Origin of the sequence: Pseudomonas sp. A214, assembly GCF_900156295.1 — a bacterium.
GTDB classification, from domain to species: domain Bacteria; phylum Pseudomonadota; class Gammaproteobacteria; order Pseudomonadales; family Pseudomonadaceae; genus Aquipseudomonas; species Aquipseudomonas rhizophila.
Map to the genome: position 1 here is coordinate 1,202,777 of NZ_LT707062.1, position 115,343 is coordinate 1,318,119.

General features: G+C 60.3%; 99 protein-coding genes, 1 pseudogene and 1 riboswitch (2 of these 101 running past the window's edge). Of the genes and pseudogenes, 46 read left to right on the forward strand and 54 right to left on the reverse strand.

The features are described from left to right. Positions 1–914, forward strand: the 3' portion of a protein-coding gene (locus BW979_RS05430) for a flavin monoamine oxidase family protein (RefSeq protein WP_076383371.1). Its footprint begins 871 nt before the window's first position; the window shows 914 of its 1,785 coding nt (coding positions 872–1,785); the start codon falls outside the window, past its left edge; it ends in the stop codon at positions 912–914. Positions 915–1,484: 570 nt separating this feature from the next. On the opposite strand, the gene BW979_RS05435 is transcribed toward BW979_RS05430, so the two are convergent. Further along, positions 1,485–1,991: a hypothetical protein gene (locus tag BW979_RS05435; RefSeq protein ID WP_047226957.1), complete on the reverse strand. Its 507-nt coding sequence runs from the start codon at positions 1,989–1,991 to the stop codon at positions 1,485–1,487. A gap of 339 nt (positions 1,992–2,330) precedes the next feature. On the opposite strand from BW979_RS05435, the gene BW979_RS05440 reads away from it, so the two are divergent. Both BW979_RS05440 and BW979_RS05445 read left to right on the forward strand, forming a co-directional pair. Beyond that, a complete protein-coding gene (locus BW979_RS05440) occupies positions 2,331–2,882 on the forward strand; it encodes a cytochrome b (protein WP_047226958.1) in 552 nt (183 codons plus the stop codon). A 32-nt stretch (positions 2,883–2,914) separates the two neighbouring features. Continuing rightward, positions 2,915–3,511 carry a YceI family protein gene (locus tag BW979_RS05445; RefSeq protein WP_047226959.1) on the forward strand — a complete coding sequence of 199 codons (597 nt, stop codon included), beginning with the start codon at positions 2,915–2,917 and terminating at the stop codon, positions 3,509–3,511. Positions 3,512–3,973: 462 nt separating this feature from the next. On the opposite strand, the gene BW979_RS05450 is transcribed toward BW979_RS05445, so the two are convergent. The 6 genes from BW979_RS05450 to ahcY all read right to left on the reverse strand — a co-directional run bounded on the left by BW979_RS05450 (position 3,974) and on the right by ahcY (position 11,686). Continuing rightward, positions 3,974–4,999: an IS110 family transposase gene (locus BW979_RS05450; RefSeq protein WP_047230568.1), complete on the reverse strand. Its 1,026-nt coding sequence runs from the start codon at positions 4,997–4,999 to the stop codon at positions 3,974–3,976. Between the two features lie 121 nt (positions 5,000–5,120). Then, positions 5,121–6,986 (reverse strand): DEAD/DEAH box helicase, encoded by a 1,866-nt coding sequence (locus BW979_RS05455; RefSeq protein ID WP_047230429.1) that lies wholly within the window; start codon positions 6,984–6,986, stop codon positions 5,121–5,123. Positions 6,987–7,252: 266 nt separating this feature from the next. Beyond that, a complete protein-coding gene (locus BW979_RS05460) occupies positions 7,253–8,029 on the reverse strand; it encodes a substrate-binding periplasmic protein (RefSeq protein WP_076383372.1) in 777 nt (258 codons plus the stop codon). Between the two features lie 55 nt (positions 8,030–8,084). After that, positions 8,085–9,167, reverse strand: coding sequence for a hypothetical protein (locus BW979_RS05465; RefSeq protein WP_047230427.1), 1,083 nt, complete (start codon positions 9,165–9,167; stop codon positions 8,085–8,087). An 83-nt stretch (positions 9,168–9,250) separates the two neighbouring features. Beyond that, positions 9,251–10,096: a methylenetetrahydrofolate reductase [NAD(P)H] gene (gene metF, locus BW979_RS05470; protein ID WP_047230426.1), complete on the reverse strand. Its 846-nt coding sequence runs from the start codon at positions 10,094–10,096 to the stop codon at positions 9,251–9,253. Between the two features lie 180 nt (positions 10,097–10,276). After that, complete coding sequence (gene ahcY, locus BW979_RS05475; protein ID WP_076383373.1) at positions 10,277–11,686, reverse strand: adenosylhomocysteinase; 1,410 nt, start codon at positions 11,684–11,686, stop codon at positions 10,277–10,279. A 23-nt stretch (positions 11,687–11,709) separates the two neighbouring features. Next, positions 11,710–11,816, reverse strand: a riboswitch (S-adenosyl-L-homocysteine riboswitch). Positions 11,817–12,007: 191 nt separating this feature from the next. Here ahcY and BW979_RS05480 point away from each other — a divergent pair. Next, positions 12,008–12,412, forward strand: a complete 405-nt coding sequence (locus BW979_RS05480) for an acyl-CoA thioesterase (protein WP_047230424.1) — start codon at positions 12,008–12,010, stop codon at positions 12,410–12,412. A 203-nt stretch (positions 12,413–12,615) separates the two neighbouring features. Further along, positions 12,616–13,497, forward strand: coding sequence for a formate/nitrite transporter family protein (locus tag BW979_RS05485; RefSeq protein ID WP_076383374.1), 882 nt, complete (start codon positions 12,616–12,618; stop codon positions 13,495–13,497). On the opposite strand, the gene BW979_RS05490 is transcribed toward BW979_RS05485, so the two are convergent. Continuing rightward, the gene (locus BW979_RS05490) at positions 13,448–14,617 is read right to left on the reverse strand and encodes an MFS transporter (RefSeq protein WP_047230422.1); all 1,170 of its coding nucleotides are present in this window, start codon (positions 14,615–14,617) and stop codon (positions 13,448–13,450) included. The two genes, BW979_RS05485 and BW979_RS05490, sit on opposite strands and share 50 nt — an antisense overlap. Before the next feature lie 196 nt (positions 14,618–14,813). Here BW979_RS05490 and BW979_RS05495 point away from each other — a divergent pair, with 196 nt between their 5' ends. After that, positions 14,814–15,647 (forward strand): EamA family transporter, encoded by an 834-nt coding sequence (locus BW979_RS05495; RefSeq protein WP_047230421.1) that lies wholly within the window; start codon positions 14,814–14,816, stop codon positions 15,645–15,647. A gap of 51 nt (positions 15,648–15,698) precedes the next feature. Beyond that, positions 15,699–16,082: an MAPEG family protein gene (locus BW979_RS05500; protein WP_047230420.1), complete on the forward strand. Its 384-nt coding sequence runs from the start codon at positions 15,699–15,701 to the stop codon at positions 16,080–16,082. Positions 16,083–16,235: 153 nt separating this feature from the next. Here the strand turns inward: BW979_RS05500 and mltA are convergent, their stop codons facing one another. Beyond that, a complete protein-coding gene (gene mltA, locus BW979_RS05505; protein ID WP_076383375.1) occupies positions 16,236–17,420 on the reverse strand; it encodes a murein transglycosylase A in 1,185 nt (394 codons plus the stop codon). 123 nt (positions 17,421–17,543) lie between these two features. On the opposite strand from mltA, the gene BW979_RS05510 reads away from it, so the two are divergent. Beyond that, positions 17,544–17,993, forward strand: a complete 450-nt coding sequence (locus BW979_RS05510) for a c-type cytochrome (RefSeq protein ID WP_047230418.1) — start codon at positions 17,544–17,546, stop codon at positions 17,991–17,993. Positions 17,994–18,067: 74 nt separating this feature from the next. Here BW979_RS05510 and BW979_RS05515 read toward each other — a convergent pair whose 3' ends face one another. After that, the gene (locus tag BW979_RS05515; RefSeq protein WP_047230417.1) at positions 18,068–18,463 is read right to left on the reverse strand and encodes a DUF1090 domain-containing protein; all 396 of its coding nucleotides are present in this window, start codon (positions 18,461–18,463) and stop codon (positions 18,068–18,070) included. Positions 18,464–18,551: 88 nt separating this feature from the next. Beyond that, entirely contained in the window at positions 18,552–20,225 is a 1,674-nt protein-coding gene (gene ligB, locus BW979_RS05520; protein WP_076383376.1) for an NAD-dependent DNA ligase LigB, read from the reverse strand. Positions 20,226–20,431: 206 nt separating this feature from the next. Between ligB and BW979_RS05525 the strand changes: the two genes are divergently transcribed. Further along, a complete protein-coding gene (locus tag BW979_RS05525; protein WP_076383377.1) occupies positions 20,432–21,052 on the forward strand; it encodes a LysE family translocator in 621 nt (206 codons plus the stop codon). A gap of 17 nt (positions 21,053–21,069) precedes the next feature. On the opposite strand, the pseudogene BW979_RS05530 reads toward BW979_RS05525, so the two are convergent. The 7 genes and pseudogenes from BW979_RS05530 to BW979_RS05565 form a co-directional block, all read right to left on the reverse strand. Further along, positions 21,070–21,209 (reverse strand): annotated as a pseudogene (locus BW979_RS05530) (methionine adenosyltransferase domain-containing protein); the annotation flags it as partial. A 67-nt stretch (positions 21,210–21,276) separates the two neighbouring features. Beyond that, entirely contained in the window at positions 21,277–21,948 is a 672-nt protein-coding gene (locus BW979_RS05535) for a PIG-L deacetylase family protein (RefSeq protein WP_076383378.1), read from the reverse strand. After that, the gene (gene pseI / locus BW979_RS05540; RefSeq protein WP_076383379.1) at positions 21,941–22,987 is read right to left on the reverse strand and encodes a pseudaminic acid synthase; all 1,047 of its coding nucleotides are present in this window, start codon (positions 22,985–22,987) and stop codon (positions 21,941–21,943) included. The genes BW979_RS05535 and pseI overlap by 8 nt, the downstream gene beginning before the upstream one ends. Then, the gene (pseH, locus tag BW979_RS27765) at positions 22,984–24,246 is read right to left on the reverse strand and encodes a UDP-4-amino-4,6-dideoxy-N-acetyl-beta-L-altrosamine N-acetyltransferase (RefSeq protein ID WP_231990607.1); all 1,263 of its coding nucleotides are present in this window, start codon (positions 24,244–24,246) and stop codon (positions 22,984–22,986) included. The genes pseI and pseH overlap by 4 nt, the downstream gene beginning before the upstream one ends. Positions 24,247–24,354: 108 nt before the next feature. Then, positions 24,355–25,452, reverse strand: a complete 1,098-nt coding sequence (pseG, locus tag BW979_RS05555) for a UDP-2,4-diacetamido-2,4,6-trideoxy-beta-L-altropyranose hydrolase (RefSeq protein WP_076383380.1) — start codon at positions 25,450–25,452, stop codon at positions 24,355–24,357. 458 nt (positions 25,453–25,910) lie between these two features. Then, positions 25,911–27,101, reverse strand: coding sequence for a methionine adenosyltransferase (gene metK, locus BW979_RS05560; RefSeq protein WP_047230414.1), 1,191 nt, complete (start codon positions 27,099–27,101; stop codon positions 25,911–25,913). 19 nt (positions 27,102–27,120) lie between these two features. Further along, entirely contained in the window at positions 27,121–28,116 is a 996-nt protein-coding gene (locus BW979_RS05565; RefSeq protein WP_047230413.1) for an ArsR/SmtB family transcription factor, read from the reverse strand. Positions 28,117–28,373: 257 nt separating this feature from the next. Between BW979_RS05565 and tkt the strand changes: the two genes are divergently transcribed. The 6 genes from tkt (at position 28,374) to fba (ending at position 34,721) form a co-directional block, all read left to right on the forward strand. Further along, positions 28,374–30,371 carry a transketolase gene (gene tkt / locus BW979_RS05570; RefSeq protein WP_047230412.1) on the forward strand — a complete coding sequence of 666 codons (1,998 nt, stop codon included), beginning with the start codon at positions 28,374–28,376 and terminating at the stop codon, positions 30,369–30,371. Positions 30,372–30,519: 148 nt separating this feature from the next. After that, positions 30,520–31,575, forward strand: coding sequence for an erythrose-4-phosphate dehydrogenase (epd, locus tag BW979_RS05575; RefSeq protein ID WP_076383381.1), 1,056 nt, complete (start codon positions 30,520–30,522; stop codon positions 31,573–31,575). Between the two features lie 24 nt (positions 31,576–31,599). Further along, positions 31,600–32,763, forward strand: coding sequence for a phosphoglycerate kinase (locus tag BW979_RS05580; protein ID WP_076383382.1), 1,164 nt, complete (start codon positions 31,600–31,602; stop codon positions 32,761–32,763). A gap of 30 nt (positions 32,764–32,793) precedes the next feature. Further along, positions 32,794–33,018: a hypothetical protein gene (locus BW979_RS05585; RefSeq protein WP_047230409.1), complete on the forward strand. Its 225-nt coding sequence runs from the start codon at positions 32,794–32,796 to the stop codon at positions 33,016–33,018. 57 nt (positions 33,019–33,075) lie between these two features. Continuing rightward, positions 33,076–33,411, forward strand: a complete 336-nt coding sequence (locus tag BW979_RS05590) for an MliC family protein (protein WP_047230408.1) — start codon at positions 33,076–33,078, stop codon at positions 33,409–33,411. A 245-nt stretch (positions 33,412–33,656) separates the two neighbouring features. Further along, positions 33,657–34,721: a class II fructose-bisphosphate aldolase gene (gene fba, locus BW979_RS05595; RefSeq protein ID WP_003177554.1), complete on the forward strand. Its 1,065-nt coding sequence runs from the start codon at positions 33,657–33,659 to the stop codon at positions 34,719–34,721. Between the two features lie 1,043 nt (positions 34,722–35,764). On the opposite strand, the gene BW979_RS05605 is transcribed toward fba, so the two are convergent. The 4 genes from BW979_RS05605 to BW979_RS05620 form a co-directional block, all read right to left on the reverse strand. Further along, positions 35,765–36,049, reverse strand: a complete 285-nt coding sequence (locus BW979_RS05605) for a hypothetical protein (RefSeq protein WP_047230501.1) — start codon at positions 36,047–36,049, stop codon at positions 35,765–35,767. A gap of 465 nt (positions 36,050–36,514) precedes the next feature. Further along, the gene (locus tag BW979_RS05610; RefSeq protein ID WP_076383384.1) at positions 36,515–37,183 is read right to left on the reverse strand and encodes a polysaccharide lyase family 7 protein; all 669 of its coding nucleotides are present in this window, start codon (positions 37,181–37,183) and stop codon (positions 36,515–36,517) included. A 293-nt stretch (positions 37,184–37,476) separates the two neighbouring features. Continuing rightward, entirely contained in the window at positions 37,477–38,148 is a 672-nt protein-coding gene (locus tag BW979_RS05615; protein ID WP_047230499.1) for a polysaccharide lyase family 7 protein, read from the reverse strand. Between the two features lie 279 nt (positions 38,149–38,427). Continuing rightward, on the reverse strand, positions 38,428–39,093 hold the full coding sequence (locus BW979_RS05620) for a polysaccharide lyase family 7 protein (RefSeq protein WP_076383385.1): 666 nt from the start codon (positions 39,091–39,093) through the stop codon (positions 38,428–38,430). A 320-nt stretch (positions 39,094–39,413) separates the two neighbouring features. Here BW979_RS05620 and BW979_RS05625 point away from each other — a divergent pair, with 320 nt between their 5' ends. From BW979_RS05625 to BW979_RS05635, 3 genes are read left to right on the forward strand one after another with little or no spacing between them, the layout of a single operon-like run. After that, positions 39,414–41,537 (forward strand): putative bifunctional diguanylate cyclase/phosphodiesterase, encoded by a 2,124-nt coding sequence (locus BW979_RS05625; RefSeq protein WP_076383386.1) that lies wholly within the window; start codon positions 39,414–39,416, stop codon positions 41,535–41,537. Between the two features lie 40 nt (positions 41,538–41,577). Beyond that, the gene (locus BW979_RS05630; RefSeq protein WP_047230503.1) at positions 41,578–42,081 is read left to right on the forward strand and encodes a M48 metallopeptidase family protein; all 504 of its coding nucleotides are present in this window, start codon (positions 41,578–41,580) and stop codon (positions 42,079–42,081) included. Between the two features lie 4 nt (positions 42,082–42,085). Continuing rightward, the gene (locus BW979_RS05635; RefSeq protein WP_076383387.1) at positions 42,086–42,382 is read left to right on the forward strand and encodes a winged helix-turn-helix domain-containing protein; all 297 of its coding nucleotides are present in this window, start codon (positions 42,086–42,088) and stop codon (positions 42,380–42,382) included. A 53-nt stretch (positions 42,383–42,435) separates the two neighbouring features. Here the strand turns inward: BW979_RS05635 and BW979_RS05640 are convergent, their stop codons facing one another. Then, positions 42,436–42,888, reverse strand: a complete 453-nt coding sequence (locus BW979_RS05640) for a GNAT family N-acetyltransferase (protein ID WP_047230495.1) — start codon at positions 42,886–42,888, stop codon at positions 42,436–42,438. 261 nt (positions 42,889–43,149) lie between these two features. Here BW979_RS05640 and BW979_RS05645 point away from each other — a divergent pair, with 261 nt between their 5' ends. Continuing rightward, positions 43,150–43,887, forward strand: coding sequence for a substrate-binding periplasmic protein (locus tag BW979_RS05645; protein WP_047230494.1), 738 nt, complete (start codon positions 43,150–43,152; stop codon positions 43,885–43,887). A 142-nt stretch (positions 43,888–44,029) separates the two neighbouring features. Here the strand turns inward: BW979_RS05645 and yccS are convergent, their stop codons facing one another. The 12 genes from yccS to BW979_RS05710 all read right to left on the reverse strand — a co-directional run bounded on the left by yccS (position 44,030) and on the right by BW979_RS05710 (position 61,503). After that, positions 44,030–46,213 (reverse strand): YccS family putative transporter, encoded by a 2,184-nt coding sequence (yccS, locus tag BW979_RS05650; protein ID WP_047230493.1) that lies wholly within the window; start codon positions 46,211–46,213, stop codon positions 44,030–44,032. 243 nt (positions 46,214–46,456) lie between these two features. Continuing rightward, the gene (locus BW979_RS05655) at positions 46,457–47,635 is read right to left on the reverse strand and encodes an NAD(P)/FAD-dependent oxidoreductase (protein WP_076383388.1); all 1,179 of its coding nucleotides are present in this window, start codon (positions 47,633–47,635) and stop codon (positions 46,457–46,459) included. A gap of 143 nt (positions 47,636–47,778) precedes the next feature. Then, positions 47,779–49,116, reverse strand: a complete 1,338-nt coding sequence (gene dbpA / locus BW979_RS05660; RefSeq protein ID WP_230682660.1) for an ATP-dependent RNA helicase DbpA — start codon at positions 49,114–49,116, stop codon at positions 47,779–47,781. 298 nt (positions 49,117–49,414) lie between these two features. Further along, positions 49,415–50,842: a multidrug transporter subunit MdtD gene (gene mdtD, locus BW979_RS05665; RefSeq protein WP_076383389.1), complete on the reverse strand. Its 1,428-nt coding sequence runs from the start codon at positions 50,840–50,842 to the stop codon at positions 49,415–49,417. Positions 50,843–51,035: 193 nt separating this feature from the next. Further along, complete coding sequence (locus BW979_RS05670; RefSeq protein ID WP_076386541.1) at positions 51,036–52,373, reverse strand: TldD/PmbA family protein; 1,338 nt, start codon at positions 52,371–52,373, stop codon at positions 51,036–51,038. A gap of 14 nt (positions 52,374–52,387) precedes the next feature. Next, positions 52,388–53,830, reverse strand: a complete 1,443-nt coding sequence (locus tag BW979_RS05675) for a TldD/PmbA family protein (RefSeq protein ID WP_076383390.1) — start codon at positions 53,828–53,830, stop codon at positions 52,388–52,390. 231 nt (positions 53,831–54,061) lie between these two features. Beyond that, on the reverse strand, positions 54,062–55,765 hold the full coding sequence (gene betA / locus BW979_RS05680; RefSeq protein ID WP_076383391.1) for a choline dehydrogenase: 1,704 nt from the start codon (positions 55,763–55,765) through the stop codon (positions 54,062–54,064). A gap of 219 nt (positions 55,766–55,984) precedes the next feature. Continuing rightward, positions 55,985–57,457: a betaine-aldehyde dehydrogenase gene (gene betB, locus BW979_RS05690; RefSeq protein WP_076383393.1), complete on the reverse strand. Its 1,473-nt coding sequence runs from the start codon at positions 57,455–57,457 to the stop codon at positions 55,985–55,987. An 80-nt stretch (positions 57,458–57,537) separates the two neighbouring features. Continuing rightward, positions 57,538–58,158 carry a transcriptional regulator BetI gene (betI, locus tag BW979_RS05695; RefSeq protein ID WP_047230364.1) on the reverse strand — a complete coding sequence of 207 codons (621 nt, stop codon included), beginning with the start codon at positions 58,156–58,158 and terminating at the stop codon, positions 57,538–57,540. 310 nt (positions 58,159–58,468) lie between these two features. Further along, the gene (gene choV / locus BW979_RS05700) at positions 58,469–59,647 is read right to left on the reverse strand and encodes a choline ABC transporter ATP-binding protein (RefSeq protein WP_047230365.1); all 1,179 of its coding nucleotides are present in this window, start codon (positions 59,645–59,647) and stop codon (positions 58,469–58,471) included. Then, positions 59,644–60,489 carry a choline ABC transporter permease subunit gene (gene choW, locus BW979_RS05705; protein WP_047230366.1) on the reverse strand — a complete coding sequence of 282 codons (846 nt, stop codon included), beginning with the start codon at positions 60,487–60,489 and terminating at the stop codon, positions 59,644–59,646. Before choW ends, choV begins: the two co-directional genes overlap by 4 nt. 66 nt (positions 60,490–60,555) lie before the next feature. Continuing rightward, a complete protein-coding gene (locus tag BW979_RS05710; RefSeq protein WP_047230367.1) occupies positions 60,556–61,503 on the reverse strand; it encodes a choline ABC transporter substrate-binding protein in 948 nt (315 codons plus the stop codon). A 422-nt stretch (positions 61,504–61,925) separates the two neighbouring features. Here BW979_RS05710 and BW979_RS05715 point away from each other — a divergent pair, with 422 nt between their 5' ends. Then, the gene (locus BW979_RS05715) at positions 61,926–63,302 is read left to right on the forward strand and encodes an L-serine ammonia-lyase (protein WP_047230368.1); all 1,377 of its coding nucleotides are present in this window, start codon (positions 61,926–61,928) and stop codon (positions 63,300–63,302) included. A 447-nt stretch (positions 63,303–63,749) separates the two neighbouring features. After that, positions 63,750–64,853, forward strand: coding sequence for a GlxA family transcriptional regulator (locus BW979_RS05720; RefSeq protein WP_047230369.1), 1,104 nt, complete (start codon positions 63,750–63,752; stop codon positions 64,851–64,853). Positions 64,854–64,949: 96 nt separating this feature from the next. On the opposite strand, the gene BW979_RS05725 is transcribed toward BW979_RS05720, so the two are convergent. From BW979_RS05725 to choX, 6 genes are all read right to left on the reverse strand, one after another. Beyond that, positions 64,950–65,213: a hypothetical protein gene (locus BW979_RS05725; RefSeq protein ID WP_047230370.1), complete on the reverse strand. Its 264-nt coding sequence runs from the start codon at positions 65,211–65,213 to the stop codon at positions 64,950–64,952. A 379-nt stretch (positions 65,214–65,592) separates the two neighbouring features. Continuing rightward, the gene (locus BW979_RS05730) at positions 65,593–66,756 is read right to left on the reverse strand and encodes a gamma-butyrobetaine dioxygenase (protein WP_076383394.1); all 1,164 of its coding nucleotides are present in this window, start codon (positions 66,754–66,756) and stop codon (positions 65,593–65,595) included. Positions 66,757–66,776: 20 nt separating this feature from the next. Continuing rightward, the gene (locus BW979_RS05735; RefSeq protein ID WP_076383395.1) at positions 66,777–67,253 is read right to left on the reverse strand and encodes a thioesterase family protein; all 477 of its coding nucleotides are present in this window, start codon (positions 67,251–67,253) and stop codon (positions 66,777–66,779) included. 163 nt (positions 67,254–67,416) lie between these two features. Further along, the gene (locus BW979_RS05740) at positions 67,417–68,382 is read right to left on the reverse strand and encodes an L-carnitine dehydrogenase (protein WP_047230373.1); all 966 of its coding nucleotides are present in this window, start codon (positions 68,380–68,382) and stop codon (positions 67,417–67,419) included. 143 nt (positions 68,383–68,525) lie between these two features. Further along, positions 68,526–69,413 carry a 3-keto-5-aminohexanoate cleavage protein gene (locus BW979_RS05745; protein WP_076383396.1) on the reverse strand — a complete coding sequence of 296 codons (888 nt, stop codon included), beginning with the start codon at positions 69,411–69,413 and terminating at the stop codon, positions 68,526–68,528. A 72-nt stretch (positions 69,414–69,485) separates the two neighbouring features. Next, entirely contained in the window at positions 69,486–70,430 is a 945-nt protein-coding gene (gene choX, locus BW979_RS05750; protein ID WP_047230375.1) for a choline ABC transporter substrate-binding protein, read from the reverse strand. Positions 70,431–70,598: 168 nt separating this feature from the next. Between choX and BW979_RS05755 the strand changes: the two genes are divergently transcribed. After that, entirely contained in the window at positions 70,599–71,558 is a 960-nt protein-coding gene (locus BW979_RS05755; protein ID WP_047230376.1) for a GlxA family transcriptional regulator, read from the forward strand. Positions 71,559–71,826: 268 nt separating this feature from the next. Here the strand turns inward: BW979_RS05755 and BW979_RS05760 are convergent, their stop codons facing one another. From BW979_RS05760 to BW979_RS05775, 4 genes are all read right to left on the reverse strand, one after another. Further along, positions 71,827–72,243, reverse strand: coding sequence for a DUF3010 family protein (locus tag BW979_RS05760; protein WP_047230377.1), 417 nt, complete (start codon positions 72,241–72,243; stop codon positions 71,827–71,829). 32 nt (positions 72,244–72,275) lie between these two features. Next, positions 72,276–72,602, reverse strand: coding sequence for a helix-turn-helix domain-containing protein (locus BW979_RS05765; RefSeq protein WP_076383397.1), 327 nt, complete (start codon positions 72,600–72,602; stop codon positions 72,276–72,278). Continuing rightward, the gene (locus BW979_RS05770) at positions 72,586–72,840 is read right to left on the reverse strand and encodes a type II toxin-antitoxin system RelE family toxin (protein ID WP_047230379.1); all 255 of its coding nucleotides are present in this window, start codon (positions 72,838–72,840) and stop codon (positions 72,586–72,588) included. Before BW979_RS05770 ends, BW979_RS05765 begins: the two co-directional genes overlap by 17 nt. A gap of 101 nt (positions 72,841–72,941) precedes the next feature. After that, positions 72,942–73,343 (reverse strand): lysozyme inhibitor LprI family protein, encoded by a 402-nt coding sequence (locus tag BW979_RS05775; protein WP_076383398.1) that lies wholly within the window; start codon positions 73,341–73,343, stop codon positions 72,942–72,944. Positions 73,344–73,578: 235 nt separating this feature from the next. On the opposite strand from BW979_RS05775, the gene BW979_RS05780 reads away from it, so the two are divergent. The 10 genes from BW979_RS05780 (at position 73,579) to BW979_RS05825 (ending at position 90,146) form a co-directional block, all read left to right on the forward strand. Beyond that, positions 73,579–74,556 (forward strand): dipeptidase, encoded by a 978-nt coding sequence (locus BW979_RS05780; RefSeq protein WP_047230381.1) that lies wholly within the window; start codon positions 73,579–73,581, stop codon positions 74,554–74,556. Positions 74,557–74,634: 78 nt separating this feature from the next. Next, a complete protein-coding gene (locus BW979_RS05785) occupies positions 74,635–75,165 on the forward strand; it encodes a DUF5943 domain-containing protein (protein WP_030139308.1) in 531 nt (176 codons plus the stop codon). A gap of 15 nt (positions 75,166–75,180) precedes the next feature. Beyond that, complete coding sequence (gene dgcA / locus BW979_RS05790) at positions 75,181–77,241, forward strand: dimethylglycine demethylation protein DgcA (RefSeq protein WP_047230382.1); 2,061 nt, start codon at positions 75,181–75,183, stop codon at positions 77,239–77,241. 160 nt (positions 77,242–77,401) lie between these two features. Next, a complete protein-coding gene (gene dgcB, locus BW979_RS05795; RefSeq protein ID WP_047230383.1) occupies positions 77,402–79,366 on the forward strand; it encodes a dimethylglycine demethylation protein DgcB in 1,965 nt (654 codons plus the stop codon). Then, on the forward strand, positions 79,366–80,586 hold the full coding sequence (gene etfA / locus BW979_RS05800; RefSeq protein ID WP_047230384.1) for an electron transfer flavoprotein subunit alpha: 1,221 nt from the start codon (positions 79,366–79,368) through the stop codon (positions 80,584–80,586). The genes dgcB and etfA overlap by 1 nt, the downstream gene beginning before the upstream one ends. A gap of 15 nt (positions 80,587–80,601) precedes the next feature. Then, positions 80,602–81,372, forward strand: a complete 771-nt coding sequence (gene etfB / locus BW979_RS05805; RefSeq protein ID WP_047230385.1) for an electron transfer flavoprotein subunit beta — start codon at positions 80,602–80,604, stop codon at positions 81,370–81,372. Between the two features lie 329 nt (positions 81,373–81,701). Beyond that, positions 81,702–82,268, forward strand: a complete 567-nt coding sequence (locus tag BW979_RS05810) for a GNAT family N-acetyltransferase (RefSeq protein WP_076383399.1) — start codon at positions 81,702–81,704, stop codon at positions 82,266–82,268. A 1,128-nt stretch (positions 82,269–83,396) separates the two neighbouring features. Continuing rightward, positions 83,397–86,849, forward strand: coding sequence for a GMC oxidoreductase (locus tag BW979_RS05815; protein ID WP_047228152.1), 3,453 nt, complete (start codon positions 83,397–83,399; stop codon positions 86,847–86,849). Positions 86,850–87,005: 156 nt separating this feature from the next. Next, positions 87,006–88,874 (forward strand): hypothetical protein, encoded by a 1,869-nt coding sequence (locus BW979_RS05820; RefSeq protein ID WP_047228151.1) that lies wholly within the window; start codon positions 87,006–87,008, stop codon positions 88,872–88,874. Positions 88,875–88,901: 27 nt separating this feature from the next. Further along, positions 88,902–90,146, forward strand: coding sequence for a metallophosphoesterase family protein (locus BW979_RS05825; protein WP_047228150.1), 1,245 nt, complete (start codon positions 88,902–88,904; stop codon positions 90,144–90,146). Positions 90,147–90,253: 107 nt separating this feature from the next. On the opposite strand, the gene gbcA is transcribed toward BW979_RS05825, so the two are convergent. Next, complete coding sequence (gbcA, locus tag BW979_RS05830; protein ID WP_047228149.1) at positions 90,254–91,549, reverse strand: glycine-betaine demethylase subunit GbcA; 1,296 nt, start codon at positions 91,547–91,549, stop codon at positions 90,254–90,256. A 282-nt stretch (positions 91,550–91,831) separates the two neighbouring features. Here gbcA and gbcB point away from each other — a divergent pair, with 282 nt between their 5' ends. After that, on the forward strand, positions 91,832–92,932 hold the full coding sequence (gene gbcB / locus BW979_RS05840; protein WP_047228148.1) for a glycine-betaine demethylase subunit GbcB: 1,101 nt from the start codon (positions 91,832–91,834) through the stop codon (positions 92,930–92,932). A 172-nt stretch (positions 92,933–93,104) separates the two neighbouring features. Here gbcB and BW979_RS05845 read toward each other — a convergent pair whose 3' ends face one another. Next, a complete protein-coding gene (locus BW979_RS05845; RefSeq protein ID WP_047228157.1) occupies positions 93,105–93,638 on the reverse strand; it encodes an REP-associated tyrosine transposase in 534 nt (177 codons plus the stop codon). A gap of 236 nt (positions 93,639–93,874) precedes the next feature. Further along, the gene (locus BW979_RS05850; RefSeq protein ID WP_047228147.1) at positions 93,875–94,915 is read right to left on the reverse strand and encodes a threonine aldolase family protein; all 1,041 of its coding nucleotides are present in this window, start codon (positions 94,913–94,915) and stop codon (positions 93,875–93,877) included. Between the two features lie 195 nt (positions 94,916–95,110). Between BW979_RS05850 and BW979_RS05855 the strand changes: the two genes are divergently transcribed. From BW979_RS05855 to fdhA, 8 genes are all read left to right on the forward strand, one after another. Then, the gene (locus tag BW979_RS05855; protein ID WP_076383400.1) at positions 95,111–95,815 is read left to right on the forward strand and encodes a TraX family protein; all 705 of its coding nucleotides are present in this window, start codon (positions 95,111–95,113) and stop codon (positions 95,813–95,815) included. Between the two features lie 217 nt (positions 95,816–96,032). Then, positions 96,033–97,286, forward strand: coding sequence for a serine hydroxymethyltransferase (glyA, locus tag BW979_RS05860; RefSeq protein WP_047228145.1), 1,254 nt, complete (start codon positions 96,033–96,035; stop codon positions 97,284–97,286). 21 nt (positions 97,287–97,307) lie between these two features. After that, positions 97,308–98,558 carry a sarcosine oxidase subunit beta gene (locus BW979_RS05865; RefSeq protein ID WP_003177603.1) on the forward strand — a complete coding sequence of 417 codons (1,251 nt, stop codon included), beginning with the start codon at positions 97,308–97,310 and terminating at the stop codon, positions 98,556–98,558. Positions 98,559–98,572: 14 nt separating this feature from the next. After that, the gene (locus tag BW979_RS05870) at positions 98,573–98,902 is read left to right on the forward strand and encodes a sarcosine oxidase subunit delta (protein WP_003206305.1); all 330 of its coding nucleotides are present in this window, start codon (positions 98,573–98,575) and stop codon (positions 98,900–98,902) included. After that, complete coding sequence (locus BW979_RS05875; RefSeq protein WP_047228144.1) at positions 98,899–101,916, forward strand: sarcosine oxidase subunit alpha; 3,018 nt, start codon at positions 98,899–98,901, stop codon at positions 101,914–101,916. The genes BW979_RS05870 and BW979_RS05875 overlap by 4 nt, the downstream gene beginning before the upstream one ends. Before the next feature lie 135 nt (positions 101,917–102,051). Next, on the forward strand, positions 102,052–102,684 hold the full coding sequence (locus tag BW979_RS05880; RefSeq protein WP_076383401.1) for a sarcosine oxidase subunit gamma: 633 nt from the start codon (positions 102,052–102,054) through the stop codon (positions 102,682–102,684). Positions 102,685–102,850: 166 nt separating this feature from the next. After that, positions 102,851–103,708: a formyltetrahydrofolate deformylase gene (gene purU / locus BW979_RS05885; protein WP_076383402.1), complete on the forward strand. Its 858-nt coding sequence runs from the start codon at positions 102,851–102,853 to the stop codon at positions 103,706–103,708. 194 nt (positions 103,709–103,902) lie between these two features. Further along, positions 103,903–105,102, forward strand: coding sequence for a formaldehyde dehydrogenase, glutathione-independent (gene fdhA, locus BW979_RS05890; RefSeq protein WP_047228141.1), 1,200 nt, complete (start codon positions 103,903–103,905; stop codon positions 105,100–105,102). 574 nt (positions 105,103–105,676) lie between these two features. Here the strand turns inward: fdhA and BW979_RS05895 are convergent. Then, positions 105,677–105,889 carry a cold-shock protein gene (locus BW979_RS05895; RefSeq protein ID WP_076383403.1) on the reverse strand — a complete coding sequence of 71 codons (213 nt, stop codon included), beginning with the start codon at positions 105,887–105,889 and terminating at the stop codon, positions 105,677–105,679. Positions 105,890–106,164: 275 nt separating this feature from the next. Here BW979_RS05895 and BW979_RS05900 point away from each other — a divergent pair, with 275 nt between their 5' ends. Then, positions 106,165–106,746, forward strand: coding sequence for a DUF2780 domain-containing protein (locus tag BW979_RS05900; protein ID WP_047228139.1), 582 nt, complete (start codon positions 106,165–106,167; stop codon positions 106,744–106,746). Here BW979_RS05900 and BW979_RS05905 read toward each other — a convergent pair whose 3' ends face one another. Then, the gene (locus BW979_RS05905; protein WP_076383404.1) at positions 106,747–107,634 is read right to left on the reverse strand and encodes an acyltransferase; all 888 of its coding nucleotides are present in this window, start codon (positions 107,632–107,634) and stop codon (positions 106,747–106,749) included. A 288-nt stretch (positions 107,635–107,922) separates the two neighbouring features. Here BW979_RS05905 and rloA2 point away from each other — a divergent pair, with 288 nt between their 5' ends. The 4 genes from rloA2 (at position 107,923) to creD (ending at position 112,107) form a co-directional block, all read left to right on the forward strand. Next, positions 107,923–108,426, forward strand: coding sequence for a retropepsin-like aspartic peptidase RloA2 (gene rloA2, locus BW979_RS05910; protein ID WP_047228137.1), 504 nt, complete (start codon positions 107,923–107,925; stop codon positions 108,424–108,426). 69 nt (positions 108,427–108,495) lie between these two features. Beyond that, positions 108,496–109,176 carry a two-component system response regulator CreB gene (creB, locus tag BW979_RS05915; protein ID WP_076383405.1) on the forward strand — a complete coding sequence of 227 codons (681 nt, stop codon included), beginning with the start codon at positions 108,496–108,498 and terminating at the stop codon, positions 109,174–109,176. Next, entirely contained in the window at positions 109,176–110,594 is a 1,419-nt protein-coding gene (creC, locus tag BW979_RS05920; protein ID WP_076383406.1) for a two-component system sensor histidine kinase CreC, read from the forward strand. The genes creB and creC overlap by 1 nt, the downstream gene beginning before the upstream one ends. Positions 110,595–110,733: 139 nt before the next feature. Then, positions 110,734–112,107, forward strand: coding sequence for a cell envelope integrity protein CreD (creD, locus tag BW979_RS05925; RefSeq protein WP_076383407.1), 1,374 nt, complete (start codon positions 110,734–110,736; stop codon positions 112,105–112,107). A gap of 183 nt (positions 112,108–112,290) precedes the next feature. Here the strand turns inward: creD and BW979_RS05930 are convergent, their stop codons facing one another. From BW979_RS05930 to BW979_RS05945, 4 genes are all read right to left on the reverse strand, one after another. Continuing rightward, positions 112,291–112,920 (reverse strand): glutathione S-transferase, encoded by a 630-nt coding sequence (locus BW979_RS05930; RefSeq protein ID WP_076383408.1) that lies wholly within the window; start codon positions 112,918–112,920, stop codon positions 112,291–112,293. A 188-nt stretch (positions 112,921–113,108) separates the two neighbouring features. Further along, positions 113,109–113,288, reverse strand: a complete 180-nt coding sequence (locus BW979_RS05935) for a hypothetical protein (RefSeq protein WP_076383409.1) — start codon at positions 113,286–113,288, stop codon at positions 113,109–113,111. Next, a complete protein-coding gene (locus BW979_RS05940; protein ID WP_076383410.1) occupies positions 113,285–114,415 on the reverse strand; it encodes a PepSY-associated TM helix domain-containing protein in 1,131 nt (376 codons plus the stop codon). Before BW979_RS05940 ends, BW979_RS05935 begins: the two co-directional genes overlap by 4 nt. 65 nt (positions 114,416–114,480) lie before the next feature. Beyond that, positions 114,481–115,343 carry the final stretch of a TonB-dependent siderophore receptor gene (locus BW979_RS05945; RefSeq protein ID WP_076383411.1) on the reverse strand. Its footprint extends 1,576 nt past the window's final position, so 863 of the gene's 2,439 nt are visible here — the last part of the coding sequence; the start codon falls outside the window, past its right edge — the gene reads right to left on this strand; it ends in the stop codon at positions 114,481–114,483.

Below are 115,343 nucleotides of genomic sequence, written 5' to 3' on the forward strand. Positions count from 1 at the left end.
GCGCGATCAAGGGCACCAACTACGGCTGGCGCGACCAGATCATGCTCAAGTTCAAGACCCCGGTCTGGGACAGCAAGGCGCGCATGTCGGGTGAGATCTACAGCAACACCGGTCTGGGCATGATGTGGATCGAGCCGGCCATGAAGGGCGGCGCCAATGTGGTCATCAATCTGTCCGGCGACAACGCCCGGGTGATGCAGGCCTTTGGTGACAAGCAGATGGCCGATCAGGTGCTGATTCGCTTGCACGCGTTTTACCCGCAGGCCCGGGGTGCTTTCACCGGTTATGAAATTCGCCGCTACAGCACCGACCCGTCCATGGGCGGCGCGTACCTGGCCTTCGGACCGGGCCAGATCAGCAAGTACTGGCGCCTGTGGGAAATGCCGTTGCAGCGCGTAGCCTTTGCCGGCGAACACACCGATACCTTGTATCCGGGCACCCTGGAGGGCGCGTTGCGTAGCGGTCAGCGGGCAGCCAGCCAGGTTGAAGACCTGGCGGCGGGCAAATCGTTTGAACCGGCCAAGGTCGTGCCGGTGGCAGCGGCAGCAGCTGCCGGTGCGGTGGCGGCGAAGAAGGGTAATTTTTTCTCCAACCTGTTTGGTGGCTCGGATGACGACAAGAAGCCGGAGCCGGTCAAGGCTCCGGAGCCGGTAGCGCCTGCTCCAGTGCCGGCACCCGCCCCAGCGCCCGCACCGGTGGCACCATCCGCGCCAGCCCCGGCGAAAGTTGAGCCCGCCAAGAAAGCAACCACCAAACCAGCGGTGAAAAAACCAGCCGCCAAGACCCCGGCCAAAAAAGCCCCGGCCAAGGCTCCGGTGAAAAAGGCCCCGGCCAAGGCTCCGGTGAAAAAGGCCCCGCCGGCGAAGAAGCCGGCAGTCAAACCGACGACGACTACTGAAACCAAGGCTCAGTAACGATCAGGTGGAAAGAACGCGGCTCAAGGGCCGCGTTTTTTATCCAGTATCAAGCGTACCGGCGGCGCCACTCAAAGCCCGGCGTCGCTTAATAAGCGCTACGTCCTACACGCCTTGGCGATATATCGGAAACTTCCCACCCTTTAACCAGAAGCAGGCTATAGCGCTTACCAAGCCATAAGTCTAGGCTCCTCGAAAAACAGGAGCGCGTATGAAAATACTAATGGCAGTGGTTGTATTGGTTTCGATATATGGATGTGTGTATGGCGAATGCCGGGATCCTTTGACAATTCCGATGATTCCAAAAAGAGATCCGCAGTTAGCACACAAATGCTCCATCGATCCATATAAGCCTGAGTGTTCGGTAAACTAATTCTTCAAGTTTCAGGCTCGTAAACTGGAGCGACCATGAAACCGATAGAAGCTTTGATGTTCTTTATAATGCTCGCCAGTAGAGGCTTTACTGACGGTCGTATGACGCTTAAAAATACGACCCTCAATTGGCGTACAGATGCGATATGGATCCACAGGTCCGAGTACCCCATTAAGTAACATTACCTAAGAGAATTTTTAGAGGGGGGGTAACGAAAATGACCACGTATGAATTGGCACGTCCTCAAACAGGATCCTGACCCGCTTCGGCTTCGACATACGTCCCGGAACGAAGCCAAAGCGGGCCCAGCAGAGGTTGCCTGTTCGCATGTCAAAAATGACTAGGTTTCCATCGTCCTGCATGGTCATACAAGTGTTATACCAAAGTGACTTATCAGTACTGTGGGTGCTTTCGGCGATCCACAATCGCCGTCTGGACGGATCATAAAGAAAGCCGCTGTTGCTGACGACGAATTGTAGAGGTTCACGCATTCTCCTTGGATACAACGTGACGCTGTGAGGTTGTTTATCACCAGCGGTCCAGATAATTGCCTCGCGGTCCTTGATTACCAAGTTTCCATCGGCCTGCAATATCAATCGGAACCGCCCATTACTGGATTTTAGGTATTGCCCCGGGGACATCGTTTGATTAGGGGGTAATTGCGGCGAGCCGTTAGCTTTAAAATGGGTATAACGAACAGCCATTTTGTTCACCTTGTTCAATGAGTTGTGGAGCGCTCATTTGATCAAGGGTGAAAGTGAAAATGGCGATAGATATATATTGAATGGAACAAATAGTTGGACGGCGGTGACGGCTCCGGTGCGGTCCCCTGTGGGAGCGAACCTGCTCGTGATGAGGTCCATACAGGCCCCAAAGGCTGCCTGATCGCCTCGCCATCACCCGCCGTTTCCCCTTTAATCTTTCCTTAACCCACCCCCTCCAGACTGATGATCGTATTTCTCGATATTTCAAAGCAAAATTTTCCGCTTTAAATCGATAGATAACTCGCTAGTCTTGGTCGCAGTTTTCACAGGATATGAGCAATGCAGCTACGCAACTCTTCTTCTCGCTATGGCTGGGTCAGCATCGTTTTGCACTGGGGCATTGCACTGGTGGTGTACGGGCTGTTCGCGCTGGGGCTGTGGATGGTCGGCTTGGATTACTACAGCACTTGGCGTAAAGACGCGCCGGACCTGCACAAGAGCATTGGCTTGGTGCTGCTGGCAGTCATGTTGCTGCGGGTGATCTGGCGGGTTGTCAGTCCGCCACCACCGACCTTGTCAACCTATGGCCGCCTGACCCGCGTCGGCGCCAAGCTTGGCCATAGCGCACTGTATCTCGGGTTGTTCGCCGTGATGATTGCCGGTTACCTGATTTCCACCGCAGACGGTGTCGGGATTCCGGTGTTTGGTCTGTTTGAAGTACCCGCGCTGGTGTCCGGACTGCCCGATCAGGCAGACGTTGCCGGCCAGATTCACTTCTACCTGGCATGGGCGCTGGTAATTTTCTCCGGCCTCCATGCGTTGGCAGCATTGAAACACCACTTTATCGATCGTGACGCGACCCTCAAGCGCATGCTGGGACGCCAAGCCTGATGTTCAACCTCGACTCCAAAGGAATAGAAAGCATGTTGAAAAAAACGCTCGCCGCCCTGGCAATCGGTTCTGCCCTGCTGTCGGCCGGTCAGGCCATGGCTGCCGACTACGTGGTCGACAAGGAAGGCCAACACGCCTTCGTCGACTTCAAGATCAGCCACCTGGGCTATAGCTACATCACCGGTACCTTCAAGGACATCGACGGCAAGTTCAGCTTCGACGCCGCCAAGCCTGAAGACAGCAAGATCGAGTTCAACGTGAACACCGCCAGCGTGTTCACCAACCACGCCGAGCGCGACAAGCACATCGCCAGTGCTGACTTCCTGAACGCGAGCAAATTTGCCAAGGCCACCTTCGTGTCCACCAGCGTCAAATCCACCGGCAAGAACGCTGATGGCAAGGAAACCGCCGACGTGGCTGGTGACCTGACCCTGCTGGGCGTGACCAAGCCTGTCGTGGTCAAAGCCACCTTCCTGGGTGAAGGCAAGGACCCGTGGGGCGGCTACCGTGCCGGCTTCGAAGGGACCACCAGCATCAAGCGTTCCGATTTCGGCAAGCAGAAAGACCTGGGCCCAACGTCCGACGTGGTCGAGCTGTACGTTTCGTTTGAAGGTGTCAAAGCGAAATAACATTCGCGCCTGACAAAAAACGCCCCTGATCTTGGATCAGGGGCGTTTTTTATTGCCGTATGGAATCTTGTGAACCGCACATGACCCCTTGTGGGAGCGAGCCTGCTCGCGATTGCCATGGGTCAGTCAACCTCTGTACTGGCTGAACCGACGCAATCGCGAGCAGGCTCGCTCCCACAGGGTGAAGTCGGCGTCACTCAAAAAAATCTATGGTCACCCCCATTTTTGCAATACTGATTAATGGGTGAAGTGGTTGGCTTGCTTAAATCTATCCGGCGTCGATCCAGGGCATGCCCCGCGCCACGATGAGAGTCGCGCCTGACGATCCTGAAAAATGCCGCGGCTTCTGAAGCCGATTTTTATGTCAGGTTCTTCGTCAGGCCGGTGGGCCGTTCACGTCATCCGTTGTTCAGCTATCGCAAAACCTGAAGGGTGATTCGTGGTACTGCAACAACCGCAGGGTCAGGCGTTCAGCGCGTCTGGCCCTGCTTCATATTGCGTATGGTGAGCCGCTAGCGCCCACGCGATCCGCGCCAGCTTGTTAGCCAGGGCGCAGGCCACCACGTTCGAGTGTCGTCGCCCAAGCAATGAGCGCACCCAGTCGGCCAGAGCCCCTTTCTGGTGTTCTAGCCTCTGCATATAGACCCGAGCACATTGAACCAGCAACTGCCTGAGGTGCTTGTCGCCGCGCTTGCTGATACCCAGCAAATTAGCCCTGCCGCCGGTGCTGTACTGCCTGGGTACCAAGCCCACGGAGGCGGCGAAGTCACGGCTGCATCGGTACTGCCTGCCGTCCCCCATCTCTACAGCCAGCAGGCTGGCGGTGATCGGCCCGACACACGGCAAGCTCAGCAAGCGGCTGCCGAGATCATCGTCGGCCAGTTGGCTTGCCAGCTCTTTATCCAGCGCCTTGATCTGTTCATCCAGATAACAGAAATGCTCATGCAAGCGCTGTAACAGCACTGTCAACCGAACGGGCAACTCATGCTCAGCCAAAATACTCGCCAACCGCTTCATGATCGCCAGGCCCTTGGGCAGGCTGATGCCGAACTCCAGTAGGAAACCATGCATTTGATTGGCGGTTTTGGTGCGATCGCGTACCAGCGACTCGCGCAGGCGATGCAGAACGGAAAGCGTCTGCTGTGCCTCGGTTTTAGGCGAAACGAAGCGCATCGATGGACGCGAAGCCGCCTCGCAAATGGCTTCGGCATCCACGAAGTCATTTTTGTTGCCTTTGACGAAGGGGCGGACGAATTGCGGGGAAATCAGTTTGGCTTCATGCCCCATGGCCATCAGCTGGCGAGCGACGAAATGCGCCCCGGCACAAGCTTCCATCACCACGGTACAGGCCGGCAGATTGCCGAAGAGCGTCATCATCTGTTGACGCGAGAACTTCTTGCGAAACACCTCTCGGCCCAATTTGTCTTGGCCGTGCAGGTGGAAACTGTGTTTACCGAGATCGATCCCGATCAGCGCTGACTCGCTCATAATGATGGCCTCCGAAAACAAAACACCCTGCGAAAGCGTAGCCCTCGCAGGGTGTGGGGGTGACCATCTCATTAATGCCCCTGATCGCGAGATCAGGGGCATTTTTACGGCTTGGAGAAACTCAGCGATTGCGGGTCAGCAGTGCCGGCTTCTCGCCCCGTGGACGGCTTGGCAGTTGATCCAGCTGTTCAGGCGTCGGGAATCGATCGATCTTCGATTCCTTGTGCATGATCTTCGGCTGGTTACCACGAGGGGCTTGCACGGCAGGTTCCTGACGAGGCTGCTCGTCACGTGCCGGGCGGCGAGGGCGGGAGTCTTCGCGGCGGGCCTGGCCGTCACGAGGTGCGCCGTTGCGCGGGCCGCTGCGCTTGGCCGGCGGGGTGCCGGTGGACGAGCCGTTGCTGTTGCGCGGGCCGTTCTGACGCCCCTGGGATTGGCCACGAGGAGCACCTGCGCCCGCCGCGCCCTGTGCCGGTGCGCCAGGACGACGTCCGCGACCCTGGGCGGGTTTCTGCTGCGGCACGTAATCGACGCGGTTGCCGAAGTTATCGATATCGTCGTCCAGGAACTCGTCCGGTGCGCGATCGGCAGCGGCACGTGGTGCCGGGCGTTGCTGTTCACGGGCCGGGGTACCTTCGCGAGGCTTGTGCTCGCGAGCTGGGCGTTCGCCGCGACTGGTGCTGGCCGATTTTTCCTTGCCCTTGTCCTTGCCTTTGTCTTTACGGCCACCACCACCACCGCCGCCGCCATTTGGACCGTCACCGCGAGGGCCACGGGCATTGCGTGGGTTGCGCACGTCCGGACGTTCACGCACTTCAGGCTTCTCGGCCTCGATGGTGCTGGCATCGAAGCCCATCAGGTCGCCATCGGCGATTTTCTGCTTGGTCATGCGCTCGATGCTTTTGAGCAGTTTCTCTTCGTCCGGCGCGACCAGCGAGATCGCTTCGCCCGAACGGCCGGCCCGGCCAGTACGGCCGATACGGTGTACGTAGTCTTCATCGACGTTCGGCAACTCGAAGTTGACCACGTGGGGCAACTGGTCGATGTCCAGACCGCGAGCGGCGATGTCGGTGGCAACCAGAATGCGCACTTCGCCGGCCTTGAAGTCGGCCAAGGCCTTGGTGCGGGCGTTCTGGCTCTTGTTACCGTGGATCGCCACGGCCGGCAGGCCATGTTTGTCCAGGTACTCGGCCAGACGGTTGGCGCCGTGCTTGGTGCGGGTGAACACCAGGACCTGTTCCCAGGCGCCGGCGGTAATCAGGTGCGCCAACAGGGCACGCTTGTGGCTGGCCGCCAGGCGGAACACACGTTGTTCGATGCGCTCGACCGTGGTGTTTGGCGGTGTGACTTCAATGCGTTCCGGGTTGTGCAGCAGCTTGCCGGCCAGGTCGGTGATGTCCTTGGAGAACGTCGCCGAGAACAGCAGGTTCTGACGCTTGGCGGGCAGGCGGGCCAGCACTTTCTTCACGTCATGGACAAAGCCCATGTCGAGCATGCGGTCGGCTTCGTCCAGCACGAGGATTTCCACGTGGGACAGATCGACGCTGCCCTGGCCGGCCAGGTCGAGCAAACGACCCGGACAGGCCACCAGCACGTCGACGCCACGGGCCATGGCCTGGACCTGAGGGTTCATGCCAACGCCGCCGAAAATGCAGGCACTGACGAATTTCAGGTCGCGAGCATAGATCTTGAAGCTCTCGTGTACCTGGGCCGCCAGTTCGCGGGTAGGGGTCAGGACCAGGACGCGCGGTTGGCGCGGGCCGTGACGCTGGGATTTGTCTGGGTGACCGTTGGGGAAAAGCCGCTCCAGGATAGGGAGGGCAAAACCACCGGTTTTACCAGTGCCTGTCTGCGCCGCGACCATCAGATCGCGACCTTGCAACACGGCGGGGATGGCCCGCTGTTGCACCGGGGTAGGCTGGGTGTAGCCGGCAGCCTCGATGGCGCGGACTAAAGCCTCGGAGAGACCGAGGGAAGCAAAGGACATGAGTAATCCTGTTTTAGTGAGGGCCTGGCCCAATGGGATAGTCTTGCCGGGCGCGAATGACGTTCAACAAAAAGACGTCATCCCGTCCGGTCCTGCCGAGTCTGGAAGGCAGGTCCGGACAGGGCTCGCGCGGGCTGGAAGCTGCGCTGTAGCGGTGTCGGGATGCCTTTTGCAAGACCGGGCGTCCGGGCGTGAGCCTGGCGGGAAGGCCGGAGTATAACAGAGCAAACGCCGTGCGCCGCTTTCCTGCTGCTCAACGGTTTATTTCAACGCTGCACCGGGCTGGACGGTTCGGTCCTGGCAGACGGAACGGCGCCATAGCGGGCGATCAGCTCGGCATAGGCCGGTTCGCGCTTGAAGCGCTTGAGCTCGGCGCTGAAGCGCTGCACCAGCAGATCCATCCCGGCGTTGCGCCGCACCGCCAGGTATTGGCTTTGACGGCTCACAACCACGGGGTTTTCGGTGATCTGGTCGCCCAGTTGCATTTGCTTGAGTACGTGCCGACCCACCCGGCGGTCGGTGATGAGCAGGTCAATCCGGCCCAGTTGCAACTTGCCAAAGTTGGCTTCATGGGTGGGTGCCGTCTCACGTTTGAACAGGGGCGATTCTCTGAAGGCCTGGCTGTACAGATAACCGGGCGAGGTGCCCACGGTCAGGCCGACCAAGTCATCGAGCGTGCGAAAGGGATGGGGGCGGGCGTTAGCGTAGAACATCACGAACTCCACGTCCGAGAGCGGTTCGCTGGGGTAAAGCAGCATGGCGTCGCGTTCGTTGCTGTGGAAAATGTCCAGCGCACCGTCCGCCAGGCCCTGCTCAAGCATCGCCAGGCAACGTTTCCACGGCAGCAGTTGCCATTGCACATCAATGCCCAGGCGCTTGAACACAATGGCGGTGGTTTCGTAGTCGAGTCCCAGGACCTGGCCGTTCTCTTCGTAGACATAAGGCGCCCAGGGTTCGGTGACAATGCGCAACTTCTCGGCCCGGGCATCCATGCTCAGGTACAGGAGGACAAAGGTGGTCAGTAACCGGGTGATGAAGGGCATGGCCTGAGGTTACGACGAGAGCTCATCAAATAGCTAGAGCCCTCTGGCCCGCGGCTTAATTGCCTTTTGCCTGCATTAGGTGCCGATAGATGGCTTCGCGGCGCTCGCCCAGCACCCAGCGAATCAGTGGGTGGTTGAGCCATCGTTTGAGTTCATGGTCTTTCAATGGCTCTTTCAGGCGATTTTCAACGTTCTCCCTGGCCTTTTCCCACCAGACCGGCGCGCAGGCCTGGTCGAACGGGTTGGTGTGACGGTAGCAGCCGTAGAGAATTTCGCGCATGAATTGCCGTTTATGGCTGGGTAACGCCACGGTAATCAATTTATAAGCCAGACGTTGCAATGTGGGCGGTCGGGGTAACGTCGCGGTGACTTGTCGGGTTTCATCCAGGGCCGATTGGCACATGGGCGCGGCATGATGTTTGTCGAGCCAAGCCTTGGTTTTGGCGCGGAACAGCTGTTTGCGGCTCCAGTAATGGTGAATCAGGTCCGGACATTCGCGCACGTGTACCGAACGATAGGCCGCAACCGAAAGGCAAAACTCTTCCAGCGTGTAGGCTCCGTTCGCCATGGGATAAAACTCGTCCATCAGGGCAATCGAGCGATCCAGAACTGATGCGTCGGTCCAATGAAGACCAATCACGCCCGAGTTCAACTGCGGCATGTTGTCATCCGCCAGTTGCCGTCGTTGCAGGGCTTGCGCCAGCGTTACGTAAAGTACGGCATCCTTGTTGGCGCCATAGTTCAGATCTACCGCGTTGCAGAGCAACGTGCCGGGCTGAATGCGCCGAAACAGCTCCAGAGGAGAGCAGTGGAAGAAGGTGTCGGTGTCGATCAGCAGTGCCAGCTCGACTTCCTCAAGCACCTTTTGCATGACTACATGCTTTGCGCGAAAGTGATAGCCATGCGGCTCGATCCAGGTCTGACGGGTTTCGTTGTCGAGGTGGCGTACGCGCACCGGGAGTCCAGCGTAGGGCATGGGATTGTCGGTAAATACTTGGATGTCCAATGCCTCACCCGGGCTCTCGCGCAGTCCGGCCAAGGCGCTGGCAATGCTGAACACGGCTTCTTGATGATAGGTCTCGGCCCCGTAGACCAGATAAATGAGTTGTGGGGTCGTTAACCTTTGACCAATAGGCATCTACTGCATCCCTCCAGATATTTCGGGTAGAAAAAAGGCCTTGGTTTTTCGCCAAGGCCTCTTTGTACCGCCCAATTAAGACATTAACGCGGCAGCTTGAGGTTATTCCATACTGCGAGGCTGGGCTCGGCCTGGTTCAGGGTATAGAAATGCAGCCCCGGTGCCCCGCCCTGTAACAAACGTTCACACATTTGTGTGATGACTTGCTCTCCGAAGCTTTGGATGCTGGATGTGTCGTCGCCGTAGGCTTCCAACTGCTTGCGGATCCAGCGTGGGATTTCTGCCCCGCAGGCGTCGGAAAAACGCGCGAGTTTGCTGTAGTTGGTGATCGGCATGATCCCCGGCACGACAGGAATGTCGACGCCCATCTTGCGTACGCGGTCGACAAAGTAGAAGTAGCTGTCAGCGTTGAAGAAGTACTGGGTGATCGCGCTGTTGGCGCCGGCGTTGGCCTTGCGTACGAAGTTGAGCAGGTCGTCTTCGAAATTGCGTGCCTGGGGGTGCATCTCTGGGTAGGCCGCCACTTCGATATGGAAGTGCTCACCGGTTTCTTCACGAATGAATTCAACCAGGTCGTTGGCGTGGCGCAGTTCACCGCTCGCCATGCCCATACCCGAGGGCAGGTCACCGCGCAGGGCCACGATACGGGTGATGCCGGCAGCCTTGTACTGGCTCAACAGGCTGCGCAGATCGGCTTTGCTGTCACCCACGCAGGACAGGTGCGGGGCGGCGGGGATTTTGACTTCACTTTCGAGCTGCAACACGGTGTTGATCGTGCGGTCACGGGTCGAACCGCCAGCGCCATAGGTGCAGGAGAAGAAGTCGGGGTTGTAGCTCGCCAACTGACGGGCAGTGGCGATCAGTTTTTCATGCCCAGCATCGGTCTTCGTCGGGAAGAACTCGAAGCTGTAGCGACGGTCTTGGGACATGGTCATATCCTTGGAAACTCGTAGGCCGGTGAGGCTTGCATATCCCTCGCGGGAGCGGACTCATGTGGGAGCGAGCATGCTCGCGATTGGCATCACCTCGGTCTGACAGTCAGATCAAGGTGTCTGCATCGCGAGCAGGCTCGCTCCCACAGGTCCGCTCCACCAAGGAGGCAGCGCCGATCAGTACCGGTAGGCGTGCGGCTTGAACGGGCCTTCGACGGTCACGCCGATGTAGTCAGCCTGTTGCTTGGTCAGTTTGGTGACCACGCCGCCGAAACCGCGGACCATTTCCAGGGCCACTTCTTCGTCGAGTTTCTTGGGCAGCACTTCCACGGTCAGGCGCTCGGCTTTCTGGGCTGGCGACAGGTCGGCGTATTTCTGGCCGAACAGGAAAATCTGCGCCAGGACCTGGTTGGCAAACGAGCCGTCCATGATGCGGCTTGGGTGGCCGGTGGCGTTGCCCAGGTTCACCAGGCGGCCTTCGGCCAGCAGAATCAGGTAGTCATCGTTCTGTGGGTCGAAGCTGCCGGCGCCGGTGCGATGCACCTTGTGGACCTGTGGCTTCACTTCTTCCCACGCCCAGTTCTTGCGCATGAAAGCAGTGTCGATTTCATTGTCGAAGTGGCCGATGTTGCAGACCACGGCGCGCTTTTTCAGGGCCTTGAGCATGTTCGCGTCGCAGACATTGACGTTACCGGTGGTGGTCACGATCAAGTCGATCTTGCCCAGCAGCGCTTTGTCGATGCTTGCTTCGGTGCCATCGTTGTTACCGTCGATGAACGGCGAAACCAGCTCGAAGCCGTCCATGCAGGCCTGCATGGCGCAGATCGGGTCAACTTCGGACACCTTGACGATCATGCCTTCCTGGCGCAGGGACTGAGCCGAGCCCTTGCCCACGTCACCGTAGCCGATCACCAGCGCCTGCTTGCCCGACAGCAGGTGGTCGGTACCGCGCTTGATGGCGTCGTTGAGGCTGTGACGGCAGCCGTACTTGTTGTCGTTCTTGCTCTTGGTCACCGAGTCGTTGACGTTGATGGCCGGGATTTTCAGTTCGCCCTTGGCCAGCATGTCCAGCAGGCGGTGTACGCCGGTGGTGGTCTCTTCGGTCACGCCGTGGACGTTGTCCAGTACGGCTGGGTATTTCTTGTGCAGCAGTTCGGTCAGGTCGCCGCCGTCGTCAAGAATCATGTTGGTGGCCCATGGCTGGCCATCCTTGAGGATGGTCTGCTCCAGGCACCATTCGTATTCCTCTTCGGTCTCGCCCTTCCAGGCAAATACCGGGATACCGGCAGCGGCAATGGCGGCAGCGGCCTGGTCCTGGGTCGAGAAGATGTTGCAGGACGACCAGCGCACTTCGGCACCCAGGGCAACCAGGGTTTCGATCAGCACGGCGGTCTGAATGGTCATGTGGATGCAGCCGAGGATCTTCGCGCCCTTGAGCGGTTGCTCGCCGGCGTATTTGCGACGCAGACCCATCAGGGCTGGCATTTCGGATTCGGCGATGATGATTTCGCGACGACCCCAGGCAGCCAGGGACATGTCAGCGACTTTGTAATCGGTAAAATCTGCAGGCGTGATAACAGCGCTCATGAAGAGCCTCCATTCGTAATGTATGCGAATGGGCGCCGTTGTGCGTTTAGTGTCCGTGCGGGGAGCCCCGTACAAACAACGCCCCATCCGAGCCTGACAGGTCGAACCTGCTGCAGCGCCCCTCGGACAGGTGGCGGGAACGGTCCAAAGCGAGGACCGAGGTAAAGCGGTGGCGATTATAACGGGCTAATCGGATCTTCCAAAGGGTTTCTGTCGGCAAATCAAAATTGCCGATGATCGTTATTGGGACCCCGACATAGAGCCACGCTGCCCGGTCTGCCATGATGCAGGCATCTATCGGCCAGACGCTCAGGAGTGAACATGAATTTCCACACCCGCAAGTGGGTCAAGCCCGAAGACCTCAACCCCAACGGCACGCTGTTTGGCGGCAGTCTGTTGCGCTGGATCGACGAGGAAGCGGCGATCTATGCCATTGTCCAGCTCGGCAACCAGCGTGTGGTTACCAAATACATCTCCGAAATCAACTTCGTCAGCGCTTCGCGCCAGGGCGACATCATCGAACTGGGCATCACCGCCACCGAATTCGGCCGCACCTCGATCACCCTGACCTGCGAAGTGCGCAACAAGATCACCCGTAAAAGCATCCTCACCGTGGAGAAGATGGTCTTCGTCAATCTTGGGGAAGATGGCCTGCCGGCGCCGCACGGCCGGACCGAGATCAAGTACGTCAAGGATCAGTTCCAGGACGATATTGCCAGTGCATGAGATCGGCGGCGTCGCCAATCGCGCGCAGGCTCGCTCTCACATGGACTTGCGGTCGGTCGCAGCATTGTTGTCTACCACCCATCCCTTGTGAGAGCGAGCCTACTCGCGACGGCAGTGCTTCAAGCTCCTGGATTTCATCCGCCACTGAACAGCTCCGAAGGCCGCGTGTCGTAGGTACATCACGCCACCGGTTCAGGAGCTCCATGGACACTCGTAAAGACGGCAAGACACCTGATCTTTCGGCACAGGAAAAGCACGAAGTCGACCGCAATCAGCCACCGCGGGCCGCAGTGCTGCATGAAATTATCCGGACCCAGGGCAATCAGGAACTGGAGCGCAGTGTCGCCGCGCTTTGGTGGTCGGCCCTGGCCGCCGGGTTGACCATGGGCCTGTCGCTGATGGCGATGGGGCTGCTCAATTCCCGCTTGCCCGAGGGTGAAGCCTTCAAGGTGATCGCCAGCTTCGGCTACTGCGCCGGTTTTCTCGCGGTGATTCTTGCCCGCCAGCAGCTATTCACCGAAAACACCTTGACCGCCGTGCTGCCCATCATGAGCAAACCCACCTTGGGCAACTTCGGCCGTCTGTTCCGCCTGTGGGGGGTGGTGCTGGTGGGGAACCTGTGCGGGACCTTGCTGGTGGCCTATGTGATGCTGCATCTGCCGATTTTCGACCGCCGCACCGATATGGCTTTTCTGGAGATCGGTCGCAAGGTCATGGAAAACGACACTGGCCAGATGTTCGCCAAGGGCATCATTTCAGGCTGGATGATCGCCACCATGGTCTGGATGATCCCGTCCATGGAGAGCGCCAAGATGTGGATCATCATCCTCATCACCTACCTGATGGCGCTTGGGGATTTCACCCACATTGTCGTCGGCTCGGCCGAAGTGTCCTATCTGGTGTTCGCCGGCCAGCTGTCGTGGGCGGACTTCTGGATGGTGTTTGCCGGGCCGACCCTGGCAGGGAACATCATTGGTGGCAGTTTCATCTTTGCGCTGCTGAGTCATGCCCAGGTGCGGAGCGAGACCGGCCAGCCTAGTCGGCCACACCCACCAGGGCGTCCTGACGACGCTGACGATAAATAAAATACAGTGCTGTCAACACGGTCAGCCCGCCCACCAGAGCGCCGGTCCATGGCAGGTCCGCCAGGTCGGCGCCGCTGGCCACCACCAGGCCGCCAATCCAGGCACCAGATGCGTTGCCAAGGTTGAACGCGCTCTGGTTCAGGGTCGAGCCCAGGTTCGGCGCTTCTTGGGCCTGGTCGATGATCAGCAATTGCAGGATCGGACACAGTGCGAAGGCGAACACACCCCATAGGACCAGGGTAATAGCTGCAGGAACCACCGACCGGCTGGTCTGGCTGAACGCGGCCAGCACCAGCACCACTGCCAGGGCCATGGCTACCAGCGAAGGCAGCAGGCGCCGGTCCGCCAGCCGCCCGCCGAGGAAACTGCCCGCTGTCAGGCCGACACCGAACAGCAGCAGCATGAGCGTGATGCCGTGGGGGCTGACTCCCGTGATGTCCTGCAGGATCGGCGCGATGTAGGTGAACACGCTGAACAGGCTGGTGGAGGCCAGCACGCTCATGCCCAGGGCCAGCAGCACGTTGGCCTTGCCCAGCACTCTGAACTCGCTGGCCAGATTGGCCTTCTCCATGGGAATTTCCCGGGGCAGCCAGACCCATTGGGCAAGGGCGGCAATGATCCCGATGACCGATACCGCCCAGAAGGTCGAGCGCCAGCCGGCATATTGGCCCAACGCAGTGCCCAAGGGCACGCCCAGTACATTGGCCAGGGTCAGTCCTGTGAACATCATCGCAATGGCTTGGGCCCGTTTGTTCGGTGCCACCAGTCCGGCCGCGACCACCGAGCCGATCCCGAAGAATGCCCCGTGGCACAGTGCGGTGATGACCCGGGCGGCCATCAGCGTGGCGTAGTTCGGCGCCAGGGCGCAGAGCACGTTGCCGACGATGAACATCAGCGTCATGCCCAGCAGCGTTGCCTTGCGCGGCATGTTGGCGGTGCCGATGGCCAGGATCGGCGCGCCGAACACCACGCCCAGGGCGTACCCGGTAATCAGCAGCCCGGCCTGGGGAATGCTCACGGCCAGGTCACGGGCGACATCGGGCAACAGCCCCATGATGACGAATTCGGTGGTGCCGATGCCAAAAGCGGCGACGGCCAAAGCAAGCAAGGCGAGTGGCATGCGCAAGGTCTCTGTCTGTAGTCTTGACGCTCTGATCAGGCATACGCATGCCGATGCGCCGGTTCGGATGAAACGGGGCAGCAGCAAAATTATTGGAATTGGTTTATGCGCAACTGAGTGCGGCGTGGTCGTTTGCAGTATAAACGGGCGCTGATGGATGGCGAATCAATTCTCTGGACGCAATAAGGAGCTTGCTGTGCTGGCAACGGCCTTGGTATTGGTCGCCGCGCTGTTGCATGCGGCATGGAATACGCTGATCAAGTTCAGTGGCGAGCGTTTGCTGGTGGTGGCGTGCATGGACAGCGTCGCGTTGCTGTTCGTGGTGCTGGTGCTGGGCTTTGTGGCGTTGCCACCGCTGGAGATCTGGCCGTGGATCCTGGCGTCGGCGGCATTCGAGCTGTTGTACCGCTATCTGTTGATTCAGGCGTATCGGGTGGGTGACCTGGGGCTGGTCTATCCGCTGATGCGTGGTCTGTCGCCATTGGTGGTGCTGGCTTTGACGTTGATCTTCGCCGGAGAAGTGCTGACAACCCATCAGATCATCGGCATCTTGCTGATCCCGTTCGGCATGCTGTGTCTGTTGTGGCAGGGCGGTGGTGGCGAACGGTTGCCCTGGTCGATGCTACCGGTGGTGGCGCTGATCGGCCTGTGCATCGGCTGCTACACCTTTATTGACGGCCATGCCCTTCGGCGCTGGCCCCGGCCACTGGATTACCTGGCCTGGGTCACGCTGCTCAGTGCCTGGCCCTTTCCGTTGCTGGCGCTGGTGCGCAAACGACCTGCGTTCATGCTGTTCTGGCGTGAACAGTGGCGGCTGGGGCTGGCGGTCGGGTTTTGCGTATTGTTGAGCTACGCTCTGGTGCTGTGGGCCATGCAACTGGGCTCGATTGCCGAAGCGGCTGCGCTGCGGGAGATCAGCGTGATCCTGGTGGTGTTGTTTGGCATGCGCTACCTGAAAGAACCTTTCGGCCGGCCGCGGCTCTTAGCCTGCGGGCTGGTGCTGATTGGCATGTTGGTGATGAAATTCTGACCAGTGCCTCGATTCTTGTTTTTCTATAACACTCAAAGAAGGAACTGCTTCATGACGGTTGCCCTGTGGTGCATTTTGATTGCCTTTCTCCTGCCTTACCTGTGCATTGCGATCGCCAAGGCCGGTGGAAAGTACCGGTTGAGCGACAACCACGACCCTCGGGATTTTCTGGACTCGCTCGAAGGAGCCCCCCGGCGTGCATACGCCGCGCAACTGAACAGCTTTGAAATCGCCCCGTTTTTCGCCGCTGCCGTGATCGTCGCGCACCTGGCCGGCAATGCCGAGCTTGTGACCATCAACGTGCTGGCGGTGCTGTTTATCACCAGTCGTCTGCTGTACATCATCTGCTATCTGGCGGACTGGGCGATCTTGCGTTCGCTGGTGTGGTTCGTGGGGGTAGGGTTGGTGTTGAGTTTCTTCTTCGTTTCGGTCTGAGCCTGGCGGTTGAGTCCCGTTGTCTGTGCTGGCCCCATCGCGAGCAGGCTCGCTCCCACAGTTGATCTCCAGTGGACACATGTTTTGTGTACGACTAGATCCAATGTGGGAGCGAGCCTGCTCGCGATGGCGCCGGTACAGTCAGCCCACTTCTCAGGGATTGGCGGTGACCGTATTGGCAACCTGCGGCACCTGCGGCAATGCCATGCCCTTGGGCCACAGCATCCAGATCTGCCCCTGTTGTTTCATATCCCCGGCCAGGTTTCCCGCTGCTTCGCCGGTGCCCCAGAACAGATCCGCCCGTACTTCGCCGGCAATTGCGCCGCCGGTGTCCTGAGCCGCGACCGGGCGGTTCAATGCACTGCCGTCAGGGCGGGTGGTGGACAACCACAACAGGCTTCCCAGAGGAATCACCTTGCGATCCACCGCCACGCTGTAGCCGGCGGTCAGCGGCACATTCAGTGAGCCCCGCGGCCCTTCGTTGCTGTCGGGGTTGCGGTTGAAAAACACGTAGCTGGGGTTGCTGCCGAGTAATTCGGGAATCCGGTTCGGGTTGGCTTTTGCCCAGGCACTGATGGTGCCCATGGTCACCTCTTCTTTCTTCAGTTCGCCCTGTTCGACCAGCCAGCGCCCGATGGGCCGGTAGGGGTGGCCGTTCTGGTCGGCATAGCCGATGCGCAACTGGCGGCCGTCATCGAGTCGAATGCGGCCCGAGCCCTGGATTTGCAGGAATTGCAGGTTCATCGGGTCTGTCAGCCAGGCGATCACCGGAGCCTTCACCCCGTTGGTTTCGATGGTGGCCGCGTCGTCGTAGGGCTTGAGCACTCGGCCTTCGAGGCGACCGCGCAGGCGCTTGCCCTTGAGCTCGGGGTAAATACTGTCCAGCGACACGATGATCATGTCCTCCGGAACCCCGTACACCGGGATGTTGGCGCTGGCAGTCTGGGTGAGGCTGCCGGGGTAGACCGGTTCGTAGTAACCAGTAATCAGACCGTTGGGGCTGTTGTCACCCGACCGCAGGCCGTAGACATCCAGGTTCTGCTTCAGAAAGCTGCGCACATCTACAGCGGTCAGCGGCACATTGGCCGCCGCCGCGCAGGTGGCACCCCACACCGCGTCGGCCTTGAGCCGGTTGCAGGCGCTGCGCCAGGAGCCAAAGCCCGCCAGCAGGTCTTCGTCGGACACCGATGGCAAGGCTTCCCACGGTGCGCTGACATAAGTAGCGACGGCGTGGGTCTGGGGCTCTTCGGCTTTGTCGCCGCGATTGCAACCGGCCAACAGCGCGATAAGCGGTAGGGTCAGCGCCAGGCCTTTGTGCCAGGTCTTGAAACTGTGCATGAGATTTCCTTGCCGGTCGTACGGACGCTCCAGGCGTCCAGACAACCCGTATTGATAATAGGGCTATTGGTCTTTGCCGATGACCCGAGGATACTAACCGCCGTTTCCTGCTCCGAGGCCAAGATGTTTGTAAAACGATTTTCCATGGCCGTGCTGGCCTGCCTGATGTTGTCCGCCTGTGGCGGTGTCGATCCCAATTCCCCGCTGGGCCAACGCAAAGCGATCTTCAAGCAGATGCTCAAGACCAACGAAGAGCTCGGTGGCATGCTGCGCGGTCGCATCCCGTTCGACGGCCCGCGCTTTGCCGAGGGCGCGGTGCAACTTGATCAACTGTCCCGCGAGCCGTGGAAGCATTTCCCGCAAGTGCGTGAAGAAGACCACACCAGTGCCCGGGATGAGGTCTGGCAAAAACAGGCGCGTTTCCAGGAACTGGCCCGCAGCCTTGAAGCCGCCACCGGTGAGTTGGTAACCGCCAGCAAGGTCCAGCCGTACAGGGCCAGCAACCTGGGGCCTGCGGTGCAGAAAGTAGAGGACGCGTGCAGTGCTTGCCATAAAGAGTTTCGGGATTATTGAGTAGGGGCAGCTGCAAGTTTTTAGCTGCAAGCTGCAAGTGTGAAGCTTGGGGCTTGCAGCTTGAAACTTGCCGCTTATTTATCCAACTCATCCACCGCTTCCTGCAACTCTTTGCGCGAAGCCGCCAGCTTGTCCTTGCGTTTGTTGATCCGCTGCGCGTCGCCTTTTTTCATGGCTTTGTCCAGATCGGCCTGACGCTGGTTGACTTCGTGCTTGGCTTCAAGAACCTTGTTTTCACGTTCCTTGCGCAGGGACGCGTCGGTGCAATGGGTGGTGACCTGGCTTAATGCTGTTTCCAGGCCGGCTTGCTGGTCTTTGTTGTCGCGGGACTTGGCCAGCTCGATTTGATTGATGATGCCCTGGCGCTTGGCTGCGCAGCCGGTGAGCTCCGGTGTTTGCTCGGCTGCCATCAGGGGGGCGGCCATAGCGCTGCATAGTGTCAGCAGTGCGATAGGAGACAGGAAATTCATAGCAACTCCGTGAAAACTCGCGAACGGTTGGTATAGATGCGCTGTTGGAGCGCATGTTTACCCCTTGGGTTCAACTGTGGGACCTGGATTAAAAACCGTCGACCCCGGCACCCCTTAGTACTTCACTTAACGCCAGCACCTGTGGGTCGCGAAAAAAAGCCCTCAGTTGCGCGGCGCGTCCCGGGCCGATACCGGCTTCGGCTTGCCAATGTTCGATGTCGCGCTCGGCAAGCACCTGCCATGGCCCCTCCAGCCGGACCTCGCCAGCGGGTGGCAGGCCAAGAGCCTTGAGCCACTGCCCAAAAGGACGTTGCCGGGCGCTGTGCAGGCTGTCGAGCAAGCGGGCGCTGCTGCGTTCGCCGAAGCCGGCAATGTTAGCAAGCTCGTCGGCATCGAGGGTCATCCAATCCAGCAATCCATTGAGTCGACCGGCGGCCAGGAGTTTTTCCCAGGTGCCCGGGCCGACATGGGGCAGGGCTAACCCGTGCTTGCCGCTGAGCCAGCCCAGGCGCGCCAGAAACTGGCTTTCGCAGCCGGGTGTCGGCTGCCAGCAACTTAAAAAGTGATAATCGGCTGCCGCTGGGGCGTTCACGTCCTGGCGCTCGACACTACGCAACACGACGCTGTCCAGGCGTGGAATGGTCAGCCCGGCCAAGCTGATGGCGACCCGGTCGCCAGGACGAATGTCCATTTGCTCCCAGCGTTTGAGGGTGCTGACGCTCACGCGGCGGATTCGTCGGTCGTCGAGCATGGCAGGTTCAAGTTCCAGCACGGGCGTGATGCGCCCGGTACGACCGATCTTGAAGCGCACGTTGCGCACCTCGGCAAGGGCCTGGGCATAGGGGTACTTCCAGGCCACGCTCCAGAACGGCGCCCGGGCTTGCCAGCGGTCAGCCGGTGGGCGGCGGCTTTGGCGCAAGACGATGCCATCGCTGGCAAAGGGCAGGGGCGTGCGATACCAGTGGTTGCGCCAGTGCTCGATGTCGGCCAATGCCTGAACGGGCTGGCTGTAGCCGATGGTATCGGCGAAGCCCAGCGCCTGCAGGGTCGCCTCCCGTTCGGTCAGCGTGGCCGGTCCGTCAGGCCAGTCCCAGACAAACAGGCCGATGTCCGCCCCTTCTTGCGCGGTCAAATTCGTGCGCGCCATCAGCCCCGCCACGGTCGCCCGGGCGTTGAGACTGCCGTTGCTGGCCTGGACATGGGCAATCAGCCGCCAGTACAGCTCACCCTGAACGACCAGGTCCAATGGCTGATTCAGCCGTTGCGGGATGGCGTTGATTTTGTGCGCAGCCCAGGTCCAGTCTTGCCCCTGGACACCATCACCGCGGCTGATCGCCTGATGCAGGCGCCCCCCGCGATAGATCAGAGTCACGGCCACGCCATCGACTTTCGGTTGGACCCAGAGGTCTTCTCGGCCTTGTAGCCACGCCTTGACCGCGGCGGCATCCTTGAGTTTGTCCAGGCCGGTGTGTGCAACCGGGTGTGGCACTTTCCCGCCCGCCGTACGCAGGGGGAAACTGGGTGTCACAAGGTCAAAGCAGTCGCGCCAATGGCCCAGCTGGATGCGGGATTGATCGTAGAGCTCATCGGCTACCAGTGATCGGCCGAGACGGTGATAGCTGTCATCCCACGAATCGATTCGCTGTTGCAGGGCGGTGATTTCCGCCTGGGCGCGTCCGAGGGGCCAGTCGGGACAAGGCGCGGCGATGACAGGGGAGCAGATGAATATAAAACAGGCCAATAGGCGTGATAACGGCAGCATCGAAGCATCCTTGCTTGGTGGTGTGCTTGAAGGCTAGTCACTGCCACAGAACATGCGAGGCTGGGAGCGTTACCGGATTTTGCAGGGGGCGATAGCGAAGTCGTGGCGGTACAGTGCAGCGTGATTTGGTTGCGCAACTGTGCCTTGAACCCATCAGGGGCGAGTGCAGAATGGGGGCTCGATCCGCTCTGCCAGGCGTGCATCCTATGGACCTGACGACCCTCGCTGTTTTCATCCCGGCCTGCTTCGCGCTGAACATGGCGCCGGGGCCGAATAACCTGCTGTCCATCAGCAACGCCTCGCGTTATGGCTTCGTCCGGGCGTGCAGCGGTGGCATTGGCCGGTTGCTGGCGTTTGCGCTCATGATTGCCCTGGCAGCGGTGGGATTGACCGCTGTGCTGCATACCTCGGAACTGTTGTTCCTGGGGATCAAGTTCGTGGGTGCCGCTTATCTGTTCTACCTTGCCGTGCAATTGTGGCGGGCGCAGCCAGAAGCCGGAGCTGAAACGGCGGTCACTTCGATGAGCGTGACCCGCCTGGCACGCCAGGAGTTTCTGGTGGCGATCGGCAACCCGAAGGCGATCCTGTTGTTCACCGCCTTCCTGCCGCAGTTCGTCGACCGCGCCAGCACTGTCACCCAGCAGTTCGCCGTGCTGGGCGGCCTGTTCCTGGCGCTGGAGTGCATTGCCATCGGGTTGTATTGCTACATGGGGATTTATGCGCGGCGGCTGTTTGCCCGGCCGAGCGGCAAACGTCTGTTCAATCGCCTGTGTGCGGGGCTGCTGGCCAGTGCGGCTTCGTTCTTGCTGGTGGCGCGACGGTCCTGAGTTCGATGCTACCGTGTGGTGATAGCGTACGGACGCAGGTCGAACACTTCACGAACCAGCTTGATGATCTTGTCATCGCCGATCTCGCCGGTGCCGAAGGTGTTCAGCGAGATCGAGGTAGGCTGGGCAACGCCGATGCGTAAGAAACCTGGATCTCGCTTGAATCGCCCCCGTCGACAGCTTAAAGAACGCAGATTAATTAAATGAACCTTTGATTCCGCAAGTTATTTAAGTAGTCTCATGACCATGAACGCCTCCGCGGCCGCCACACCCATTGACTGTCCGCGGTGACGAGCAAGGTATTCAAGGTGTTCCATACTGCGTGAGTGAGGTGCAGCACGCATCTCCAGTTCATAGGCTTCCAGCGCCTCTAACTTTGTTGCCAAGTAATCACTAATATCGACAAAGCAAGAGGGTAAGAAAGGAGTGTTGTCCGGGCTTGCCCACTCGGTGCTGGACATTACCTCGAATGTATAAATTTCTCGGACACTACTACCTGGCATGGGTCGGCAGGCGGTCATTACTGCTTGGTGTGTTATGCGATGGTCGATATTTAGATCGCCAGAGTGATGGGTATAAACAATCTCTGGCGCAACGTTCCTAATAACGCATTCTAATGGCTGTACGATATCGAGCAGTCCCATGCTGTCGAGCCTGTTATCAGGCAGTCCCAGATAAGTAACACCGGAAATCCCCAGTCGAGCGTGAGCGATTTCTGCTGCAGCTTCACGAGTTTTAAGTTCATCAGTACCTAAATCCGAACGTGAACTCACCCCATCCGCTAAGAAAACAGCATGAACCGTATCACCTTCCGCGACATGTCGAGCAATGGTTCCGCCACACCCCAGGGCTTCATCGTCTGTGTGTGCAGCCACTACGAGGATGCGTTTATTCATCGAACAAATCCCATGACGTTGGGGTGCCCCGGGAAACGGCAACTTTGAGTTTCTTGCCAACGATGTCGTCAAAATATTTTGGAGCCAAGCCCAAGCCGGGGCGGATACGGCGAATATCGCTAGCAGAGACAGGTGCCCCCGCAGCAACGTCATTAACAAAATAAACGGAGCGTCGGAAAATTTTGTTACCTTCTTCAGCTTGTTGGCGCTGGTAACCCGTTTTTCCCAACGCCGACCACGCGTCGTAAGCATCGCTACACAACCGTTTTAGTTCTTCCGGTTCTAGCGAGAATTCACTGTCAGGTCCTTTGTCTGCTCGGCTCAATGTGAAGTGCTTTTCAATAAGGCAGGCTCCCAATGCTACAGCCGCTACGGATGCTGTGGTGCCCATGGTGTGATCGGATAGGCCTGGTATGGTCTCGAACCGACGTTCCAATTCTGCCATTTGACGCAAGTTAGCTTGGTTCATGGGGGCTGGATAACTGCTGATGCAGTGCAACAGAACGAGATCTCTCGCCCCTGCGCTTCTGGCAGCTTCAACAGCCTCTTCAATCTCTCTTTCATTGGCCATGCCAGTTGACATGATAATGGGTTTTCCTGTAGCGGCTACGTAACGTATCAGTGGAAGATCTGTTACTTCAAAGGATGCGATCTTGTATGCTGGTGCGTTCAAACTTTCCAGGAGGTCAACAGCGGACTCATCAAAGGGGGTAGAAAATATAGTGATTCCACGCTTGCGGGCGTGCTCGAAAATAACGGGGTGCCACTCAAAAGGTGTTTGTGCCCATTTATAGAGATCGTGGAGTTTGTAACCGTCCCACAAACCACCTTTGATCATGAATTCCGGACGATCGCAGTCGATAGTCATGGTGTCGGCTGAGTAAGTTTGAAGCTTTATAGCGTGCGCACCACAACGTTGAGCAGCATCAATAGTCTCCAGCGCTCGCTCCAAGTTTCCATTATGGTTGGCCGAAAGCTCAGCAATTATATAGGGTGGTTCGTTGTGGCCGATTTTCCGGCCATCGATAACAAAACTCATAGTGACTCCTGATCTGTAGAGGTGCGCTTATGAATAGTGACTTGAGCCTTTAGCTGGTCACCATCGAGCCGAGCATGATAAAACTCAAGGACAAACTCTCCATGCTGGACAAAGCCCAAGGGATAGGTAGGGGCATCAAGCATTCGAATGTGGTCGTAAAGTTTTTCTAAAGTACCTTTCTGAGGAAGTTCACTTTGCGCCGGCTTTCGACGTTTGAAAATGGTCACTTCCCCTTCTTGCGGCGTTGGTGCCGGTGCCGCTTGAGTCATCCAGCGTATAATTTCAAAGCTGAGATCGCCTGCACGCTTGTAAATTTCTTCGGCGCGTCCAGCCAGAGAGAGGGGCTGCTTTATATAAACCGGGCCAGCATCCATGGTCTCGATCATGCGAAGGGCCGTCAGTTTTGTTTCTTTATGACCGTTGGCAATTAGATTTTGCAAAGGGCTGCCACCGCGACCATATGGTACATCTGTCATATGAAAGCATACGCACTCAAATCGTGACCAGATTTCGTCGGGTACCAGCCAGTTCCAATGCAGAAAGAAAATATAACGCGGTGTATCTAAAGTGGTCGCTTCAGCCAGCTCTTCTGCGGTTGATACCCAGATCCATTTTGCTGGACTTTCAGATTTGAGTATCTCAAAATTGACCTTGTGCCAAGGTTTAGCGCTGGCAACAATGTAGCAGTCAGTGCTCGTTGCTTTTGTCTGGTTGGATGTTGATGGTTTAAAACTATCCATGCGCCGTTGAATTTCAATTTTGTGGGCGGGCCACTCAGCGGCGAGTATGCCAAGTCGAACGACATCTATGTAGCAGTTGCCATCGAAGTGAGAATCTCGAAAGATGCCTTCATGTACAAATCCAATCTTCGTATGAAGTGCAAGACTTTTCTTGTTTGTGATTAATACTTCGGCATTTAGTTTGTGAAGGCCTAAAGTGTTGAATGCTTCATTGAGCGCATCAAAGCCTAATTTCGTACCTGTACCGGCTGCTGCGTCCGGAGCGGCGTAAAATCCCCAAAAAGCGCTTCTTCTCTTTACGTCATATTGTGTGAAGTACACCACGCCATCGGCTATACCATCACATGAGTGATGTACGTACCAGCGTGAGCTTGAGTCATTTCTAATCCGTTCAAACCAGGCACGGTGCTCCGTTTCACTTATTTCGTGGGTGGAGTACATGCTTTTACGTACTTCTGGCGCGTTACGCCATGCTCGAACCATCGCCAGGTCAGATTCAACCAGTAAACGAAGTGACATTATCTTCACCTGGAGGACAAAATAGTGTGGTAAAGCTGGCTTGTATCATCGCCTTGAAACCAATTTTTGCGTGTGCTCATGCATATTACTCTCAAGAAATCAGCACTTTCAAATCTTGCAAATTAAAATGTCTACTACCTGCAACACTCCCAAGCCATCTGTGATTGAGGCGGCCGAGGCGCTCATTGCGGAAAGCGTGGCAGGCTCAATTTGTTGCATAGTTATCAGCGGGCGAACATCAAGAGTTAATAAATCACTTAGAAACGCAGCGCCTACGGCATCCAGGGCCTGAGCTATGGTTCTCTGATTGTCGGCTAATACTAGCATGATAGTGGGCAGTCCGAGGCAGCAGCGCTCCCAGGATGTCGCCCCCGCAGCCCCGATGGCAAAATCGCTGTCGGCCATTAGCTGCGCCATATCGCGGACATCAACCTTGATCTCTACGGTCCAAGGTAGCTGCTCGGCACACCGTTGCACATCGCTCAACCAAGGAGCTGTTGCTCCCATCACTACAACGATGCGGCAATCTGCTGGCAGCTCGCATGATTTCAGCTTCTCCAGCACCTTGCCAGTTGCATTGTGCCTGTCGACCCCTCCCATGGTAATCAGTAGCTGCCGCAGGTGCGAATTAGCACGACGTTGCAAACTGTATGAGCGGATTTGTGCAAACTCTGGCCGTAGCAAGGCATAACGAGAGCCACATAGTAAAATGCAGTCCTCAGGCACCCACGGTAAGTAATCAGCAGGTGCACGACTATAAGTCTGATCTAGCAGTAAGTGACAGACATGCGACCTGTCGGCAAGATCATCGATCACCATGAGCTTAGAATAATTGTTTTTTAGAGCTGACTCCCATCGGCTGTCGAGTGCGTAGTGGTCGACGATCAACCAATCCGTCTGCTTCTTTGTCAATATGGCGGCACACTCGTCAGCATCCTGTTGCCAACGGACACCAAGCCAATCAGCATGTGCGAGCTGTGGCTCGACAGATGCAGGCGCACGCTCAGGCTCGAATGCAGAAACTGGTAATACAGATACACCATAGCCCTTACTGCGGATAAACTCGATCAAGTGGCCGGGATGTTCGCGACAGATGAAATGACACTCTGCTCCCCGTGTGCTCAGCGCATCGGCCAAAGTCAAGCAGCGCATGACATGGCCGGTGCCTATTTGCAGAGAGGCGTCAGTCCGAAATACAATATTCAAGAAATTATCTTCAAGTTGGTAGGCTCAATGACGTTGCAATACTCTTCAATTATTTGCTTGAGTTCACATGCAACCTGTTCTGCAATTGTCGACCAAACATTTATAGGTGGTGGCTTCATATAGCCGTACTGTACATGACCCCCGAACAATCCGCCTAGTGCTGCTGATTTCCGGTCCTTAGTCACCAGTCCTCCACTGACCTCAACCTCGCGCCGCGCTGATTGGTGTTGCTGTAGCGGAATGTCCAGCGTTTCGAAGTGGCGTCATTGAACACCCATCGGATGTTCGGATAATCGTTAATGCTGGCCTGATCGTCGCTGGGCTGCTTGCCAGTGCTACACCGTTTTGCTGATGGCGCGGGGCGTAGCTCCAATGAAGCTCCCTCGCCAGGGTGATCTTCAAGGTATGAAAAAGCCCCTGACGACCCAGTCGCCAGGGGCTTTTCGTACCCGCAGTTTTTACAGGCCGGCAGCGGCGCGCAGGGCGTCGGCGCGGTCGGTTTTTTCCCAGGTGAAGGTGGTGAAGGTGTCGTCACCGACCGTCTTGGTTTGCGGCGTGCGGCCGAAGTGGCCGTAGGCAGCCGTGTCCTGGTACATCGGGTGCAGCAGGTCGAGCATGGTGGTGATGGCGTACGGACGCAGGTCGAACACTTCACGAACCAGCTTGATGATCTTGTCATCGCCGATCTTGCCGGTGCCGAAGGTGTTCAGCGAGATCGAGGTAGGCTGAGCAACGCCGATGGCATAGGAAACCTGGATCTCGCAGCGCTCGGCCAGGCCGGCGGCCACGATGTTCTTGGCCACATAACGACCGGCATAGGCTGCCGAACGGTCGACCTTCGATGGATCCTTGCCGGAGAACGCGCCACCGCCGTGACGGGCCATGCCGCCGTAGCTGTCGACGATGATCTTGCGACCGGTCAGGCCACAGTCGCCTACCGGGCCACCGATGATGAACTGGCCGGTCGGGTTGATGTGGAACTGGGTGTCCTTGGACAGCAGCTCGGCAGGCAGTACGTGCTTGACGATCAGCTCCATCACGCCTTCACGCAGGTCTTTATAGGACACTTCGGGGTTGTGCTGGGTCGACAGTACGACGGCATCGATACCGACAACCTTGCCGCCTTCGTAACGGCAAGTCACCTGAGACTTGGCATCCGGGCGCAGCCAAGGCAGCAGGCCGGATTTACGGGCTTCAGCCTGGCGTTGAACCAACTGGTGCGAGAAGGTGATCGGTGCTGGCATCAGCACGTCGGTCTCGTTGCTGGCGTAGCCGAACATCAGGCCCTGGTCGCCGGCACCCTGGTCTTCAGGCTTGGCGCGGTCAACACCCTGGTTGATGTCGGGGGACTGCTTGCCGATGATGTTCATCACGCCGCAGGTCGCGCCATCGAAGCCGACGTCGGAGCTGTTGTAGCCAATGCCCAGGATGACGTCACGGACGATCTGTTCCAGGTCGACCCAGGCTGAAGTGGTGACTTCGCCAGCGATGATCGCCACGCCCGTTTTCACCAGAGTTTCGCACGCCACGCGGGCGAACTTGTCTTCAGCAATGATGGCGTCCAGCACCGCATCAGAAATCTGGTCGGCGATTTTGTCCGGATGCCCTTCAGACACGGACTCGGAGGTGAAAAGGGAGTATTCGCTCATCTCGATGTTTTCCTACAAGTTACCGATGGTGAGTGTCGCCAGCCGGTCGCTGAAAATGGCGGACCTGGATCTGGAAACCATTACGTAAGCCCACATAGAGGCTTTCCCCGGGCACGAGGCCCGCAGCGGTGGCCCAACGGGCCAGATCGTCCTGTTCAAACCCCAGCCAGAGATCACCGCAGGCCTCCTTGGCCCAACTCTGGTTGTGGCTGCATAACTCTGTCACTAACAGGCTACCGCCCGGTTGCAGCAAGTCGGCCATGTGCTTGAGCGCATCGGCCGGCGCGGCGAAATGGTGAAGCACCATGTTCAATACAACACAATCGGCCTGCAGGCTCACACCATTCAAGGCATCGGCCAGTTGCAGGCTGACATTAGCCAGTGTTTCACGTTCGCACACCTGGCGTGCCAGCTCGAGCATGGCCGGGCTGTTGTCCAGCGCCGTCACTTGGCTGAAACGCCGCGCCAGCTCCGGCAGAAACGCGCCGTCGCCAGGGCCGACTTCAATGGCCGTGGCGGTGGGCTCGAATCCCAGTTTGTCGAGCAGCGCCACGACGCTTTCACGGTATTGCGGCAACCCGGCAATCAGGTCCTGCTGGGCGCGAAACTTCTCGGCCACCCGGGCAAAAAAATCCTGGCTGGCAGCGGCTCGCTGCCCGTGTACCTGGGCGATGCGGGCCTGCACGTCTGCCGGCAGGTCCAGCTCATCCACCTCTTCGAGCAACGCGGCATGCAGCTTGCCGCCCAGCAGATCGGTATGGGGCAGGGCGCGGCGGTAAAAAATCGCATTGCCTTCACGACGGGTCGCCACCAGGTCGGCCTGGGCCAGGACCTTGAGGTGGTGGCTCATGCCGGATTGACCGATGCCGAAGATCTGCGCCAGTTCCAGCACGCCGAACGAATCGTTGGCCAAGGCGCGCAATACATTGAGCCGCAGCGGATCGCCGCCGGCCTTGCAAAGGGCCGCCAGCTCATCGCAATCGTCATGGCGAATGGAAGGCACGCGTAAATTCATAGGGCGGCAGTCTAGTGAGGGGTATGGATCACCGCAAGGTCAATATCAAAAAGTTTTGATATTGCTCGATAAATGGCACTTCCCAAGGCGTGCTTGACTCTACAAACCTTCAGCGGAAAGGTTTCACCTGGCGAATGCGACTTTATCCACCGGAAAAAAGCCTCTGGATGACTATCTGTCATTGCCCCGGGGCGGGTGGGTGAGGGAAAATGCTCGCCTTTTTTCAGTTTCACAATTCAAAACCCAGGAGATCAGCGATGCCCAGCCGTCGTGAGCGTGCCAATGCCATCCGTGCACTCAGCATGGATGCCGTGCAAAAAGCCAACAGCGGCCATCCCGGTGCCCCTATGGGTATGGCGGATATCGCCGAGGTGCTTTGGCGCGACTACCTCAAGCACAGCCCGAGCAACCCCTCGTTTGCCGACCGTGACCGCTTCGTGCTGTCCAACGGCCACGGCTCGATGTTGATCTATTCGTTGCTGCACCTGACCGGTTATGACCTGTCGATCGATGACCTGAAGAATTTCCGCCAGTTGCACAGCCGCACTCCGGGCCACCCGGAATATGGCTACACCCCAGGCGTGGAAACCACCACCGGTCCACTGGGCCAAGGCCTGGCCAACGCCGTGGGCTTTGCCCTGGCGGAAAAAGTCCTGGCGGCGCAGTTCAATCGCCCAGGCCATAACGTTGTCGATCACCACACCTACGTGTTTCTGGGTGATGGCTGCATGATGGAAGGCATTTCCCACGAAGTCGCCTCCCTGGCCGGCACCTTGGGCCTGAACAAGCTGATCGCTTTCTACGATGACAACGGCATTTCCATCGACGGCGAAGTCGAAGGCTGGTTCACCGACGACACCCCCAAGCGTTTCGAAGCCTACAACTGGCTGGTCATCCGCAATGTCGACGGCCACGACCCGGAAGAAATCAAGACCGCCATCGAGACGGCGCGCAAGAGCGCCCAGCCGACCCTGATCTGCTGCAAGACCACCATTGGTTTCGGTTCGCCCAACAAACAAGGCAAGGAAGACTGCCACGGCGCGCCACTGGGTGCCGAGGAAATCGCCCTGACCCGCGCTGCGTTGAAGTGGGAACACGGTCCGTTCGAAATCCCGGCCGACATTTATGCCGAGTGGGACGCCAAGGAAAAAGGCCGTGCCGCCGAAGCCGAGTGGGACCAGCGCTTTGCCGCCTACTCCGCGCAATTCCCTGAGCTGGCCAATGAACTGGTGCGTCGCCTCAGCGGCGAGCTGCCTGCCGATTTCGCTGAAAAAGCCTCGGCTTACATCGCTGAAGTCGCCGCCAAAGGCGAAACCATTGCCAGCCGCAAGGCCAGCCAGAACACCCTCAACGCTTTTGGCCCGCTGCTGCCGGAGCTGCTCGGCGGTTCGGCCGACCTGGCCGGTTCCAACCTGACCTTGTGGAAGGGCTGCAAAGGCGTCAGCGCCGAAGATGCCAGCGGCAACTACATGTACTACGGTGTTCGTGAGTTCGGCATGAGCGCGATCATGAACGGTGTGGCTCTGCACGGCGGCCTGGTGCCTTACGGCGCTACCTTCCTGATGTTCATGGAATACGCCCGCAACGCAGTGCGCATGTCGGCCCTGATGAAGAAGCGCGTGCTTTATGTGTTCACCCACGACTCCATCGGCCTGGGCGAAGACGGCCCGACTCACCAGCCGATCGAGCAACTGGCAAGCCTGCGCTGCACGCCGAACCTGGACACCTGGCGCCCATGTGACGCCGTGGAATCGGCAGTGGCCTGGAAATACGCCATCGAGCGTAACGACGGTCCATCGGCGCTGATCTTCTCCCGCCAGAACCTGCAGCACCAGAACCGCGATGCCGACCAGATCGGCGACATCACCCGCGGCGGCTACGTGCTCAAGGACTGCATTGGCGAGCCTGAACTGATCCTGATCGCCACCGGCTCCGAAGTCGGCCTGGCCGTCCAGGCCTACGACAAACTGACCGCGCAGGGCCGCAACGTACGTGTGGTGTCCATGCCGTGCACCAGCGTGTTCGATGCCCAGGACGCCGGCTATAAGCAAGCGGTATTGCCGTTGCAAGTCAGCGCCCGGATTGCCATCGAAGCCGCTCACGCCGATTACTGGTACAAGTACGTCGGCCTGGAAGGTCGTGTGATCGGCATGACCACCTACGGCGAATCGGCGCCTGCGCCGGCGTTGTTCGAGGAGTTCGGCTTTACCCTGGAAAACATCCTGGGTCAGGCTGAAGAGCTGTTGGAAGACTGATCCGAAGTCGCGTCGTCCGGGCTGACGCCATCGCGAGCAAGCTCGCTCCCACAAGGATCTCCACCGACCCTGTGGGAGCGAGCTTGCTCGCGATGGCGATGGCTCAGGCAACGCTGCCCTGATGGATTCACCCAAGTCAGAGAACCCCATGCCCCAACCGCGTCCCTACAAAGTTGCACTCAACGGCTACGGCCGGATTGGTCGTTGCGTCTTGCGTGCGTTGTTCGAGCGAGGGGCCAGGGCCGGGTTCGAGATTGTGGCGATCAACGATCTGGCCGACATGGCCAGCATCGAATACCTGACACGCTTTGACTCCACCCACGGCCGGTTTCCGGGCGAGGTGCGGGTCGAGGGCGATTGTCTGCACATTAATGGCGATTGCGTGAAAGTCCTGCGCAGTGCCACTCCCGAAGGTATCGATTGGGCATCCTTGGGTGTCGACCTGGTGCTTGAATGCTCGGGCGCCTACAACACCCGTGAAGATGGCCAGCGCTTCATCGCGGCCGGCGCTCCGCGGGTGTTGTTCTCCCAGCCGATGGCCAGCGAAGCGGATGTCGACGCGACCATTGTCTACGGCGTGAACCAGGATTGCCTGAGCGGCGACGAGCTGTTGGTGTCCAACGCGTCCTGCACCACCAACTGCGGCGTGCCGCTATTGCGCCTGCTGGACCAGGCCATTGGCCTGGAATACGTGTCGATCACCACCATTCACTCGGCGATGAACGATCAACCTGTGATCGACGCCTATCACCATGAAGACTTGCGGCGGACCCGTTCGGCGTTCCAGTCGGTGATTCCGGTGTCCACTGGTCTGGCGCGCGGCATTGAACGGCTGCTGCCGGAACTTGCGGGGCGAATTCAGGCCAAAGCCGTGCGGGTGCCGACGGTCAACGTGTCCTGCCTCGACATTACGATGCAGACCGTGAGCGATACCGACGCCACCGAGGTCAACCGGATCTTGCGCGAAGCCGCCACCAGCGGTCCGCTCAAAGGCCTTCTGGCTTACACCGAGTTGCCCCATGCCAGCTGTGATTTTAACCATGACCCACATTCGGCCATCGTCGATGCCAGCCAGACCCGGGTTTCCGGGCCACGGCTTGTGAACATCCTGGCTTGGTTCGACAACGAATGGGGGTTTGCCAACCGAATGCTGGACGTTGCCGAGCATTACCTGCAAACCGCTTCTAAAAAACCTGCTCTCTAAACAGTTACCCAGGAATTGCGACCCATGACCGTGTTGAAGATGTCCGACCTCGATCTGCAAGGTAAGCGCGTACTGATCCGCGAAGACCTCAACGTCCCCGTCAAGGACGGTGTTGTCACCAGCGACGCGCGTATCCTGGCTTCGCTGCCGACCATCAAGCTGGCCCTGGAAAAAGGCGCGGCCGTGATGGTCTGCTCCCACCTGGGCCGTCCGACCGAAGGCGAGTTCTCGGCGGAAAACAGCCTCAAGCCGGTCGCCGATTACCTGAGCAAAGCCTTGGGCCGCGACGTACCGCTGGTGGCTGACTACCTGGGCGGTGTGGACGTGAAGGCCGGCGATGTCGTGCTGTTCGAAAACGTGCGCTTCAATAAAGGCGAGAAAAAGAACGCTGACGAACTGGCCAAGCAGTATGCAGCCCTGTGCGACGTGTTTGTGATGGACGCGTTCGGCACCGCCCACCGCGCCGAGGGTTCGACCCACGGCGTGGCGAAGTTCGCCAAAGTGGCCGCTGCTGGCCCGCTGCTGGCCGCCGAACTGGACGCACTGGGCAAGGCCCTGGGCTCCCCGGCCCAGCCGATGGCTGCCATTGTTGCCGGCTCCAAGGTCTCCACCAAGCTCGACGTGCTTAACAGCCTGAGCCAGGTGTGCAACCAGTTGATCGTCGGCGGCGGCATTGCCAACACCTTCCTTGCTGCGGCCGGTCACCCGGTCGGCAAATCCCTGTACGAGCCGGACCTGCTGGACACCGCCCGGGAAATCGCCGCCAAGGTCAGCGTGCCGTTGCCGGTGGACGTGGTGGTTGCCAAGGAATTTGCCGAAGGCGCCACCGCCACCGTCAAGCTGATCGCTGACGTGGCCGAAGACGACATGATCCTCGACATTGGCCCGCAAACCGCAGCCAATTTCGCCGAACTGTTGAAATCTTCCAAGACTATCCTGTGGAACGGTCCGGTCGGCGTGTTCGAGTTCGACCAGTTTGGCAACGGCACCAAAGTGCTGGCCCAGGCCATCGCCGAGAGTGACGCTTTCTCCATCGCTGGCGGCGGCGACACCCTGGCGGCGATCGATAAATATGGCGTGGCCGAGCAGATCTCCTACATTTCTACCGGCGGCGGTGCGTTCCTCGAATTCGTCGAAGGCAAAGTACTGCCAGCCGTGGAAGTCCTGGAAAGCCGGGCCAAGGCCTGAGGTTCGTTGACCAGGCAAAGGAGTGTTGTGATGGTCAAGACGTTCACGTTGCTGTTGACGACGACGCTGTTAGTGGCCTGTTCGAGCAGCCCAAAGGCCACGGCTCCGGAAACCGGGACGCCAACGCCTGAAGGCGGCTGTTACCAGGCCGACTGGCAGGCCGAGACCAATCCGGTGCTGAACAAGCGTTCGGGGCCGGATGGCCTGGATAAATATGAGACGCAAAACCCGGCCAAGGAACATGGTTGTCCTTGACGGGTCAGACTCTTTAACTCATGGCTGGCGGCACGGGTCGTCAGTCGAGGAACACGGATGAAAGGCTTTATCGCCGTTGTGGCGCTGGCAATGCTGGCCGGTTGTGCGCAGCTGGATCGGTTTCGTTCGTCCGAGCCTGTCGTAGAGGGCTGGACAACCTGGACCTGTGACAGTCAGGCCAAGGTGCTGTGGCGCTATACCGATGATACCCGCAAGGAAGTCGACGTTCGCCTCGGCGGTGCCGAGCAGGTCTATCACCTGAAGGAAGAGCCGGGCGCATCGGGTACGCTGTACAGCGACGACATGCTGGCGTTTCACGTCAAAGGTGAGGAAGGCCTGGTTTACTGGGTCGCCACCAATGACTTGATTGGCCGGGGCTGCAAGGCTGACTGATTCAATAGAGATCCAATGTGGGAGCGAGCCTGCTCGCGATAGCGATGTATCAGGCATCAGTGATGTTGACTGTCGGGCCCTCATCGCGAGCAGGCTCGCTCCCACAGGGGCCTCTTATAGTTTCGAGATTTTGTTTCACCGAACACACAGGGCGGACCCACCCCCGACCTGCAATGACTTGAATAGCCGCCGCCGCTCCGGCAGGCTGGCACGATTAACGACCCTCGACCGGGAGAGACACACTAATGGCACTTATCAGCATGCGTCAGATGCTGGACCACGCAGCCGAGTTCGGCTACGGCGTCCCAGCCTTTAACGTCAACAACCTTGAGCAGATGCGCGCCATCATGGAAGCCGCTGACAAGACTGACTCCCCGGTGATCGTCCAGGCTTCGGCCGGCGCCCGCAAATACGCCGGCGCGCCATTCCTGCGTCACCTGATCCTGGCTGCCATCGAAGAATTCCCGCACATCCCGGTGTGCATGCACCAGGACCACGGCACCAGCCCTGACGTCTGCCAGCGCTCCATCCAACTGGGCTTCAGCTCGGTCATGATGGACGGCTCGCTGGGCGAAGACGGCAAGACCCCGACCGACTACGAATACAACGTTCGCGTCACCCAGCAGACCGTCGCCATGGCCCATGCCTGCGGCGTGTCGGTGGAAGGCGAACTGGGTTGCCTGGGCTCGCTGGAAACCGGCATGGCCGGTGAAGAAGACGGCATCGGCGCCGAGGGCGTGCTGGACCACAGCCAGATGCTGACCGACCCGGAAGAAGCCGCGGACTTCGTCAAGAAGACCCAGGTCGACGCCCTGGCCATCGCCATCGGCACCAGCCACGGCGCCTACAAGTTCACCAAGCCGCCTACCGGCGACGTGCTGGCCATTGACCGCATCAAGGAAATCCACAAACGCATCCCCAACACTCACCTGGTGATGCACGGTTCTTCCTCGGTTCCGCAAGAGTGGCTGGCGATCATCAACCAGTACGGCGGCGACATCAAAGAAACCTACGGCGTGCCGGTTGAAGAAATCGTCGAAGGTATCAAGTACGGCGTGCGCAAGGTCAACATCGACACCGACCTGCGCCTGGCCTCTACCGGTGCCATGCGTCGTTTGATGGCGACCAATCCGAGCGAGTTTGATCCGCGTAAGTTCTTCGGGGCTACCGTGACGGCGATGCGTGATGTGTGTATTGCGCGTTACGAAGCTTTCGGTACTGCGGGTAATGCTTCGAAGATCAAGCCGATCTCTTTGGAGGCGATGTATCAGCGGTATTTGAAGGGTGAGTTGAACGCCAAGGTTAATTAAGATTTCAGCGTTTTGAGAAAACCCGCAGTGATGCGGGTTTTTTTATGTGTGGGATTTGTGTGTATATCCGTTTTTTGGGTAACGGCTGCTTATGGTTCCGCCCTTACGGCGGGTCACTTTTGGCAAACGCCCCAAAAGTAACCAAAAGGTCTTGCCCCACCACTCGGTGCCTCGCCTAGGCTCGGCATGCCCGAACGCAGGCATTGCTCCGTGGGCCCGCCGCGAAGGGCCATCCATGGCCCAGCGCGGCTATCCCGGCATCCATGCCGGGATGCCCACTCCACAATACCTACGTTCGGCCAGCGTGGTTAACGGGGCCCCCAGATCAAAATCAAAAGCGAGGCGGCCTGATAGCCGGCCTATTTGTCACGGCTGTCCTCCGATCCAATTGTGGGAGCGAGCCTGCTCGCGATAGCGGTAATTCAGTTGCACAGAAGTTGGATTTACTGCCGTCATCGCGAGCAGGCTCGCTCCCACATTTCGATATTTAACAGACATAAGTTTGTATATGCCACACGTCCATTGTGGGAGCGGGCTTGCTCGCGAAAAGGCCAGTACATTCAACACATCCTCATTGGCTGTTGTACCGCCTTCGCGAGCAAGCCCGCTCCCACAGGAGAAACGCGATCAATCAAAAAACAGGTCGGCTATCAGGCCGCCTCGCGGAGGACTTTGATCTCGGCGCCCCGTTAACCACGCTGGCCGAACGCAGGTGTTGCGTAGTGGGCACCTCGGCATGGATGCCGAGGTAGCCGCGCTGGGCCATGGATGGCCCTTCGCGGCGGGCCCACGGAGCAATGCCTGCGTTCGGGCATGCCGAGCCTAGGCGAGGCACCGAGTGGTGGGGCAGGAGCGTTTTGGTTACTTTTGCGCTCTTCAAAAGTGACCCGCCGTAAGGGCGGAACCCTAAGTAGCCGTTACCAAAGAAATGGATATACACACAGATCCTGATAGCGCTGTGTCAGTCGCCATCCATGCTGCTGACCCAGCGCTATCGCGAGCAAGCTCGCTCCCACAGGGGATCATCTCCCGCCGGGAGGGCTTTATTGGTCTTCGAGGCCGCGTTGTTCAATGACGCCAAACACATCGGTGACATCCTGAACCAGGATCCGGGCGACATTGGTGAGGGTATTGAGGTCGCTGGCGGCCGAATCGCGCAGGGTGGCGCAGGCCATGAGCGTCAGGTAATCAAGGGTAGCGTGCAGGCGTTCACTGGCGCAGGCGTGGAGTTCAGTCAGTGGGGCAGTGCTGTCGATGAACAGGATGGGTTGGGTGGTGGCGATTGGAGTGAGCGGGGTGAAGCGGCTGAGTGATTGAGTCGTCGTCATAAGGTTTGGGCTCTATTAATAAAAATTAATTGCCACCTTCTTGCTGCGAAACAAATGGGTGGCAGTTGCGCGCGGGTTCGCAGACCGAGATAGAGACCAAACCCGGCAGACCCGAAGGTCTCCCGCGCGCAACCGCCATAAAATGAACGCAGGCGAGTTTGCCTGAATTTTCATTTGACGGTGCAAAGTCTCTGTTCTGTCAGTGGGCTGCGAAACCCGTGCCCCGCTGACCAAAGCCAGCAGACGAACCCGAACTATAGAGGAGATTTTCGAGGCCAAAATCGACCTGTAGGACGCACCGCGCCCACGTGGCGAGGGAGCTTGCTCCCGCTCGGGGGCGCAGCCGCTGCAAAACCGGCGCATGCGGTTGGTCTGACGAAAGGAGGGGGCTGCTGCGCAGCCCAGCGGGGATAAATCCCCTCGCCACAAAGGTAAATTCCTACGAGATTTTCGGAGCTGAAAATCTCAGGTGTTGTGATCGATATCCAGCTTGCTGAACGTCACTTTCCCGCCTTCGCTGGTATAGCCCGTATTGTCCTGCACATACACGCCAGCCTTGAAATACAGCGGCTTGACCTTCCATTTGGCGCTCATGGTGGTGTACCAGCTACGACCCGCCGCGGTGATACCCAGGTCGCCGGTACGATCAAGATGGAGCCGATAAGAGAAAGACTGATTGAGTTTTACACCCGAGGCGACGGTGATGACCCGGCCCTCGTCGTCATCGGGGCGCATGCGCACTTTGGCGACGATGTTGCCGGTCTTGCTGTCGTCCTTGTACTGGTATTCCAGCTTAACCATGGGTTTGCTGCTGTCCTTGGCATGAATCTGACCGATCACGATCTTGCCGGTGCTGGGTACCTGGTTGACCACCAGGGTCGCACTCAATTTGTTGTCGGCGTCGGGGTATAGCCAGTTGCGCAAGGTGCCGTTTTTGTAGGTCTCGCGCAATTCGCTGCGCGGGTAGATCGCGTTTTCAGTCTTGGTGCCGGTGACCGGTGACCAGAAATACACCGTGCTGCCTTCAGAGTTGAAGTATTTGTTCTGGAAACCGTCCACCAGTCGAGGGGTTTCGATGGTTTTGGGTGGGCTTCCCTCGGGGATGCTCAAGTTCCAGGTTGCAAGATCGACCATGTGCGGGCCCTTTCTACGGAATGAATATGTTGCAAGATCCAGCCGGAGGCTCTAGCCAGCGCTTTATGACGCGTCCCGAGAAACGCGGGGATCGAATTTTCATATCCGTCCGGCGGGGGGTTGGCGTCAACTGTCCGTCAGAGTGGTGTTTGCCGCTTTGGTGCCCGAGGACGACGACCGTTAGTCGGGCAATTCGAATTTTTTTTGAACGATGGCGCTATGGCATCGGCGTCGATGTGGGTCACGTTCGCAGGGAGCAGCGTCCATGCTGCGGTATGCCAGGGGAAATACGCTTATAGAACGGTGTGATGAATTTCCAGCATGCTGAACGTCACTTTTCCACCTTCAGTGGTGTAGCCGGTGTTGTCCTGCACGTAGACGCCGGCTTTGAAATACAACGGCTTGTCCTTCCAGTCCGGGCTTACCGTGGTTCTCCAGTTGTAACCCGCCGCGCTGATGCCCAGCGCGCCCTTCGGACTGAGGTGAATCTGGTAGGAAAACCTGCGATCAAGTTGCACGCCCGTGGCGATGGTGATGACCTGGCCCGATTCGTCGTCGGGGCGCAGTCGGACCTTCGCGACGATGTTGCCGGTGGAGCTGTAGGCCTTGTATTGGTATTCCAGTTTCACCATGGGCCGGGTGCTGTCTTTGGCGTGGATCTGGCCGATCACGATCTTGCCGGTGCTGGGCACCTGGTTGACGGTCAAGGTGGCGCGCAGCTTGTTGTCTGCCGCTGAGTAGAGCCAGTTGCGAAGGGTGCCGTCGCTGTAGGTTTCCCGCAGTTCGCTGCGCGGGTAAATGGCGTTTGCAGTCTTGGTGCCGGTCACCGGCGCCCAGAAGAACAGCGTGCCGGTGTCGGAGTGGAAATAGTCGTCCTTGAAGCCCTGGGCTAGCCGCGGTGTTTCGATGGTGATGGCGGGGCTGCCTTCGGGGATGCTCAAGTTCCAAGTGCTGAGATCGATCATGGTCGGATCCTGCGTAACGGGCGTAAAAGTGCTGAGGACCAAAGCGGGAGGCTCTACTCCAAGCATTTGGGGTGTGTTGATCACGCAGGAAGGAGTTTTTTGGATAACCATCCGGCGGATGTTTGACGTCAATTGTCCGTCGAATGGATCTTTTGCAGCATCTGTGCCTGGATGGGGAACCGTTAGTCGGCAGTTCGAATTTGCCCTGAACTATTTCGCATTGATGGGGTCGCCAGGGTGGGCAGCGCTGCGTTGCTGCCATGGCGCCATGCAAAGCGTCTAGATGTGATCGATATCCAGCAGGCTGAACGTCACGGTCCCTCCTTCGGTGGGATAGCCGGTGTTGTCCTGCACGTACACGCCCGCCTTGAAGTACAGCGGCTTGTCGCTCCAAGTGGAGCTGATGGGGGAACTCCACTGGTAACCCGCACCATTGATGGTCAGGACACCGGCGGGGCTGAGGTGGATCAGGTAAGAGAAGGACTGATTGAGCTTTATGCCTGTGGCGATGGTGATGACCTGGCCCGATTCGTCGTCGGGACGCATGCGCACTTTGGCGACGATGTTGCCGGTGGAGCTGTAGGTTTTGTACTGGTACTCCAGTTTCACCATGGGGCTGGTGCTGTCTTTGGCGTGGATCTGACCAATGACGAGCTTGCCAGTGCTGGGGACTTGGTTGACGGTCAGCGTGGCGGCCAGCTTGTTATCCGCCGCTGAGTACAACCAGTTGCGCTGGGTACCGTTGCTATAGGTTTCCCGCAGTTCGCTGCGTGGGTAAATCGCGTTGGCAGTCTTGGCGCCGGTGACCGGTGCCCAGAAAAACACCGTACCGGAGTCGGCGTGGAAATACTGGTTCTGGAACCCCTGCACCAGTTGAGAGGTTTCGATGGTCGTTGGTGGGCTGCCTTCGGGGATGCTCAGGTTCCAGGTGGCGAGATCAATCATGGTCGGATCCTACGTAACGGAGTGAAAATGCTGAACGCCCAGCCAGAGGCTCTAGCTCAAGCTTTTTGGGCGTGTTAATCACGCAGGGAGAAATTTTTTAATGACCGCCCAGCGGATGATTGACGTCAATTGTCCGTCGAAGGTGTCATTGCAGGTTTTGTGCCCGAGGTGGGTGACCGTTAGTCGGCTATTTTGGGCTTTGTCTGGATGATGGCGGGATGACACCTACTGCTTTTCAGAATCACGGTCTAGAGTGAGATCACAGTATTTGTCCGCCTTGCTACGTCAGGTCGGACGTGACGCCCGATAAGAGAAGCAGCATGGAATGCGTGCAACCACCGCTTGGCGAAGACAGTTCCGTCCTTTTGATAGTTGATGATTACCCTGAAAACCTGCTCAGCATGCGAGCGTTGTTGCAGCGTCAGGACTGGAAGGTGATGACCGCGTCCTCGGGTGTCGAAGCCCTTAACCTTCTACTCGAACATGACATCGACCTGGTCCTGCTGGATGTGCAGATGCCCGACATGGACGGTTTTGAAGTGGCGCGTCTGATGCGCGGCAGCCAGCGGACACGGCTGACCCCGATCATTTTCCTGACCGCTAACGAGCAATCCCAGGATGCGGTGATCAAGGGTTACGCCAGCGGCGCCGTGGATTACCTGTTCAAACCATTCGATCCGCAGATTCTCAAGCCCAAGGTTCATGCCCTGCTCGAACACCAGCGCAATCGCCGGGCCTTGCAGCGCCTGAGCCAGGATCTGGAAGCCGCCAGGGCTTTCAACGCCTCGGTGCTGGATAACGCCGCCGAAGGCATCCTCGTGGTGGACGAAAGCGGGTGTATTCGCTTCGCCAATCCGTCTACCTGTCGCCTGCTTAATGCCACCGCCGAGCAGTTGCAGGGAATGCCGCTCCTGGATTTCCTGCAAAAACCCCACATCCCCGAGTGGGCCGGCTCCGATATCCATGTCGCCTACTGCCGGGGGCAGACCTGGCGCCTGCACGATGCGGTCTTGCGCACCGCGCCCGGCCAGCAGGTGTCGGTGGCCTTGTCTTGTGCGCCCCTGCCTGCGGAGCAGAAGGCCATGGTGGTAACGCTTCAAGACATGTCGGTGGTGCGTCACTTGCACCAGCAACTCGAATACCAGGCCGTCACTGACCCGCTGACCGGTCTGCTCAACCGCAGGGGGTTTTATCAGACAGCCGAAAACCTGCTGATGCGCAGCGAGCGGCTGGAAAGCAACTGGGTGCTGCTGTACCTGGATCTTGATGGCTTCAAACGGGTCAATGATTCGTTGGGCCATGATGCCGGTGATCGCGTGTTGCGCTGGGTGTCGGAACAACTGAAGGCGTGCCTGCGCCCGTTCGACATTCTGGCGCGTCTGGGCGGCGATGAGTTCACCGCCCTGCTGGATCTGGAAGTGCCCGAGCAAGCGGCCAAGATTGCCGAGAAACTCATCGAACGAGTGTCTATCTGCCAACAGATCGAGGGCATGGATGTAGCGCTGGGGGCCAGCATCGGCATCGCGACCTACCCCGACTGCGGCGCCAATCTCGACGGTCTGCTGCGCGCGTCCGACATCGCCATGTACGAGGCCAAGCGCGCTGGCCGTCAGCAATACCGGTTTTACGATCACGAAATGAACGGTCGAGCCCGTTCACGGCTGATGCTCGAAGAAAGTGTGCGCTCGGCCATCGAAAACCGCGATTTCAATATGGTCTACCAGCCCCAGGTGGGGGTGGGCGACGGGCGCATCCGTGGCTTCGAGGCGCTGTTGCGCTGGCAGCACCCCAGCGTCGGTGATGTGCCGCCGGGGTTGTTCCTGCCATTACTGGAAGAGGCCCGGTTGATCAGTCGGCTGGGGAGCTGGATTTATCATCGCAGCGCGGCCCAGCGTAAAGTCTGGGAGCGCTTGTTCGCTGATGATCTGGTACTGGGGGTGAGCCTGAGCAGCACCCAGTTCGGTTTGCCCAATCTGGTGACCGAATTGCGCCAGGTCCTGGAGCGACATGCCCTCAAACCGCGGCAACTTGAGGTCGAGGTGACTGAAGATGCACTGATGCGCAACCCCGACGAAACCCATAAACAACTGCGGTTGCTGCATAACCTCGGGGTGCGAGTGGCGTTGGATGATTTCGGTTCCGGGCCTTGCTCGCTGGCGCACCTGCGCGACCTGGAACTCGATACCCTCAAGCTTGATCGACACCTGATCGCCCGTCTGCCGGATTCGCCCCGGGATGCGGCACTGGCGGCGTCGGTCATCGATTTGTGCAAGCAATTGGGGTTGCGGGTGATCGCCGAGGGCGTAGAGACGCCTGAGCAATATAAGTGGCTCAAGGCCCACGGCTGCGAATATGTGCAGGGGTTCCTGGTAGCGCGGCCCTTGATGGCCGAAGACACCGATGCCTTTGCCCGGCCATTTGACTGGAGCGCGATGCAGGTCTGAATTCGCTACACTGGCGGCTTTTGTGACTGTGTTGCCGCCGATGATCGCGCTCAAATACCTCCAGGCTTACCCCGCCGCCCTGCAAGCCCAAGTGCAGCAACTGATTGCCCAGGATCGGCTGGGCGACTACTTGCAGCAGCGCTATCCCGACCGGCATTCGGTCCAGAGCGACAAGGCCCTGTACGGTTATGCGCTGGATCTCAAGCAACAATACCTGCGTAACGCGCCCGCTATCGACAAGGTGCTGTTCGACAATCGTCTGGACCTGACTCACCGCGCCCTGGGCTTGCACACTGCCATTTCACGGGTGCAGGGCGGCAAGCTCAAGGCCAAGAAAGAAATTCGTATCGCTGCGCTGTTCAAGGACGCGGCACCTGAGTTTTTGAAAATGATCGTGGTGCACGAACTGGCCCACTTCAAGGAGTCGGACCACAACAAAGCGTTCTACCAACTCTGCGAGCACATGCTGCCGGGGTATCACCAGTTGGAATTCGACTTGCGGGTGTACCTGACCTGGCGCGATCTGCAACCCCCCAAGGAATGACCGAATGGACGTCAGCAAGACCAAAAGCAGCTTCTATCGTCGTTTGTATGTGGCTTACCTGATTGATAGCGGCGTGGCCAGCAACATTCCCTCGCTCACCGAAGTCACCGGCATGCCGCGACGCACCGCCCAGGACACCGTGGCAGCGCTGGCGGACCTGGATATCGTGTGTGAATTCGAGCAGCTAGAGGGCGCCCGTAACCATGCCGGGCATTATCGGATCCGTGATTGGGGGGCGATTGATCGGCGCTGGATCGAGGGGAATTTGCCGCGCATTAAAGCGGTGTTGGAGTATCCCTGAACATTGGCGGCTTCTGGGGAGGCGTTATCGCGAGCCTGCTCGCGAAGAGGGCATCAAGGCCGGTGCATGCCAATGTGTGGAATCCCGTCTTCCATGTACTCGATACCCACCACTCCAAACCCATACCGCGAGTAATACCCCTGCAGATGCGCCTGTGCCGACAGTGAGATCGATGTACCGGGCCAGTGCTTCTCGGCCTGCTTGAGACCCTGTTCCATCAGTTTGTGGCCCAGCCCCTGTCCCCGTGCTTGGGGGGCGATGACCACGCGCCCGATGACCACGTCACTGTTTTGCGAGTGCGGATCGAGCAAGCGAAGGTAAGCCACCAGACGATTGTCCTGCCAGGCCATCAGGTGGCAGGTGTCGCCCTCCAGGTCCAGGCCGTCGACGTCCAGGTAGGGGCAATTCTGCTCCACGACGAATACTTCGGCGCGCAATTTGAGGATGGCGTACAGCTGTTCCTTGCTCAGGTCACTGTGATGTTTGCAGACCCAGTCGATATCCATTTTTTGAATTTCCTGAAGAACCTGATGCCGATATTAAGCGGGCTGGCTGCGGAAGTCTCTTTCTTGGACAACTGTAAAAATCTGTGACAAAGGCCAAAATGCCATCATCGAATTGTCGCGGCGTGGCCTTCTTTGTGTAATCTTCGATTCAACGCTGCGCAGCGGTTCCACTGAGCTAATGTTAGGACCGGATGTCTGACGACATCTCTTGAGATTCGGCTAAAAACAAACCGGGCTTTGAACCCGTCAAGGATGTTTGGCATGCCGCGATTGCATCGAGCTCTTGCTTTGGTCGGGTTGCTGTTGCTGAGCCACAACGCCTGCGCGCAAAAGTTGCGTCTGGTGGCAGATGGCTGGCCACCCTTTACCGACACCACGCTGGTCAATGGTGGCCTGGCGACCGATATCGTCAGTACCGCTCTGGCGCGAGCCGGTTATGCCAGTGACTTTGAGCAGGTGCCTTGGGCCCGGGCGATGCTGGGCATCGGTGAGGGGCGCTATGACGTGCTGATCAATGCCTGGTACAGCGAAGAACGTACCCATGTGGGCCGTTTCTCGGCTGAGTACCTGCTCAACCGCGTGCGCTTCATCAAGCGCAAGGACGCACCCATCCAGTACGAGAACTTGCAGCAGCTGCATGCCTATCCCATCGCCGTGGTCCGCGGATACGCCTACTCCAAGGCGTTCGATGAGGATCAGCAATTGCAGAAAGTCCCTGTGCATAACTTTGCAATGGCCGTGCGCATGCTCGCTGCCGGTCGGGTGAAGCTGACCCTGGAAGATGAGTTCGTCGCCCGTTATTACTTGTCTCGTGAGTCGGCCAAGGTGCGCAACGCCGTGGAGTTCATGCCCAAGCCACTGAGTGAAAACAGCCTGCACATCCTGGTCAGCCTGAAGAACCCGCAGCACGAGCAGATTGTCGCGGGATTCGATCGGGAGATTGCGGCGATGAAGGCCGATGGTAGTTATGCGCGGTTATTGAAGGCGCACGGGATGTGATCTTGCGGTGCCTGGACTGGCGCCATCGCGAGCAGGCTCGCTCCCACAGTTGATCTAGAGCGGACACTTAAATTTTGTACGGCTGAGGTCCACTGTGGGAGCGAGCCCGCTCGCGATGGCTGTGGTGCGAGCACCATACTCCTCAAGCCTCGCTAGTATCCTTGACCAGATGCGCCGCCAACGTGCGCAGCGGCCCCAACTGACGGCAGATCAACCCCAGTTGCGTCTGCACCAGTCGCTGACCCTCGTCGATTTCATCGGGCATCTGCTCAAGCTCACTGGCCAAGGCTTCTTCCTCGTCGCTTTGGACCGCTATCGGTTGTTTGCTCGCCAGGCCCTGGGCAATTTCGTCGATGCTCGCGGCCAGTTTCACCCCTGCGCCGTCGATCAGGTGTTCGCGCACGTCTGCAGGCAATGCGGTGTCCCGATGGGCGCCCAGACCTGACAAGTAGCTGAGCAGGGTGTGGGACAGCACCAGGAAGCGGAACCCGACATCGGCTTCCTTACGGAAATGCCCCGGCTCCATCAGCATGTTTGCCAAGGTGGTGGACAATGCGGCGTCGGCGTTGTGGGCGTTGCGTCGGGCCAGGCGATAGGCAAGGTCATCGCTTTTGCCGGCGGCGTATTGCTGCATGATCTGGCGCAGGTAAATGCTGTTGCAGGTCAGCGTGTTGGCCAGCACCTTGTTCAACCGGCGGCCTTGCCAGTCCGGCAGGAACAGGAATACCGCAAGGCCGGCGATCAGGCTGCCGAGCAGCGTATCGAACAGGCGTGGCAGCAGCAGTCCATAGCCGTCGCCCACCTGGTTGAAGCAGAACAGCACCATGATCGTGATCGCGGCGGTCGCCAGGGTGTAGCGGGTCGTGCGGTTGGTAAAGAACACCACCCCGGCGGCGATGGCGAAAGACGATTGCACCAGCGGGTTGGGAAACAGATCGAACAGCGCCCAGGCCACCGTCAGGCCGATGGCGGTGCCGATGATCCGTTGGCCGAGCTTGCGCCGGGTGGCGCCGTAGTTGGGTTGGCACACGAACAGCGTGGTGAGAATGATCCAGTAGCCTTGGGACGGGTGGATCAGATGCACCATGGCATAACCCACACTCAGCGCCAGGGGCAGGCGCAGGGCATGCCGGAACAGCAGCGAGGTGGGCGTGAGCTGTGTGCGCAAGCGGACCCAGACGTCCTTCAGGTTGCGCGGCGAGCGATCCAGCAGGCTGCTATCGGTGGCGTCGGCCAGGGCGTCGGGGTTGCTCGCGTCGCTGAGCAGGCGGTCCATGGTGCCAAGGTTCGCCGACAAGGCCCGTAGCGAACGCAGCAATCCGCGCCAGGCCGGGTTGCTCTGAATCCGCAGGTGTTCGAGGGAGGCATGCAGGTCATTCAGCGCCTCGGCGAAGCTGGCGTCATAGACGAATGGCTGGCGCAGTTGGATCGACTCGGCCAACGCTTGGCAGGCTTTACCTTGCTGGCGCAGCAGGCGTTGGCAGCGGAACAGCACGTCGCTGTGAAAGAACGCCTCGGCCAGTGCGTTGTAGGGGTAGTGGGAAGAGCTGGCGCGCTCGTGGATATCCTGGGCGAGGAAGTACAGCTTCAGGTAGCGGCTGACCTTCGAGCCTGGTCGCCCATTGCCTACGCGGTGCAGGATGATTTCCTTCGCCGCGTTAAGCGCGGCGACGACCCGGCCGTTCTGCTGGGCCAGTTCCAGGCGTCGGGCTTCGACGTCCAGTTGACGGATCGGCTCGAAGAGCGATGATTTGAGCTTCAGATAGCGTCCCAGCTCGCGGAACAGCCGCGCCAGGCTTTGCTGCACCGGCTGGTTGGAAAACAGCGCCTGCCACAGCACCGAGAGCAGGCCGTACCAAGCCGCACCGGCCACCAGCAGCAAAGGTTCGTGCCAGAAATCGGTGACCGCGCCACCGCGCTGGTCTACGCCGATCATGGTGTAGACCGAGAGAATCAACGTGGCCGAGGCAATCGCGCCATAGCGCTCGCCCAGCGCACCGAGCATAGTCAGGGCGAAACTCGCCAGCGCCAGGGCAACGATGAACAGAACCGGATAAGGGAACAGCAATTCCACCGACAGCGCTGCGATGGTGAAGCACACCAGCGTCACGGCCAGCGCGTTGAGGCGGCCCTGCCAGCTGTCATCGGTCTCGGCCAGGGCGCTGGCGATGATGCCCAGGAACAGCGGGATCAACAGCGCCATCTCATCCAGATACCAACACAGCGCCATGCTGCCGGTCAGGGCGATGAACACCCGCACGCTATAACTGAATTTATCCAACGCCCAAAGGCGACGCAGAGACTGACTAAACGAGGTCGATGACATGAAGTGCACGGGCCTGACGGGCAATGACGCTAAATTGAGGCAGTAATGACGCCGACGCAATGGCGGCGATCACATCCGGCAGCAAAAAGTGTTCCGGGATGCTCCAGCAAACCCCAGTGGGAGCGAGCCTGCTCGCGATGAGGCCGGTACATTCAACATTGATGTTGTCTGATAGTCCGCCATCGCGAGCAGGCTCGCTCCCACAGGATCATCATCCCCATTGGATTCAATGCATCCCTTCAATCAGACGTATTGCGCAGCCGCATACCCCGACGCCCAGGCCCATTGGAAGTTGAACCCGCCCAGGTGCCCGGTGACGTCCAGTACTTCGCCAATGAAATACAGGCCCGGGCTTTTCAGTGATTCCATGGTCTTGGACGAGACTTCCCGCGTATCGACACCGCCCAGGGTCACTTCGGCGGTGCGGTAGCCTTCGGTGCCGGCCGGGACGACATTCCAGCTCGACAGTTTCTCGGCAATGTCTGCCAGTTCGGCGTGGGTGTATTGCTTCATGGGTTTGGAGACGAACCAAGTGTCGGCCAGCAGGGTGGCCATCTTTTTGGTGAACAATTCGCCCAGCAGGGTTTTCAGTTCGCTGTTGGGGCGTTCGGCCTGTTGCTGTTGCAGCCAGCTCGGCACGTCGTGGTCCGGCAGCAGGTTGATCTGCACCGTGTCACCCGGTTCCCAGAACGAGGAAATCTGCAGGATCGCCGGGCCGCTGAGGCCGCGGTGGGTGAACAGGATGTTCTCGCGAAAACTCTGCTCGTTGCAGCTCACCAGGCAATCCACTGAAGTGCCTGAAAGTTCGGTGCACAACGCCTTGAGCTGGTCGGTGATGGTGAACGGTACCAGCCCAGCGCGGGTGGGCAGCAGTTGGTGGCCGAACTGTTTGGCCACCTGGTAACCGAAACCGGTCGCGCCCAGCGTCGGGATCGACAGCCCGCCCGTGGCAATCACCAAGGATTGGCAGGTGATGGCCCCGAGGGTGGTTTGCAGCAGGTAGCCGCTCTCGGTTTTCTCGATGCGCTCGATCGAGGTGTCCAGGTACAGGTTGACACCGGCCTGGTCGCATTCGTCCAGCAGCAGGCCGAGGATGTCGCTGGACTTGTTATCACAGAACAACTGGCCGAGTTTTTTCTCGTGATAGGGCACGCCGTGCTTGGCCACCAGGGCGATGAAATCCCACTGGGTGTAACGGGCCAGGGCCGACTTGCAGAAATGTGGGTTCTGCGAGAGGAAATTGCCCGGTTCGCTGTACATGTTGGTGAAATTGCAGCGCCCACCGCCGGACATGAGGATTTTCTTGCCGGCTTTGTTGGCGTGGTCCAGCAACATCACCTGCCGTCCGCGCCCTGCGGCGGTCAGCGCGCACATCAACCCCGCGGCGCCAGCGCCAATGATCACGACTTCGGTAGAGCGCAAAACGGTGTCCCTCTAAATGTCACCACAAAACCCATTGTGGGAGCGAGCCTGCTCGCGATGAGGCCGGTACATTCAACATTGATGTTGTCTGACAGTCCGTCATCGCGAGCAGGCTCGCTCCCACAGTTTGATCTCTGTTGGAGTTACAGGATCCGCACCCGCAACGAACGGCCCTTGATCTTGCCATCGTTCAGGCGTTGCAGCGCCTGTTTGGCGATTGCGCGCTCCACGGCGACATAGGCCTGGAAGTCGAAAATCGCGATCTTGCCGACCTGGGCGCCGGGGATGCCGGCCTCGCCGGTCAGGGCGCCGAGGATGTCGCCGGGGCGGACTTTGTCTTTGCGCCCGGCACCAATGCACAGGGTGCTCATGGCCGGCAGCAGCGGGCCGCCGCCCTGGGGCTTGAGGTTGTCCAGTTGGTCCCAGCTCAGTGGCGACTTCTGCAACTGCTCGATCGCTTGGGCGCGGTGGGCTTCGGACGGCGCCACCAGGCTGATGGCGATGCCTTTTTCACCCGCACGCCCGGTGCGGCCGACGCGGTGAATGTGAATCTCCGAGTCGCGGGCCAGTTCGACGTTGATCACCATGTCCAGTGCGTCGATGTCCAGGCCACGGGCCGCCACATCGGTGGCGACCAGCACTGAGGTGCTGCGGTTGGCGAACATCGCCAGCACTTGATCGCGGTCGCGCTGTTCCAGATCGCCATGCAGGCCGACCGCCGAGATACCTTTGGATGTCAGATGGTCGACGGTTTCCTGGACTTGCTGCTTGGTGAAGCAGAACGCCACGCAGGAAGCCGGACGGAAATGCGCCAGCACCTTGACCACGGCGTCCATGCGCTCTTCGGGGGAGATTTCATAGAAACGCTGCTCGATCTGCGCGTCGGAGTGAAAGGCTTCGGCCTTGACCTGCTGCGGGTTGCGCATGAACTTGGACGACAGTTGCTTGATGCCCACCGGGTAGGTGGCGGAGAACAGCAAGGTCTGACGGCGTTCCGGGGTCTGCTGGATGATGTCTTCGATGGCGTCGTAGAAGCCCATGTCGAGCATGCGGTCGGCTTCATCGAGGATCAGCGTGTTGAGGCCGTCCAGCACCAGCGAGCCCTTGCGCAGGTGCTGCTGGATGCGCCCTGGCGTGCCGACGATGATGTGGGCGCCATGCTCCAGGGAAGCGATCTGCGGGCCAAACGACACGCCGCCACACAGGGTCAGGACCTTGATGTTGTCTTCGGCGCGGGCCAGGCGCCTGATTTCCTTGGCAACCTGATCGGCCAGCTCACGAGTCGGGCAGATCACCAGTGCCTGGCAGCCGAAGAAGCGCGGGTTGATCGGGTTCAGCAGGCCGATGCCGAAGGCCGCGGTCTTGCCGCTGCCGGTCTTGGCCTGGGCGATCAGATCCATGCCCTTGAGGATCACCGGCAAGCTCTGCGCCTGGATCGGCGTCATCTGGGCATAACCGAGGGATTCGAGGTTAGCCAGCATGGCGGCGGACAGCGGCAGAGTATTAAAAGCGGTGGCAATGGTGGTCACGGGACTGGCCTGCAAAACAAAATGTCGCGCAGTGTAGCAGCCTCGTGCCACTTTTCTCGAAAGTTCTGGACGAGCTGTGAGGGCCACGCTTGTGTTGGGGGCTGGTGGATCCAGAAACTGTGGGGCTCTGGAACTGTGGGAGCAAAGCTTGCTCGCGACGAAGGTGGCGCGCTATTTCAGGAAACCGAGTCGCCTGTATCGCGGGCAAGCCTTGCTCCCACAAAAAGCGCCAAGCCACGACGCCTCTTAGTCAGTGCTCGATATGCTCATCCGGCCGCTTGGCCCGCCGCCCATCCTCTTTCGACAGCTGCGAAAAAATCGTCGCCGCCAGCATCGCCATGATGCCCACCGTCAGGAACGTCAACTGGAACGCGCCAAGCACGGTGTCCACCCCGTCGTTGCCGACCTGGGCGGTAAAGCCGCCGAGCAGCGCACCAGCACAGGCCACGCCCAGGCTCAGGGACAGTTGCGCCACCACCGACAGCAGGCTGTTGCCGCTGCTGGCGCTGGCGTCGTCCAGGTCAATCAGGGTCACGGTGTTCATCGCGGTGAACTGCAACGAGTTGATCGCCCCCAGCACCGCCAGTTGCGCCAGCAGCAGCCAGTACGGCGTCTGTTCGCTGACCAGGCCCATGCTCGCCAGCATCAGGCCCAGGGCCAGGGTATTGGCGGTCAATACGCTGCGGTAGCCGAAGCGCTCGATCAACGGCCGGGCCACGGACTTGGCGACCATCGCCGCCGCGGCCAGAGGTAACATGCTCATCCCGGCCTGGGACGGTGAATAGCCCAGGGCTACTTGCAGCAGCAACGGCACCAGGAACGGCAGGGCGCCGCTGCCCAGGCGCGCGAACAGATTGCCGAGAATCCCCACGGCGAAGGTCCGGGTCTTGAACAGCGAGGGTGCGAACAGCGGGTTTTCGATGTGCCCGGCCCGTAGCCAATAAGCGGCCAGGCAGGCCATGCCGCCGAACAGCAGCAACATCACACGCAAGTGCGGCAGGTGCAGTTCACCGAGGCCTTCCATGGCGATGGTGATCAGCACCATCGCCGCGCCAAACAGCAAAAAGCCCAGGCCATCGAACCGGGTACGCTCGCTGCCGCGCAGGTCCGGGATGAATTTCCACACCGCGTAGCAACCCAGCACGCCCACCGGCAGGTTGATAATGAAGATCCAGTGCCAGGTCAGGTACTCCACCATCCAGCCGCCCATGGTCGGCCCGATCAGTGGGCCGAGCAGGCCGGGAATGGTGATGAATCCCATGATCCGCACCAGTTCCGAGCGTGGGTAGGCCCGTAGCACGACCAACCGGCCCACCGGCAGCATCAGCGCGCCGCCAAGGCCCTGGATCACCCGGGCGCCGATCAGCATGGACAACGAATTGGACAAGGCGCAGAGCAACGAGCCGAAACTGAACAGCAGGATCGCGCCGAAGAAAATCTTCTTGGTCCCGAAGCGGTCGGCGATCCAGCCAGAGGCCGGGATTAGCAGCGCCACGGTGAGCATGTAGGCAATGATCACGCCCTGCATGCGCAGCGGGTTTTCCGCCAGGTCGCTGGCCATGGCGGGCAGGGCGGTGTTGAGGATGGTCCCGTCCAGGGACTGCATGAAGAAGGCAATCGCCACGACCCAAGGAAGCCAGCGGGCGGTGACAGCGTCGAGCGGTGCACGGTTGGGCATGGGACCTCTTGTACGGAGTGTTGATCAGGAACAGATGCCGCTGTTGTGGCGAGGGGATTTATCCCCGCTGGGCTGCGAAGCAGCCCCAGAACTGTCGCCTCGGTGAGTCAGGCAGAACGCATTTACCCTTTGGGGGTCGCTTCGCAACCCAGCGGGGATAAATCCCCTCGCCACAGGTCCTGTGTTTGGTTGGCTACAACGTCAAGGTCAAGCGCTTGACCAGTGCCCCCGGCAACAGCATCGAAGCCGTGGCCCGCTGGCTGTAGGTGCTGGCCGAGAGCAGCAGTTCCCGCTCCCGGGTCAGGCCTTCGAGTTGCGAGCCGAGCAGGCTGTAGACGCTGTCGTCGAAACGCATGGTGCTGACCGGCGCGACGATCTGGCCGTTCTCGACCCAGAACGTGGCGAAGCGGGTCATGCCGGTCATGCGCGCGGCCGGTTGGTCCGAGTAGTTCAGGTACCAGAGGTTGCTGATGTACAGCCCGGTGCCAAGGTGTTCGAGGATGTCTTGCTGCTCGAGCTGGCCTTCGTTCATCACCAGCGCCGTGGGGTATTCGTAGCTGCTGGCGCCGTTGGCGTTCAGGCCGTGCTCCGCGGCGCTACGGGAGTTGATCAGCTGTGCACTGGCCATGCCTTTGACGATCAGGCCCAAGTCATCGCGCGGATAACCTTCGTCGGAAAACGCCGGGCTCAAAGAGCCGCTGACCTGCTCACTCAGCCATACGTCGGGGCTCAAGCTTGCTTCGTTCGCGTAGAACTTCTGCAACGGACTTTGCTTGCTGGCAATCGCCCGGGCCGAAAACCCGCCCCAGCTGAGCATGCCCATGATTTCTTCCATCGCCGCTGGTGCCAGGTAGGCGCGGTATTCACCGGGCGGCAGGGTGCGCAAGGGGCGGCCCAAAAACGCCAACTGCTCGCGGGCCTGTTCAAAGCGCCTGGCAAAGCCTTCGCTGCTCCATTCGTGCCCGGCGTAGCTGGCTTTTACCGCCTGGCCGTTTTCATGGAACAGGCTGAAATCGAAGTTGAAGCTGTTGGCCTGATGCCAGCCGAACGCCCCCGAAGAACTGGCGAAGCCCCGGCTGATGGGGCCGGCGGCATAGAAACCGACCAAATCCAGACCGTCGGCGGCGCGGGTGATTTCGGCCACGGCCTGGTCAGTGTCCGGCAACGGATGGTCCTGCACGTTGTGGCTCTGCCAGTGGTTGTGGTTGAGCAGCAGGTACGGATCGGGCGGCAGCAGCGGCAGGGTTTCGCGCAACTGTTGCAGACCTTCGGCCAGGCGTTGCAGGTCGGTTTCGACTTCTCCGGACAAGGTGATCTGCAAGTCGGCGTGGCGCCCGTCGTTGATCAGTTTGAAGCCGACGCTGGCCTGCTGCACCTGCCCGGCCTGACGGACCTTGCCATGGTTGAAACGCACAAAAGCAGAGGATTCGGCGGCGTAGCCGAGGGTGAACTGCTCGGCTTCGCGCAGTGCATTGCGCAGCCAGTCCACCAGCGTCTTGAAGGCCTCGGCCTGATGATTGCCGGTGCTCATATTGACGGTGCTCATCAGGCATCTCCCCCAAACACTGCGACATTGCTGAACACGCACGCCGGCGAGGCATGGCCGACGCGGATGACCTGGTTCGGTTCGCCCTTGCCACAATTTGGCGTGCCCAGTACCTGGGCGGTACTGGCATCGCCCACCGCCCGCAGGCTTTTCCAGAATTGCGCGGAAATGCCTCGGTAGTTGGGGTTTTTCACCACGCCCTTGAGCTCGCCGTTTTCGATCAATTGGCCCCACTCGCAACCGAACTGGAATTTGTTTCGGGCATCGTCGATGGACCAGGAGCGGTTGGTGCGCATCAGCACGCCGTGTTCGATGCCCTGGATCAGTTGCTCCAACGATTGGTCGCCGGGCTCGATGTTCAGGTTCGCCATGCGGTCGATGGGCGGGCGATTCCAGCCACAGGCGCGGCTGTTGGCGACCCCGCTCAGGCCTGCGCGAAATTGCGACAGCGCACCACCCAGGGGGCGCAGCAACAGCCCTTCACGAATCAGAAATTCTTTGCTGGCGGCGGTGCCGTCGTCGTCATGGCTGTAGCTGGCCAGCTCTTCGGGAACGTTCGGGTCGAAGGTCACGTTCAATAGCTGGGAGCCGTATTGCAGATGCCCGAAGTCGCCGGTCGTGACGAAGCTGGTGCCGGCGTAATTGCGCTCGTCTCCCAGGATGCGGTCCAGTTCCAACGGGTGACCGATGGACTCGTGGATCTGCAGCATCATCTGATCGGGCATCAATAGCAGGTCACGGGGGCCTTGCGGGGTGTTCGGCGCCAGGAGCAATTGCAAGGCCTGGTCAGCGATTTTTGGTGCGGCACCGATCAGGCCGCAGCGGCGGATGACATCGAAGCCGCCTTGCTGGCCGAAGTTCTCTCGGCCCAGGGTGCGGGTCTGGCTGTCGTGGCCGTCGAAGGCGGTGACGTCCAGGGCCGGATAAACAAAACGTTGGGCCTGGCGCAGTTCGGCGCCGGCGCTGTTGAGGTAGATCTGCTCGACCTGGGTCAGGCCGATGCTGACCTGCCAGTTCACCAGGCGCTCATCCTTGGGCACCGCGGCGGATTCGTCGCCCAGTAACTGATAGCAGTCGTTGAGGGACGGGAACGCCTGGTCGAAGTGAGGCGAGAAGTAATCGGCGCGGTCGCTGGAGACCGCCTGCTCGCGCAAGTCGAGCAGGGCGTGTGGCTTGAGCCGGCGGGCTTGTTGCTCGGCCCGCTCCAGCGCCGCTTGCAGGCCGTCCTGGGACAGGTCGTTGGTGGCCGCATAGGCCTCGACACCGTTGACCCGCACGGTCAGCATCGCCCCTTCGTCACGGCCCAGGCTGGGCGGTTCGGCAATGTTCTTGCGCACCGACAGATGCTGGCCGGACTCGCGCACGTAGCGCAGGGAAAAGAACTCAGCGCCCGTGCGCAAGGCAGCAAACCGCTGCTTGAGCTGGGGGTGGACATCGAACATGGAACCTCCTTGTCTGGAGTGGCGGTGCAGCGAGGTGCGGCGCATTGACGCGACGGCTCTAGATTAGGCCTGGGCGGGGGAGGGATCAAGGCAGATGGGAATATGGAGTGTCAGGCCGGACGCCATCGCGAGCAAGCTCGCTCCCACAGTTGACGGTTGTCGGGCACAAGATCTGTGTCCGCCGCAGATCCACTGTGGGAGCGAGCCTGCTCGCGATAGCGGTGTAATGCCTTACTGCGCCAGAGGCCCGACCTCGCGCATTGGCTTGCCGCGCACCGGCGCGTCGCCGGCCACGTAGTACGGCGCGGTGCTGCGTGGCAGTGGCTGGCGGCCACGGATCTTGTCGGCGATTTTCTCGGCGATCATGATCGTTGGCGCATTCAGGTTGCCGGTGGTGATGATCGGCATGATCGAGGCATCGACCACGCGCAGCCCTTGCATGCCATGCACGCGGCCTTCGCCGTCCACCACCGCCATGTCGTCGGTGCCCATCTTGCACGAGCAGGACGGGTGGAAAGCGGTTTCGGCGTGCTCGCGGATGAACTGGTCCAACTGCTCGTCAGTCTGCACCTCGATGCCCGGACTGATTTCGCGACCGCGGAACGGGTCGAGCGCCGGCTGCTGCATGATCTCGCGGGTCAGGCGGATGCCGTCGCGAAACTCCTGCCAGTCCTGCTCGGTGGCCATGTAGTTGAACAGGATGCTCGGGTGCTGGCGCGGATCCTTGGACTTGGCCTGGATCCGGCCACGGCTTGGCGAACGCATGGAGCCCATGTGTGCCTGGAAACCGTGTTCCTTCACGCCGTTGCTACCGTTGTAGTTAATTGCCACCGGCAGGAAGTGATACTGGATGTTCGGCCAATCGAAGTCCGGGCGGGTGCGGATGAAACCGCCGGCTTCGAACTGGTTGCTGGCGCCGATGCCGGTGCCGTTGAACAGCCATTCGGCACCGATGGCCGGCTGGTTGTACCAGAGCAGCGACGGGTACAGCGAAACCGGCTGGGTGCAGGCGTATTGCAGGTACAGCTCCAGGTGGTCCTGGAGGTTTTCACCGACGCCTGGCAGGTCATGGACCACCGGGATGTCGAGGCTTTCCAGCAGTTTGGCCGGGCCGACGCCGGAGCGTTGCAAAATCTGCGGCGAGGCGATGGCGCCGGAGCAGAGCAATACTTCCTTGCGGGCGCGGGCCTCGACGCGCTCTTCAGCAGCGCCCACCAGATAACGCACGCCGACCGCACGTTTGCCTTCGAACACGATCTTGTCGGTCAGGGCATGGGTGACGATGGTCAGTGTCGAGCGCTTCTTGGCCACGTCCAGGTAACCGCGCGCGGTGCTGGCGCGACGACCATTGGGCGTGACGGTACGGTCCATCGGGCCGAAACCTTCCTGCTGATAACCGTTGAGGTCTTCGGTGCGCGGGTAACCGGCCTGAACGCCGGCTTCGACCATGGCATGGAACAGCGGGTTGTTGCCGGCCTTGGGCGTGGTCACGCTGACCGGGCCGTCACCACCGTGGTAGTCGTTCGGGCCGATGTCGCGGGTTTCGGCTTTGCGAAAATACGGCAGGCAGTCCAGGTAGGCCCAGTCTTCCAGGCCCGGCAGCTTGGCCCAATTGTCGTAGTCCAGGGCGTTGCCGCGGATGTAGCACATACCGTTGATCAGCGAAGAGCCGCCCAGGCCCTTGCCGCGACCGCATTCCATGCGACGGCCGTTCATGTGCGGCTCAGGGTCGGTCTCGTAGGCCCAGTTGTAGCGACGACCCTGCAGCGGGAACGCCAGGGCGGCGGGCATTTGCGTGCGGAAATCCAGGCGATAGTCCGGCCCACCGGCTTCGAGCAGCAGGACGGTGACGCCTTCGTCTTCGGTCAGGCGGGTGGCCAGGGTGTTACCGGCCGAACCGGCACCAATGATGATGTAATCGAATTCTTGGGACATGAAATGCACCCTCTTTTTGAATTGGGGTCAGGTCGCGATTGCCTTGACGCCGCGCAACCTGTGGCGAGGGGATTTATCCCCGTTCGGCTGCGCAGCAGTCGTAAATCAGCGACTGGGTTTGTCTGAAGAATGGGGGGCCTTGGGGAGGGGGCTACTACGCAGCCCCACGGGGATAAATCCCCTCGCCACAACGGCGTTCACTCAAGGCCTCATGTCAGATCAGAACACCGACGCGTAATCGCCCAGTTCGACCTGTACCGATTTGATACGGGTGAAGTTGTTCAGCGAACTGATGCCGTTCTCCCGGCCCACGCCCGATTGCTTGTAACCGCCGACCGGCATTTCGGCGGCCGATTCGCCCCAGGCGTTGATCCAGCAGATGCCGGCTTCGAGCTGATGAATCACCCGGTGCGCGCGGTTCAGGTCGCGGGTCACGACGCCGGCGGCCAGGCCGAAGTCGGTGTCGTTGGCGCGGCGGATCACTTCTTCTTCGGTTTCATAGGTGAGGATGCTCATCACCGGACCAAAGATTTCTTCACGCACGATGGTCATATCATCGGTGCAATCGGTGAACACGGTCGGGGCGACGAACGCGCCCTTGGCCAATTCGCCTTCAGTCAAACGACCGCCGCCGCACAGCAGGCGCGCGCCCTCGGCCTTGCCTTTCTCGATGTAGCCCAACACGCTTTCCATGTGGGCGAAGCTGACCAGCGGCCCGAAGTTGGTGTTTTCATCTTCTGGATTGCCGATGCGAATACGTGCCACGCGCTCGGCGATCTTGGCTTCGAAAGCTGCCTTGAGATGGCTCGGCACGAACACCCGGGTGCCGTTGGTGCAGACCTGGCCGGAGCTGTAGAAGTTGGCCATCATCGCGGTGTCGGCAGCACGATCCAGGTCGGCGTCGTCGAAGATGATCAGCGGTGACTTGCCGCCCAGTTCCATGGTCACGTCCTTGAGCGACGAGCTCGAGGCGCTGGCCATGACTTTCTTGCCGGTGTCGGTGCCGCCGGTGAACGAGATTTTCTCGATGCGCGGGTGCTCGGTCAGCCAGGTGCCGACTTCACGGCCGCTGCCCGTCAGCACGTTGAACACCCCCGCTGGAACGCCGGCTTCGGTGTAGATCTCGGCCAGTTTCAGGGTGGTCAGCGAGGTGACTTCGCTCGGCTTGAAGATCATCGCGTTGCCAGCGGCCAGGGCCGGTGCCGATTTCCACAACGCGATCTGGATCGGGTAGTTCCACGCGCCGATGCCGGCCACCACGCCCAGGGGTTCGCGACGGGTGTAGACAAACGAAGTGGTGCGCAGCGGCACCTGCTCGCCTTCGATGGCGGGCACCAGGCCGGCGTAGTATTCCAGCACGTCGGCGCCGGTGACGATGTCGACGTAGCGGGTTTCGGAATAGGCTTTGCCAGTGTCGAGGGTTTCCAGAGCGGCCAACTCATCGTTGCGCTCGCGCAGGATCTCTACGGCGCGGCGCAGGATGCGTGAACGCTGCATGGCGGTCATGGCGGCCCAGGCTTTCTGGCCTTTTTCGGCGCTGACCACGGCGCGCTCGACGTCTTCTTTGGTGGCCCGCTGCACCTGGGCGAGTACTTCACCGTTGGCCGGGTTGATGGCTTCGAAAGTGGCGTCGCCGCTGGCATCGCTGTACGCGCCATCGATGTAGAGTTTTTGCAGTTCGAAACGGGCCATAAAGTCCTCGCAAGTGCATGAGTGGTTGGCTGACCACCGGGGCGTGTCGTCTACAGCTGACTACGCGGTTCGGTGGCGGTTCAGGAGCCGAGCGGTTCTGTGTGCTCTGTTACCCCTGCCTTGGCCAATTGGAAATCCATGTATTCGTAAGCGATCCGGTGCGCCTGGGCGGTATCGAACGCGTCTCCCGACAGCGCCCCGCGCAGCCACAAACCGTCAATCAACGCGGCCAGGCCCCGTGCCGCGCTACGTGCCTCATCGAGGGGCAACACGCGGCGGAACTGGCAACACAGGTTGGAATACAGACGGTGATCGTTGATCCGCTGCAACCTGTGCAAAGACGGGTGGTGCATGCTGGTGGCCCAAAAGGCCAACCAGGTTTTCATTGCCGGGCCATTGACCTGGCTGGCGTCGAAGTTGCCTTCGATGATCACCTGCAGGTGAGCCCGTGGGCTTGGGTCCTCCAGCGCCTGACGGCGTGCAGTGACGTTCTCGCTCAGGACACTCATCAGGTACTGGGCCGTGGCCGCGATCAGGCCATTCTTGTCCTTGAAGTAGTGGCTGATGATGCCGTTGGAGACACCGGCCAAACGGGCGATCAGCGCAATGCTGGCGTCCCCCATCCCGACCTGATCGACCGCTTGCATAGTGGCTTCGATCAATTGCTGGCGGCGGATGGGTTGCATACCGACCTTGGGCATCTGGTACATCTCCTTAGGCCATCCGATGGATGAGTGTTGTCTATCGGAATGAAGGCCAGTCTATTTTGTTTTGATTGAACGTTCAATCAACAAAAATAAGTTCTATGACAAGTCGTCGCTATTTGCCGGGGCGAGGACTTTTGGGGATGTCTTTATAACACTCGTCGGTTGGCATGTAGGCCAAATGCGCTTGATAGCTGGAATACTGTTGTGGTGAGGGGATTTGCATTCCAAGTCAAGCTGGTCAGCAGTTCAGAATCACCCAAACAAAAACGCCGCGATCGTCTCGCGGCGTTTTTGTCGGTTTCGCTTAGCCCAGGTTTTTACCGAGCAGTGCGTGGTACAGCTCACTGTCGCCAAGAATCCCGACGACCTGCTGGTTATCGTGAAGTACCAGCTTGTTGCCGGTCTGGTAGCGAATCTGCAGCGCGTCGCGCATGCCGATGTTGGAGTCCACCAGGGTCGGACGACGGCCCAGGCCTTCGACGGCTTGGCCCGGGGCCCAGTTTTGCAGGTCCAGCACCGCTCCGTTCTGGCGGGCGCCCTTGATGGTGTTGCCTTCGGCCAGATCGAGCCAGGAGTCGCCGCCCGGATCCAGGCACACCGAACCGTTGATGCGCTTGCAGTTGTCCAGGGTGCGCATCAGGCTGCGGCCACAGAGCACGTTGAGCGGGTTGGTGTGGGCGACGAAGGTGCGCACGTAATCGTCGGCCGGGTTCAGCACGATTTCTTCCGGCTTGCTGTACTGGATGATCCGGCCGTCTTTCATGATCGCGATCCGGCTGCCCAGCTTCAAGGCTTCGTCCAGGTCATGGCTGACGAACACGATGGTCTTGCTCAGTTTGCGTTGCAATTCCAGCAATTCGTCCTGCAAGCCCTGGCGGATCAGTGGGTCGAGGGCCGAGAAAGGTTCGTCCATCAGCAGGATATCGGCGTCCATCGCCAGGGCGCGGGCCAGACCGACCCGTTGCTGCATGCCGCCGGACAACTCGTCCGGTTTCTTGTTGCGCCACTGGGTCAGGCCCACCAGCTCAAGTTTTTCATCCACCAGCTTCTTGCGTTCCTTTTCCGGCCGGCCCTGCATTTCCAGGCCGAAGCTGATGTTTTCGCGCACCGTCAGCCAGGGCATCAGGGCGAACTTCTGGAACACCATGGCAATGCGCTTGGTGCGCATCATCTTCAGTTCGGCCGGGCTGCAGGAGGCGATGTCGATCTGCCGGCCTTCATGCTCGACGAACAACTTCCCGCGACTGACGGTGTTCAAGCCGTTGATGCAACGCAGCAGGCTGGATTTACCGGAGCCGGAAAGCCCCATCAGTACGCAGATTTCGCCTTTTTCAATGTCCAGGCTGGCTTTTTCCACACCGACGATTTGCCCGGTTTTCTTCAGGATTTCGTTGCGTGTCATGCCTTGGTCGAGCAGCTTGAGGGCTTCACGTGGATCTTTGGAGAAGATCACGTCGACCTCTTCGAAGCGGATTATGCTCATGCGTCACCCCCTACTTTGGCGTCGGGTTGCTTGCAGATTCGGTCGAGCATGATTGCCAGCAATACGATCGCCAGGCCTGCTTCGAAGCCCAGGGCGATATCAGCGGTGTTCAGTGCGTTGACCACGGGTTTGCCCAGGCCGTCGGCACCCACCAGCGCGGCGATGACCACCATCGACAACGACAGCATGATGCATTGGGTGATACCGGCCGCGATGCTGGGCATCGCATGGGGCAGTTCGATACGGGACAGCAGTTGGCGACGGGAGCAGCCGAAGGCTTTGCCGGCGTCCATCAGTTCGTCCGGAACGTCGCGGATACCCAGGTAGGTCAAGCGGATGGGCGCGGCAATCGCGAACACCACCGTCGAGATCAGACCGGGGACCACACCCAGCCCGAAAAGGGTCAGGGTAGGAATGAGGTAAACGAAGGTCGGTACGGTCTGCATCAGATCGAGCACCGGACGCATCATGGTGTAGAACAGCGGCTTGTGCGCGGCAACAATGCCCAGCGGCACGCCGATCAAGACACAGACCAGGGTCGCGAACAGCACCTGGGCCAGGGTTTCCATGGTTTCCTGCCAGTAACCCAGGTTCAGGATAAGCAGAAAGGCTGCGATAACGAAGACCGTCAGGCCCCACTTGCGCTGGATAAAATGCGCCAGTAGAGCGATGAGGCCGATCAAGACAAGCGGGTTGAACCAGGTCAGCGCAAACGTCACGCCGTGAATCATCGTTTCCAGTGACAAGGCGATGGCATCGAATGTGTTGGCGCCGTGTTGCGTCAACCAGTCGACAAAGCCCGCAATGTACTGGCCCAAGGGTATTTTCTGATCAATCAGCATGGTAGTGAACATCCGCATGCAAGGAATAAACAGCCCGGACGAGCGAACCCGCCCGGCATAAAAGCATTACTGCGCAAGCTTGGCTTTCACGGCTTCCAGGCCGGGTTTACCGTCAATGGTGGTCACGCCAGCGAGCCAGGTATCGAGTACCTGTGGGTTTTTCTTCAGCCAGGCCTTGGCGGCTGCGTCAGGCTTCATCTTGTCGTCAAGCACGTTGCCCATCAGCGTGCTTTCCATGTCCAGGGTGAAGGTCAGGTTTTTCAACAACTGACCTACGTTGCTGCATTCCTGGACGTAGCCTTTGCGGGTATTGGTGTAGATGGTTGCCTGGCCGAAATTCGGACCGAAGTACTCGTCACCACCGGTGAGGTACTTCATTTTGAAGCGGGTGTTCATCGGATGAGGTTCCCAGCCCAGGAACACCACGGCGGTGCTGCGGCGCTCGGCGCGATCGACCTGTGACAACATGCCGGCTTCGCTGGACTCGACGATCTTGAAGCCGGCGTCCTTCAGGCCGAAGGCATTCTTGTCGATCATGCTCTGGATCAGGCGGTTGCCGTCGTTACCCGGTTCGATGCCGTAGATCTTGCCGTCCAGTTCCTTCTTGAACTTGGCGATGTCGGCGAAATCCTTCAGCCCTTTGTTATAGAGCTCTTCGGGCACCGCCAGGGTGTACTTGGCGTTCTCCAGGTTGGCCCGCACCGTATCCACGGTGCCGGCTTCGCGGTAGGCCTTGATGTCGTTTTCCATCGTCGGCATCCAGTTGCCGAGGAACACATCCATGTTCTTGCCGTCGGCCAGGGACTTGTAGGTCACCGGTACGGAAATCATGGTGGTCTTGGTTTTGTAGCCCAGGGCCTCAAGTACCACGCTGGTGGTGGCGGTGGTCACGGTGATGTCGGTCCAGCCGACATCGGAGAAGTTGACGGTGCTGCACTGCGCGGGTTCAGCAGCGTTGGCCAGCATCGGAAGACTCAGCATGGCGGCCAACAACAACGGCGTGGAACCTTTCATGGGTGGACTCCTGGTGTTTTATCGGCGGTGTCCGGTCAGGACCACCGCGCTTATTGGGGTTGCGGTTGGTGGCGCGTGGGCACTCTTCGACACGCGGCCTTGCAAACGAGCCGTAACCGATCATGTACCAGTGCAAATCTGTCGCCTACAGGGTGCGTCGTATCCAGTACAGGGAGGGTCGCATCCAGTGTCAGTGACGTCGTTTACAGATTTTTTTCACCCTTGGCTGGCCTCTGATACGCAAAAAACGTCGTAAAACCGGGGCAAAGGGCGGGCGACGTCGGTGGGCATGATTGCGTCGGTGTCAGACGTCGAACGCCCTGGCAAAAGCCGGATGATGCGGGCATCCCGGCGTTGAGCGTAGCAGCTCCGCCACCGGGCGCTCCTGCGCCCGGATGTGCCTGTTCTGGAGGTTCTCGGCAATGGCAATCAGCGTGTTCGACCTGTTCAAAATTGGTATCGGCCCGTCCAGTTCCCACACCGTGGGGCCCATGCGCGCTGCAGCGTTGTTCGTTGAAGCGATGCGCGCGAAGTCGTTGCTGCGCGATGTGCGTCGGGTCGAGGTGCAGCTGTTCGGCTCGTTGTCAGCAACAGGCATCGGCCATGGCAGTGACAACGCGGTGATCATGGGTTTGATGGGCGAGTGGCCAGACGCGATCGATCCGTCGCAGATTGGCCCGCGCATCGAGTTGTTGCGCCAAACCCAGACCCTACTGCTGGACGGTCGCCTGCCGGTGCCTTTCGTCTGGTCCCGGGATATGCGCCTGCTCGACGAAAACCTGCCGTTCCACCCCAACGCGATGACGCTGGTGGCCGAGGGTGACCACGGCGAGTTGCACCGCGACACCTATTATTCAGTCGGCGGTGGCTTCGTCGTCGATCAGGCCCAGGCGTCCAGCGGCGTGGTGGATCTGGACGTCACTGAACTGCCTTACGATTTTTCCAGTGCCGAAGAACTGCTCCAGTTGTGTAGCACCCACAACCTTCGGGTGGCCGAGCTCATGATGGCCAACGAAAAGGTCTGGCGCTCGGAGGAGGAGATCCGCAGCGGCCTGATGAAACTCTGGCGGGCGATGCAGGATTGCGTCGAGCAGGGTCTCAAGCATGAGGGCATCTTGCCCGGCGGTTTGAATGTGCGCCGGCGAGCGGCCAAGCTGCACCGCAGCCTGCAAGAGCTGAACAAGCCCAATGTCATCGGCTCGACTCTCAGCGCCATGGAATGGGTCAACCTGTTCGCCCTGGCGGTCAATGAAGAAAACGCCGCCGGTGGGCGCATGGTCACGGCCCCGACCAATGGTGCGGCGGGGATCATTCCGGCGGTGCTGCATTACTTCATGAAATTCAGCGAAGCGGTCACCGATGCCAACGTCGTGGATTACTTCCTCGGCGCGGCGGCGGTGGGCATCCTGTGTAAAAAGAACGCCTCTATCTCCGGTGCCGAAGTCGGTTGCCAAGGAGAGGTGGGCTCGGCCTGCGCCATGGCGGCGGCCGGCCTGGCGGAGATCCTCGGTGCGACGCCTGAGCAACTGTGCAACGCGGCGGAAATCGGCCTGGAGCACAACCTTGGCCTGACCTGCGATCCGGTGGGCGGCCTGGTACAGGTGCCGTGTATCGAGCGCAACGCGATAGCCGCGGTGAAAGCCATCAACGCCGCGCAGATGGCGCTGCGCGGAGACGGCCAGCACTTCATCTCTCTGGACCGGGTGATCCGCACCATGCGCGATACCGGCGCCGACATGCATGACAAATATAAAGAGACATCGCGCGGTGGACTGGCGGTCAGTGCGGTGGAGTGCTGATCGCCTCGCCCGAGGCGATCGCATATCGCTCACAAAATGCCCACCGATCCACAAACGCGCCACCTTTTAGCGCGTCGCAAACAGACATGACAGCGTTTGTCGGACCCACCGCTGTTCGTCCCTCGACCGTTCGTCATTCGCACCTGTGGTGATACCGGTTGCGCAGGTGGCGCAGCCCAGTTCCCACAAGTGCTACCGTTCTGCTCACGGCCAACGGTGGCGGGTGCCTGCCGCCCCTGATGGCACCTATAACCCACACTCATTGCGTGCCTTATTTAGACTGGCCGCAATGTCGTTTTCAGGATTTATTGAACACGCATTCAATTTAGGCATGGCAATTGCTCTATCGATGCAAAGCCCGTCTCTTGCGTAGAGACCGAGGGCAACAACCAATAAAAAGAGCCTCCGCCTGAGGCCATCACTTGCTTTGTGTGAGGAGATACCGCGATGACGACGTCCAACTCAGGGGCCCAACCCCAGAACCGTGCGCCTCAATCCATCGGCTTTTTGCTGCTGGACAATTTCACGCTCATTTCCCTGGCGTCCGCGGTGGAGCCGCTGCGCATGGCCAACCAGCTGTCCGGTCGTGAGCTGTATCGCTGGACCACCCTCACTGTTGATGGCGGCCAGGTCTGGGCCAGTGATGGCTTGCAAATCACGCCGGACGCGGCCATGCACAAAGCGCCGCCCATCGACACCGTCATTGTGTGTGGCGGCGTGGGCATTCAGCGCACCGTCACCCGTGAACACGTGTCATGGCTGCAGAGCCAGGCCCGTCAGTCCCGGCGCCTCGGCGCGGTCTGCACCGGCAGTTGGGCCTTGGCCTGCGCGGGTCTGCTGGATGGCTTCGATTGCAGTGTGCACTGGGAATGTCTGGCGGCGATGCAGGAAGCCTTTCCGCGGGTATCGATGAGCACCCGTCTGTTCACCCTCGACCGCAACCGCTTCACCAGTTCCGGCGGCACCGCGCCACTGGACATGATGCTGCACCTGATCAGCCGCGATCACGGCCGCGAGTTGTCGGCAGCGATCTCCGAAATGTTTGTCTATGAGCGCATTCGCAACGAGCAGGATCACCAGCGCGTGCCACTCAAGCACATGCTGGGCACCAATCAGCCGAAGTTGCAGGAAATCGTCGCGCTGATGGAAGCCAATCTCGAAGAGCCGATCGACCTGGACGAACTGGCGGTGTACGTCGCCGTCTCCCGGCGCCAGTTGGAGCGCTTGTTCCAGAAATACCTGCATTGCTCGCCGTCGCGCTATTACCTCAAGCTGCGGCTGATCCGGGCGCGGCAACTGCTCAAGCAGACGCCGATGTCGATCATCGAAGTGGCGTCGGTGTGCGGTTTCGTCTCCACGCCGCACTTCTCCAAGTGCTACCGCGAATACTTCGGCATTCCACCGCGCGACGAGCGCGTCGGCTCCAACACCGCGCAGCAGGTGGCGATGATGCCGCTGCCACAGGCGCTGGTGCTGTCGCCATTGTCTGGCCCGTTGTCAGCGTTGAGCCAGGCACGTAATGAGTCGACGTTTGCCAGTGTGAGGCTTTAAGACCGAGGCGCCGTCAATCGCGAGCAGGCTCGCTCCCACAAGTTCTGTGATCGACACCGAATCACTGTGGGAGCGAGCCTGCTCGCGATAGGTTTTTCAGACGTTCTGGTTTTTCTGATACTCCGCCAAAGCCGGCAGCAGCTGCAGATCAATCGCCCGGCGCACGGCGGGCAGGATGGTGGCGCCGCTGATGTACATGTCCTTGACCATCTTGCGCAGTTCATTGGCGCGGGCCGTGTCCAGCCCGCGCACCGCACACTCGCAGGCCTGTTCGGCGGTGGAGCCGCTGGGTATTTGCAGCCCCAGGGCCTTGAGCTGGCCCAGCAGGTCTTCCTGGTCGATCAAATCGGCGTACATCATGACGCTTTTCCTTGTTCAGGGATTGGGGTCGTGACTCGATTCTGGTAGCCGGCCGAAGCGGCGGCAAGGGCAAATGGTCGCGATGTCATGAATGACTATGGGGGCGTCGTTTTCGGCTAACTTGCCCAGGCCTGGACTGGGCACACTGGCCCCAAGCTGAATCACGACGGTTTGGTCACCCTCGCGCAACAGCTCCTCCAGTAACGCAACTGCCCCGATCCAGTCACGGCTTGATCGGGGATTTTTTTGCCTGGGTGAATCAGAGGGTGATGGGGTGTTGGACAGACCGCTATCGCGAGCAGGCTCGCTCCCACAGGGGCTCTGTGTCGTGCACAAGGTCTGTGGGAGCGAGCCTGCTCGCGATGAACGATGACGCGGTCTACCGTTGCAACACCAGAATCTTCGACAGCAACTCATCGCGATCCACATAGCACCCTTGGAAATGTCGAGCTCCGGTGGCCGGGTCGAAGGCATTGCGGGCGTGCAGGGTACGGCGGTTGTCGAAACACCACAGTTGGCCGGGTTCAAGCCTTTGCATCAGGCGGAACTGCGGCTCGCGAGTCAGCGCTATGAAGCGGCGGTAGGCGCGATACAGCCTGGGCATCTGCTCGACCGAGGTGTCGAACGGCCCGCGCAGAAAGTTCGCCATGCGGATCTCCGAGACCTGTCCCAGGGCATCCAGCGCGATAATGGGCGCCAGGCAGCGGTAAGCACTGTGGCGGTCCTTGTTGCGAAACTCCACCGGGATTTCACACAGCGCGGCAAAGGCCTCGGGGTCTTCCTGGCGCAGCGCCTCGGCGATGGCGAAACCGTCGACAAATAGGCTCTCGCCGCCGTCGGCGTCATTCACCAGGCAATGCAGAAACTGTAATCCTGGTTGCAGCTCCCGGGTGGGTAGGTCGCTGTGCAGTGGCAGGTTGAAAGCGGTGTAGGCGTTACTGTCGGCATCGGCCTTGGATTGCACGTTGAACAGCACGCCGAAGTTGCTCTGGCGGATGAACGAAATCTGCTGGGCGATCAGTTTCAGCGAGCCGGGTTCGGTGGGTACGCCGCGCACCTGGGTCAGGCCGATGTCGCGCACCGCCAGCAACCATTGCAACAACGTATCGGTGTCGTCCATCAGCGCCTGGTAATCAAACACCGGCAGTTGCAGGTCGTGCCGCCAGAGCTGGCGCTTGGGCTTGCTCGCCAGGCGTTCAGCCCTGGACTGATCATCGTAGGCATGGGCACGCAGCCAGCCTGGGTCGAAACGGCTTTGGTGGCCGTCCTGCCAATCCACGCACAGGCAGCCTTCACTGTCGAGACGGGTCGCACGGGGGGCCAGGTCTTCAGGTACATCGACGATTTCCAGCACCTGCTCGCGGGTCACGGTGTAGACGCACTGTGGGCAGGGGCAGTTGTCCCGCAGCCACTGATGATGGAAGGGGCTGATCCGACCGTCGGCCCAGGTGACCTGCACCCGGTCGGTCAAGGGCGTCACTGCGGTCAATGCACAGATCAGGGGATAACGGCGGAAGTCGGCAAAAGCGGCGGCGGTGTTCATGGCGATCTCCTGTTCGGGTTTTATCGGGCCGGCGGCAATGCGATGACCCGGCCGATATAGGCCGGCGGCGACAGGTCGGATTGCTCCGTGAGCAGGGCTTTGAGCTTGCCCAGGGTCTGTTCCGTGAAGGGCGCCGAGCGCGGGCCAGCCAGGTCGACGTGCAGCAGCATCTGCTCGTTTCCGGCCAGTTCCTTATCGCCGCCGACCAGGTGCAGGCTGTGGTAGAGATGCAGGCGTTTGGCGTCGTGGCCGATGATCTGTGTACGCACCTCGACCTGGGCGTCGAGCTTCACTTCGTGCAGGTAGTTCAAGTGCAGTTCGAGGGTGAACAGCGAGTGGCCGCTGGCTTCGCGGTTCTGGCTGTCCATGCCCAGGTGATCCATCAGTGCGTCGGTCGCGTAGCTGAAGATCAACAGGTAAAAGGCATCGCGCAGATGGCCGTTGTAATCGACCCATTCGGGGAGGATGCGGGTTTGGTAGGTGGTGAGGGTGGGCATGTTTCTGGTTCCGACAGTTGTGGTGACTGGGCTGGCGTTATCGCGAGCAGGCTCGCTCCCACAATGAACTTCTGGGTGAGACAGATCGCATTCACACCTCAAATCCTGTGGGAGCGAGCCTGCTCGCGATGGGGCCAGACCTGCTGATCCAAAAAACCAAGGTTTACTCGCTGAAGGCCATCCCATGCTTTTCTTTGGTGGTCTTCACCGCTTCCAGCACTGCCAGCAGGCAATCATCACGATAGCGCTCCAGGGCCGAGATGCTGCGGCTGCCCAGTTGCTCGCTCGTGCCGTCCACCACATCGTCGATCAGCTTGTCGGTCAGCTCCGGCGCCGGCAGGTAGGTCCACGGCAACTGCAACGCAGGGCCGAATTGAGCCATGAAATGGCGCATTCCGGCATCGCCACCGGCCAGTGTGTAAGTCAGGAACGTGCCCATGAACGACCAGCGCAAGCCGGCGCCAAAACGGATGGCATCGTCGATTTCGCCGGTGGTAGCCACACCGTCGTTGACCAGGTGCAGGGCTTCGCGCCAAAGCGCTTCGAGCAACCGGTCGGCAATGAAACCGGGCACTTCCTTGCGTACATGCAGTGGGCGCATGCCGAGGGATTCGTAGACTTTCATCGCCGCTTGCACCGCTTCGGGCGCGGTGTTTTTGCCGCCGACGACTTCCACCAGCGGCAACAGGTAGACCGGGTTGAACGGGTGCCCGACCACGCAGCGTTCCGGGTGGGTGGAACCTTCATAGAACTCGCTTGGCAGCAGTCCCGATGTGCTGGAACCAATCAGCGCATTGGGCTTGGCGGCGGCGCTGATCTGGCCGTGCAGCTCGAGCTTCAGCTCCAGGCGCTCGGGGGCGCTTTCCTGGATGAAATCGGCGTCGCGCACGCATTCTTCGATGGTCGCGACAAAGCGCAGCCGATCCTGGGAGGCACCGGGTGCCAGGCCTTGTTTCTCCAGTGCGCCCCAAGCGTTGGCCACGCGTTTGCGCAGCGCTGCCTCGGCACCCGGCGCCGGGTCCCAGGCCACGACGTCCAGGCCATGGGCCAGGGCGCGACTGACCCAGCCGCTGCCGATAACACCGCTGCCCAGGGCGGCGAAGGTCTTGATGTCGGTGATAAAGCTCATGGTGATTTCCTGAAAAGGGTTCGCTGATCTAAATGTGGGAGCGAGCCTGCTCGCGATGGCGCTGTGTCAGTCGGCACATCAGTCGCCTGTTTCACCGCTATCGCGAGCAGGCTCGCTCCCACAGGGGAAGGTGTCGGTTGGGTTTAGCCGCGGGTGGTCAGACCCATCTTCTTGCGCCCCTCCGCCGGCGTGAGCACGCGCGCGCCGAGGCGGCTGAGGATTTCGCTGGCGCGTTCCACCAGTTGGCCATTGGTGGCGAGCACGCCTTTGTCCAGCCACAGGTTGTCTTCCAGGCCGACCCGCACGTTGCCCCCCAGCAGCACCGCCTGGGCCGCCATCGGCATTTGCATGCGGCCGATGCCGAAGCCGGCCCACACGGCGTCCGCCGGCAAGTTGTCGACCATGGCTTTCATGGTGGTGGTGTCGGCCGGCGCTCCCCACGGGATGCCCAGGCAAAGCTGGAACAGAGGGTTGTCCAACAGGCCTTCCTTGATCATCTGCTTGGCGAACCACAGGTGGCCGGTGTCGAAGATCTCCAGCTCGGCCTTGACCCCCAGTTCGGTGATGCGCTTGGCCCCGGCCCGCAGTTGCGCCGGGGTGGAAACATAAATGGTGTCGCCGTCGCCGAAGTTCAGGGTGCCGCAATCCAGAGTGCAGATTTCCGGCAGCAACTCCTCGACGTGGGCCAGGCGGGTCAGCGGGCCCACCAGGTCGGTATTGGGGCCGAACTCCATGGGATTTTCGCCGCCGCCGATCTCCAGATCGCCGCCCATGCCGGCGGTGAGGTTGACGATGATGTCCACGTCCGCCTCTCGGATGCGCTCCATCACTTCGCGGTACAACGCCACGTCACGGCTGAACTTGCCGGTCTGCGGATCGCGAACGTGACAGTGGACCACCGTGGCGCCGGCCTTGGCGGCCTCGACGGCGGCTGCGGCGATCTGTTTCGGGGTGACCGGCACGTGTGGGCTTTTGGCGGTCGTGTCGCCAGCACCGGTGAGTGCGCAGGTGATGATGACGTCGTGGTTCATGGTGCAGGTTCCTTACAGGCGTGATGAGTCACTGCGCAGCCGATTGGCGCTGCGCAGATGGATGGCGTTTGTTCAGTTGCTGGTCAGTTTCAGGTTGTCGGCGGCAGGCTTGCCATCGAAGGTGGTAACGCCTTCGAGCCAGCGTTGCTTGTCTTGCGGATTATCCTTGAGCCATTGCTTGGCCGATTCGAGCGGGTCCTTGTGATCCAGCAGTGGCTGCATCATCCGGCTCTCGTCTTCGGCGGTGAACGTCAGGTTGCTCAGCAGACGGCTGACGTTCGGGCATTTTTGCGCGTAGTCCGGCGCGGTGACGGTCCATACGGTGGCCATGCCTTCGTTCGGGCCGAGGGCGTCTTCGCTGCCGGTGAGGTAGGTCATTTGCACGTTGACGTTCATCGGGTGCGGCGCCCAGCCGAAGAACACCACGGCTTCCTTGCGGCGCACGGCGCGGTCCACGGCGGCGAGCATGCCGGCTTCGCTGGATTCCACCAGTTGGAATTTGCCCAGGCCGAACTGGTTCTTGGCGATCATCGCCTTGATCTGGGTATTGGCGCCGGAGCCAGGCTCGATGCCGTAGATCTTGCCGCCCAACTCTTTTTCGAATTTGGCGATGTCGGCGAAAGTCTTCAGGCCCTTGTCGGCCAGATAAGTCGGCACGGCCAGGGTGGCGCGGGCGTCCTTGAGGCTGGGTTGCTCCAGGACCTTGACCTGCTTGGCCTCGACGAACGGGGTGATGGTCTGGGTCATCAGTGGGTTCCAATAGCCCAGGAACATGTCCAGGCGCTGGTCGCGGATGCCGGCGAAAATGATTTGCTGGGAGGCGCTGGTCTGTTTGGTCTTGTAGCCGAGGCCGTCGAGCAACACTTGGGTCATGGCGCTGGTGGCGATGACATCGGTCCAGTTGACCACACCCAGGCGCACGTTCTGGCACGCGGCGGGATCGGCTGCCATCGCAGCGGAACTCAGGAAGGTGGTGGTGCTGAGTGCAAGAACGCAGGAGCTGATCAGTCGTTTCATGTCGGGTTCCTCGGCAGTCTTTGTTATGGGTTCCGGCATCTGCGCGCCGGTGATGCCAAGTTACGCAGCCAGTCCGCCGGCAAAACGCACAGCGGCGACTCGCTCTTGCACTGCAGCGACCTGTGGCGTATCAAGGAGCGCACGCTACCCGCCAACCGAGTGCGCTACATGTCCCAGGATTTCTACTTCTTGTTGATGCCGGGTTTTTCGGCCATCGGTTTCATTTCGGCCATCGAACCGTTGCGGGTCGCCAACCGCTTTCGCGGTGAGTTGTACCGCTGGCATGTGTTGAGCGCCGATGGCGGGGCGGTGCTGGCAAGCAATGGCATGTCGGTCAACGCCGATGCCGCGTTGGAGCCATTGAAGAAAGGCGCGACCCTCTGGGTGGTGGCGGGGTTCGAACCGCTCAAGTTCGTGACCCCGGCGTTGGAGCGCTGGCTGCATCGGCTGGACAACGAGGGCGTCACCCTGGGCGGCATCGACACCGGCAGTGTGGTCCTGGCTGAGGCGGGGCTGCTGGAAGGCCATCGCGTAACCCTGCACTGGGAAGCGATCGAGGCGTTCAAGGAATCTTATCCACAGCTGAGTGTGACCCAGGAACTGTTCGAAATTGACCGCCGGCGCATCACCTGCGCCGGCGGCACTGCGTCCATCGACCTGATGCTGGACCTGATCGGCCAGGCCCATGGCCCGCAACTGGCGATTGAGGTCAGCGAACAATTCGTGCTCGGCCGCATCCGTCCGCGCAAAGACCACCAGCGCATGGAAATTGCCAGCCGCTATGGCATTCGCAACAAGAAGCTGGTGCACGTCATCGGCGAGATGGAAACCCACAGCGAGCCGCCCCTGAGCACCTTGGCCCTGGCCGAATCCATCAACGTCACCCGCCGCCAGCTCGAACGCCTGTTCCGCCTGCACCTGAACGACACTCCCAGCAACTTCTACCTGCGCCTGCGCCTGGAAAAGGCCCGGCAACTGTTGCGCCAGACCGACATGAGTGTGCTGGAAGTGAGCATCGCCTGCGGTTTCGAGTCACCGTCGTACTTCACCCGCAGTTATCGGGCGAGGTTTGAACGGTGCCCGCGGGAAGATCGGCGGCGCCAGGGGGATGGGCGGGAGGTGGTTTGACAGGCTTTTATACCCAATTATGTTCGCGACTATAAATTACACCTGTCGCCATAATTGAGTATGAAAGCATGCGTTGACCACCGAGGCAGGGGGCAACGCCATGTTCACCGGCTCCAATCGCGACAAGCTCGTTCGGACCTCTGTGGGAGCAAGGCTTGCCCGCGACGAAAGCGGCGCGGTGCATGGGAGAGCGAGGCGCCTGTATCGCGGGCAAGCCTTGCTCCCACACACAAAACTGCCGCAAGTCCAGTGTTTGGCTGAAAGAGGCTTACTTCTTCACCAACGCCGAACACGCCGCCTTATAAGCCTCATGCTGATACTTGTTCAGCGTCGCGGGCAATGCGAAGTCGTGTTTCTTGTTCTGCGCATTGATAGTCTGCGGCGACAGCAGCGTCACCTCACAACCCTCAAGCAACTGGAAAACCCCTTCGATCTTGAACGTGGTCGGCCCGCCAGCGAACTCGCCTTTCTTGCTGCGCTTCTTGATGGCGATGCGGTCGATACCGTTATCCACCACGAACGCCCGGACCTGGGCGGCGAACGCCTTGACGTTGGCGGCCTCGTCATCATCGTCCAGGGCGATTTTCTTGGTATTCAGCGCGACGTGACTCAACGCCTGTGGATCCAGCGAGGCAACGGCAATGATCGCTTCGCTGCCTTTGATTTCGATGCCGCAGATTTTCATGTGAATTCCTTTGCTCGATAGTGGCGTGCAGCTTACAGCTCCAACTGATCGGCATGGATACCAAAGGCGGCGGCAATTTTTTCGCGAGTTGCCCGGCGAGGTTTGGCGACTGATTCCTGCTGGGCAAACGCCGGTTGAGAAATACCCAGGCGCCTGGCGACCTCATCCTGGGTCAAGTTCAGATGTTCGCGCCATGCGCGGATGGGCGTGGCGCCGTCGACGATACGACTGACCACTTCATGAGGAATCAGATCAGGTTCCAGTTTTTTTTGCGCAACGTATTGGGCATACGGAATGACCACGAATGCAGGATTCCCGTTTGCGTCGTTTATGATCTGAATATCAGTAGGTACGTTCATCGCGTTTCTTGACCTCTTGAATGCTGACGACCTTGATCGCCCCGTCCCAATCGAACATGACCCGATAGCTACCCACCCGTAGGCGGTACGCGTAGTCATGGCCGACAAGTGCTTTGACATTCACCACGTCAGGCATCTCGGCGAGCGCCGTAACGGCGTCCCGAACCTGGGCCTGATGCAGAGAGTGCATTTTCAGAAGCTGCTTAACGGCCTTTCTGGTCCAGTGAATAGTGTTCATGGAAGAATATAAGTCTTTTATAAGATTTGCTAATCCTGACTTATATTTTCTCTAGGACCAACGTATGAACGGTGTCTGAATATTGCTCCGTAAGCGGCCCTTTATTCCTGCCCAATCGACTCCAAAAACTCCGACCGGTCATCACTCACCTGGGCCATGCAGTCGTTTTCGGCGATTTTGTAGGCTTCGCTGCCGGGTTTGGCCGGGAAGACGGCGATGGCGCAGTCGGCATCGCGTTGTTTTTGCCACAGTTGCTGGGCAACTCTGATTTTGCTGGTGATGTCGTTGAGCTGGGCCTTGTTGTCGGCGTAGAGGGTTTGCAGGCGTTCGTTGAGGCTCTGCAGGTTGTCGGCGAGCAGTTGTTCGGCGGCGGCTTTGCCGTAGGCCGAACAGGCCAGGGTCTGGACGTCGTTTTCCACGGCGTCGCAGGGGTTGTGTTCGGTGTCTTCGGTCGCGTGGGCGACGGTGCTGATCAGGGCCAAAGCCAGGATGATTGATTTCATTGCGTTGCCGCTCGAGTCCAGTGAAAACCAGTGATGCGGCGGATTCTGGCGTAAGCCTCGGGTAAAGAACAGACGGGTAGGGTGGCCCGCTCATAGCCCTTTGTCGTGGATTGACGCTTTCGGCAATTCCCCTGTCGTTTTTGCACCCGGTCGCCAATGCACCGAGGCATATGCTGGCCCCAAAGCGCCGGCACACGATTCGGCGCATGAATCGCTGACAAAAGGGGACTGCCTGATGAGCCCAGCCGAATTGCACGCCGACAGCATCGTTATCGACGGGCTGATCATTGCCAAGTGGAACCGTGACCTGTTCGAAGACATGCGCAAGGGCGGCCTGACTGCCGCCAACTGCACGGTGTCGGTGTGGGAAGGTTTTCAGGCCACCATCAACAATATTGTGGCCAGCCAGAAACTGATCCGCGAAAACAGCGATCTGGTGATCCCGGTGAAAACCACCGCCGATATCCAGCGCGCCAAGGCTCAAGGCAAGACCGGCATCATCTTTGGCTTCCAGAACGCCCACGCTTTCGAAGACCAGCTTGGCTACGTCGAGATCTTCAAGCAGCTCGGCGTTGGCGTGGTGCAGATGTGCTACAACACCCAGAACCTGGTGGGCACCGGCTGCTACGAGCGTGACGGCGGCCTGTCGGGCTTCGGTCGTGAAATCGTCGCCGAGATGAATCGGGTCGGCATCATGTGCGACCTGTCCCACGTCGGCTCCAAGACCTCCGAAGAGGTCATCCTCGAATCGAAGAAACCGGTCTGCTACTCCCACTGCCTGCCCTCGGGCCTGAAGGAGCACCCGCGCAACAAATCCGATGAAGAGCTGAAGTTCATCGCCGACCACGGCGGTTTTGTCGGCGTGACCATGTTTGCGCCGTTCCTGGCCAAGGGCATCGATTCGACCATCGACGACTACGCCGAGGCCATCGAATACACCATGAACATCGTCGGTGAGGACGCCATCGGCATCGGCACCGATTTCACTCAGGGTCACGGTCAGGATTTCTTCGAAATGCTGACCCACGACAAAGGCTATGCCCGTCGGCTGACCAGCTTCGGCAAGATCATCAACCCCCTGGGCATCCGCACCGTGGGCGAGTTCCCGAACCTCACCGAGACGCTGCTCAAGCGCGGCCATCCAGAGCGGGTGGTGCGCAAGATCATGGGCGAGAACTGGGTCAACGTCCTGAAAGACGTCTGGGGCGAATAAAGCCGCCGCATCACTGAATCCTTAACCTGCGGCCATTAGCGCCGCAGGCATACCACGAATTTTCGGAGTTAAGTTTCCATGGCCAAAATCGCCCCTCAATTGCCTATCGAAGTCGACAGTGAAACCGGTGTCTGGACCTCTGATGCCCTGCCGATGCTCTACGTGCCGCGGCACTTTTTCGTCAATAACCACATGGGCATCGAAGAAGTGCTGGGCGCCGACGCCTACGCCGAGATTCTCTACAAGGCCGGCTACAAATCCGCCTGGCACTGGTGTGAAAAAGAAGCCGAATGCCATGGCCTGGAAGGCGTCGCGGTGTTTGAGCATTACATGAAGCGTCTGTCCCAGCGCGGTTGGGGCCTGTTCAAGATCCAGGACATCGACCTGGATAAAGGCACCGCCAGCGTCAAGCTGGAACACTCGGCGTTCGTCTACGTGTACGGCAAGGTCGGGCGCAAGGTCGACTACATGTTCACCGGCTGGTTTGCCGGCGCCATGGACCAGATTCTCGCCGCCCGTGGCAGTTCGATCCGCACCGTGGCCGAGCAGGTCTACGGCGGTTCCGAAGAAGGCCACGACGACGGCCTGTTCATCGTCAAGCCGTTGTAAGTCGAGGATCGCGCCATGGCTTTTGAAGCAATGTTCCAGCCGATCCAGATCGGCAAACTGACCATCCGCAACCGCGTGCTCAGCACCGCTCACGCCGAGGTCTACGCCACTGACGGCGGCATGACCACCGACCGGTACGTGAAGTATTACGAAGAGAAGGCCAAGGGCGGCATCGGCCTGGCGATCTGTGGTGGATCGTCGGTGGTTGCCATCGACAGTCCGCAGGAATGGTGGAGTTCGGTGAACCTGTCCACCGACCGCATCATCCCGCACTTCCAGAACCTGGCCGACGCCATGCACAAGCATGGCGCCAAGATCATGATCCAGATTACCCACATGGGGCGTCGCTCGCGCTGGGACGGCTTCAACTGGCCGACCCTGATGTCGCCGTCCGGCGTGCGCGAGCCGGTGCACCGTGCGACCTGCAAGACCATCGAGCCGGAAGAAATCTGGCGGGTGATCGGTAACTACGCCCAGGCGGCACGGCGTGCCAAGGCCGGTGGCCTGGACGGCGTCGAGCTGTCCGCCGTGCACCAGCACATGATCGACCAGTTCTGGAGCCCACGGGTCAACAAGCGTACCGACGAATGGGGCGGCAGCTTCGAGGGGCGGATGAAGTTCGGCCTGGAGGTGCTCAAAGCCGTACGCGCCGAAGTGGGCGACGACTTCTGCGTGGGCATGCGCATCTGCGGTGATGAGTTCCACCCGGACGGCCTGTCCCACGAGGACATGAAGCAGATCGCCAAGTACTACGACGACACCGGCATGCTGGATTTCATCGGTGTGGTGGGCTCGGGTTGCGACACCCATAACACCCTGGCCAACGTTATCCCGAACATGAGTTATCCACCGGAGCCGTTCCTGCACCTGGCCGCCGGTATCAAGGAAGTGGTCAAGGTTCCGGTGCTGCACGCGCAGAACATCAAGGACCCGAACCAGGCCACGCGGATCCTCGAGGGCGGTTACGTCGACATGGTCGGTATGACCCGTGCCCACATCGCCGACCCGCACCTGATCGCCAAGATCAAGATGGGCCAGATCGACCAGATCAAGCAGTGCGTCGGCGCCAACTACTGCATCGACCGCCAGTACCAGGGCCTGGATGTGCTGTGCATCCAGAACGCTGCAACCTCCCGTGAATACATGGGCGTGCCGCACATCATCGAAAAATCCACCGGGCCCAAGCGCAAAGTGGTCGTCGTCGGTGCCGGCCCGGCCGGGATGGAAGCAGCGCGTGTGGCCGCCGAACGTGGCCACGACGTGACCCTGTTCGAGAAGAAGGAATTCATCGGCGGGCAGATCACCACCGCTTCGAAAGCCCCGCAACGGGACCAGATCGCCGGCATTACCCGCTGGTTCCAGCTGGAACTGGCCCGGTTGAAAGTCGACCTGCGCCTGGGCGTGGCGGCGGACGCGGCGACCATCATGGACCTGCGTCCGGATGTGGTGGTGCTGGCCGTCGGCGGGCATCCATTCCTCGAGCAGAACGAACACTGGGGCGCCGCCGAAGGGCTGGTGGTCAGCAGCTGGGACGTGCTCGATGGCAAGGTTGCACCGGGTAAGAACGTACTGGTCTACGACACCATTTGTGAATTCACCGGCATGTCGGTGGCCGACTTCCTCGCCGACAAGGGCAGCCAGGTCGAAATCGTTACCGACGACATCAAGCCGGGCGTGGCCATTGGCGGGACTTCGTTCCCCACTTACTACCGCAGCATGTACCCCAAGGAAGTGATCATGACCGGGGACATGATGCTGGAGAAGGTCTACCGCGAAGGCGACAAGCTGGTGGCGGTGCTGGAGAACGAATACACCGGTGCCAAGGAAGAGCGCGTGGTGGATCAGGTGGTGGTGGAAAACGGCGTGCGGCCGGATGAAGAAATCTACTACGCGCTCAAGGAAGGTTCGCGCAACAAGGGCCAGATCGACGTCGAAGCCTTGTTCGCGATCAAGCCCCAACCGTGCCTGGAGCAGAGCGGCGATGGTTACCTGCTGTTCCGCATCGGTGATTGCGTAGCGCAGCGTAATACCCACGCCGCCATCTACGACGCGCTGCGGTTGTGCAAGGATTTCTAACGGCTTGCACATAGCCCTGTGGGAGCGAGCCTGCTCGCGATGAACGATAACGCGGTCTGCCTGAGGCACCGCGGCGCCTGAATCGCGAGCAGGCTCGCTCCCACGGGAACCGAGTAAGGCATCTCGACCTGCAAGACCTGAGGTCTTTGGGAGCTTCACCATGCTGAACACCCTTCTTCCCATCCTGCTGTTCGCTGCCCTGGGCCTTGCGGTCCTTGGCGCTTTGCGGCGGGTGAACATGTGGCGCCGGGGGCGACCGTCCAAGGTCGACCTGATCGGTGGTCTTTTCGCCATGCCCAAGCGCTACATGGTGGATTTGCACCATGTGGTGGCGCGGGACAAATACATCGCCAACACCCACGTCGCCACGGCGGGTGGTTTTGTGCTGGCGGCGCTGCTGGCGATTCTGGTGCATGGTTTCGGCCTGCAGAACCGCATTCTGGGCTATGCCTTGCTGTTCGCCACGCTGCTGATGTTCAGCGGCGCGATCTTCATTGCCCTGCGTCGTCGCAATCCACCGTCACGGCTGTCCAAAGGGCCGTGGATGCGTTTGCCCAAGAGCCTGTTCGCGTTCTCCATCAGTTTTTTCCTGGTGACCTTGCCGGTCGCCGGGATCTTGCCGGCCGACTTCGGGGGCTGGGTGTTGGTGGCGCTGTTGGGCCTGGGCGTGCTTTGGGGTGTGTCGGAAATGTTCTTCGGCATGACCTGGGGCGGGCCGATGAAACATGCCTTTGCCGGGGCCCTGCACCTGGCCTGGCACCGCCGCGCCGAACGCTTTGGTGGCGGCCGCTCAACCGGTCTCAAACCTTTGGACCTGAACGACCCCGCAGCACCGTTGGGCGTTGAGAAACCCAAGGATTTCACCTGGAACCAGTTGCTCGGTTTCGACGCTTGCGTGCAGTGCGGCAAGTGCGAAGCCGCGTGCCCGGCCTTTGCCGCCGGCCAGCCGCTGAACCCGAAAAAACTCATCCAGGACATGGTCGTCGGCCTGGCCGGCGGCACCGATGCGAAATTCGCCGGCAGCCCCTACCCATCCCTTGACGGCAGGGGTAAACCGGTGGGCGAACACAGCGGCAACCCACACCAGCCGATCGTCAACGGCCTGGTGGATGCCGAAACGCTGTGGTCCTGCACCACTTGCCGGGCGTGCGTCGAGGAATGTCCGATGATGATCGAGCACGTCGATGCCATCGTCGACATGCGTCGTCACCTGACCCTGGAGAAAGGCGCCACGCCGAACAAGGGCGCTGAAGTACTGGAAAATCTCATCGCCACCGACAACCCTGGCGGCTTCGCCCCGGGCGGGCGGATGAACTGGGCGGCGGACCTGAACCTGAACCTGCTCAGCGAGGTGAAGTCCACCGACGTGCTGTTCTGGGTCGGCGACGGTGCCTTCGACATGCGCAACCAGCGCACCTTGCGCGCCTTCGTCAAAGTCCTCAAGGCGGCGAACATCGACTTTGCCGTGCTCGGTCTCGAAGAGCGCGACAGCGGCGATGTGGCCCGGCGCCTGGGTGATGAAGCGACCTTCCAGCTGTTGGCCAAGCGCAACATCCAGACCCTGGGCAAATACAGCTTCAACCGGATCGTCACCTGCGACCCCCACAGCTTCCACGTACTGAAAAACGAATACGGCGCCTTCGATGGCAACTACCGGGTGCAGCACCACAGCACTTACCTGGCAGAAGTCATCGAGGCCGGCGCCCTGAACCTCGGCCAGCACAAGGGCGACAGCGTGACCTATCACGACCCCTGCTACCTGGGCCGTTACAACGGCGAATACGAGGCGCCACGCCAGGTGCTGCGTGCGCTGGGCATCGAGATCAAGGAGATGCAGCGTTCCGGTTTCCGCTCCCGTTGCTGCGGCGGTGGCGGCGGCGCGCCGATCACTGACATTCCGGGCAAGCAGCGTATCCCCGATATGCGCATGGAAGACATCCGCGAAACCGGCGCCGAACTGGTGGCAGTGGGTTGTCCACAGTGCACCGCGATGCTTGAGGGTGTGGTTGAGCCACGCCCGATGATCAAGGACATCGCTGAACTGGTGGCCGACGCTCTGCTCGAAGACGCGGTTGCGAACAAACCAGCGGCTCCGGCCAAACGTGAACCTGCGGAGGTGCACTAATGAGCGACATCATCCGCCGCGACCCTCGCGCCGAGTGGATCGCCCGTAACCGCCTGCACCCACTGCACGCGGCCATGCAACCGGTCCAGCACAGCTGGATGGGTCCCAACGGTGTCATCCGCAAGAACGTTCATGGTGTCGGATTCATCGGCCCAAACGGCATCAAGCGTATCGACCGCAGCGGCGCCCAGCAGGGCGGCGCGACCAAGCGTACCGCGGCAACTGAAGTGCAATTGCCGCTGCATCAGGTGCCGCAACCGGCGTTTTATATCTGCGTGGTGCCGGACATGGTGGGCGGTCGTCTCAGCAGCCACGACCGCGATCTGCTGGGCCTGGCCCATCAATTGGCCGGTACCGACGGCGCGGTGCTGGCAGTGGTCTTCGGTGAGCACAAGGAAAGCACCTTCGCCACGGCCGGTGTCGACCGCTTGCTGGTACTGGAAGGCGAAGCGTTCAGCGGTTATTCACCGGAACAGCGAGTCCAGGGCCTGCGGGCTGTGGATAACCAATTCAATCCACGCCATTGGCTGCTGCCTGACAGCCGCACCGGTGGCGGCGAACTGGGCCGGCGGTTTGCCGCAGCCCTGGGCGAGCGCCCGGCCACACGGGTCTGGCAGGTCAAGGGTGAGGAGTGCATCGGCCGGGCCGGTGCCGGCCTGCAAGATTTGGCGCGGCCTTTGGCGCGGTTGATCCTGGCCGCGGCCGAATGCGCCGAACCGGTGAGCGAAACCCGCCACGAAGCCTTGCCGGTGGAGTTATCCACAGGCGTGGCCCGCAGCTTGTCGCGCATCGAAGACCTGGGCGCGGTGGCGGTGGACCCGGGCGCGATCCCGATGGCCGAAGCCGAATTCATTTTTTCCGGCGGCAACGGGGTCAAGGACTGGGCGCTGTTCCACCAGACCGCTGCGGCCCTGGGCGCCACCGAGGGTGCTTCGCGGGTAGCGGTGGACGATGGCTTCATGGCGCGGGATCGCCAGGTTGGCGCGTCCGGCACCTGGGTTACGGCGCGGGTCTACGTCGCGGTGGGGATTTCCGGGGCTATCCAGCACCTGCAGGGCATCGGCGCCTGCGACAAGGTGGTGGCGATCAACCTCGATCCGGGCTGCGACATGATCAAACGGGCAGACCTGTCGGTGATTGGCGACAGCGCGGCGATTCTCCAGGCCTTGATCGCGGCGGTAGAGGCGTACCGCAACGAAGCCAAGCGCGATGCGGCTTAAGCTAAGGATTCAACCATGAGTACTCAAGTGATCAGCCTGGTGTCCATCGGCGCCCACCCCACCTCCGGTCGGCCCCGGCGCGCCGAGCAGGATGCGCGGGCCGTGGAACTGGGCCTGCAACTGGCCGGCAACGACCTGCAAGTGCTGCACGCAGGCGACGTGGCTGAACCGGCCCTGCGCGCCTATCTGGGCATGGGTCTGGACGAACTCTACGTACTGGATAACCCCGCAGGTGCCGACGCACTGCCGGCCCTGACTGATTATCTGCGCGACGCGGGAGCCCAAGTGGTGCTCACCGGCAGTCAGGCGGAAACCGGCGAGGGTTCCGGCATGTTGCCGTTCCTGCTGGCAGAAAATCTCGGCTGGCCGCTGGTGGTGGGGTTGGCCCAGGTCGAATCCATCGACAGTGGCGTAGCCTTGGTGCTGCAAGCCTTGCCCCGCGGCCAGCGGCGACGTCTCAAAGTGCGCCTGCCGTTCCTCGCCACGGTGGATAACGCGGCCCCCAAACCCCGGCAAAGCGCCTACGGCCCGGCCCGACGCGGGGCGTTGCACGCTGAAGAAGTCGAGGTGATCGACGACGCCCTGTTGGCGGTGGCGACCCTGCAACCGGCCAAACCACGGCCCAAACGCCTGAAAGTGATCAAGGCCAAGAGCGGCGCCGACCGCATGAAAGCCGCCACGGCCAAGGCCAGCGGCGGAGGTGGGCAGGTGCTCAAAGGCGTGAGCCCGGAGGCGGGCGCCGAGGCGATTCTCAAGCTGCTGATTGAGGAAGGGGTGGTTCGCTAAATCCAGGCTCACCTTGTCCCTTGTGGGAGCGAGCCTGCTCGCGATAGCGGTCTTCCATTCACCTCGATGTTGACTGGCATGGCCCCATCGCGAGCAGGCTCGCTCCCACAAGGGCTGAAGTTTACCCACAATCCCTGTGCGCGCCTCTGTGGATAACCTGTTCGATCCTATCCAGACACCGCGCAAATCAGGCCTTTCAAGCCTTCGCTCAAAAAACGTCCAATCTGACCCGCTGCAACATCCAGCCATAAAACCGCTGCCCTGGCATGTTGTCGTGACTCAAACCTGCGCCTAAAAAAAGCTGTTTGACAGCTAATGGAGCCACATCAATGGAAGTTGAATTTCGTCCGGCGTTGCCCACGGATACACGGGAGATCGCTCGTCTGTTCCGGATTTCCTCAGAGGGCGCGTCGGATTACATCTGGAGCCAGCTGGCGGAGCCCGGGCAGGATCTGCTGGAGGTCGGGGCTGCTCGCTATGCCCGTGAGGATGTCGATTTTTCCTACCAGAACTGCCTTATTGCAGAAGCCGGCGGACAGGTCATCGGCATGATGCATTGTTACGTGACGCGTGAGGATCCGCTGGCGACTCCCGTCACTGATCCGATCCTGGCGCCCTACGCCGACATGGAAGTCCCCGATACCCTCTATATATCGAGCCTGGCCCTGCATGAAGGTTGGCGTGACAAGGGGCTCGGCGTGCGCTTTCTCGAGCGAGCGCAACAACGTGCCGATCAACTGGCGCTCAAAGGCCTCAGTTTGATCGACTACGCAGCGAACACCGGCGCCCGGCGCTTTTATGAGCGCCATGGCTTTGGCATCGTCAAAACCTGCCAGGTCGTCCCGCATCCGCTGATTCGGGTGGCGGGGGAGGCGTATCTCATGCATCGGCCTTAACCATTACGACGGCCTCACCAGACACCCTTGTGGGAGCGAGCCTGCTCGCGATAGCGGTCTTCCATTCACCTCCATGTTGACTGGCATGGCCTTATCGCGAGCAGGCTCGCTCCCACAAGGGGCTGAGGTTTACCCACAATCCCTGTGCGCGCCTCTGTGGATAACCTGTTCGCCCCTCGCCACACCCCACGCAGATCAAGCTCCCCAAGCCTGCGCTTAAAAAACAACCAGCCTAACTCACGGTTTTTCCTCGATTTTGTTTGTGAATAAGCGTGAGCGCAGGACGCTACTTGCCCCCAATCTCTGTTGGCGCTTCTGTGGATAAGATGTTCGCTACCCTCTACAGGCCATACGGAACGGGGCTTTCATGGGGTTGATCATAAAATGATCAATTGGTCGTTTTTATCCGGAAAATTCCGCTAAAACCTCGATTTACCGGCCATAGTCGCGGTTTTCCACAGAACCGTCAGAATTACCCCCAAACACTGTTGGCGCTTCTGTGGATAAGGTGTTCGCTCTCCTCCAGAAGCCAGGCTAGATAAGGCTTTCAGGTGGCTGATCAGTTTTTGACCTATATGGAAAGGAAACGCTCTTTGTTCATAAGTCACGGTTTTTCTTTAGCTTTTACTTAAAAAAATCAGTCGCAATGATGCACTTGTCCCCATTAGCTGTGGGTGGACATGTGGATAACTTGTTTGCGAAAGCGTAGGGGCCACGGCGGGTATAGGCCCAGACGCTATAGATCAAATTTCATACAGTTCTAAGGATCCACCTTGACGTGGCCCTGGCAGCTGTCTTCACTCATGGCACAAGGACACCGCCACTTTATCCACATCTGGTTCAGGGAGAACGCATGATGGATAGCAAGCCCCCCTGCTGGTACCCGATCTCGGCTGCGACCTGTACTCCGACCTGTACACCGACCCCTCCCACCCGGTTACCCAAACGCAGACGTCGTCGTGCCACCAATCAGCGTGCGCGTCTATAGCGCCTCGTTGAGCCCTGAGTTTCCCCTGTAACACCGTTGACTGCCGCTCCAACCCGTACGGGATAGTGGCCAGGCGTTCGTGCGCCTGTCGATTTGCAGGCAACCGCAGAGTTGCCCCATCTGCCTGAGAGGACTTGAACATGACACGGATCTCGACCCCCATTAGCGAAATCAAGGAGCATTACGACGTTATCGTCATTGGTTCCGGCTACGGCGGTGGCATTGCTGCGTCACGCCTGTCCCGGGCTGGGCGCAAGGTTTGTCTGCTGGAGCGGGGCCGGGAGATCCAGCCCGGCGAATACCCCAACACCATGCTTGCGGCCACCGAAGAGTTGCAGGTGCATGACCCGGACGGTCACATCGGGTCGCGCACCGGACTGTTCGACCTGCACGTCAACGCCCAGCAGAACGTGGTGGTCGGTTGCGGCCTGGGCGGCACTTCGCTGATCAATGCCAACGTTTCGCTGGAGCCGGAGCCCGGTGTGTTCGAGGACTCCCGCTGGCCGCAGGCGGTGCGTGACCATTGCGACACGCTGCTCAAGGACGGTTATGCGCGGGCTCGGGAAATGCTCAAGCCCAACCCTTACCCAGATGCGGCGCCGAACCTGCCCAAGCTCGACGCCAACCGCAAGTCGGCGAGTTATCTCAAGCAGGACGCACATTTCTACAAACCGCCCATCAACGTGACATTCGACAAGTTGCCCAACAACCTCAACCACGTCGGCGTCGAGCAGTTGCCGTGCAACGGCTGTGGGGATTGCGTCTCGGGCTGTAACAACAAGGCCAAGAACACCACGCTGATGAATTACCTGCCGGATGCCTGGAACCATGGTGCGGAGATTTTCTGTCAGGCCCAGGTGCGGCACCTGGAGCGCGACGGCGACGGCTGGATCGTGCATTTCCAGTACCTGGACAGCGGTCGCGAGTTGTTCTCGGCGCCAACCCTGTTCGTGCGCGCCGACATCGTGGTGGTGTCCGCCGGCACCCTGGGCTCTACCGAGATCATGCTGCGTTCCCGGGACAAAGGCCTGTCGATGTCCAGTCAACTGGGCGAGAACATGAGCGGCAACGGCGACATCCTCGGGTTTGGCCACAACTGCGACCAGACCATCAACGGTATCGGTTTCGGCGCCCACTCGGCCAAGGAGCTGGAGCCGGTGGGACCGTGCATCACCTCGATCATCGACATGCGTACCGAGGGTGACTGGCGCAGCCGCATGGTCATCGAGGAAGGCTCGATCCCCGGCGCACTCGGTCGGCCCATGGTGCCGAGCATGGCGGCGTTCGCCGGGATGATCGGCGTGCCCACCGACACGGGCCTGGGTGCCAGCCTCAAGTACAAGGCCCGGGAAGCCGAGAGCTTTCTGCGCGGCCCGTACTACGGCGCGCTGCATAACATGCAGACGTACCTGATCATGAGTCACGACAACGGCAAGGGGCGCATGGTGCTCGACAACAAGGACCAGTTGCGCATCGACTGGCCCGGCGTCGGCGAGCAGGAAAACGTGACCCTGGGCAATGAGCGTTTGCACCAGAGCACCAAGGCGTTGGGCGGGATCTGGGTCGAGAATCCGATCTGGACCAAGCTGCTCAAGCACAGCATCGTTTCGGTCCATCCCTTGGGCGGCTGCGTGATGGGGGAAGACGCGACGCAAGGCGTGGTCAACCACAAGGGCCAGGTGTTCAGTGGTGCCAGCGGGACGGATGTCTATCCCGGTCTGTACGTGACGGACGGTGCGGTGATCCCGACTTCCCTGGCGGTGAACCCGTTGTTGACCATCTCGGCGGTGAGCGAGCGCAACATGGGGCTGCTGGCGGCCGATCGTGGCTGGATCATCGACTACACCCTGCCTTCGGCCCCGCGCAAACCGGTGGCGGCGCCGACCCTTGGCGTGCAGTTCACTGAAACCATGAAGGGCTACTTTTCCACAGCCTTCACCCAGCCTCAGGGCACTGATCTTTCGCTTTACGAAGCCGCGGCCAAGCGCGGCAAAGCCGATAACTCGCCCATCGAATTCACCCTGACCATCACTGCCGCCGATCTCAATCGCCTGATCAAGGAACCGGAACACGCCGCCACCCTGGTGGGTACGCTGGATGCGCCGATGCTTTCGCCCAAGCCGCTGGTCGCCAGCAACGGAGTGTTCAACCTGTTCGAGCAATACCAGGAACAGGTGGATGTGCGGCACATGAACTACGACATGAAACTGACCGCCGAGGATGGCAGCGATTATTACTTCAGCGCCTTCAAGACCGTGCCCGAGGACAACGGGGTACTGAACATCTGGCATGACACCAGCACGCTCTATGTCACTCTGTATCGCGGGCCGGACAAGAGCGGCGAGGTCATCGGCTCGGGGGTGATGCACATTCTGCCGGCCGACTTCGCCAAGCAGATGACCACCATGAAAGTGCTCAACGCACGTAACGAGCGTGAGCGAGTGGAAGCGTTGGCCCGCTTCGGCAAGTTCTTCGCCGGCATTTTGTGGGAGAGCTACGGCGGGGTGTTCGCTGGCGATGTGTACTTCAATCCGGACGCGCCGCCTCGCAGCAAGCGGCCGCTGGACGCACCGGCGCCGACCGTGCATTTCTTCCAGACCGAGGACAACGTCGAGCTACGCCTGACTCGCTATCAAGCGGGCAGCAAAGGCCCGGTGATGCTGGTGCATGGCCTGGGGGTGGGGTCGAATATTTTCTCCACCGACACCATCCAGACCAACTTGCTGGAGTACCTGTGCAAGCACGAGTACGACGTCTGGTTGCTGGACTTGCGGGTGAGCATCCTGCTGCCGGCCAGCAAGCATGAATGGAACGGCGACCAGGTGGCCCAGTACGACTTCAAGGCTGCTATCGAGCAGATCCAGCAGGCCACGCTGGCCCGTGACGTGCAGTGCGTGGTGCATTGCTACGGTGCGACGACGTTCTTCATGTCGATGCTGGCGGGGCTGCAAGGGGTGCGCTCGGTGGTCTGCTCGCAGATCGCCGCCGACACGGTGGTCGCCACCGCCACCGGACTGAAGGCCGGTTTGCATTTGCCGGGGATGCTCGATGCCATCGGCATCAAGTCCCTCACGGCCTACGCCGACACCAAGGAAAGCTGGTTCAACAAACTCTACGACAAGGCCCTCAACGGTTATGCCCGGATCGAGGCCCAGGGCTATTGCACCAACCCGGTCTGCCACCGCATCACGTTCATGTATGCGTCGCTGTACCGCCACGACACCCTCAACGAAACCCTGCACGACAACCTGCATGAATTGTTCGGTGAGTCGAACATCCAGACCTTCGAGCACCTGGCGCTGATCGTGCGCAAGGGGCACCTGGTGGACTTCAAGGGCAACGACGTCTACATGCCGCATTTCGATCGGTTGAAATTGCCGATCTGCTTCATCAGCGGCGCCGAGAACCAGTGCTACCTCCCTCAAAGCACCCTCAAGACCTACGAGCGACTGTGCGATATGCACGGCCCGCAACTGTTCAGCCGTCACGAAGTGCCGGGCTACGGCCACATCGACTGCATTTTTGGCAAGGATGCGGTGGTGGATGTGTACCCGATCATCCTTGAACACCTGGAGAAGACGGCGCTGGGCTAGTTCTAGATCGCATCGCGAGCAGGCTCGCTCCCACACGGGGTTTGTGCCGTACGCAGGTTCGGTGGCCCACACCGTTCAATGTGGGAGCGAGCCCGCTCGCGATGCGATCGTCTGGACGCTGCATCTCGTGAGTCAGGAATAAGGAAAAAGGATGCCATGAACACTTACATCCGTTGGTTCCAACGCATCATCTGGGTGGGCATTGTGATGAACATGGTCTTCGCGATTCCGGCGCTGTTCGCGCCGGCGTTGCTGACGTCCATGCTCGGCCTGCCGCCCGTGCTGTCCGATCCCTGGCTGGAAAACACCGGCATGTTGCTGGTGGGGATCAGCCTGTTCTACATGCCCTCGGGGTTCAACGCGCCGCGTTTCGTGGTGCATTCGTGGTTGTGCGTGCTGTCGCGGCTGGTGGCGGTGGTGTTCTGGATCTACCTGATCAACACTAACAACCAGGGTCAGTTGTTCGTGCCGATGTTGATGGGCGACTTGAGCATGTTCCTGATTCTGGGCGTGCTGCTGTACCTGGGCAGCCCGGTGGCCCATCGTCCACTGGCCTTGCTCTGCGCCGGTTGGCGGGAGTGGCGCGCCGGCTGGGCGCGGCGCTGGCACAGTCATGGTTTCAAGGTCGGCACGCTGGTGGTGGTATTGCTGCTGGGTTTCATCGGCTACCAGACCTGGTACCAGATGATACGAGAGGTGCCCCAGCCAGACTTCGCTTCCGACGAGGACCACTACAAATACGCCGCCATCGGCCTGGGCATCGAAGCGCGGATCCCTTATTACCTGTTCGCCGTGCTGCCGCAGATGTGCCCGGAAAAACTGCCCAAGCCCGGCGGTTACGAGGTGTTCGGGTTTCTCTACGAGAACGGCAACGACCTGCCGATCGGCATGGCCAAGCGGCAACTGGGCTACCCCACCGTGGAGCCGAACTGCGCGCTGTGCCACACCGGCTCGTACCGGGCCAATGCCAGTGACGTAGCGGTTCCGGTCGCCAGCGCGCCGGCCAACACCCTGCAACTGCAGGCCTTCCAGTGGTTTGCCTACGATTGTGCCAGCGACCCGAAATTCACCCCAGATGCGGTCATGGCGGCGATCAACAGCAAGTTCCAGCTGGGCTTTTTCGAAAAACTGTACAACCGTTACCTGATCATCCCGATGGCCAAGAGTGGGCTACTCAAGCAGAAGCAGGCCTACGCCTGGCAGAAACTGCGCCCGGCCCAAGGTCCGGGGCGGACCGATACCTTCAACCCGACCAAAATGGTGGTGTTCGGCTTCCCGGATGACTCCACCATCGGCACCGTGGACTTGCCGCAGGTCTGGAACCAGAAACCCCGTGAGTCGATGTATCTGCATTGGGACGGCAATAACAACAAGATTCACGAACGCAACTACGCGGCGGCCATGGCCGTGGGCGCGACACCGCAATCGGTGCTGCCGCCGAGTTTCAACCGGGTGACCAATTGGCTGCTGGGCCACAAGGCGCCGGCGTGGCCGTTCGCCCTGGACCAGGCGAAAGTCGCCCAGGGCAAACCGATCTGGGAGCAGAACTGTGCCGCTTGCCACGACTTCGGCCGTGCCGACACAGGACAGGTCACTACCAACATCGACCAGTTGGGCACCGATCCCCATCGCCTGAACTCCTTCACCGTCGGGCTGGTGACGGCGTTCCACGGCTTCAAGAAACCGCCGTTCGACTTCGGCGCGTACCGCAAGACCCAGAGCTACAGCAACACCCCCACCGACGGCATCTGGCTAAGGGCGCCGTACCTGCACAACGGCTCGGTGCCGACCCTGTGGGACTTGTTGCAACCGCCCGAGTTGCGGCCGCAAGTGTTCTACACCGGCTCCGATATCTACGACCAGGAGAAGGTCGGCTTCATCACCAGCGGCGCGCAGATGAAGGCGTCGGCGGATTTCAAATACGACACCCGCCTGGAAGGCAACCACAACGGCGGCCACCTGTATGGCACGCAGTTGTCGGATGTCGACAAACGGGCCCTGATCGAATTCATGAAAACCCTGTAGCCCAGGGCACTGCGAAGGAGCGTTCACATGTCATTACTGCACCATTGGGAACATGAGTTCGACAAGGTCAAAGTCCGCCTGCACGGGTTGGTCACGCGGCTGGAGATGTCCTGGAAAAAACTCGTCAACGACCTGGAGCCCGAAGAGTTCGAGGCCATCGTCAAGCTGCTCCAGCGTGGCCACGATCAGGCCCGGCACGTCATCGATCACGGCGACCTGCCGGATGACGAACCGGCCGTGCCGTGGGAGCTGGCCCACGGTCTTTCGATCCTGAAGATTGGCAATGCCAGCGCCTTGCCGCAAACCGAGGACGAGCTGCCGACCCGCGTGCTCAAGGACGGCACCTTGCTCGGTTGCCGCAAATGGGAGTTGCTCGACCTGTTGTGGAGTGAGGCGTTGCTCAAGTGGATCGAGAACCTGCGCCATCACGCGCCGTTCGCCACTAACCCGGCGCTGGTGAAAATGGACAGCGACGTGGTGTTGGCGATTGCCGGCGACTGGGGCACCGGACCGTTCGACAGTCATGCTCCGGCCGTGGCTGTCGCCAATCAGATGCAACTGGCCGAGGCCGACTTCACCATCCATCTGGGCGATGTGTATTACGCCGGCACCCATTCCCAGGAGGACGTCGACATGGTCGGCTGGCCCCAGGGCAAGCACGGCTCGTTCACGCTCAATTCCAACCACGAGATGTACAGCGGCGCCCACGGTTATTTCAAGGAGCTGGCCAAGCGTTTCCCGGTGCAACAGGGCACCAGTTACTTTGCCCTGTACAACGACGATTGGCTGGTGGTCGGCCTCGACAGTGCCTACGCCTCGGACGCGATGAATCTGTACATGGATGGCACCCTCAACGCGCAACAGATCGACTGGATGAAAAACCTGCCCAAGCGCAAAAAGCTGATGGTGCTCAGTCATCACCAGGGCTTCGATATTTCCGGGCACCACAAGACCGCGCTTTACCAACCGGTCTGCGATGCACTGGGGCGTGAGCCGGACTACTGGTATTGGGGGCATCTGCACAATGGCATCTGCTACGCGCCCCAAGGCGGGCTGCACGCACGCTGTGCCGGGCACGGAGCGATTCCCTACGGCACCACCAGCGAGTTGAACGGACATGCCGGGGTGTTGTGGTCGGAAACGCAACTGGCGGGGGATGAGGCGTACCCGGAACGGGTGTTGAACGGGTATGTGAAGGTGCGGCTGGTGGGGGAGGAGATTGTCGAGACGTTTTATGGGGAGGATGGGTCGGTGCGGTGGTCTTCACAGTAATCGGGTGAATGTGAGGCCGCTATCGCGAGCAGGCTCGCTCCCACATTTGATCTTCGGTGCGCCAAAGATCCTTTGTGGGAGCGAGCCTGCTCGCGATGCTTTTGCTGTCAGCCCTGGACCGGAACGCCCTTGAGGTACGGCGCAGGTTCCGCCCCCAGGTTGTTGAGCATGCGCTCGCTGTACCAGTCGACGAAGTTCACCACGCCGAACTCATAAGTCTTGGAGTACGGGCCTGGCTGGTAGGCGGTGGAGTTGATGCCGCGCTGGTTTTCTTCGGCCAGGCGACGGTCCTGGTCGTTGGTGGCGTCCCAGACCTGGCGCATGCGTGCCACGTCGTAGTCCACGCCTTCGACCGCGTCCTTGTGTACGATCCACTTGGTGGTGACCATGGTCTCCTGGGCGCTGATCGGCCACACAGTGAACACGATGATGTGGTCGCCCATGCAGTGGTTCCACGAGTGGGGCAGGTGCAGGATACGCATCGAGCCCAGGTCCGGGTTCTTGATGCGGCCCATCAGTTTGGCGCAGCCCTGCTTGCCGTCCATGGTCATCGACACGGTGCCCTTGAGCAGCGGCATGCGCACGATACGGTTGCGCAGGCCGAAACTGGCGTGAGCGTAAGGGATTTTCTCGGCTTCCCAGGCTGCGGCGGAGGCCGCTACATGGTCCTTGAATGCCTGGTCGGCCCGTGGGTCGGTGACGTCGTCCCATTCCAGCAGGGTCTTGAGCAGTTCCGGGTGCGCGCCGCCGCAGTGGTAGCACTCGCGGTTGTTTTCCAGCACCAGCTTCCAGTTGGCCTTTTCCATCAAGGTGGTTTGCACCGCCACCTTGGTGTTTTCCATGTCATAGGGTTCCATGTAATGGGTCAAGGTCGCCAGGAAGTCGTCGATGGCCGGTGGGTTCTCCGCCAGGCTGATGAAGATGTAGCCACCGGCGGTCTTCACGTTCACTGGCTTCAAGCCGTACTGGTTCATGTCGAAATCGGCGCCCATTTCGGTGCCGGCGAACAATAGGCGACCGTCCAGCTCGTAGGTCCACTGGTGGTAATGGCAGACCAGCTTGGCGACCTTGCCCTTGTCGCTGGTGCACAGCCGCGAGCCCCGGTGCCGGCAGACGTTGTGGAACGCATGCACCACGCCGTCGGCGCCGCGAATCACGATGATCGGGTTCTTGCCAACCTGCAGGGTCAGGTAGTTGCCCTTGGTCGGAATTTCGCAGGTCATGCCGGCGATCAACCATTCCTTCTGGAAGATTTCCTGCATGTCGATATCAAACAGGCGCTCATCGGAGTAGAACGGCTGCGGCAGCGAGAAAGTGCGCTCGCGTTCCTGCAGCATTTGCGCGGTGGCCTTGCGTGCGGGTTCCAGCGGATCGCCCAGGCTCAGGGTTGCGGTGACGTCCATCGTTTTATCCTCATGGCCCTCTACGTGGCCGGCGAAAGTGGCTAATCAAATGTGCTACGCAAGGCAGAAAATATTATTTATCTGTTGGGGCGAGTGTGGGGCCGCGCAGGGGGCGAACCTTATCCATGGGCGACATGGCCCAATCTGTTCCCGACGCGCAAGGTCCGGTCGTTGGGGGCTGGTCGCGGTAAGCATGTGAATGTCGCAGATAGGTAAATGGGCGATTCGCGCTATACGCAGAATCGCCTCATAAGAGGCCGACAGTCGGCCGTGGAGATCAGCATGTCCAACAGCTTCCTGAACCCGGTAACCACCCAGACCTGGGCCAATGGTCGTCACATTGTCCGTTGCGTCAAAGTCATCCAGGAAACCTGGGATGTGCGCACCTTTTGTTTCATGGCTGATCAGCCGATTCTGTTCTTTTTCAAGCCGGGGCAATTCGTCACCCTGGAGCTTGAAATCGAAGGTCAGCCGATCATGCGCTCCTACACCATCTCCAGCTCGCCGTCGGTGCCCTACAGTTTTTCGGTGACCATCAAGCGCGTACCGGGGGGCAAGGTTTCCAACTGGCTGCACGACACCCTGCACGAAGGCCAGGAGCTGGCGGTGCACGGGCCGGTCGGCCTGTTCAATGCCATCGACTTCTCCAACCCCAAGGTGCTTTACCTCAGTGGCGGTGTCGGCATCACGCCGGTGATGTCCATGGCGCGCTGGTACTACGACACCAATGCCAACGTCGACATGGTGTTTATCCACAGCGCCCGCTCGCCCAAGGACATCATCTATCACCGCGAGCTGGAACACATGGCGTCGCGGATCGATAACTTCAACCTGCACCTGATCTGCGAAAAACATGGGCTGGGCGAGCCTTGGGCCGGGTATCGCGGCTATCTGAACCACAAGATGCTGGAGCTGATGGCGCCGGACTTCCTGGAGCGCGAAGTGTTTTGCTGTGGCCCGACGCCCTACATGAACGCGGTCAAGCGCCTGCTGGAAGCCGCTGGCTTCGACATGACGCGTTACCACGAGGAGTCCTTCGGCGCCACGCCACCGGAAGCCCGCGCCGACGCGGTGGAACAGGCCGAACAGGCTGCCGACGCCCCGGAAGTCGATGTGGCGGACCTACATCTGGTGGAGTTCACCGCCTCTGGCAAGAGTATTCGCGTGGGGCCGGGAGAAACCGTCCACGCCGCCGCCGCCAAGCTCGGCATGATGATTCCCAAGGCCTGCGGTATGGGCATCTGCGGCACCTGCAAGGTTTTGAAACTGGGCGGGGAAGTGGAGATGGACCACAACGGCGGTATCACCGAAGACGACGAGGCCGAAGGTTACATCCTGTCGTGCTGCAGCGTGCCGAAGGGGGATGTGCGGATCGAGTTCTGACACATGCTCGGCGCAAGGGGAGCGCGGAGCGTCCCGGGCTGCATTCCCACGCAGAGCGTGAGGAACGATCGATTTCACAGCCATCGCGACCTGATCGTTCCCACGCTCCTGCGTGGGAATGCAACCAGGGGCGCTCTGCGTCCCAGCTTCGTCGCAGTCTGCTGTCTATGGGCTAATACCACCGCTGAATCTCAATCAACCCTTCCATTCCCGCATAATTACGCGCACTGGAATAGCGCCAATGTTCCGGTAATTCCACATATCCACGTTTCACCGGGTTGAAATGGATGTAGTCCAGCTTCTGGCGCATTACCGTTTCGCTATAAATCTGCTCCGCGTGTGAGCCTTCTTGCCAGAGCTGATAAACCCTGTCCTGCTTATGGGCTCGTTTGCTGAACCGCAGGCGTTGCAAAGCTCGCTCAGCGCCTTTGCTTTGCAGGTCGTCGATAATCTGGCGTGCCGTAAAGGATTTGAACTGACGCAGACACTTGCTCAGGTTCGGAGCCTGGGCAACGAAATGCAGATGGTTTTCCAGAACGACATAGCCGAACAGTTGCAAATTCTGATGGGTTTGCTGATAGCGCCAGCACCCGAGCAAGTGATCGACGAGGTAGGGGCGAATGAACAGCGGCAGCCATTCCATCAATGTGCAGGTGAGAAAGTGGGGCTTGTCGGGTTCGGTGATGGCGTAGCGGCTCCGGCCCATGGGATGCATTCCTTTGCTGCGGGGAATGACCATGTTGCAGTCTTCGAGACGTTTGGCGATAGACGAAGAGGGCACGAGGCGGGTGGGAATAGTCCGCACACCCTCGATGATCATTCCCGCGCTCCTGCGTGGGAATGCAGCCAGGGACGCTCTGCGTCCCCAAGAGCCGAACGCGGAGCGTCCGTAGAGGCGTTCCCACGCAGAGCGTGGGAACGATCATCATGTCAGTCGTTGCCTCAGGCGCTCATCACTTCCCGAATATCCACCGCCAATTCCCGCACTCGCGCTTCTTCGGTGTCCCACGAGCACATGAACCGCGCGCCGCCCTTGCCGATGAAGGTGTAGAAGCGCCAGCCCTTGGCGGTCAGCGCGGCGATGGCCGGTTCCGAGAGTTGCAGGAATACGCCGTTGGCCTGGACCGGGAACATCAGTTCCACGCCTGGGATGTCGCTTACCAGTTGCGCCAGCAGTTGGGCGCAGTGGTTTGCGTGCCGGGCGTGCTTGAGCCAGGCGTCGTTTTGCAGCAGGCCGACCCAGGGCGCCGAGAGAAAGCGCATCTTCGAGGCCAACTGCCCGGCCTGTTTGCAGCGATAGTCGAAGTCTTCTGCCAGGTCGTGGTTGAAGAACAGGATCGCTTCACCCACCGCCATGCCGTTTTTCGTCCCGCCAAAGCACAGCACATCCACCCCGGCTTTCCAGGTCAGGTCTGCCGGTGAGCAGCCAAGGAAGGCGCAGGCGTTGGAGAATCGTGCGCCGTCCATGTGCAGGTTCAGCCCCAGTTCCTTGCAGGTGGCGCTGATGGCGCGGATTTCTTCCGGGGTATAGACGCTGCCAACTTCCGTGGCCTGGGTCAGGGTCACAACGCGGGGCTTGGGGTAGTGGATGTCCTGGCGCTTGAGGGCGATCTCGCGGATCGAGTCCGGGGTCAGCTTGCCATTTTCGGTGCGCGCCACCAGCAGCTTGGAACCATTGGAAAAGAACTCCGGCGCGCCGCATTCGTCGGTTTCGACGTGGGCGGTTTCCGAGCAGATCACGCTGTGGTAACTCTGGCACAGCGAGGACAGCGCCAGGGAGTTGGCCGCGGTGCCGTTGAACGCGAAGAATACTTCGCAGTCGGTTTCGAACAAGGCACGGAAATCATCCGCCGCGCGGTGGGTCCACTCATCATCGCCATAGGCGCGCTGATGACCCTGGTTGGCTTCTTCCATGGCCGCCCAGGCTTCGGGGCAAATGCCGGAATAGTTGTCACTGGCGAATTGTTGACTCTTGTCGGTCATGGCCTTGCTCCTGAAATAGAGAGTCCTGGGTAAGAGATCCCTGACAGAATTCCCGGATGGAGAATTCCGTGGTCCGACGTGCTTTGAGTCCGGCACGCGGTGGTCGATAGTGGTGCGCACTTTACCCAAGATTCGCGGGGGAACACACTGGATGTTTCTGTCAGAAACTCACAACACCCTAGGGCGGCTGTACCCATGAACCGACGTGACGGAGCCTTGGACCTGCTCAAGTGGTTGGCTCTGTTGGCGATGGTGCTCGATCATCTGCGATATGTCGGTTACTCCGCCGATTGGTTGTATGTGCCGGGACGTCTGGCGTTTCCCTGGTTCTGCCTGGCGATGGCGGCGAACCTGGCGCGCAACGGGGCCAGTGCGAGCTCGTGGCGTTACCTCGGCTGGCTGTTGCTGTTCAGCTCAGTGAGCGAAATTCCTTATCGGTTGTTTATTCCTGTGCCGGCTACCTTGAACGTGCTGCCGACCCTGACCCTCGGGTTGCTGGTGGCGCGTAGTTGGCAAACCCATACGCTGGAAGCGCGTTTGCTGGCGGCGGGGGCGTTGCTGCTGGCGGCGCTGTTTTCCTCGCGGCTGATGTTCGGTTTTTTCGGCGTCCTGCTGCCGCTGGCGATGTTGCTGGTATTTCGCCGGCCCTGGTATTTCGCGTTGTTGCCAGGCTTGGTGTGCCTGGCGGCCAACCAGTGGCGGGTGCTGTATGGCGCGGCCTGGCTGGGGGATGCGGTGGCGATCGGCGGGTTGGTGGCGTGTCTGTTTGCGCCATGGCTTGGGCTGGTGCTTTTGCGACACGCTGGTCGTTTTCATCCGCCGCCCATGCGGCGCTGGGCCTACGGTCTGTATCCCGCGCATTTCCTGCTGTTGCTCGCGGTTCGCCAGATCGCCGCATAGCCCTATGGGAGCAAGGCCTGTGGGATAACACAGTGCTATCCCACAGGCCTTGCTCCCCGACTCTTTGAGCGCATGTCGTAAACGCACCTTTGCGTGGCGTCCATAGGCATTTGACCTGCCTGCGCCGGCCATACCATCGCTTCCAAAGGGCACGACCGAACGGTGGTCAGTGCCTCACCGAGACGAAAGGCGCACCGCCGCCGCTGGGAGAGACGCGATGTTCAGCAAGCAAGACCAGATCCAGGGTTACGACGATGCACTGCTGGCGGCGATGAATGCCGAGGAGCAACGCCAGGAAGATCACATCGAGCTGATCGCGTCAGAGAACTACACCAGCAAGCGTGTGATGCAGGCCCAGGGCAGCGGCTTGACCAACAAATACGCCGAAGGCTATCCGGGCAAGCGCTACTACGGTGGCTGCGAACACGTCGACAAAGTCGAGGCCCTGGCTATCGAGCGCGCCAAGCAGTTGTTCGGCGCCGACTACGCCAACGTCCAGCCGCACTCCGGGTCTTCGGCCAACAGCGCCGTGTACCTGGCCTTGCTGCAGGCCGGCGATACCATCCTGGGCATGAGCCTGGCCCACGGCGGTCACCTGACCCACGGTGCCAAGGTGTCGTCTTCGGGCAAGCTCTACAACGCGGTTCAGTACGGCATCGACACCACCACCGGCCTGATCGACTACGACGAAGTCGAGCGCCTGGCGGTCGAGCACAAGCCGAAGATGATCGTCGCCGGCTTCTCGGCTTACTCCAAGACCCTGGATTTCCCACGTTTCCGCCAGATCGCCGACAAGGTCGGTGCCCTGCTGTTCGTCGACATGGCCCACGTCGCCGGTCTGGTCGCTGCCGGTCTGTACCCGAACCCACTGCCTTACGCCGACGTGGTCACCACCACCACTCACAAGACTCTGCGCGGTCCGCGTGGTGGCCTGATCCTGGCCAAGGCCAACGAAGAGATCGAGAAGAAGCTCAACGCTGCGGTATTCCCCGGTGCCCAGGGCGGCCCGCTGATGCACGTCATCGCCGGCAAGGCGGTGTGCTTCAAGGAAGCGGCGGAGCCAGGCTTCAAGGCCTACCAGCAGCAAGTAATCGATAACGCCCAGGCCATGGCTGGCGTGTTCATCAAGCGCGGCTACGATGTAGTGTCCGGCGGTACCGATAACCACCTGTTCCTGGTCAGCCTGATTCGTCAGGGCCTGACCGGCAAGGACGCCGACGCCGCCCTGGGCCGCGCGCACATCACTGTCAACAAGAATGCCGTGCCGAACGACCCGCAATCGCCGTTCGTGACCTCGGGCCTGCGCATTGGCACCCCGGCGGTGACCACGCGCGGCTTCAAGGTCACCCAGTGCGTGACGCTGGCCGGCTGGATCTGCGACATCCTCGACAACCTCGGCGACGCCGATGTCGAGGCCAATGTTGCCCAGCAAGTGGCGGCGCTGTGCGCGGACTTCCCGGTTTATCGCTGAGTCGGTTTTGGAGTAATCACTATGCAACGCTATTCGGGCTTCGGCCTCTTCAAACACTCTCTCAGCCATCATGAAAACTGGCAGCGGATGTGGCGCACGCCGACCCCGAAAAAGGTCTACGACGTGGTCATTGTCGGCGGTGGCGGGCATGGTCTGGCGACCGCCTACTACCTGGCCAAGGAACACGGCATCACCAACGTGGCCGTGGTCGAGAAGGGCTGGCTGGGCGGCGGTAACACCGCGCGCAACACCACCATCGTGCGCTCCAACTACCTGTGGGACGAATCGGCCCACCTGTACGAACATGCGATGAAACTCTGGGAAGGCCTGTCCCAGGACCTGAACTACAACGTGATGTTCTCCCAGCGTGGTGTCTACAACCTGTGCCATACCCTGCAGGACATTCGTGATTCCGAGCGTCGCGTCAGTGCCAACCGCCTCAACGGCGTGGACGGCGAGCTGCTCAACGCCAAACAAGTGGCCGACGAGATTCCGTACCTGGATTGCTCGAAAAACACCCGCTACCCGGTGATGGGCGCCACCGTCCAGCGTCGCGGCGGCGTGGCCCGTCACGATGCCGTGGCCTGGGGCTTTGCCCGGGCGGCGGACGCGTTGGGCGTGGACCTGATCCAGCAGACCGAAGTGATCGGTTTCCGCAAGGAAAACGGCGTGTGCATCGGTGTGGAAACCAACAAGGGCTTCATCGGCGCCAAGCGCGTCGGTGTGGTCACCGCCGGTAACTCCGGACACATGGCCAAGCTCGCGGGCTTCCGCCTGCCGATCGAATCCCACCCGCTGCAAGCGCTGGTGTCCGAGCCGATCAAGCCGATTATCGACAGCGTGATCATGTCCAACGCGGTGCACGGCTACATCAGCCAGTCCGACAAGGGCGACCTGGTGATCGGTGCCGGTATCGACGGCTACAACGGCTACGGCCAGCGTGGCTCGTACCCGGTGATCGAACACACGGTTCAGGCCATCGTCGAGATGTTCCCGGTGTTGTCCCGTGTACGCATGAACCGCCAATGGGGCGGCATCGTCGACACTACGCCGGACGCCTGCCCGATCATTTCCAAGACCCCGGTGCCGAACATGTTCTTCAACTGCGGTTGGGGCACTGGCGGCTTCAAGGCCACCCCGGGCTCGGGCAACGTCTTCGCTGCAAGCCTGGCCAAGGGTGAAATGCACCCGCTGGCCGCGCCGTTTTCCATCGACCGTTTCCACAACGGTGCACTGATCGACGAACACGGCGCTGCTGCCGTCGCCCACTAACAGGAGAAATCCCTATGTTGCACATCTTCTGTCCTCACTGCGGCGAACTGCGCTCCGAAGAGGAATTCCATGCATCCGGCCAGGCGCACATCCCGCGTCCGCTGGATCCGAATGCCTGCACCGACGAGCAGTGGGGCGACTACATGTTCTTTCGTGACAACCCGCGCGGGTTGCACCATGAGCTGTGGGACCACGTCGCCGGCTGCCGCCAGTATTTCAACGTGACCCGTGACACCGTGACCTACGAGATTCTGGAAACCTACAAGATCGGCCAAAAGCCGCAATTCACCGACAAGGCTGACAGTCCGAAAGCGGCCGCGCAGGCTCTGGGAGAGAAGGTATGAGCCAGATCAATCGCCTGTCCAACGGCGGACGGATCGACCGCAACAAAGTGCTGAGCTTCACCTTCAACGGTCAGACCTATAAAGGCTTCGAGGGCGATTCCCTGGCCGCTGCACTGCTGGCCAACGGCGTTGACATCATCGGCCGCAGCTTCAAGTATTCCCGTCCGCGTGGCATCTTTGCCGCCGGCGCCGAAGAGCCGAACGCGGTACTGCAGATCGGCGCCACCGAAGCCACGCAGATCCCTAACGTGCGCGCCACGCAACAGGCGCTGTATCAAGGGTTGGTCGCCACCAGCACCAACGGCTGGCCGAACGTGAACAACGACATGATGGGTATTCTCGGCAAGGTCGGCGGCAAGCTGATGCCGCCGGGCTTCTACTACAAAACCTTCATGTACCCGCAATCGTTCTGGATGACTTACGAAAAGTACATCCGCAAGGCCGCGGGCCTGGGTCGCTCGCCGACCGAGAACGACCCGGACACCTACGACTACATGAACCGTCATTGCGACGTGCTGGTTGTCGGCGCCGGCCCTGCTGGCCTGGCCGCCGCATTGGCCGCGGCCCGCAGCGGTGCGCGGGTGATCCTGGCCGACGAGCAGGAAGAGTTCGGCGGCAGCCTGCTCGATTCCCGCGAGAGCCTGGATGGCAAACCGGCGACCGAATGGGTGGCTGCTGTTGTTGCTGAGCTCAAGTCGATGCCAGATGTGGTGCTGTTGCCGCGCGCCACGGTGAACGGTTACCACGACCATAACTTCCTGACCATCCACGAGCGCCTCACCGACCACCTGGGTGATCGCGCGCCAATCGGCCAGGTCCGCCAGCGCATCAACCGGGTCCGCGCCAAGCGCGTGGTGCTGGCGACTGGTGCCTGCGAACGGCCGCTGGTCTACGGCAACAACGACGTACCGGGCAACATGCTGGCCGGCGCGGTCTCCACCTACGTGCGCCGCTATGGCGTGGCACCGGGCAAGAAACTGGTACTGAGCACCAACAACGACCACGCCTATCGCGTGGCGCTGGACTGGCTCGACGCCAGCCTGCAAGTGGTGGCCATCGCCGACGCCCGCAGCAACCCGCGTGGTGCGCTGGTGGAAGAGGCGCGTGCCAAAGGCATCCGCATCCTCACCGGCAGCGCCGTGATCGAGGCTCGTGGCAGCAAGCGCGTCACCGGGGCCCGCATCGCCGCCATCGACGTCAAGGCGCACAAGGTCACCAGTCCCGGCGAATGGCTGGACTGCGACCTGGTGGCCAGCTCCGGCGGCTACAGCCCAGTGGTTCACCTGGCTTCGCACCTGGGCGGCAAGCCGATCTGGCGCGAAGACATCCTTGGTTTCGTACCGGGCGAAGCACCGCAGAAGCGCGTGTGTGTCGGCGGCGTGAATGGCGTCTACAGCCTGGGTGACACCTTGGCCGATGGTTTCGAAGGTGGCGTGCGCGCGGCCAACGAAGCCGGTTTCAAAGCGGTGGAGGGTGTGTTGCCCAAAGCCCTGAGCCGCCAGGAAGAACCGACTCTGGCGCTGTTCCAGGTGCCGCATGAAAAATCCACTGCACGGGCGCCGAAGCAATTCGTCGACCTGCAGAACGACGTCACTGCCGCCGCCATCGAACTCGCCACCCGCGAAGGCTTCGAGTCGGTCGAACACGTCAAGCGCTACACCGCACTGGGCTTTGGTACTGACCAGGGCAAGCTGGGCAACGTCAACGGCCTGGCCATCGCGGCTCGCTCGCTGAACGTGAGCATCCCGCAGATGGGCACCACCATGTTCCGCCCGAACTACACGCCGGTCACCTTCGGCGCGATAGCCGGGCGGCACTGCGGGCACATCTTCGAACCGGTACGCTTCACCGCGCTGCATGCCTGGCATGTGAAAAACGGTGCTGAATTCGAAGACGTCGGCCAGTGGAAGCGCCCTTGGTACTTCCCGAAGAACGGCGAAGACATGCACGCTGCGGTCAAGCGCGAATGCAAAGCCGTGCGCGATAGCGTCGGCCTGCTGGATGCCTCGACTCTGGGCAAGATCGATATCCAGGGCCCGGACGCCCGCGAGTTCCTTAACCGCGTATACACCAACGCCTGGACCAAGCTCGACGTGGGCAAGGCCCGCTACGGTTTGATGTGCAAGGAAGACGGCATGGTCTTCGACGATGGCGTGACGGCCTGTCTGGCGGACAACCATTTCGTGATGACCACCACCACTGGCGGCGCGGCGCGCGTGCTGCAATGGCTGGAGATCTATCACCAGACCGAATGGCCGGACCTGAAGGTGTACTTCACTTCGGTTACCGACCACTGGGCGACCATGACTCTGTCGGGCCCCAACAGCCGCAAGCTGCTGAGCGAAGTCACCGACATCGACCTGGACAAGGACGCTTTCCCGTTCATGACCTGGAAAGAAGGCCTGGTGGGTGGTGTACCGGCGCGGGTGTTCCGTATCTCGTTCACCGGTGAACTGTCGTACGAAGTCAACGTGCAGGCCGACTACGCCATGGGCGTGCTCGAGCAGATCGTCGAGGCCGGGAAGAAATACAACCTGACCCCGTATGGCACCGAGACCATGCACGTATTGCGGGCCGAGAAGGGCTTCATCATTGTCGGTCAGGACACTGACAGCTCGATGACCCCGGACGACCTGAACATGGGCTGGTGCGTAGGCCGGACCAAACCGTTCTCGTGGATCGGCTGGCGTGGCATGAATCGCGAAGACTGTGTGCGTGAGGACCGCAAGCAACTGGTGGGCCTCAAGCCGATCGACCCGAATGTCTGGCTGCCGGAAGGTGCGCAACTGGTGTTCAACACCAAGCAGGCGATCCCGATGACCATGGTCGGTCATGTGACGTCCAGCTACGCCCACAACTCCCTGGGTTATTCATTTGCCATGGGCGTGGTCAAGGGCGGCCTCAAGCGGATGGGCGAACGCGTGTTCGCGCCACTGGCCGACGGCAGCGTGATCGAGGCAGAGATTGTTTCTTCGGTGTTCTTCGATCCGAAGGGGGATCGGCAGAATATTTGATACCTGATCGTTCCCACGCTCCGCGTGGGAATGCATCCCGGGACGCTCCGCGTCCCAAAAGCGGACGCAGAGCGTCCATGGCGGCATTCCCACGCAGAGCGTGGGAACGATCAATCTACGAGACAGGTGCTCCATATGACCGCAGTCAACGTGTACCAACAACGCCCAACCACCGGGGCCAAGGCCGAGTCGTCGCTGCACCATGCCGACCTCGCCAGCCTGGTGGGCAAGGGTCGCAAGAACGCCGGCGTGACCGTGCGCGAGAAGAAACTCCTGGGCCACTTGACCATCCGTGGCGATGGTCATGACCCTGCGTTCGCTGCTGGCGTGCACAAGGCCCTGGGCCTGGAGCTGCCGGGCGCGCTGACCGTCATCGTCAAGGGCGAAACCAGCCTGCAATGGCTCGGCCCGGACGAGTGGCTGCTGGTGGTGCCCAGTGGCGAAGAATTTGCCGCCGAGAAAAACCTGCGCGAAGCCCTGGGCGATCTGCACATCCAGATCGTCAACGTCAGCGGCGGTCAGCAGATCCTCGAACTGTCCGGCCCGAATGTGCGCGACGTGCTGATGAAATCCACCAGCTATGACGTACACCCAAGCAATTTCCCGGTGGGCAAAGCCGTGGGCACGGTGTTCGCCAAGTCGCAACTGGTGATCCGCCACACGGGCGAAGACACCTGGGAACTGGTGATTCGCCGCAGCTTCTCCGATTACTGGTGGCTGTGGTTGCAGGATGCCGCGGCTGAGTATGGGTTGAGCGTGCAGGCCTGACTAGGGTTGGACGCTGTCCTTTTGTGGCGAGGGGATTTATCCCCGTTGGGCTGCGCAGCAGACCCCAAACCTGCCACCTCAGTACGTCAGGCCGATCACATCAAGCTTTTTGGGGCTGCTTCGCAGCCCGACGGGGATAAATCCCCTCGCCACAGGAGTCACTGCAATGAGCCGCGCCCCAGACACATGGATCTTGACTGCCGACTGCCCCAGCGTGCTCGGCACGGTGGACGCGGTGACGCGCTTTCTGTTCGAGCAGGGCTGCTACGTCACCGAGCATCATTCCTTCGACGACCGGCTCTCAGCGCGTTTTTTCATTCGTGTGGAGTTCCGCCAACCCGACGGTTTTGATGAGCAAAACTTCCGGGCCGGCCTGGCCGAACGTGCGCAAGCCTTTGGCATGGTCTTCGAACTGACGCCACCCAACTACCGGCCCAAAGTGGTGATCATGGTCTCCAAGGCCGATCACTGCCTCAACGACTTGCTCTACCGTCAGCGCATCGGCCAGTTGTCCATGGACGTCGTGGCCGTGGTGTCCAACCACCCGGACCTCAAGCCGCTGGCCGACTGGCACCAGATTCCGTACTACCATTTCCCCCTGGACCCGAACGACAAGCCCTCCCAGGAGCGGCAGGTGTGGCAGGTGATCGAAGACACCGGCGCCGAGCTGGTGATTCTCGCCCGCTACATGCAAGTGCTGTCGCCGGAGCTGTGTCGCAAGCTCGACGGCAAGGCGATCAACATCCATCACTCGCTGCTGCCGGGCTTCAAGGGCGCCAAGCCGTATCACCAGGCCTACAACAAAGGCGTGAAACTGGTCGGCGCCACGGCGCACTACATCAACAACGACCTGGACGAAGGCCCGATCATCGCCCAGGGCGTGGAAGTGGTGGACCACAGCCACTATCCCGAAGACCTGATCGCCAAGGGCCGGGACATCGAAGGGCTGACCCTGGCCCGGGCGGTGGGGTATCACATTGAGCGGCGGGTGTTTCTCAATGCCAACCGAACCGTTGTTCTTTAGATCGCCATCGCGAGCAGGCTCGCTCCCACAGTGGATCTGGGGCATGACTGGGTTCTATGTACTGTGGGAGCGAGCCTGCTCGCGATGAGGCCCTTACAGACAACAAAGAAACAAGACACAAGCACTACCCGAGCAATCAACGCGCTGCCTGCCTGGGCAACGCAGTTTCATAAAAACAACAGCGAGGTGAAAGCATGTCTGGCAATCGTGGTGTCGTGTATCTCGGCAACGGCAAGGTCGAAGTACAGAAAATCGACTATCCAAAAATGCAGGACCCGCGTGGCAGGAAGATCGAGCACGGCGTCATCCTGCGCGTGGTATCCACCAACATCTGCGGCTCCGACCAGCACATGGTGCGCGGCCGCACCACCGCTCAGACCGGCCTGGTCCTGGGCCACGAAATCACCGGGGAAGTGATCGAAAAGGGCAACGACGTCGAAAACCTGAAGATCGGCGACCTGGTGTCTGTTCCGTTCAACGTGGCTTGCGGGCGCTGCCGTTCCTGCAAAGAACAACACACCGGCGTCTGCCTGACCGTCAACCCGGCCCGTGCCGGCGGTGCCTACGGTTATGTGGACATGGGTGACTGGACCGGCGGCCAGGCCGAATACGTGCTGGTGCCATACGCGGATTTCAACCTGTTGAAGCTGCCGGACCGCGACAAGGCCATGGAGAAAATCCGCGACCTGACCTGCCTGTCCGACATCCTGCCGACCGGCTACCACGGCGCCGTCACCGCCGGCGTTGGTCCTGGCAGCTCCGTCTACATCGCGGGTGCCGGTCCGGTTGGCCTGGCGGCTGCCGCTTCCGCCCGCCTGTTGGGTGCCGCTGTGGTCATTATCGGTGACGTCAACCCGATCCGCCTGGCCCACGCCAAGGCCCAGGGTTTTGAAATCGCCGACCTGTCCAAAGACACTCCGCTGCACGAACAGATCGCCGCGCTGCTGGGCGAACCGGAAGTCGACTGCGCCGTTGACGCGGTGGGCTTCGAAGCCCGTGGTCACGGCCATGAAGGCGTCAAGCACGAAGCTCCGGCCACCGTGCTCAACTCGTTGATGGGTGTGGTTCGCGTAGCCGGCAAGATCGGCATCCCCGGCCTCTACGTCACCGAAGACCCGGGCGCGGTCGATGCCGCGGCAAAAATGGGTAGCCTGAGCATCCGTTTCGGTCTGGGCTGGGCCAAGTCCCACAGCTTCCACACCGGCCAGACGCCGGTGATGAAGTACAACCGCCAACTGATGCAAGCCATCATGTGGGATCGCATCAACATCGCAGAAATCGTCGGCGTACAGGTCATCAGCCTGGACGACGCGCCTAAAGGCTACGGCGAGTTCGATGCAGGCGTACCGAAGAAGTTTGTGATCGATCCGCACAAGATGTTCAGTGCGGCCTAAGCGGTAGGCAAGACGGAAAAAGGGCGACAGTGATGTCGCCCTTTTTATTTGATAGGTTGCCCTCAAGGTTGTTTATTGAGTGTCAGCTGTTTATTCCTCCAAGCCTGCTGAGGAGGAGGGCCCTCATCCACATACTGCTCCCGGTAACTATATAAGCAGGTGTTTGCTACAGGCGTGGGCGTTGTTAACGTCATTTGGTACATCGGTTGTAGAAAGTTAGGGCCCACGGCCTCGCCCCGCCAAATAACTTTTCCAGAGGAGTCCTTCACAGAATACTCCTCGTAGACCGGTCGGCCAGGAATGGTCTCTGGCATTAAACGAAACACAATTTCCCCTACGGCGGGACAGCTTGTTGCGTTCGCAGCATGGGTCACGCCCAGGAGTCCAGTGACGGAAAGTATGCAAACTATTAAACCGCGCATTTCAGGTACTCGCTTGTTGATTGGAGCAACGATGATCGCTGAGCGTCGTGCTTGGGCCTACTGTCAGAAATGACAGTGGGTCAGACTAAAAGGAAATAGCCTTGCGGGTTTTCATGCGACGTTTCAGGGAAAGGATCTGAGTGAGCCGAGGGTTATTCCGGCGTCACTCTCAGAGCCTGCATGCCTTTATCACCCATCTCGATTTCAAACGAAACAGTCTGTTTCTGTTTCAATGTTTTATAACCCTCGCCAGCTATTGCCGAGTAATGAACGAACAACTCCTCGCCTCCTTTGCCGCAGGTAATGAAGCCATAGCCCTTTGCATCGTTAAACCATTTAACGGTTCCTTTGATTCGGTCGTTCATTTTTATTCTTCCTGCTTGCCCGAATGAAGAAAGGCACAGGGACTGTGGTTTGCCCATAGCCTTGTTTTTCGTTGTCACGGCTGCAGCTTAGAGTCCGTATGAACAGCTGCCTACTGTCAACATTGACAGTAGGCAATACCGAAGTCGTGGAGGACGTCGAGGGCTTGGGGGCGATGAGCAGGGCAGCAGGGAACAATCCCCCTGGACCCCAGTCCAACGCACGCTTTACGCCGCTCTTTATGAGCGGTTTTTTCATGCTCAAGAGGATGTCCCGGATGAAGGTTTCACGAGGTTTTGCACTGTCTTGCCTGCTCGCGCTGGCAAGCAGCCCGGCCTTCGCGCAGTTCAGCCTCAGTGATGCGGCCAATGCGGTGGCGGCGATGCAGGGCGATCAGCCGGGGGAGGGCGCGGTGGCAGCTGCGCCGCAAGCCGCCGGGTTGCTCAATACCCTGGGCTCGGAGCTCAAGATCACCCCGGAACAGGCCATCGGCGGTGCTGGTGCGATGCTGGGGCTGGCGAAGAACCGACTCAGTGAGCCGCAGTTTTCCGAATTGAGCAAAAGCGTGCCGGGCCTGGATCAGATCGCTGGCAACAACGCTATCGGTGGGCTGAATGGCTTGGGTGGCCTGGGCGGTTTGCTCGGTGGCGGGTCGGACAAGAACGCCTTGCTCGACGGCCTGCTGGGTAACGTCAAGGACACCCACGACCTGAACAACGCCTTCAGCGCGCTGGGCATGGACAGCGGCATGATCGGCCAGTTTGCCCCGGTGATCCTTGAATACCTCGGCCAGCAGGGCGTGGCCAGTTCGCTGCTGCAGAACCTGGGTGGCATCTGGGGGGCAGGCGCGGGTATCTGATCAGCCGCGCTCGTTGCGCAAGGCAGCGATGCGCTGATCTTTTTCGATCCAGAGCTGGTTCACCCAGTTCTGGACATGCTGGCGAAACACCGGATCGTTTTCGTAATCGCCCTGCCACAGCGCCGGGTCCAGCTCGCGGGTCTGGATGTCGATAATGACCTTCGGCACCGCACCGCTGATTAAATCCCAGAACCCCGGCGTCCGTTCCTGGGGGTACACCACCGTCACGTCCAGCACCGCGTCCAGTTGCTCGCCCAGCGCCGCCAGCACGAATGCCACGCCACCGGCCTTGGGTTTGAGCAGGTGTGTGAAGGGAGACTGTTGCTGTTGGCTCTTGGCGGCGGTGAAGCGTGTGCCTTCGAGGTAATTCACCACGGTGACTCGTTGGCGCTTGAACAGCTCGCAGGCCTGACGGGTGATTTCCAGGTCTTTGCCTGCCAGCTCCGGATTTTTTGCCAGGAAGGCCTTGGTGTAGCGTTTCATGAAAGGGTAATCCAGCGCCCACCAGGCCAGGCCCAGGAACGGTACCCAGATCAGCTCTTTCTTGAGGAAAAACTTGAAGAACGGCGTATGCCGGTTGAGGGCCTGGATCAGCGCGGGGATGTCGACCCAGGACTGGTGATTGCTGATCACCAGATAAGAGGTGTCGCGGCGCAAGTCGCCGCCGCCGCGTATGTCCCAGCGGGTGGGGATGCACAGGGCGAAGATCAGTTTGTCGATTTCGGCCCAGGTTTCGGCGATCCACATCACTGCCCACGAGGCGCAGTCGCGAAGACGCCCGGGCAGGACCAGTTTGAGCAACGCGAACACCATCAACGGCCCGAACAGCACCAGGGTGTTGAGTAACAGCAGAAGGGTGACAAAACAGCCGGTGAGCAGGCGGCGCATAAATAACTCTTGCAAACAGGTGGGCGGGCCATGATAAGCAGCTTCGGGCGGCAGGCCAAATCGAGGTGAAACGAGCAACCTGTGGCGAGCGAAGTGATCTGTGGGAGCAAAGCTTGCTCGCGATGAAAGTAACGCTATTTCTCTGGAACCGTGGTGGCCGTATCGCGAGCAAGCTTTGCTCCCACAGACCCCCTTTCCCCGGCAGAGATGTTCTTGACGCCAACCGAACGAATTCACAGCCCACGGTCTAAAATCCCGCTGCCCACCCATACAAAGGAAGTCCATTACGTGAAATCCCTTCTCGCTCTGCTTTCCCTGGTGGCCCTTCCAGTGCTGGCCGCCGAACCGACTCTTTACGGGCGCTACGAATACATCGCGCTGCCGGAAATCGGCGGTGAGGTGCTCAAGGCCAAGATGGACACCGGCGCCCTGACGGCCTCGCTGTCGGCCAAGGACATCGAAACCTTTACTCGCGACGGCGAGGACTGGGTGCGTTTCCGCCTGGCGACCAAAGGTGCGAGCAACAAGCTCTTTGAGCACAAGGTCGCACGCATCAGCAAGATCAAGACCCGTTCGGAAGAAGATGAAGACGACGAATCGGCTGCCCCCAGCAAACGTCCGGTGGTGGAGCTTGAAATGTGCCTGGGTGATGTCAAGCGGACCGTTGAGGTCAACCTGACGGACCGCAGCAGCTTCAACTACCCGCTGCTGATCGGCGCCAAGGCCCTGCGCGAGTTTGATGCGGCGGTGAACCCGGCCCGACGTTTTACCGCTGACAAGCCCGACTGCTGATTTCCCTGATTGACGTGCCCCCGGGGTTGGGGCACCGTTCCGGCAACTTTACTGTCGGGCGCGGACGCCATGCCTCACATTCTGATTGTCGAAGACGAAGCCGCCATTGCCGATACGCTGGTGTTTGCCCTGCAAGGGGAGGGTTTCGGCACCACCTGGCTGAGCCTTGGCGCGGCTGCGCTTGAGCATCAGAAAAGCACCCCGGCGGACCTGATCATCCTCGACGTGGGCCTGCCGGATATCAGCGGATTCGAGACGTGCAAAAATCTCAGACGTTTCAGCGACGTTCCGGTCATCTTTCTTACAGCCCGGGATGCTGAGATCGACCGGGTAGTGGGGCTGGAGATCGGGGCCGACGATTATGTGGTCAAACCGTTCAGCCCTCGGGAAGTGGCGGCGAGGGTCCGCGCCATCCTCAAGCGGGTCGCGCCGCGACCGCCCACGGATCTGGGCGCCGGGCTATTTCAGGTCGACACCGAGCGGGTGCAGATCCACTATCGTGGCAGACCGCTGAACCTCACCCGTCACGAATTCCGCCTGTTGAACTGTCTGCTGGAGCAACCCGAGCGTGTGTTCAGCCGCGAACAACTGCTCGACGCCCTGGGTGTGGCCAGTGATGCCGGCTACGAGCGCAGCATCGACAGCCACATCAAGAGCGTGCGCGCCAAATTGCGCCTGGTCAGGGCCGAGGCTGAACCGATCCAGACTCACCGTGGCCTCGGCTACAGCTACAGCCCGGGACATAGCTGATGTCGCTGGGCATCCGGATTTTCCTGGTGTATGTGCTGTTCATCGGTTTGACCGGGTATTTCGTCCTCAACACAGTGATGGAAGAAATACGCCCCGGCGTGCGCCAGTCCACCGAAGAAACCCTGGTGGACACCGCTAACCTGATGGCCGAGATCCTGCGGGACGATTTCAAGGCCGGCACCCTCAACCAGAACCGCTGGCCGCAACTGCTCAAGGCTTACGGTGAGCGCCAGCCTGCAGCATCGATCTGGGGGTTGCCAAAGAACCAGGTCAACCATCGCATCTACGTCACGGACGCCAAGGGGATTGTGGTGCTCGACTCCAGCGGTGTGGCGGTGGGCCAGGATTATTCGCGCTGGAACGATGTCTACCTGACCCTGCGCGGGCAATACGGCGCACGCTCGACCCGCAGCGTTGCCGATGATCCGACGTCTTCGGTGATGCACGTTGGCGCGCCGATTCGCGACAACGGCCGGATTATCGGCGTGGTCACCGTGGCCAAGCCCAACAGTTCGCTGCAACCCTATGTCGACCGCACCGAGCGGCGCCTGTTGGCTTACGGCGCCGGGTTGATCGGCCTGGGGCTGCTGTTGGGCGCCTTGTTGTCGTGGTGGCTGAGCGCGGCGCTACGGCGTTTGACTGTTTATGCCGAGGCCGTCAGCCAAGGGCAACGGGTAGAGGTGCCGCATTATCGCGGTGGCGAGTTCGAGCAACTGGCCGGTGCGGTGGAACACATGCGCACCCAACTGGAAGGCAAGGCTTACGTCGAGCGCTACGTGCACACCCTGACTCACGAACTCAAGAGCCCGCTGGCGGCAATCCGTGGTGCCGCCGAGTTGCTGCAGAGCGACATGCCGACGGCCCAGCGTCTGCGTTTCGTCAGCAACATCGACAACGAAAGCGTGCGCATGCAGCAGTTGATCGAGCGTTTGCTCAACCTGGCCCAGGTCGAGCAGCGACAGGGACTGGAAGAAGAGGTTGCCGTGCCGCTGGCGGCATTGATGGACGAACTGCTGGAGGCCCGCAGTGGCTGGATCGAAAGCCGGCAGTTGCAGATCGAGCGGCACATTGCCGTGGACCTGACATTGACGGGGGAGCCGTTTCTGTTGCGTCAGGCCCTGGGCAATCTGCTGGAAAACGCCCTGGACTTCACGCCCGTCAACGGGTTGTTGCGCATGAGTGCCGAGCGTGTCGGCAACCGCGTCGAGATCCGGCTGTTCAATCAGGCCGAACCGATTCCCGCCTACGCCCTGCCGCGTCTGAGTGAACGCTTCTACTCCCTGCCGCGCCCTGACAGCGGTCGCAAGAGCACCGGGTTGGGCCTCAACTTTGTGGAGGAAGTGGTGCAGTTGCATGCCGGGGAGTTCAGTATTGGCAATGTCGAGGGTGGGGTTGAGGTGGTTTTGCGGTTGCCTTGAAACCGCCTCTGCCGCCTGACAGAACACAACCCTGTGGGAGCGAGCCTTGGGCAGTCTCCACACAATCTCCACAATCTCTCCATAACCCCAGCACACAGCCGGCTCAAGCTCTCCCTCATTCGAACAGGGAGAGCCCCACATGAACCGCAGCCTCGCCGTAAAACTGGGCATGATTGCCCTATTGATCCTCCTGCTGATGATCCCGTTGTTGATGATCAACGGCCTCATCGACGAGCGTCAGGAACTGCGCGACGGTGTACTGCAGGACATCGCCCGCAGTTCCAGTCACAGCCAGCAACTCATCGGGCCGATGATCGTGGTGCCGTTTCGCAAGGATGTGCGGGTCTGGAATACCAACGAGAAGACCGGCGCGCGTTTCCTGGAAACCGTCGAGCAAAGCGGTGAGTTATATTTTCTGCCGGAGCAATTGGACGTCGACGGCCAGATCCGCACAGAAACCCGTGCACGCGGGATCTACGAGGCGCGGTTGTTTCATGCCGACAACCGGATCGACGGCCACTTCAAGGTGCCTGAGCGTTTCGGCGTGGCCACCAAGGATTTTGCCGACTACCGCTTTGACGAGCCCTATCTGAGCGTGGGCATCAGCGACATCCGCGGTATCGAGAATGCACTGACCCTGAAGCTCAACCAGCAGACCGTCGATTTCCTGCCCGGCTCGCGGATCGGCTGGCTGGGGCAGGGCGTGCATGTGCCGCTGCCAATGGTCACGGCCCAGGGCAGCACTGAGCTGACCTTCGGTTTCGACCTGCGGCTGCAAGGCACCGGTCAATTGCAGATTCTGCCGGTAGGTAAGTCCACCCAAGTGCACCTGTCGGCCGACTGGCCGCACCCCAGCTTCATCGGCAACTACCTGCCTACCCAGCGCGACATCAATGAGCAGGGCTTCAGTGCCGACTGGCAGACCTCGTTTTTCTCTACCAACCTGCTGGAAACCTTGCAAGCCTGCGAGCCAAGCGATGGCTGTGAAGCGTTCCGCAGCCGTGCCTTTGGTGTGAGTTTCATCGACCCGGTGGACCAATACCTCAAGAGCGACCGGGCGATCAAATATGCACTGCTGTTCATAGCGTTGACGTTTGCCGGGTTCTTTCTCTTCGAAGTGCTCAAGAGCCTGGCGGTGCATCCGGTCCAGTACGCCTTGGTGGGCGTGGCGCTGGCGTTCTTTTACCTGTTGCTGTTGTCCCTGTCGGAACACATCGGTTTTGCCCTGGCGTATTTGCTGTCAGCCAGCGCCTGTGTGCTGCTGATCGGGTTCTATGTCTGTCATGTGTTGCGCAGCGTGAGCCACGGCCTGGGGTTTTCGGCGGGGTTGGCGGGCTTGTACGGTTTGCTCTATGGATTGTTGAGTGCCGAGGACTACGCCTTGCTGATGGGCTCGCTGTTGCTGTTCGGTCTGCTCGGTGTGTTCATGGTATTGACCCGTAAGCTGGACTGGTACCGGGTGGGAGCGAAGCCGGCGGCTGTGATGACGTTCGATCTGGGAGAGGTGAAATGAGCCGGTCGCTGGGGTTGCGCGAGGACCGGCAATGGCGAGCAGTGCTGGTGACGCGCATAGGGCAGTTGTTTCCCTTGGATCCGCTGCGCTGCCATCACGGGCAAGCCTTGCTCCCACAGGCGGAGCAAGGTCTATGTGGGAGCAAGGCTTGCCCGCGACAAGGCCAGTATGGCTAACGCAGGGCTAGATTCTAGGCACTGTCTCGACCATCGAAGGCCGCAAGCTCACTTCGGCAAACCACGCTGCCAATTGTGGATTGGCCTTGCGCCATTCCAGATCGGGATGGCGCAGGTCCAGGTAACCCAGGGCGCAGGCCACGCTGATGGACGCAATGTCGAAATGGCAGGCCAGTTCGGCTATCGCCTCGGCTTCGAGCATGCCCAGGGCGCGGCGGATCTTGTCCCGTTGCGCATCGAGCCACTCGGCCCAGTGTTTTTCGACGGGTCGCAGGGCGGTTTCGTAGCGAATCATCACCGCGGCGTCCATGATTCCGTCAGCCAGGGACGCCAGGGTCAGGCGTCGCCACCGGGCTGCGCCGTCGCGGGGAATCAGCGGATTGCCGACGTGCTGGTGGTCGAGGTAATCAAGAATGACGCGACTGTCGTGGAGCACATTGCCATTGGCCAGGCGCAAGGCCGGGATCTTGCTCAGGGGGTTGTCATCAATGAGTGCCTGGTCTGGCCTGACCGGCGTGAGCTGGCTGAGCTGCAACGCCACGCGGTCTTGCTGGCCGGTTTCGTGCAGCAGCACCAGGACCTTGCGCACGAAAGGCGAAGCGGGGTTGTGGAACAACGTCATGCTGGGGGCCGACATGCAGGTATCCTCGATTAACGGGCAAGGGCTTAGCCTAGACAGTTCCAAGGCGGCTGGCGAGGCCGATTGGAAGCCAGTGTGGGAGCGAGCCTGCTCGCGATAGCGCAGTGTCAGTCGATATCAATGTGACTGGTTCACCGCCATCGCGAGCAGGCTCGCTCCCACATTGGGTCCGCGTCGGGCTGAAGTTATCTGCGTTTGATCAGCCCCCAGGTTCCCAGCACCGTCGGCACGCCCAAACCCACCCAACTCACGGCATCCCAGGCCCCATCGCCGAGCAATGCCGAAAACAACCCCGCCGCGCTCAGCACGCCGATTGCCACGGGAATACCAAACACTTTCCAGAAACTCGACTGCCGGGGCCTCACGAGACCACCTGCGCTGCGACCGCTGCGCGCTTGGCCGCTTTTCGCCGCACGAGCCACAGGTAGACGCCGCTGCCGAGGACGATGATGGTCAGCACGTCCAGGGTCGCCCAGAAAATCTGCATCGGCCGACCGCCGTAGTCGCCGAAGTGCAGCGGCAGGGACAGGCTCATCATATCCATGTACCACGGCCGTTCAGCCACGGCGGTGACGTCCAGGGTGCTGGCGTCGATCAATACGGGTGTCAGCAGATGGGAGGTCAGGTGGGTGTCACCTTTCATGAACACGCTGTAGTGGTGTTCGCTGGAAAACAGTGTACCGGGGAAGGCGATGAAGCTGGGCTCCATGCCCGGCGCAACCTCTTTGGCGATGTCCAGCAAGCGGGTCGCCGGGGCCAGTTGCGTCAGCGGCGGGGCGTCGCGATAGGGCTCGACCATGGCGCTGAGGCTGTCATTGCGCCAGGCGGCGATGATCAGGTCGGCGCACGCCGCGATGACGCCGGTCACGCCCACCGTCAGCGCCCAGACCAGCGTGACCACGCCGATCAGGTTGTGCAAATCGAGCCAGCGCAGGCGCGTGGATTTGTCCTGGCGCACCGTGGCGAATTTCAGGCGGCGCATGAACGGCAGGTACAACACCACACCGGAAACGATGGCGATCACGAACAACAGGCCCATGAACGCCAACAGCAACTTGCCTGGCAAGCCGGCGAACATGTCCACATGCAGGCGCAGCATCACCATCATGAAACCGCCGTTGGCCGAGGGCATTTCCAGGGCCTCGCCGGTGCGGGCATCGAGCATGAACGTGTGGGAGGAATTGGGTTCGGTGCCCGGCGTCGGCGCCATGATGGTGATGACACCGTTGGGATCATCCTCGTCCCAGCCAAAATACTGGACCACCTCACCGGGGCGATGGGCCTTGGCTTTTTCCACCAGTTGCGCAAGGTCCAATGGCGGTGTGTCGGCCGGCATTTCGCGAAGCTCGGGGGCGTCGCCCAGCAGATGCTCGATTTCGTGATGAAAAATCAACGGCAGCCCGGTGATTGCCAGCATCAGCAGAAATACCGTGCAGATCAGGCTGGTCCAGGTGTGGACGAAGGACCAGCGACGGATGGTTTTGCTTTTCATGATTGATCCGAATGCAAAAAGGGCCACAGGTGGCCCTTCAAAAGGTTTACGCAAATGCTAACCGTTTACCATTTGTAATTCACGCTGGCGACGACGCTGCGTTGATCGCCGTAGTAGCAGTAGAAACCGTCACACGTGGACAGGTAGTCCTTGTTGAAGACGTTTTTTGCATCCACCGCCACCGATACCCCTTTGAGCGAGTTGTTCAGGCGACCCAGGTCGTAATGGGCCGAGGCGTCATACACGGTATAGGAACCGACATGGCCCCAGTCGGTGTTGGTGGTGTTGCCATAGGTGTCGCCGACGTAACGCACACCCGCACCGACACCAAAGCCGTCCAGCGGGCCGTTGTGCCAGGTGTAGTCCGCCCAGGCGGTGGCTTGGTTACGCGGCACCTGGGCCATGCGCTTGCCTTTTTCCGCCGTCGTGCCTTTGGTGATTTCACTGTCGTTGTAGGTGTAGGAGCCGATGAGCTTCAGGTTGTCGGTCACGTCGCCCGAGGCCTCCAACTCCAGGCCACGTACCTGTACTTCACCCACTTGGCGGGTGACGTTGTTTTCGGTGACAGAGTTGTTTTTCTGGGTCAGGTCGAACACCGCCGCCGTCAGCAGGGTTTTGGTGCCGGGTGGCTGGTACTTGATGCCCGCTTCGTACTGTTCGCCTTCGGTCGGCTTGAATGCATCGGTGCTGTTGACGTTGGTACCGGCCGCTGCCTGGAAGGACTGGGCGAAAGAAATGTACGGCGTCACGCCATTGTCGAAGACGTAGCTCAGCGCCGCGTTACCGCTGAATTTCTTGTCGCGCTGGGTGTTGGTCGCGCCGGCCTGGTTGTGGAACTCGGTGCCGGTGTGGATCCAGTCTTCACGACCACCGAGGGTCAGACGCCAGTTGTCCAGGGCGATCTGGTCCTGGATGTAGAGACCGGTTT

What these genes read in the sequence shown, in the direction of transcription:
- BW979_RS05875 (WP_047228144.1), top strand. Translation starts at nt 98,899, where the DNA reads ATGAGCCAGATCAATCGCCTGTCCAACGGCGGACGGATCGACCGCAAC.
- BW979_RS05670 (WP_076386541.1), bottom strand. Translation starts at nt 52,373, where the DNA reads ATGAGCACCGGCAATCATCAGGCCGAGGCCTTCAAGACGCTGGTGGAC.
- BW979_RS05880 (WP_076383401.1), top strand. Translation starts at nt 102,052, where the DNA reads ATGACCGCAGTCAACGTGTACCAACAACGCCCAACCACCGGGGCCAAG.
- epd (WP_076383381.1), top strand. Translation starts at nt 30,520, where the DNA reads ATGCCCCAACCGCGTCCCTACAAAGTTGCACTCAACGGCTACGGCCGG.
- BW979_RS05745 (WP_076383396.1), bottom strand. Translation starts at nt 69,413, where the DNA reads ATGAACCACGACGTCATCATCACCTGCGCACTCACCGGTGCTGGCGAC.
- BW979_RS05625 (WP_076383386.1), top strand. Translation starts at nt 39,414, where the DNA reads ATGGAATGCGTGCAACCACCGCTTGGCGAAGACAGTTCCGTCCTTTTG.
- BW979_RS05590 (WP_047230408.1), top strand. Translation starts at nt 33,076, where the DNA reads ATGAAAGGCTTTATCGCCGTTGTGGCGCTGGCAATGCTGGCCGGTTGT.
- BW979_RS05850 (WP_047228147.1), bottom strand. Translation starts at nt 94,915, where the DNA reads ATGACCGACAAGAGTCAACAATTCGCCAGTGACAACTATTCCGGCATT.
- pseI (WP_076383379.1), bottom strand. Translation starts at nt 22,987, where the DNA reads ATGAGTTTTGTTATCGATGGCCGGAAAATCGGCCACAACGAACCACCC.
- BW979_RS05855 (WP_076383400.1), top strand. Translation starts at nt 95,111, where the DNA reads ATGAACCGACGTGACGGAGCCTTGGACCTGCTCAAGTGGTTGGCTCTG.
- BW979_RS05535 (WP_076383378.1), bottom strand. Translation starts at nt 21,948, where the DNA reads ATGAATAAACGCATCCTCGTAGTGGCTGCACACACAGACGATGAAGCC.
- BW979_RS05715 (WP_047230368.1), top strand. Translation starts at nt 61,926, where the DNA reads ATGGCAATCAGCGTGTTCGACCTGTTCAAAATTGGTATCGGCCCGTCC.
- BW979_RS05895 (WP_076383403.1), bottom strand. Translation starts at nt 105,889, where the DNA reads ATGAACGACCGAATCAAAGGAACCGTTAAATGGTTTAACGATGCAAAG.
- BW979_RS05930 (WP_076383408.1), bottom strand. Translation starts at nt 112,920, where the DNA reads ATGTCGGCCCCCAGCATGACGTTGTTCCACAACCCCGCTTCGCCTTTC.
- ahcY (WP_076383373.1), bottom strand. Translation starts at nt 11,686, where the DNA reads ATGAGCGCTGTTATCACGCCTGCAGATTTTACCGATTACAAAGTCGCT.
- BW979_RS05735 (WP_076383395.1), bottom strand. Translation starts at nt 67,253, where the DNA reads ATGCCCACCCTCACCACCTACCAAACCCGCATCCTCCCCGAATGGGTC.
- BW979_RS05940 (WP_076383410.1), bottom strand. Translation starts at nt 114,415, where the DNA reads ATGAAAAGCAAAACCATCCGTCGCTGGTCCTTCGTCCACACCTGGACC.
- BW979_RS05785 (WP_030139308.1), top strand. Translation starts at nt 74,635, where the DNA reads ATGGCCAAAATCGCCCCTCAATTGCCTATCGAAGTCGACAGTGAAACC.
- creD (WP_076383407.1), top strand. Translation starts at nt 110,734, where the DNA reads ATGAACCGCAGCCTCGCCGTAAAACTGGGCATGATTGCCCTATTGATC.
- BW979_RS05460 (WP_076383372.1), bottom strand. Translation starts at nt 8,029, where the DNA reads ATGCCCTTCATCACCCGGTTACTGACCACCTTTGTCCTCCTGTACCTG.
- BW979_RS05450 (WP_047230568.1), bottom strand. Translation starts at nt 4,999, where the DNA reads ATGAGCGAGTCAGCGCTGATCGGGATCGATCTCGGTAAACACAGTTTC.
- BW979_RS05435 (WP_047226957.1), bottom strand. Translation starts at nt 1,991, where the DNA reads ATGGCTGTTCGTTATACCCATTTTAAAGCTAACGGCTCGCCGCAATTA.
- metF (WP_047230426.1), bottom strand. Translation starts at nt 10,096, where the DNA reads ATGTCCCAAGACCGTCGCTACAGCTTCGAGTTCTTCCCGACGAAGACC.
- betA (WP_076383391.1), bottom strand. Translation starts at nt 55,765, where the DNA reads ATGTCCCAAGAATTCGATTACATCATCATTGGTGCCGGTTCGGCCGGT.
- BW979_RS05490 (WP_047230422.1), bottom strand. Translation starts at nt 14,617, where the DNA reads ATGCCACTCGCCTTGCTTGCTTTGGCCGTCGCCGCTTTTGGCATCGGC.
- glyA (WP_047228145.1), top strand. Translation starts at nt 96,033, where the DNA reads ATGTTCAGCAAGCAAGACCAGATCCAGGGTTACGACGATGCACTGCTG.
- BW979_RS05510 (WP_047230418.1), top strand. Translation starts at nt 17,544, where the DNA reads ATGTTTGTAAAACGATTTTCCATGGCCGTGCTGGCCTGCCTGATGTTG.
- BW979_RS05810 (WP_076383399.1), top strand. Translation starts at nt 81,702, where the DNA reads ATGGAAGTTGAATTTCGTCCGGCGTTGCCCACGGATACACGGGAGATC.
- BW979_RS05865 (WP_003177603.1), top strand. Translation starts at nt 97,308, where the DNA reads ATGCAACGCTATTCGGGCTTCGGCCTCTTCAAACACTCTCTCAGCCAT.
- BW979_RS05515 (WP_047230417.1), bottom strand. Translation starts at nt 18,463, where the DNA reads ATGAATTTCCTGTCTCCTATCGCACTGCTGACACTATGCAGCGCTATG.
- BW979_RS05580 (WP_076383382.1), top strand. Translation starts at nt 31,600, where the DNA reads ATGACCGTGTTGAAGATGTCCGACCTCGATCTGCAAGGTAAGCGCGTA.
- fdhA (WP_047228141.1), top strand. Translation starts at nt 103,903, where the DNA reads ATGTCTGGCAATCGTGGTGTCGTGTATCTCGGCAACGGCAAGGTCGAA.
- choW (WP_047230366.1), bottom strand. Translation starts at nt 60,489, where the DNA reads ATGCTGATTGATCAGAAAATACCCTTGGGCCAGTACATTGCGGGCTTT.
- tkt (WP_047230412.1), top strand. Translation starts at nt 28,374, where the DNA reads ATGCCCAGCCGTCGTGAGCGTGCCAATGCCATCCGTGCACTCAGCATG.
- BW979_RS05825 (WP_047228150.1), top strand. Translation starts at nt 88,902, where the DNA reads ATGTCATTACTGCACCATTGGGAACATGAGTTCGACAAGGTCAAAGTC.
- BW979_RS05445 (WP_047226959.1), top strand. Translation starts at nt 2,915, where the DNA reads ATGTTGAAAAAAACGCTCGCCGCCCTGGCAATCGGTTCTGCCCTGCTG.
- yccS (WP_047230493.1), bottom strand. Translation starts at nt 46,213, where the DNA reads ATGTCATCGACCTCGTTTAGTCAGTCTCTGCGTCGCCTTTGGGCGTTG.
- dgcA (WP_047230382.1), top strand. Translation starts at nt 75,181, where the DNA reads ATGGCTTTTGAAGCAATGTTCCAGCCGATCCAGATCGGCAAACTGACC.
- BW979_RS05480 (WP_047230424.1), top strand. Translation starts at nt 12,008, where the DNA reads ATGAATTTCCACACCCGCAAGTGGGTCAAGCCCGAAGACCTCAACCCC.
- fba (WP_003177554.1), top strand. Translation starts at nt 33,657, where the DNA reads ATGGCACTTATCAGCATGCGTCAGATGCTGGACCACGCAGCCGAGTTC.
- BW979_RS05500 (WP_047230420.1), top strand. Translation starts at nt 15,699, where the DNA reads ATGACGGTTGCCCTGTGGTGCATTTTGATTGCCTTTCTCCTGCCTTAC.
- BW979_RS05900 (WP_047228139.1), top strand. Translation starts at nt 106,165, where the DNA reads ATGAAGGTTTCACGAGGTTTTGCACTGTCTTGCCTGCTCGCGCTGGCA.
- etfB (WP_047230385.1), top strand. Translation starts at nt 80,602, where the DNA reads ATGAGTACTCAAGTGATCAGCCTGGTGTCCATCGGCGCCCACCCCACC.
- BW979_RS05585 (WP_047230409.1), top strand. Translation starts at nt 32,794, where the DNA reads ATGGTCAAGACGTTCACGTTGCTGTTGACGACGACGCTGTTAGTGGCC.
- BW979_RS05730 (WP_076383394.1), bottom strand. Translation starts at nt 66,756, where the DNA reads ATGAACACCGCCGCCGCTTTTGCCGACTTCCGCCGTTATCCCCTGATC.
- BW979_RS05645 (WP_047230494.1), top strand. Translation starts at nt 43,150, where the DNA reads ATGCCGCGATTGCATCGAGCTCTTGCTTTGGTCGGGTTGCTGTTGCTG.
- BW979_RS05620 (WP_076383385.1), bottom strand. Translation starts at nt 39,093, where the DNA reads ATGATTGATCTCGCCACCTGGAACCTGAGCATCCCCGAAGGCAGCCCA.
- BW979_RS05770 (WP_047230379.1), bottom strand. Translation starts at nt 72,840, where the DNA reads ATGAACACTATTCACTGGACCAGAAAGGCCGTTAAGCAGCTTCTGAAA.
- mdtD (WP_076383389.1), bottom strand. Translation starts at nt 50,842, where the DNA reads ATGCCCAACCGTGCACCGCTCGACGCTGTCACCGCCCGCTGGCTTCCT.
- BW979_RS05440 (WP_047226958.1), top strand. Translation starts at nt 2,331, where the DNA reads ATGCAGCTACGCAACTCTTCTTCTCGCTATGGCTGGGTCAGCATCGTT.
- BW979_RS05465 (WP_047230427.1), bottom strand. Translation starts at nt 9,167, where the DNA reads ATGCCTATTGGTCAAAGGTTAACGACCCCACAACTCATTTATCTGGTC.
- BW979_RS05635 (WP_076383387.1), top strand. Translation starts at nt 42,086, where the DNA reads ATGGACGTCAGCAAGACCAAAAGCAGCTTCTATCGTCGTTTGTATGTG.
- metK (WP_047230414.1), bottom strand. Translation starts at nt 27,101, where the DNA reads ATGAGCGAATACTCCCTTTTCACCTCCGAGTCCGTGTCTGAAGGGCAT.
- BW979_RS05720 (WP_047230369.1), top strand. Translation starts at nt 63,750, where the DNA reads ATGACGACGTCCAACTCAGGGGCCCAACCCCAGAACCGTGCGCCTCAA.
- choV (WP_047230365.1), bottom strand. Translation starts at nt 59,647, where the DNA reads ATGAGCATAATCCGCTTCGAAGAGGTCGACGTGATCTTCTCCAAAGAT.
- BW979_RS05815 (WP_047228152.1), top strand. Translation starts at nt 83,397, where the DNA reads ATGACACGGATCTCGACCCCCATTAGCGAAATCAAGGAGCATTACGAC.
- BW979_RS05870 (WP_003206305.1), top strand. Translation starts at nt 98,573, where the DNA reads ATGTTGCACATCTTCTGTCCTCACTGCGGCGAACTGCGCTCCGAAGAG.
- BW979_RS05565 (WP_047230413.1), bottom strand. Translation starts at nt 28,116, where the DNA reads ATGAATTTACGCGTGCCTTCCATTCGCCATGACGATTGCGATGAGCTG.
- BW979_RS05455 (WP_047230429.1), bottom strand. Translation starts at nt 6,986, where the DNA reads ATGTCCTTTGCTTCCCTCGGTCTCTCCGAGGCTTTAGTCCGCGCCATC.
- pseH (WP_231990607.1), bottom strand. Translation starts at nt 24,246, where the DNA reads ATGTCACTTCGTTTACTGGTTGAATCTGACCTGGCGATGGTTCGAGCA.
- ligB (WP_076383376.1), bottom strand. Translation starts at nt 20,225, where the DNA reads ATGCTGCCGTTATCACGCCTATTGGCCTGTTTTATATTCATCTGCTCC.
- BW979_RS05710 (WP_047230367.1), bottom strand. Translation starts at nt 61,503, where the DNA reads ATGAAAGGTTCCACGCCGTTGTTGTTGGCCGCCATGCTGAGTCTTCCG.
- BW979_RS05675 (WP_076383390.1), bottom strand. Translation starts at nt 53,830, where the DNA reads ATGTTCGATGTCCACCCCCAGCTCAAGCAGCGGTTTGCTGCCTTGCGC.
- gbcB (WP_047228148.1), top strand. Translation starts at nt 91,832, where the DNA reads ATGTCCAACAGCTTCCTGAACCCGGTAACCACCCAGACCTGGGCCAAT.
- creC (WP_076383406.1), top strand. Translation starts at nt 109,176, where the DNA reads ATGTCGCTGGGCATCCGGATTTTCCTGGTGTATGTGCTGTTCATCGGT.
- BW979_RS05615 (WP_047230499.1), bottom strand. Translation starts at nt 38,148, where the DNA reads ATGATCGATCTCAGCACTTGGAACTTGAGCATCCCCGAAGGCAGCCCC.
- BW979_RS05725 (WP_047230370.1), bottom strand. Translation starts at nt 65,213, where the DNA reads ATGATGTACGCCGATTTGATCGACCAGGAAGACCTGCTGGGCCAGCTC.
- BW979_RS05905 (WP_076383404.1), bottom strand. Translation starts at nt 107,634, where the DNA reads ATGCGCCGCCTGCTCACCGGCTGTTTTGTCACCCTTCTGCTGTTACTC.
- gbcA (WP_047228149.1), bottom strand. Translation starts at nt 91,549, where the DNA reads ATGGACGTCACCGCAACCCTGAGCCTGGGCGATCCGCTGGAACCCGCA.
- BW979_RS05640 (WP_047230495.1), bottom strand. Translation starts at nt 42,888, where the DNA reads ATGGATATCGACTGGGTCTGCAAACATCACAGTGACCTGAGCAAGGAA.
- dbpA (WP_230682660.1), bottom strand. Translation starts at nt 49,116, where the DNA reads ATGCTGGCTAACCTCGAATCCCTCGGTTATGCCCAGATGACGCCGATC.
- BW979_RS05755 (WP_047230376.1), top strand. Translation starts at nt 70,599, where the DNA reads ATGTCCCAGGATTTCTACTTCTTGTTGATGCCGGGTTTTTCGGCCATC.
- BW979_RS05760 (WP_047230377.1), bottom strand. Translation starts at nt 72,243, where the DNA reads ATGAAAATCTGCGGCATCGAAATCAAAGGCAGCGAAGCGATCATTGCC.
- mltA (WP_076383375.1), bottom strand. Translation starts at nt 17,420, where the DNA reads ATGCACAGTTTCAAGACCTGGCACAAAGGCCTGGCGCTGACCCTACCG.
- etfA (WP_047230384.1), top strand. Translation starts at nt 79,366, where the DNA reads ATGAGCGACATCATCCGCCGCGACCCTCGCGCCGAGTGGATCGCCCGT.
- dgcB (WP_047230383.1), top strand. Translation starts at nt 77,402, where the DNA reads ATGCTGAACACCCTTCTTCCCATCCTGCTGTTCGCTGCCCTGGGCCTT.
- betB (WP_076383393.1), bottom strand. Translation starts at nt 57,457, where the DNA reads ATGGCCCGTTTCGAACTGCAAAAACTCTACATCGATGGCGCGTACAGC.
- BW979_RS05740 (WP_047230373.1), bottom strand. Translation starts at nt 68,382, where the DNA reads ATGAGCTTTATCACCGACATCAAGACCTTCGCCGCCCTGGGCAGCGGT.
- betI (WP_047230364.1), bottom strand. Translation starts at nt 58,158, where the DNA reads ATGCCCAAGGTCGGTATGCAACCCATCCGCCGCCAGCAATTGATCGAA.
- BW979_RS05485 (WP_076383374.1), top strand. Translation starts at nt 12,616, where the DNA reads ATGGACACTCGTAAAGACGGCAAGACACCTGATCTTTCGGCACAGGAA.
- BW979_RS05780 (WP_047230381.1), top strand. Translation starts at nt 73,579, where the DNA reads ATGAGCCCAGCCGAATTGCACGCCGACAGCATCGTTATCGACGGGCTG.
- BW979_RS05605 (WP_047230501.1), bottom strand. Translation starts at nt 36,049, where the DNA reads ATGACGACGACTCAATCACTCAGCCGCTTCACCCCGCTCACTCCAATC.
- creB (WP_076383405.1), top strand. Translation starts at nt 108,496, where the DNA reads ATGCCTCACATTCTGATTGTCGAAGACGAAGCCGCCATTGCCGATACG.
- BW979_RS05765 (WP_076383397.1), bottom strand. Translation starts at nt 72,602, where the DNA reads ATGAACGTACCTACTGATATTCAGATCATAAACGACGCAAACGGGAAT.
- BW979_RS05845 (WP_047228157.1), bottom strand. Translation starts at nt 93,638, where the DNA reads ATGGGCCGGAGCCGCTACGCCATCACCGAACCCGACAAGCCCCACTTT.
- choX (WP_047230375.1), bottom strand. Translation starts at nt 70,430, where the DNA reads ATGAAACGACTGATCAGCTCCTGCGTTCTTGCACTCAGCACCACCACC.
- BW979_RS05775 (WP_076383398.1), bottom strand. Translation starts at nt 73,343, where the DNA reads ATGAAATCAATCATCCTGGCTTTGGCCCTGATCAGCACCGTCGCCCAC.
- BW979_RS05630 (WP_047230503.1), top strand. Translation starts at nt 41,578, where the DNA reads ATGATCGCGCTCAAATACCTCCAGGCTTACCCCGCCGCCCTGCAAGCC.
- purU (WP_076383402.1), top strand. Translation starts at nt 102,851, where the DNA reads ATGAGCCGCGCCCCAGACACATGGATCTTGACTGCCGACTGCCCCAGC.
- BW979_RS05525 (WP_076383377.1), top strand. Translation starts at nt 20,432, where the DNA reads ATGGACCTGACGACCCTCGCTGTTTTCATCCCGGCCTGCTTCGCGCTG.
- BW979_RS05820 (WP_047228151.1), top strand. Translation starts at nt 87,006, where the DNA reads ATGAACACTTACATCCGTTGGTTCCAACGCATCATCTGGGTGGGCATT.
- BW979_RS05610 (WP_076383384.1), bottom strand. Translation starts at nt 37,183, where the DNA reads ATGGTCGATCTTGCAACCTGGAACTTGAGCATCCCCGAGGGAAGCCCA.